Origin of the sequence: Actinophytocola glycyrrhizae, assembly GCF_042653545.1 — a bacterium.
GTDB lineage: Bacteria > Actinomycetota > Actinomycetes > Mycobacteriales > Pseudonocardiaceae > Actinophytocola > Actinophytocola glycyrrhizae.
In genome coordinates this window covers 56,057-171,399 of sequence record NZ_JBHSIS010000022.1, presented here as the reverse complement: position 1 = coordinate 171,399, position 115,343 = coordinate 56,057, and the positions used below count along the sequence as shown (strand labels likewise).

99 protein-coding genes and 1 pseudogene (1 of these 100 cut by a window edge) are annotated in these 115,343 nt (G+C 71.4%); 53 read left to right on the top strand and 47 right to left on the bottom strand.

The genetic code is table 11. The features are described 5' to 3' along the window. From ACFPCV_RS31780 to ACFPCV_RS31750, 7 genes are all read left to right on the top strand, one after another. On the top strand, positions 1 to 791 hold the end of the coding sequence (locus tag ACFPCV_RS31780) for an nSTAND1 domain-containing NTPase (RefSeq protein ID WP_378060332.1). It extends 2,758 nt beyond the left edge of the window; the window shows 791 of its 3,549 coding nt (coding positions 2,759-3,549); its start codon lies off the left edge, out of view; the stop codon is at positions 789 to 791. Between the two features lie 552 nt (positions 792 to 1,343). Next, complete coding sequence (locus ACFPCV_RS31775) at positions 1,344 to 2,891, top strand: ATP-binding protein (RefSeq protein ID WP_378060330.1); 1,548 nt, start codon at positions 1,344 to 1,346, stop codon at positions 2,889 to 2,891. Further along, the gene (locus tag ACFPCV_RS31770; protein WP_378060328.1) at positions 2,888 to 3,283 is read left to right on the top strand and encodes a roadblock/LC7 domain-containing protein; all 396 of its coding nucleotides are present in this window, start codon (positions 2,888 to 2,890) and stop codon (positions 3,281 to 3,283) included. Before ACFPCV_RS31775 ends, ACFPCV_RS31770 begins: the two co-directional genes overlap by 4 nt. Positions 3,284 to 3,295: 12 nt before the next feature. Continuing rightward, positions 3,296 to 3,640 (top strand): DUF742 domain-containing protein, encoded by a 345-nt coding sequence (locus tag ACFPCV_RS31765; protein ID WP_378060326.1) that lies wholly within the window; start codon positions 3,296 to 3,298, stop codon positions 3,638 to 3,640. Beyond that, positions 3,621 to 4,247, top strand: a complete 627-nt coding sequence (locus ACFPCV_RS31760; protein ID WP_378060324.1) for a GTP-binding protein — start codon at positions 3,621 to 3,623, stop codon at positions 4,245 to 4,247. Before ACFPCV_RS31765 ends, ACFPCV_RS31760 begins: the two co-directional genes overlap by 20 nt. A gap of 41 nt (positions 4,248 to 4,288) precedes the next feature. Continuing rightward, positions 4,289 to 5,494 (top strand): cytochrome P450, encoded by a 1,206-nt coding sequence (locus ACFPCV_RS31755; RefSeq protein WP_378060321.1) that lies wholly within the window; start codon positions 4,289 to 4,291, stop codon positions 5,492 to 5,494. 17 nt (positions 5,495 to 5,511) lie between these two features. Beyond that, entirely contained in the window at positions 5,512 to 6,750 is a 1,239-nt protein-coding gene (locus ACFPCV_RS31750; RefSeq protein ID WP_378060319.1) for a cytochrome P450 family protein, read from the top strand. Between the two features lie 257 nt (positions 6,751 to 7,007). On the opposite strand, the gene ACFPCV_RS31745 is transcribed toward ACFPCV_RS31750, so the two are convergent. Then, positions 7,008 to 7,343, bottom strand: a complete 336-nt coding sequence (locus tag ACFPCV_RS31745; protein WP_378060317.1) for a hypothetical protein — start codon at positions 7,341 to 7,343, stop codon at positions 7,008 to 7,010. Positions 7,344 to 7,346: 3 nt separating this feature from the next. Between ACFPCV_RS31745 and ACFPCV_RS31740 the strand changes: the two genes are divergently transcribed. Both ACFPCV_RS31740 and ACFPCV_RS31735 read left to right on the top strand, forming a co-directional pair. Continuing rightward, positions 7,347 to 7,805 (top strand): hypothetical protein, encoded by a 459-nt coding sequence (locus ACFPCV_RS31740; protein WP_378060315.1) that lies wholly within the window; start codon positions 7,347 to 7,349, stop codon positions 7,803 to 7,805. 107 nt (positions 7,806 to 7,912) lie between these two features. Continuing rightward, entirely contained in the window at positions 7,913 to 8,488 is a 576-nt protein-coding gene (locus ACFPCV_RS31735; protein WP_378060313.1) for an RNA polymerase sigma factor, read from the top strand. On the opposite strand, the gene ACFPCV_RS31730 is transcribed toward ACFPCV_RS31735, so the two are convergent. The 10 genes from ACFPCV_RS31730 to ACFPCV_RS31685 form a co-directional block, all read right to left on the bottom strand. Beyond that, on the bottom strand, positions 8,477 to 10,615 hold the full coding sequence (locus tag ACFPCV_RS31730; RefSeq protein ID WP_378060311.1) for an OmpL47-type beta-barrel domain-containing protein: 2,139 nt from the start codon (positions 10,613 to 10,615) through the stop codon (positions 8,477 to 8,479). The genes ACFPCV_RS31735 and ACFPCV_RS31730 overlap by 12 nt on opposite strands. A gap of 69 nt (positions 10,616 to 10,684) precedes the next feature. Then, on the bottom strand, positions 10,685 to 14,674 hold the full coding sequence (locus ACFPCV_RS31725) for a ThuA domain-containing protein (protein WP_378060309.1): 3,990 nt from the start codon (positions 14,672 to 14,674) through the stop codon (positions 10,685 to 10,687). Between the two features lie 24 nt (positions 14,675 to 14,698). After that, positions 14,699 to 15,805 (bottom strand): multicopper oxidase domain-containing protein, encoded by a 1,107-nt coding sequence (locus ACFPCV_RS31720; RefSeq protein ID WP_378060307.1) that lies wholly within the window; start codon positions 15,803 to 15,805, stop codon positions 14,699 to 14,701. 634 nt (positions 15,806 to 16,439) lie between these two features. Then, the gene (gene ptsP, locus ACFPCV_RS31715; protein WP_378060305.1) at positions 16,440 to 18,062 is read right to left on the bottom strand and encodes a phosphoenolpyruvate--protein phosphotransferase; all 1,623 of its coding nucleotides are present in this window, start codon (positions 18,060 to 18,062) and stop codon (positions 16,440 to 16,442) included. After that, positions 18,055 to 18,321: an HPr family phosphocarrier protein gene (locus ACFPCV_RS31710; protein WP_378060303.1), complete on the bottom strand. Its 267-nt coding sequence runs from the start codon at positions 18,319 to 18,321 to the stop codon at positions 18,055 to 18,057. Before ACFPCV_RS31710 ends, ptsP begins: the two co-directional genes overlap by 8 nt. 38 nt (positions 18,322 to 18,359) lie before the next feature. After that, entirely contained in the window at positions 18,360 to 19,400 is a 1,041-nt protein-coding gene (locus ACFPCV_RS31705; RefSeq protein WP_378060301.1) for a zinc-dependent dehydrogenase, read from the bottom strand. A 3-nt stretch (positions 19,401 to 19,403) separates the two neighbouring features. Continuing rightward, positions 19,404 to 19,850: a PTS mannitol transporter subunit IIA gene (locus ACFPCV_RS31700; protein ID WP_378060299.1), complete on the bottom strand. Its 447-nt coding sequence runs from the start codon at positions 19,848 to 19,850 to the stop codon at positions 19,404 to 19,406. Continuing rightward, positions 19,843 to 21,318: a PTS mannitol transporter subunit IIBC gene (locus tag ACFPCV_RS31695; protein WP_378060297.1), complete on the bottom strand. Its 1,476-nt coding sequence runs from the start codon at positions 21,316 to 21,318 to the stop codon at positions 19,843 to 19,845. The genes ACFPCV_RS31700 and ACFPCV_RS31695 overlap by 8 nt, the downstream gene beginning before the upstream one ends. Next, positions 21,315 to 22,292, bottom strand: a complete 978-nt coding sequence (gene pfkB, locus ACFPCV_RS31690; RefSeq protein ID WP_378060295.1) for a 1-phosphofructokinase — start codon at positions 22,290 to 22,292, stop codon at positions 21,315 to 21,317. The genes ACFPCV_RS31695 and pfkB overlap by 4 nt, the downstream gene beginning before the upstream one ends. Positions 22,293 to 22,335: 43 nt before the next feature. After that, positions 22,336 to 23,097 (bottom strand): DeoR/GlpR family DNA-binding transcription regulator, encoded by a 762-nt coding sequence (locus tag ACFPCV_RS31685; protein WP_378060294.1) that lies wholly within the window; start codon positions 23,095 to 23,097, stop codon positions 22,336 to 22,338. Between the two features lie 166 nt (positions 23,098 to 23,263). Between ACFPCV_RS31685 and ACFPCV_RS31680 the strand changes: the two genes are divergently transcribed. After that, positions 23,264 to 23,902: a DUF742 domain-containing protein gene (locus ACFPCV_RS31680; protein WP_378060292.1), complete on the top strand. Its 639-nt coding sequence runs from the start codon at positions 23,264 to 23,266 to the stop codon at positions 23,900 to 23,902. 543 nt (positions 23,903 to 24,445) lie between these two features. On the opposite strand, the gene ACFPCV_RS31675 is transcribed toward ACFPCV_RS31680, so the two are convergent. The 3 genes from ACFPCV_RS31675 to ACFPCV_RS31665 form a co-directional block, all read right to left on the bottom strand. Next, positions 24,446 to 25,225 carry a DNA-formamidopyrimidine glycosylase family protein gene (locus tag ACFPCV_RS31675; RefSeq protein WP_378060290.1) on the bottom strand — a complete coding sequence of 260 codons (780 nt, stop codon included), beginning with the start codon at positions 25,223 to 25,225 and terminating at the stop codon, positions 24,446 to 24,448. Positions 25,226 to 25,366: 141 nt separating this feature from the next. After that, entirely contained in the window at positions 25,367 to 26,623 is a 1,257-nt protein-coding gene (locus tag ACFPCV_RS31670; protein WP_378060288.1) for a multidrug effflux MFS transporter, read from the bottom strand. Positions 26,624 to 26,663: 40 nt separating this feature from the next. Continuing rightward, positions 26,664 to 27,521, bottom strand: a complete 858-nt coding sequence (locus ACFPCV_RS31665) for a helix-turn-helix transcriptional regulator (protein ID WP_378060286.1) — start codon at positions 27,519 to 27,521, stop codon at positions 26,664 to 26,666. Between the two features lie 107 nt (positions 27,522 to 27,628). Here ACFPCV_RS31665 and ACFPCV_RS31660 point away from each other — a divergent pair, with 107 nt between their 5' ends. Beyond that, entirely contained in the window at positions 27,629 to 28,657 is a 1,029-nt protein-coding gene (locus tag ACFPCV_RS31660) for an aldo/keto reductase (RefSeq protein ID WP_378060284.1), read from the top strand. 52 nt (positions 28,658 to 28,709) lie between these two features. Here the strand turns inward: ACFPCV_RS31660 and ACFPCV_RS31655 are convergent, their stop codons facing one another. After that, positions 28,710 to 29,486, bottom strand: a complete 777-nt coding sequence (locus tag ACFPCV_RS31655; protein WP_378060282.1) for a methyltransferase domain-containing protein — start codon at positions 29,484 to 29,486, stop codon at positions 28,710 to 28,712. 75 nt (positions 29,487 to 29,561) lie between these two features. Here ACFPCV_RS31655 and ACFPCV_RS31650 point away from each other — a divergent pair, with 75 nt between their 5' ends. The 4 genes from ACFPCV_RS31650 to ACFPCV_RS31635 all read left to right on the top strand — a co-directional run bounded on the left by ACFPCV_RS31650 (position 29,562) and on the right by ACFPCV_RS31635 (position 36,640). After that, positions 29,562 to 32,558: an AfsR/SARP family transcriptional regulator gene (locus tag ACFPCV_RS31650; protein WP_378060280.1), complete on the top strand. Its 2,997-nt coding sequence runs from the start codon at positions 29,562 to 29,564 to the stop codon at positions 32,556 to 32,558. Next, entirely contained in the window at positions 32,548 to 34,218 is a 1,671-nt protein-coding gene (locus tag ACFPCV_RS31645) for an AfsR/SARP family transcriptional regulator (protein ID WP_378060278.1), read from the top strand. Before ACFPCV_RS31650 ends, ACFPCV_RS31645 begins: the two co-directional genes overlap by 11 nt. A gap of 70 nt (positions 34,219 to 34,288) precedes the next feature. After that, on the top strand, positions 34,289 to 36,328 hold the full coding sequence (locus ACFPCV_RS31640; protein WP_378060276.1) for a M14 family zinc carboxypeptidase: 2,040 nt from the start codon (positions 34,289 to 34,291) through the stop codon (positions 36,326 to 36,328). 123 nt (positions 36,329 to 36,451) lie between these two features. Continuing rightward, positions 36,452 to 36,640 carry a nucleotide disphospho-sugar-binding domain-containing protein gene (locus ACFPCV_RS31635; protein WP_378060274.1) on the top strand — a complete coding sequence of 63 codons (189 nt, stop codon included), beginning with the start codon at positions 36,452 to 36,454 and terminating at the stop codon, positions 36,638 to 36,640. Here the strand turns inward: ACFPCV_RS31635 and ACFPCV_RS31630 are convergent. Further along, positions 36,620 to 37,207 carry an HD domain-containing protein gene (locus ACFPCV_RS31630; protein WP_378060272.1) on the bottom strand — a complete coding sequence of 196 codons (588 nt, stop codon included), beginning with the start codon at positions 37,205 to 37,207 and terminating at the stop codon, positions 36,620 to 36,622. The two genes, ACFPCV_RS31635 and ACFPCV_RS31630, sit on opposite strands and share 21 nt — an antisense overlap. Positions 37,208 to 37,224: 17 nt before the next feature. Between ACFPCV_RS31630 and ACFPCV_RS31625 the strand changes: the two genes are divergently transcribed. Next, the gene (locus ACFPCV_RS31625; RefSeq protein ID WP_378060270.1) at positions 37,225 to 37,569 is read left to right on the top strand and encodes an MmcQ/YjbR family DNA-binding protein; all 345 of its coding nucleotides are present in this window, start codon (positions 37,225 to 37,227) and stop codon (positions 37,567 to 37,569) included. A gap of 403 nt (positions 37,570 to 37,972) precedes the next feature. On the opposite strand, the gene ACFPCV_RS31620 is transcribed toward ACFPCV_RS31625, so the two are convergent. From ACFPCV_RS31620 to ACFPCV_RS31600, 5 genes are all read right to left on the bottom strand, one after another. Beyond that, entirely contained in the window at positions 37,973 to 39,271 is a 1,299-nt protein-coding gene (locus ACFPCV_RS31620) for an ABC transporter permease (RefSeq protein ID WP_378060268.1), read from the bottom strand. Then, positions 39,268 to 39,963 (bottom strand): ABC transporter ATP-binding protein, encoded by a 696-nt coding sequence (locus ACFPCV_RS31615; RefSeq protein ID WP_378060266.1) that lies wholly within the window; start codon positions 39,961 to 39,963, stop codon positions 39,268 to 39,270. Before ACFPCV_RS31615 ends, ACFPCV_RS31620 begins: the two co-directional genes overlap by 4 nt. Further along, entirely contained in the window at positions 39,960 to 40,973 is a 1,014-nt protein-coding gene (locus ACFPCV_RS31610) for an efflux RND transporter periplasmic adaptor subunit (RefSeq protein ID WP_378060264.1), read from the bottom strand. The genes ACFPCV_RS31615 and ACFPCV_RS31610 overlap by 4 nt, the downstream gene beginning before the upstream one ends. Positions 40,974 to 41,109: 136 nt before the next feature. Further along, positions 41,110 to 43,338, bottom strand: coding sequence for a M64 family metallopeptidase (locus tag ACFPCV_RS31605; RefSeq protein WP_378060262.1), 2,229 nt, complete (start codon positions 43,336 to 43,338; stop codon positions 41,110 to 41,112). Further along, positions 43,335 to 45,386, bottom strand: a complete 2,052-nt coding sequence (locus tag ACFPCV_RS31600) for a M6 family metalloprotease domain-containing protein (protein ID WP_378061157.1) — start codon at positions 45,384 to 45,386, stop codon at positions 43,335 to 43,337. Before ACFPCV_RS31600 ends, ACFPCV_RS31605 begins: the two co-directional genes overlap by 4 nt. Before the next feature lie 148 nt (positions 45,387 to 45,534). Here ACFPCV_RS31600 and ACFPCV_RS31595 point away from each other — a divergent pair, with 148 nt between their 5' ends. After that, the gene (locus ACFPCV_RS31595) at positions 45,535 to 46,623 is read left to right on the top strand and encodes a PucR family transcriptional regulator (RefSeq protein WP_378060260.1); all 1,089 of its coding nucleotides are present in this window, start codon (positions 45,535 to 45,537) and stop codon (positions 46,621 to 46,623) included. Here the strand turns inward: ACFPCV_RS31595 and ACFPCV_RS31590 are convergent. Both ACFPCV_RS31590 and ACFPCV_RS31585 read right to left on the bottom strand, forming a co-directional pair. Next, on the bottom strand, positions 46,620 to 47,990 hold the full coding sequence (locus ACFPCV_RS31590) for a hypothetical protein (RefSeq protein ID WP_378060258.1): 1,371 nt from the start codon (positions 47,988 to 47,990) through the stop codon (positions 46,620 to 46,622). The genes ACFPCV_RS31595 and ACFPCV_RS31590 overlap by 4 nt on opposite strands. Positions 47,991 to 48,335: 345 nt before the next feature. Next, on the bottom strand, positions 48,336 to 50,045 hold the full coding sequence (locus ACFPCV_RS31585) for a discoidin domain-containing protein (protein ID WP_378060256.1): 1,710 nt from the start codon (positions 50,043 to 50,045) through the stop codon (positions 48,336 to 48,338). 286 nt (positions 50,046 to 50,331) lie between these two features. On the opposite strand from ACFPCV_RS31585, the gene ACFPCV_RS31580 reads away from it, so the two are divergent. From ACFPCV_RS31580 to ACFPCV_RS31555, 6 genes are read left to right on the top strand one after another with little or no spacing between them, the layout of a single operon-like run. Then, complete coding sequence (locus ACFPCV_RS31580) at positions 50,332 to 51,195, top strand: DUF1996 domain-containing protein (protein ID WP_378060254.1); 864 nt, start codon at positions 50,332 to 50,334, stop codon at positions 51,193 to 51,195. Beyond that, a complete protein-coding gene (locus ACFPCV_RS31575) occupies positions 51,192 to 51,761 on the top strand; it encodes a DUF305 domain-containing protein (protein ID WP_378060252.1) in 570 nt (189 codons plus the stop codon). Before ACFPCV_RS31580 ends, ACFPCV_RS31575 begins: the two co-directional genes overlap by 4 nt. Before the next feature lies 1 nt (position 51,762). After that, entirely contained in the window at positions 51,763 to 52,785 is a 1,023-nt protein-coding gene (locus ACFPCV_RS31570) for a LacI family DNA-binding transcriptional regulator (RefSeq protein WP_378060250.1), read from the top strand. Positions 52,786 to 52,819: 34 nt separating this feature from the next. Then, complete coding sequence (locus ACFPCV_RS31565) at positions 52,820 to 53,320, top strand: BlaI/MecI/CopY family transcriptional regulator (protein ID WP_378060248.1); 501 nt, start codon at positions 52,820 to 52,822, stop codon at positions 53,318 to 53,320. Continuing rightward, positions 53,317 to 53,697: a hypothetical protein gene (locus ACFPCV_RS31560; protein WP_378060246.1), complete on the top strand. Its 381-nt coding sequence runs from the start codon at positions 53,317 to 53,319 to the stop codon at positions 53,695 to 53,697. Before ACFPCV_RS31565 ends, ACFPCV_RS31560 begins: the two co-directional genes overlap by 4 nt. Continuing rightward, positions 53,690 to 54,085 carry a hypothetical protein gene (locus tag ACFPCV_RS31555; protein ID WP_378060244.1) on the top strand — a complete coding sequence of 132 codons (396 nt, stop codon included), beginning with the start codon at positions 53,690 to 53,692 and terminating at the stop codon, positions 54,083 to 54,085. Before ACFPCV_RS31560 ends, ACFPCV_RS31555 begins: the two co-directional genes overlap by 8 nt. Positions 54,086 to 54,193: 108 nt before the next feature. On the opposite strand, the gene ACFPCV_RS31550 is transcribed toward ACFPCV_RS31555, so the two are convergent. From ACFPCV_RS31550 to ACFPCV_RS31535, 4 genes are read right to left on the bottom strand one after another with little or no spacing between them, the layout of a single operon-like run. Beyond that, positions 54,194 to 55,135, bottom strand: coding sequence for a pirin family protein (locus ACFPCV_RS31550; RefSeq protein WP_378060242.1), 942 nt, complete (start codon positions 55,133 to 55,135; stop codon positions 54,194 to 54,196). Further along, complete coding sequence (locus tag ACFPCV_RS31545) at positions 55,132 to 55,419, bottom strand: GNAT family N-acetyltransferase (RefSeq protein WP_378060240.1); 288 nt, start codon at positions 55,417 to 55,419, stop codon at positions 55,132 to 55,134. The genes ACFPCV_RS31550 and ACFPCV_RS31545 overlap by 4 nt, the downstream gene beginning before the upstream one ends. Positions 55,420 to 55,455: 36 nt before the next feature. Then, complete coding sequence (locus ACFPCV_RS31540) at positions 55,456 to 55,818, bottom strand: DUF4180 domain-containing protein (protein ID WP_378060238.1); 363 nt, start codon at positions 55,816 to 55,818, stop codon at positions 55,456 to 55,458. Positions 55,819 to 55,851: 33 nt separating this feature from the next. Beyond that, on the bottom strand, positions 55,852 to 57,651 hold the full coding sequence (locus ACFPCV_RS31535; RefSeq protein ID WP_378060236.1) for a glycoside hydrolase family 2 protein: 1,800 nt from the start codon (positions 57,649 to 57,651) through the stop codon (positions 55,852 to 55,854). 357 nt (positions 57,652 to 58,008) lie between these two features. Between ACFPCV_RS31535 and ACFPCV_RS31530 the strand changes: the two genes are divergently transcribed. The 3 genes from ACFPCV_RS31530 (at position 58,009) to ACFPCV_RS31520 (ending at position 62,353) form a co-directional block, all read left to right on the top strand. Beyond that, positions 58,009 to 58,491, top strand: coding sequence for a YflT domain-containing protein (locus ACFPCV_RS31530; RefSeq protein ID WP_378060234.1), 483 nt, complete (start codon positions 58,009 to 58,011; stop codon positions 58,489 to 58,491). A gap of 79 nt (positions 58,492 to 58,570) precedes the next feature. Further along, the gene (locus ACFPCV_RS31525; protein WP_378060233.1) at positions 58,571 to 60,931 is read left to right on the top strand and encodes an alkaline phosphatase D family protein; all 2,361 of its coding nucleotides are present in this window, start codon (positions 58,571 to 58,573) and stop codon (positions 60,929 to 60,931) included. A gap of 228 nt (positions 60,932 to 61,159) precedes the next feature. After that, entirely contained in the window at positions 61,160 to 62,353 is a 1,194-nt protein-coding gene (locus tag ACFPCV_RS31520; protein ID WP_378061155.1) for a lectin, read from the top strand. 103 nt (positions 62,354 to 62,456) lie between these two features. Here the strand turns inward: ACFPCV_RS31520 and ACFPCV_RS31515 are convergent, their stop codons facing one another. The 3 genes from ACFPCV_RS31515 to ACFPCV_RS31505 all read right to left on the bottom strand — a co-directional run bounded on the left by ACFPCV_RS31515 (position 62,457) and on the right by ACFPCV_RS31505 (position 67,000). After that, positions 62,457 to 65,180 carry a glycoside hydrolase family 2 TIM barrel-domain containing protein gene (locus tag ACFPCV_RS31515; RefSeq protein ID WP_378060231.1) on the bottom strand — a complete coding sequence of 908 codons (2,724 nt, stop codon included), beginning with the start codon at positions 65,178 to 65,180 and terminating at the stop codon, positions 62,457 to 62,459. Further along, the gene (locus tag ACFPCV_RS31510) at positions 65,177 to 66,046 is read right to left on the bottom strand and encodes an NAD-dependent epimerase/dehydratase family protein (protein WP_378060229.1); all 870 of its coding nucleotides are present in this window, start codon (positions 66,044 to 66,046) and stop codon (positions 65,177 to 65,179) included. The genes ACFPCV_RS31515 and ACFPCV_RS31510 overlap by 4 nt, the downstream gene beginning before the upstream one ends. A 72-nt stretch (positions 66,047 to 66,118) precedes the next feature. Continuing rightward, positions 66,119 to 67,000 carry a LysR family transcriptional regulator gene (locus ACFPCV_RS31505; protein WP_378060227.1) on the bottom strand — a complete coding sequence of 294 codons (882 nt, stop codon included), beginning with the start codon at positions 66,998 to 67,000 and terminating at the stop codon, positions 66,119 to 66,121. Between the two features lie 73 nt (positions 67,001 to 67,073). Here ACFPCV_RS31505 and ACFPCV_RS31500 point away from each other — a divergent pair, with 73 nt between their 5' ends. From ACFPCV_RS31500 to ACFPCV_RS31460, 9 genes are all read left to right on the top strand, one after another. Continuing rightward, the gene (locus ACFPCV_RS31500; protein ID WP_378060225.1) at positions 67,074 to 68,054 is read left to right on the top strand and encodes an aldo/keto reductase; all 981 of its coding nucleotides are present in this window, start codon (positions 67,074 to 67,076) and stop codon (positions 68,052 to 68,054) included. A 392-nt stretch (positions 68,055 to 68,446) separates the two neighbouring features. Further along, the gene (locus tag ACFPCV_RS31495; protein WP_378060223.1) at positions 68,447 to 69,868 is read left to right on the top strand and encodes a family 2B encapsulin nanocompartment shell protein; all 1,422 of its coding nucleotides are present in this window, start codon (positions 68,447 to 68,449) and stop codon (positions 69,866 to 69,868) included. 3 nt (positions 69,869 to 69,871) lie between these two features. After that, the gene (locus ACFPCV_RS31490; RefSeq protein WP_378060221.1) at positions 69,872 to 71,263 is read left to right on the top strand and encodes a family 2B encapsulin nanocompartment shell protein; all 1,392 of its coding nucleotides are present in this window, start codon (positions 69,872 to 69,874) and stop codon (positions 71,261 to 71,263) included. 1 nt (position 71,264) lies between these two features. Next, a complete protein-coding gene (locus tag ACFPCV_RS31485; RefSeq protein WP_378060219.1) occupies positions 71,265 to 72,293 on the top strand; it encodes a family 2 encapsulin nanocompartment cargo protein polyprenyl transferase in 1,029 nt (342 codons plus the stop codon). A 269-nt stretch (positions 72,294 to 72,562) separates the two neighbouring features. Continuing rightward, positions 72,563 to 73,498 (top strand): 4-hydroxy-3-methylbut-2-enyl diphosphate reductase, encoded by a 936-nt coding sequence (gene ispH, locus ACFPCV_RS31480; RefSeq protein WP_378060217.1) that lies wholly within the window; start codon positions 72,563 to 72,565, stop codon positions 73,496 to 73,498. Then, the gene (locus ACFPCV_RS31475; RefSeq protein ID WP_378060216.1) at positions 73,495 to 75,219 is read left to right on the top strand and encodes a 1-deoxy-D-xylulose-5-phosphate synthase; all 1,725 of its coding nucleotides are present in this window, start codon (positions 73,495 to 73,497) and stop codon (positions 75,217 to 75,219) included. Before ispH ends, ACFPCV_RS31475 begins: the two co-directional genes overlap by 4 nt. Continuing rightward, entirely contained in the window at positions 75,219 to 76,316 is a 1,098-nt protein-coding gene (gene ispG, locus ACFPCV_RS31470; RefSeq protein WP_378060215.1) for a flavodoxin-dependent (E)-4-hydroxy-3-methylbut-2-enyl-diphosphate synthase, read from the top strand. Before ACFPCV_RS31475 ends, ispG begins: the two co-directional genes overlap by 1 nt. Continuing rightward, complete coding sequence (locus ACFPCV_RS31465; protein ID WP_378060214.1) at positions 76,313 to 77,065, top strand: bestrophin-like domain; 753 nt, start codon at positions 76,313 to 76,315, stop codon at positions 77,063 to 77,065. The genes ispG and ACFPCV_RS31465 overlap by 4 nt, the downstream gene beginning before the upstream one ends. After that, positions 77,062 to 77,568: a hypothetical protein gene (locus ACFPCV_RS31460; protein WP_378060212.1), complete on the top strand. Its 507-nt coding sequence runs from the start codon at positions 77,062 to 77,064 to the stop codon at positions 77,566 to 77,568. Before ACFPCV_RS31465 ends, ACFPCV_RS31460 begins: the two co-directional genes overlap by 4 nt. A 35-nt stretch (positions 77,569 to 77,603) precedes the next feature. Here ACFPCV_RS31460 and ggh read toward each other — a convergent pair whose 3' ends face one another. Beyond that, positions 77,604 to 78,956: a glucosylglycerate hydrolase gene (ggh, locus tag ACFPCV_RS31455; protein ID WP_378060211.1), complete on the bottom strand. Its 1,353-nt coding sequence runs from the start codon at positions 78,954 to 78,956 to the stop codon at positions 77,604 to 77,606. Between the two features lie 157 nt (positions 78,957 to 79,113). Between ggh and ACFPCV_RS31450 the strand changes: the two genes are divergently transcribed. The 5 genes from ACFPCV_RS31450 to ACFPCV_RS31430 all read left to right on the top strand — a co-directional run bounded on the left by ACFPCV_RS31450 (position 79,114) and on the right by ACFPCV_RS31430 (position 84,155). Further along, on the top strand, positions 79,114 to 80,229 hold the full coding sequence (locus ACFPCV_RS31450) for an ROK family protein (RefSeq protein WP_378060209.1): 1,116 nt from the start codon (positions 79,114 to 79,116) through the stop codon (positions 80,227 to 80,229). A gap of 104 nt (positions 80,230 to 80,333) precedes the next feature. After that, the gene (locus tag ACFPCV_RS31445) at positions 80,334 to 80,930 is read left to right on the top strand and encodes a dihydrofolate reductase family protein (RefSeq protein ID WP_378060208.1); all 597 of its coding nucleotides are present in this window, start codon (positions 80,334 to 80,336) and stop codon (positions 80,928 to 80,930) included. A gap of 108 nt (positions 80,931 to 81,038) precedes the next feature. Continuing rightward, positions 81,039 to 81,992, top strand: coding sequence for a sigma-70 family RNA polymerase sigma factor (locus ACFPCV_RS31440; protein WP_378060206.1), 954 nt, complete (start codon positions 81,039 to 81,041; stop codon positions 81,990 to 81,992). Continuing rightward, positions 81,989 to 82,564 carry a TIGR03086 family metal-binding protein gene (locus ACFPCV_RS31435; RefSeq protein WP_378060205.1) on the top strand — a complete coding sequence of 192 codons (576 nt, stop codon included), beginning with the start codon at positions 81,989 to 81,991 and terminating at the stop codon, positions 82,562 to 82,564. Before ACFPCV_RS31440 ends, ACFPCV_RS31435 begins: the two co-directional genes overlap by 4 nt. Before the next feature lie 376 nt (positions 82,565 to 82,940). Further along, positions 82,941 to 84,155: a cysteine desulfurase-like protein gene (locus ACFPCV_RS31430; protein ID WP_378060204.1), complete on the top strand. Its 1,215-nt coding sequence runs from the start codon at positions 82,941 to 82,943 to the stop codon at positions 84,153 to 84,155. 55 nt (positions 84,156 to 84,210) lie between these two features. Here the strand turns inward: ACFPCV_RS31430 and mbp1 are convergent, their stop codons facing one another. From mbp1 to ACFPCV_RS31390, 8 genes are all read right to left on the bottom strand, one after another. Continuing rightward, positions 84,211 to 84,450, bottom strand: a complete 240-nt coding sequence (gene mbp1 / locus ACFPCV_RS31425; RefSeq protein ID WP_378060202.1) for a microaggregate-binding protein 1 — start codon at positions 84,448 to 84,450, stop codon at positions 84,211 to 84,213. A gap of 106 nt (positions 84,451 to 84,556) precedes the next feature. Then, positions 84,557 to 85,048, bottom strand: coding sequence for a helix-turn-helix domain-containing protein (locus ACFPCV_RS31420; RefSeq protein WP_378060201.1), 492 nt, complete (start codon positions 85,046 to 85,048; stop codon positions 84,557 to 84,559). 157 nt (positions 85,049 to 85,205) lie between these two features. Then, positions 85,206 to 86,999, bottom strand: a complete 1,794-nt coding sequence (locus ACFPCV_RS31415) for an LCP family protein (RefSeq protein ID WP_378060200.1) — start codon at positions 86,997 to 86,999, stop codon at positions 85,206 to 85,208. Positions 87,000 to 87,102: 103 nt separating this feature from the next. After that, positions 87,103 to 89,220 (bottom strand): phospholipase A2, encoded by a 2,118-nt coding sequence (locus ACFPCV_RS31410; RefSeq protein ID WP_378060198.1) that lies wholly within the window; start codon positions 89,218 to 89,220, stop codon positions 87,103 to 87,105. Positions 89,221 to 89,416: 196 nt separating this feature from the next. After that, a complete protein-coding gene (locus ACFPCV_RS31405; protein ID WP_378060197.1) occupies positions 89,417 to 90,703 on the bottom strand; it encodes a GGDEF domain-containing protein in 1,287 nt (428 codons plus the stop codon). A 372-nt stretch (positions 90,704 to 91,075) separates the two neighbouring features. Then, a complete protein-coding gene (locus ACFPCV_RS31400; RefSeq protein WP_378060195.1) occupies positions 91,076 to 92,296 on the bottom strand; it encodes an MFS transporter in 1,221 nt (406 codons plus the stop codon). Positions 92,297 to 92,665: 369 nt separating this feature from the next. After that, on the bottom strand, positions 92,666 to 93,397 hold the full coding sequence (locus ACFPCV_RS31395) for a transglycosylase SLT domain-containing protein (RefSeq protein WP_378060193.1): 732 nt from the start codon (positions 93,395 to 93,397) through the stop codon (positions 92,666 to 92,668). 162 nt (positions 93,398 to 93,559) lie between these two features. Further along, a complete protein-coding gene (locus ACFPCV_RS31390) occupies positions 93,560 to 95,014 on the bottom strand; it encodes a flavin-containing monooxygenase (RefSeq protein WP_378060191.1) in 1,455 nt (484 codons plus the stop codon). Between the two features lie 46 nt (positions 95,015 to 95,060). Between ACFPCV_RS31390 and ACFPCV_RS31385 the strand changes: the two genes are divergently transcribed. Next, positions 95,061 to 95,660, top strand: a complete 600-nt coding sequence (locus tag ACFPCV_RS31385) for a TetR/AcrR family transcriptional regulator (protein WP_378060190.1) — start codon at positions 95,061 to 95,063, stop codon at positions 95,658 to 95,660. 89 nt (positions 95,661 to 95,749) lie between these two features. Further along, positions 95,750 to 96,172 carry a hypothetical protein gene (locus tag ACFPCV_RS31380; RefSeq protein WP_378060188.1) on the top strand — a complete coding sequence of 141 codons (423 nt, stop codon included), beginning with the start codon at positions 95,750 to 95,752 and terminating at the stop codon, positions 96,170 to 96,172. 81 nt (positions 96,173 to 96,253) lie between these two features. Here the strand turns inward: ACFPCV_RS31380 and ACFPCV_RS31375 are convergent, their stop codons facing one another. The 4 genes from ACFPCV_RS31375 to ACFPCV_RS31360 form a co-directional block, all read right to left on the bottom strand. Next, positions 96,254 to 96,475 (bottom strand): DUF3618 domain-containing protein, encoded by a 222-nt coding sequence (locus tag ACFPCV_RS31375; RefSeq protein WP_378060187.1) that lies wholly within the window; start codon positions 96,473 to 96,475, stop codon positions 96,254 to 96,256. A gap of 96 nt (positions 96,476 to 96,571) precedes the next feature. Beyond that, positions 96,572 to 98,011, bottom strand: coding sequence for a P-loop NTPase family protein (locus tag ACFPCV_RS31370; RefSeq protein WP_378060186.1), 1,440 nt, complete (start codon positions 98,009 to 98,011; stop codon positions 96,572 to 96,574). After that, on the bottom strand, positions 98,008 to 99,822 hold the full coding sequence (locus ACFPCV_RS31365; protein WP_378060185.1) for a dynamin family protein: 1,815 nt from the start codon (positions 99,820 to 99,822) through the stop codon (positions 98,008 to 98,010). The genes ACFPCV_RS31370 and ACFPCV_RS31365 overlap by 4 nt, the downstream gene beginning before the upstream one ends. 122 nt (positions 99,823 to 99,944) lie before the next feature. Next, positions 99,945 to 101,357 carry an IniB N-terminal domain-containing protein gene (locus ACFPCV_RS31360; protein ID WP_378060183.1) on the bottom strand — a complete coding sequence of 471 codons (1,413 nt, stop codon included), beginning with the start codon at positions 101,355 to 101,357 and terminating at the stop codon, positions 99,945 to 99,947. 279 nt (positions 101,358 to 101,636) lie between these two features. Between ACFPCV_RS31360 and ACFPCV_RS31355 the strand changes: the two genes are divergently transcribed. The 5 genes from ACFPCV_RS31355 to ACFPCV_RS31335 all read left to right on the top strand — a co-directional run bounded on the left by ACFPCV_RS31355 (position 101,637) and on the right by ACFPCV_RS31335 (position 107,345). Continuing rightward, positions 101,637 to 103,070, top strand: a complete 1,434-nt coding sequence (locus tag ACFPCV_RS31355) for an Hsp70 family protein (protein WP_378060182.1) — start codon at positions 101,637 to 101,639, stop codon at positions 103,068 to 103,070. After that, positions 103,067 to 105,481, top strand: coding sequence for a helix-turn-helix transcriptional regulator (locus ACFPCV_RS31350; RefSeq protein ID WP_378060180.1), 2,415 nt, complete (start codon positions 103,067 to 103,069; stop codon positions 105,479 to 105,481). The genes ACFPCV_RS31355 and ACFPCV_RS31350 overlap by 4 nt, the downstream gene beginning before the upstream one ends. Beyond that, positions 105,468 to 106,139 (top strand): class II aldolase/adducin family protein, encoded by a 672-nt coding sequence (locus ACFPCV_RS31345; protein ID WP_378060178.1) that lies wholly within the window; start codon positions 105,468 to 105,470, stop codon positions 106,137 to 106,139. The genes ACFPCV_RS31350 and ACFPCV_RS31345 overlap by 14 nt, the downstream gene beginning before the upstream one ends. After that, on the top strand, positions 106,114 to 106,761 hold the full coding sequence (locus tag ACFPCV_RS31340; protein ID WP_378060176.1) for a TetR/AcrR family transcriptional regulator: 648 nt from the start codon (positions 106,114 to 106,116) through the stop codon (positions 106,759 to 106,761). Before ACFPCV_RS31345 ends, ACFPCV_RS31340 begins: the two co-directional genes overlap by 26 nt. A gap of 86 nt (positions 106,762 to 106,847) precedes the next feature. Further along, complete coding sequence (locus tag ACFPCV_RS31335) at positions 106,848 to 107,345, top strand: GNAT family N-acetyltransferase (RefSeq protein ID WP_378060174.1); 498 nt, start codon at positions 106,848 to 106,850, stop codon at positions 107,343 to 107,345. 77 nt (positions 107,346 to 107,422) lie between these two features. Here the strand turns inward: ACFPCV_RS31335 and ACFPCV_RS31330 are convergent, their stop codons facing one another. Continuing rightward, complete coding sequence (locus ACFPCV_RS31330; protein ID WP_378060172.1) at positions 107,423 to 107,878, bottom strand: hypothetical protein; 456 nt, start codon at positions 107,876 to 107,878, stop codon at positions 107,423 to 107,425. A 34-nt stretch (positions 107,879 to 107,912) separates the two neighbouring features. Here ACFPCV_RS31330 and ACFPCV_RS31325 point away from each other — a divergent pair, with 34 nt between their 5' ends. Beyond that, positions 107,913 to 108,914 carry a helix-turn-helix transcriptional regulator gene (locus ACFPCV_RS31325; protein WP_378060170.1) on the top strand — a complete coding sequence of 334 codons (1,002 nt, stop codon included), beginning with the start codon at positions 107,913 to 107,915 and terminating at the stop codon, positions 108,912 to 108,914. Here the strand turns inward: ACFPCV_RS31325 and ACFPCV_RS31320 are convergent. Further along, positions 108,868 to 110,046, bottom strand: a complete 1,179-nt coding sequence (locus ACFPCV_RS31320) for an MFS transporter (RefSeq protein ID WP_378060168.1) — start codon at positions 110,044 to 110,046, stop codon at positions 108,868 to 108,870. The two genes, ACFPCV_RS31325 and ACFPCV_RS31320, sit on opposite strands and share 47 nt — an antisense overlap. A 49-nt stretch (positions 110,047 to 110,095) precedes the next feature. On the opposite strand from ACFPCV_RS31320, the gene ACFPCV_RS31315 reads away from it, so the two are divergent. After that, positions 110,096 to 110,872, top strand: coding sequence for an alpha/beta fold hydrolase (locus ACFPCV_RS31315; RefSeq protein WP_378060166.1), 777 nt, complete (start codon positions 110,096 to 110,098; stop codon positions 110,870 to 110,872). A gap of 38 nt (positions 110,873 to 110,910) precedes the next feature. After that, entirely contained in the window at positions 110,911 to 111,774 is an 864-nt protein-coding gene (locus ACFPCV_RS31310; RefSeq protein WP_378060165.1) for an exodeoxyribonuclease III, read from the top strand. Positions 111,775 to 111,778: 4 nt separating this feature from the next. Here the strand turns inward: ACFPCV_RS31310 and ACFPCV_RS31305 are convergent, their stop codons facing one another. After that, complete coding sequence (locus ACFPCV_RS31305; protein WP_378060163.1) at positions 111,779 to 112,189, bottom strand: DUF3224 domain-containing protein; 411 nt, start codon at positions 112,187 to 112,189, stop codon at positions 111,779 to 111,781. Between the two features lie 68 nt (positions 112,190 to 112,257). Here ACFPCV_RS31305 and ACFPCV_RS31300 point away from each other — a divergent pair, with 68 nt between their 5' ends. From ACFPCV_RS31300 to ACFPCV_RS31290, 3 genes and pseudogenes are all read left to right on the top strand, one after another. Continuing rightward, positions 112,258 to 112,695 carry a DUF3574 domain-containing protein gene (locus tag ACFPCV_RS31300; protein WP_378060161.1) on the top strand — a complete coding sequence of 146 codons (438 nt, stop codon included), beginning with the start codon at positions 112,258 to 112,260 and terminating at the stop codon, positions 112,693 to 112,695. 32 nt (positions 112,696 to 112,727) lie between these two features. After that, positions 112,728 to 113,153 (top strand): annotated as a pseudogene (locus ACFPCV_RS31295) (pyridoxal-phosphate dependent enzyme); the annotation flags it as partial. Positions 113,154 to 113,172: 19 nt separating this feature from the next. Continuing rightward, the gene (locus tag ACFPCV_RS31290; RefSeq protein WP_378060159.1) at positions 113,173 to 113,643 is read left to right on the top strand and encodes a pyridoxal-phosphate dependent enzyme; all 471 of its coding nucleotides are present in this window, start codon (positions 113,173 to 113,175) and stop codon (positions 113,641 to 113,643) included. 38 nt (positions 113,644 to 113,681) lie between these two features. Here the strand turns inward: ACFPCV_RS31290 and ACFPCV_RS31285 are convergent, their stop codons facing one another. Then, positions 113,682 to 115,271: a ricin-type beta-trefoil lectin domain protein gene (locus ACFPCV_RS31285; RefSeq protein WP_378060157.1), complete on the bottom strand. Its 1,590-nt coding sequence runs from the start codon at positions 115,269 to 115,271 to the stop codon at positions 113,682 to 113,684. Positions 115,272 to 115,343 lie beyond the last annotated feature (72 nt).

Genomic DNA, 115,343 nt, shown 5'->3' with positions numbered 1-115,343 from the left:
CCGGGCCCGGTCTCGCGCTGGCGCCCGGGCTGCTCGCCTCGGGTGGCCGGGTGTGGGACGTGACGGATCCGGCGCGGCCGACGTGGCGCGCGGACGCCGGGGACGCGACCGGCTCGGCACTGAGCCGCGACGGGCGGCTCCTGGTCACAACGCACGAAAACACGAACCCGCTGCTGTGGTCGCTCGCCGATCCGGACCGGCCGCCGGTGGACCTGCCCGTCAAGGGCGTGCACACGGCGGTGCTCGGCGACGGCGTCGTGGCGACGCTGGGCGACGACATCACGGTGTGGGACATCGGAGACCCGGCACACCCGGCACCGACAACGCTGCCGCCGCGGGACTGGACGGGGCTCGCACTGCGGCCGGACGGACAGGTGCTCGCGGCGGTGGCGCGCGACGGGACGGGCCGGCTGTTCGACATCGCGGATCCGGGCGCACCGAAGGTGCTCAGCGGGTTCCCGGCGGGCCCGGCCGTCGCGTTCGCGCCGGACGGGCGGACGCTCGTGACGGCCACCGGGCCCGCGCCCCGGCTGTGGGACGTGTCGGAGCCGAGGCGGCCAGAGGAGATCGCGACGCTGCGCGGCGAGCACAACCGGACGGTCGTCGCCGTCGCGTTCAGCGAGGACGGCCGGTCGTTCGCGACGGCCGCCACGGACGGGTCGTGGCACGTGTGGGACGTCGCGGTGGACGGGGTCGAGCGGCGCGTGTGCGCGGTCGTGTCACCACGGCTGGGTGCGGACGAGTGGGAGCGGTACCTGCCGGACGTGCCCTACCAGCCGGTCTGCCCGTGACGGCGCTCGGGGCTGGATCTCCCAGGGGCATGACTCCGCGCCAAGGGGGCGGTCTGGCGTAGCGCTGTGAAAGGCCCTGAAAGGCGCGTTCAGGGCGCTGAGCGCCCTGAACGGCCCATTCACGGCACTCGTGTGCCGTCAACGCGTCTTTCACGTCGGCCCCGGTGGGTGCGGGCCCGGCGCTGCGTGCGGGAACCGTCGCGAGGCCAATGGCGGCCGGGGTCGACGTCCGGTGCGGTGGGGGCGTGGGGGGGTGACGGTCAGCTACCGGACGTGGGCTTCGCCACCCGAATGCGTTGGAACCGGTTCGGTGGCCACGTGTCGATTCGGGATAACGGCAGGTCACGGGCCCGTGAGCGGAAACGTGGATTTCCTGTTAACGCAACGAATTCAGCCTATCCAGTGAATGTCCCACCTTGACCCTTGGGATAACCTCGTGTCTCGCTGCTACCGGCGCAGTGCTGAGGGTGAGCTTCGAGACGGAGGGCGGGATCCCGTGCACCCCCGGTCGGCCGGCAGCCGGTCCCCCCGAATATCGACCATAAGGTGATCATGACAGTCTCATCGCCCGTGTCGTCATCGCCGCGGCACGCGGGCCCGTGGACCTGCATCGCCGGTGTCGCCGGCTACGTCGCCGTCTCGCCCCTGATCTTCCGCGAGCTGGAGTCGCCGATCTGGGTGGTGGTGTGGCTCGCGGTCGGTGCGATCGCGATCGGAGTGGTGGCCGCCGGGGCCGCGCGCACGGCGGCGGCCGGGCGCGAGCACGTCGACGAGCTGCGCAGGCTCGACGACGAGAACCACAACCTCGCCGGGCTGGCCGAAACCCGTCGCGTGGCGCTGGAGACCCTCGTCGAGCAGCAGTTGCCAGCCATGATCGACGGGGTGGGCGCGCCGCCGCTGCCCGACCTGTCCGCCGACGACGTGTCCGCGCACGCGCTCGCACAGTCCGCCGTGCACTTCGGCAGGCTGCGGGACGACCAGCTGGCAAGACAGGACGCCGTCGCCGCGGCCGTCGTGGCGCTCGGCCGCAAGGTGCAGGCGTCCGCGCACCGCATCCAGGAGGAGGCGGCGCGGATGGTGCAGGCACACCCCACCGACCCGGACGTCCTCCACACCAGCATGCGGGTCGACCACGCCGCGGCCCAGCAGGCCCGCAACGCACAGACCCTCGCCGCGCTGTGCGGTGAGTGGCCGGGTCAGCAGTGGCACGAGGCACTGCCGCTCGCGGACGTCGTGCGCGGCGCGGCCGGCCGCATCACCGCCTACCAGCGCGTCGAGGTGTCCGGTGACCCGGCGATCGCGGTGTCGGCCCGCGTCGTCGAGCCGTTGATCCACGTCGTGGCCGAGCTGCTCGCCAACGCGACCCAGTCGTCGCCGCCCACCACGCAGGTCCTCGTGACACTGCGGCAGGTGCAGCGCGGCGCCGTGATCGAGATCGACGACGGTGGTGTCGGCCTCGACGACAAGCGCCTCGAACAGGCCCGTGAGATCGCCTCCGGCCGGCGCCCGGTCGGGCTCTCCGACCTCGGCGAGATCCCGCAGACCGGTCTGCCGGTGGTCGGCGCGTACGTGCGGCGCCACGGTTTCCGCGTGGACGTCACCGAGTCCGTCTACGGTGGCCTGCGCGCGATCGTGCTGGTGCCGACCGACCTGACCGAGGCCGTCGCCCCGTCCGGCATGATCGGCGCGGGCAGCCACGCGCTCACCCGCAGACAGGAGCGGCACGCGATCACCCCCGCGCCCCGCCGCCCGGAGCCGGAGCCGATGTGGGAGGTGGAGCGCCAGAGCGGCGAGGTCGAGCTGCCCGCGGAGCCGGACCCGTTGCCGCCACTGGTCCCCACCGGCGAGGACGACGAGACGACCGACCTGCCCGTGCTGCCGCGGCGCCGGTCCCGGCGCGGGCACGCGGTGCCGCAGCAGCCGCAGGTCGACTGGCCAGCCGAGCGGGACGTCGACGAGGCCCCCGAGCAGGCGGGCCAGTGGATGAACGCCTTCCTGTCCGGCGCGGCCGCCGCGAACGGTGACCTCGACCTGGATGACGAGAAGCACTACCAGTCCGACAAACATGACGACACAGCCGACTCGGAGGACTTTCGATGACGACCCAGCCCGTCGACAACAGCTGGATGCTGGAGTTGATCAGGACGGTGCGGGGCGTACGCCATGTCGTCGTACTCACCTCCGACGGACTGCTGAAGGTCCGCACCGACCACACGCCCGCCGACGTGGCCGACAAGCTGGCCGCCGCGTGCGCCGGGCTCACCGCCCTTGGACAGGGCATCAGCAAGGAGTTCGGCACCGGCGCCGGGCCCCGGCAGGTGATGGTGGAGTTCGACGGCGGCTACCTGTTCGTCCGTGGGGCGGGCGACGGGTCGCGGCTGGCGGTGGTGACCGAGTCGGTGATCGACCCGGCGCTCGTCGCGCAACAGATGCAGGCACAGGTACTCGTGATCGGTGAGCGCACGCTCTCGACCCCGACCCGCACCGGCTGACCCCGGGCGAACATGGACGACTACCGCGACACCCCGGTGCGGCCGTACATACTCACGTCCGGCCGGGCACACCCGTCCCGCAACACGATCAGGCCCGAGACGTTGCTGGTGGTCGACCCGGACTCGGCTCCGCCCGTATCGGCCTCCAGAGAACACCGCGCGCTGCTCGACATGTGCGGCGGCGTGCTCTCCCTCGCCGAGGCGGCCGCGCACCTGCGGCTGCCGGTGAGCCTCGTGGTCGTGATCGCGTCGGACCTCGTCGACTCCGGGCACCTGTCGATCCGTTCCGCGCCGCGCCACTCCCTGCCCTCCGCTGAACTCCTGGAGAAGGTGCTAGATGGTCTCCGCAAACTCTGACTGGACGGACGAACACCCCGAGCAACGCTATGTCGCGTCGACCGTCGCCCAGTCGGTGAAGATCCTCGTCGTCGGCGCGTTCGGGGTCGGCAAGACGACGCTGATCGGCTCGGTCTCCGAGATCGCGCCGCTGCGCACCGAGGAGACGATGACGTCCGCGAGCGTCGGCATCGACTCGCTCACCGGTCTCGACGACAAGTCGACCACCACGGTCGCCATGGACTTCGGCCGCATCACGGTGAGCCAGGAAATCGTGCTGTACCTGTTCGGCACGCCGGGACAGCGCCGGTTCTGGGACCTGTGGGAGGGGCTCGCGGAAGGCGCGGTCGGCGCGCTCGTCATCGTCGACACCCGCCGCCTCGCCGAGAGCTTCGAGGTGTTCGACCAGCTCGAAACCCGCACCGGCATGCCGTTCGCGGTGGCGGTCAACGAGTTCCCGGACGCCCCGAAGTACGAAACCGGGCAACTGCGCGAGGCGCTCGACCTCCTGCCGGAGACCCCGATCGTCGGGTGCGACGCCAGGAACAAGGAGTCCTCCGCGCACGCGCTGATCACCCTCGTCGAACACGCTCTCCACTTCCCAGCATCGCAGAAGGCACTCACGTGACGACATCAGCAACATCGCGGCACCGGCGGCGGCTGTCGGACATGACCGGTCTGACCCCGATCATCGAGACCACCAACGTCGCCGATCCCCAGGCCGGGTACCGGGAGCTGCAGGAACGCTGGGGCCCGGTCGCGCCGGTCGAGCTGGAGCCGGGCATCCCGGCGTGGCTCGTCATGGGACACCACGAGATCTGCCAGGTGGTGCGCAACGAGCAGCTGTTCTCCCGCGACCCCAACAACTGGCGGCTGTTCACCGACGGTGTGGTGGCGCCGGACTCGGGTCTCGGCCCGATGATGTTCCCGCGCGACAACGCCTACTTCGCCGACGGCGAGAAGCACCGGCGGCTGCGCGGCCCGCTCGACGACGGGCTGGAAAGCCTCGACGAGCACCGCATGGCCCGGTTCATCCGCGCCACCTGCACCGACCTGATCCGCGACTTCGAGCACCAGGGCAAGGCGGACCTGGTGGGTGACTACGCGGCCGTGGTGCCGATGCTGACGGTCGCCGGGTTCTTCGGCATCGGCCGCGACCAGGGCCACGAGCTGCGGGCCGCACTGATCGCGTTGTTCTCCTCCGCGGAGGACTCCGCGCCCGCGGCGCACAACCTGGAGCGGATCCTGTCGGCCACGATGAACGCGCGCCGCAACGTGCCGACCGACGACCTGACCACCGCGTTCCTGCGGCATCCCAACCTGCACAACGACTTCGAGATCCAGCAGTCGATCGTGCTGATGATCTCCGCGGGCTACGAGACCACCACGTCGTGGATCGCGCAGACGCTGCGGCTGATGCTCACCGACACCCGGTTCGCCGGCCGGATGCGCGGCGGCCGCCTCGGCATCGACGACGCGCTGGACGAGGTGCTGTGGCGCGACCCGCCGATGTCGAACATGCCCGCCCGCTACGCGCTCGTCGACTGCGAGCTGGCCGGTGCGCATATCGAGCGCGGGGACGCGCTCATCCTCGGGCTGTCCTCGGCGAACAACGATCCCCGCGTGCACACGGACGACTCGTGGCTGGAGGTGGGCAACCGCTCCCACCTGGCGTGGAGCGCCGGTCCGCACGCCTGTCCAGCCCAGCGGCCGGGAAGGATGATCACACGGATAGCGGTCGACACCGCTCTGCACCGGCTCCATGATGTCTCGTTGGCGATTCCGGCCGACGAGGTCATGCTGCTGCCATCACCCTGGACACGATGCCCCGCCAGCCTGCCGGTTCGCTTCACTCCGCCAGTACGCAACTCCTAGGCGCAGGAGGCATTCTGATGACCGACTCGGTCACCGCCGACGTCCCGACCATCCACCTCGACCCCATGGGTTCCGACCATCACGGGGAAGCGGCGCGGATGCGGGAGCTCGGGCCGGTCGTACGAGTCATCCTTCCCGGCGACGTGGCGGTGTGGGCCGTCACCACCCACGAGCTGCTCGCACAGCTCGTCACGAACCCGTTGGTCAGCAAGGACTGGCGCAACTGGAACAAGATCCAGAGCGGTGAGATCACCGACGAGTGGCCACTGGTCGGGATGATCAAGGTCACGAACATGGTGACCTCGGACGGCGACACCCACCAGCGGCTCCGCCGCCCGGTGACCCGCACGTTCACCCGTGGCCGGGTGGAGGACCTCCGCCCACGTCTCGAGGAGAACGTGACGCGGCTGCTGGACGCGCTGCCGTCGCACGCGTCTCCCGACGGGGTCGTCGACCTGCGGCAGCACTTCGCGTACCCGGTGCCGATGAACATGATCTGCGAGCTGTTCGCGGTGCCCGTCGAGTGGCGGCAGCGGCTGCGTGAGCTGGTGGAGAGCATCTTCCTCACGAACGTGACACCGGAGGAGGTCGTCGCGACCCAGCGCGAACGGCACGAGATGCTGAACCGGCTCGTGGAACTGCGCCGTGCGGAACGCGGCACCGACCTCACGTCCGCGCTCATCGAACTCGGCGAGCAGGGCGAGGAGACGCTGACGCAGGAGGAGCTGATCGACACGATCTGGCTGTTCCTGACCGCGGGCCACGAAACCACGCTCAGCCTGATCGTCAACGGCGTCCGCGCGCTGCTCACGCACCCGTCGCAGCGCGAGCTGGCGATGAACGGCGACGCGGCGACCTGGAACGCGGTGGTCGAGGAAACCCTGCGCTGGGACGCGCCGATCGGCAACTTCCCGGCGCGCTACCCCCTCGAAGACATCGAGATCGCCGGGGTGCCGATCGCCCGTGGTGAAGCAATCCTCGCGCCGTACAGCGGCGTCGGGCGGGACTCCGCGCACCACGGCCAGACCGCGGACCAGTTCGACATCACCCGCCCACCGACCAAACACCTCGCCTTCGGCGGCGGGCCGCACGTCTGCCTCGGCGCCCACCTCGCGCGACTGGAGGCGAACGTGGCGCTGCCGATGCTGTTCGAGCGGTATCCGGACCTGTCGCTCGCGGTGCCGGCGGAGGACCTGGTGCCGGTGCCGTCGTTCTTCTCCAACTCGGCGGCGGCACTCCCGGTCCGCCTGAGCTGAAACGTTTCGGTTCGGGTGCCTGCCGGGACCTCCCGGCGGGCACCCGCACGCAGTTGTCCACAGGCTCGCCGCGAAGGCTTGGGAATCGCGCGTTGGGGGCCGATTGCTCAGTTATGCGTAGAAGTGATCTGCTGGCGGCGAGCCGCCACGGGGTGATCAAGGTTGGGACCCTTGCCGAACTCGGCGTTTCGCAACGGACCGCACACCGCCGCTGCACACCGGGCGGCCCGTGGCAGAGGCTGCTGCCGGGAGTGGTCCTACTTGGTGACATGCCGCCGACGAGAAGGCAGCTCGTCGAAGCGGCGCTGCTCTGCGCCGGCTCCGGCTCGGTGATCAGTGGGCTCGAGGCGTGCCGACGTTTCGGTTTCCGGAACGTCCCGGCCGATCCCCGGATTCATGTGGTGGTGCCACAACGGCGCAAAGCTTTCAGCAGCCCCTTCGTCGTCGTCGAGCGGACCGGGCGGGTACCGAGGCCGGTGGTCCGGGACGGCGTACCACTCGCGCCGTTGACCAGGTCGGTTCTCGACGCGTGTCGCGGACTCGACAGCCGTGACCAGGTAGGCGCGCTGCTCACCGAGGTTGTGCAACGTCACCGGGTGGCACCCGCACTGCTGGTCGCGGAGCTGGACGCGGGTAGCCGGCGTGGCAGCGCGCTGCCACGCGAGGTGTTGCAGGACATCCTCGCCGGCGCCCGGTCGGTGGCCGAGATCGACGCGATGCGCGTGTGGGAGCGGACCGGCCTGCCGCGGCCGCTGTGGAACGCGGTACTGCGCGACAGCGACGGTGGGTTCATCGCGATCCCGGATGCCTGGTTCGGCACCGGTCTCGCGTGGGAGATCGACTCCTGCGAGTTCCACTTCCACCGCGACGACTACGCCAGGACCCTCGCCCGGAACGCCAGATACGCGGCGGCGGGCGTGCCAGTCCTGCAAACGCTGCCGAACCGCCTGCGGAGCGACCCGGACTCAGTGGCGACCGAGCTGATCGCAGCTCACAAAGCAGCGGAGTCGACCCCTAACCCACCAGTGCACGCGGCGACGAAACGAGCTTCGTGAGAGTGCCGATAGGGACGCTCGACGTCCCTATCGGCACTCTCACAACCAGAGAGAGCGGCGCTGGGACGATTGGGTGAACCGAATCGCTCGTGCGGGCAACAGGGGGCATGACCACGACACGATCGCCAGTCGGCTCCGGCGCCGCGCCGCCTGGCTCGTCCCCGGCGGACGAGCGGCTGCTCGCCGACTCCTTGCACGAGCCGGAACGGTTCTCCGGGCTGTTCGACCGGTACGCGCCGGTCGTGCACGGTTACCTGTCCCGCCGGGTGGGGACGCTGGCCGACGACCTGCTCAGCGAGACGTTCCTGCTGGCGTTCCGGGGCCGCGACGGCTACGACCCGGCGCGCGGGCCCGTGCGTGCCTGGCTGTTCGGCATCGCCACGAACCTGCTGCGCCGCCACGCACGGGACGAGGAACGCCGCTACCGGGCGTTCGGCCGGGCCGCGGCGGCGCTGGCCCCGGCGGCCAACGAGTTCGACACCAGCACGGCAAGCCGGGTCGACGCGCAGGCCCTCGTCCGCACACGGCACAACCGGTGCCGCGAAAGGCGCGTTCAGGGCGCTGAGTGCCCCGAACGCGCCTTTCAGGGCATCAAGGACCATGAGAGGCGCCAACGGAAAGAGCCTCCCCGGGCGGGCGGTGACCGCCCGGGGAGGCTCCTCTTTCCGACGTCAGAGGCGTGACGTCGGGGTGCCCACGGTCGAGTTGACGGCCGCGGTCACGATGCGGTCGCGCAGGGCGCGGGTGATGACGTCGTTCTGCACCAGCTCCTTCGTCACCGCCTTGACGTGCCGGACGAACTGGTTGTGGGTGTTCCAGTCGCCGTCCTCGTCGATGACGTCGTTGATCGTGCAGCCGTTGCCGATGTCGATGTTCGCGACCTGGCTGTCGATGTCACCGATGATCACGGTGTCGCGGACGTCCGAGTCCGGGCACACGTCCGGGCCCGGCTTCGGGCCGGACTCGACGATCGTGAACGAACCCGGCAGTTCCGCCGACACGTTCCCGGCCAGGTCCGTCGCCCGGAACAGGAACTCGTGCGTGCCCGCCGTGTTCACGACCACCGGCTCGGTGTACGCGGTCCAGGCGCCACCGTCCAGTTTGTACTCCACCGACGCGACGCCGGAACCGGTGTCCAGCGCGGAGAGGGTGATGTTCGCCGCGTCGAGGTACTGCCAGCTGGAGTTCTGGGTGCCGGACACCACCGCGGACACCGACGGCGGGGTCTCGTCGACGTCACCGGTCACGACCGTGAACGTCGCCGAGCCTTCCGCCGAGACGTTCCCGGCCTGGTCGGTCGCCCGGAACAGGACCGTGTGCGCACCGGGTGCGGAGACCTGCACCGCCTCCGTGTACGCGGTCCACGCACCGTCGTCGAGCTTGTACTCGACCGACGCAACACCGGAACCACCGTCGTTGTCGGTCGCCGCGACCGTCACCATGGCGGAGCCGACGTAGGCGCCGTTCTCGTCCTGCTCACCGACGACGTTGCCGGTCACGGTCGGGGCGGTCGTGTCCTGCTGCACCACCGTGAAGTGGGCCATGCCCTCCTCGGAGACGTTGCCCGCCTCGTCGGTGGCGCGGTAGCCCACCATGTGCATGCCGGGCGTGTTCACCGCCACCGGCGTGGTGTACGCGGTCCAGGCGCCGTCGTCCACCTTGTACTCCACCGACGCGACACCGGACTCGGCGTCCTCGGCGGAGACGGTCACCATGGCGACGTCGACGTAGTTGCCCTCGTCGTCCTGCGTGCCGGAGACCTCCGCGTCGACCGTCGGCGGCGTGGTGTCGGACGAGTCCGCCACCACCGTGAACTGCGAGGAACCCTCCGCCGAGACGTTGCCCGCCTCGTCGGTGGCCCGGTAGCCCACCGTGTGCGCACCGAGCACGGAGACCAGCACCGGCTCGGTGTACGGCGCCCACTGCGCGTCGTCCAGCTTGTACTCGGTGGTCGCCACGCCGGAGCCGCCCTCGTTGTCGGTGGCGGTGACCGTCACCGTGGCGGACTCGACGAAGTTGCCGTCGCCGTCCTGCGTGCCGGTGACGGTGGCGTCGACCGTCGGCGGTGTGGTGTCCTCGCCGCCGCCACCCTCGACGACGGTGAAGGACTCGGAGCCCTCCTCGGACACGTTGCCCGCCACGTCGGTCGCGCGGTGGGCCACGGTGTGGGCGCCGATCGCCGACACCGCCACGGGTGCGGTGTACGGGGTCCACGCGCCGTCGTCCAGTTTGTACTCGGTGGACGCGACACCCGAACCGCCGGTGTCGGTGGCGGCCAGGTTCACGGTCGCCTGGTCGACGTAGTTGCCTTCGCCGTCCTGCGTGCCGGTGATCGTGGCGGTCACGACCGGCGGCGTGGTGTCCTCGCCGCCGCCGGTGACCGTGAACTCGCCCGCCATCGTGGTGTGGCCGGGGATCGTGCAGTAGTAGCGGTACTTGCCCGGCGTCAGCGTCACGGTCGCCTCGTGGCGGCCGTTGTTGGCGTCGAACGGGTTGGCGAGGATGTTCAGGCTCACGTCGTGGTTGTAGCCAGGCGTCGACGTGTCGAACGTCAGCGTGTGCGACATGAACGTGGTGTTGCCGGTCGCCTCGCTGTTCTCGAAGACGATCGTGGTCTCGCCCGCCACCGCGGTGGTGGGGGCGGACGCGTACTCCGTCACGCTGTCGTTGCCGGTCCAGGTGAGGGTCTGTGCTGCTGCGGCCGCTGGGGCGGGTGGTGGTTCCGCTTCCGGGGAGGCGGACGCCGGTAGCGCCACCAGACCCAGAACGGCCACCGCCGCGCCTAACGCGGCGATGAAACGTCGGGACATGTCAGGAAAGTCCTCCAAGAGGGGTGGCCGGGCGGCGCGCCACGTGCTCACGCCGCCCGGCCGATCCGGCTACAGGGGTCGCACCCGGATGTTGCGGAACTCGATGAGGTCGTTGTTGCCGTGGTTCTGGAGACCGATGAAGCCCTCCGCGAACTGGCGCAGCGTGGTCGAGGGGTCACCGGCACGGGAGGATTCCAGCCCCGGTGCGTTCTCGAACTCGTTGATCACCACGCCGTTGCGGATGATCGTGTAGTGCTGGCCGACAACCCTGATCTCGTAGTCGTTCCACTGACCCTTCGGCGTGGCACCGGCTCCTGCCAGGGAGTTCGGGTCGAAGTTGTAGACCGACCCGGTCTTCTGCGGTTCGCCGGACTCACCGTCGTAGATCTGGATCTCGTGTCCACAGTAGATCGCGACCCACGCCTGCGAGGTCCGTGCGGAGCCGACCGTGCCGCAGCTGCCCGGCGGGCGCTGGGCCAGCGGCGTGCGCGGATCCGGGAAGCGGACGAACAGCCCGCTGTTGGCCCGGAAACCGTCCGGTGCGATGTCCTTGAACTGCAGCTTCACCGAGAAGTCCTGGTAGGAGTTCTTGGCGTACCACAGCATTCCGAGGCCACCGCTGGGTCGCAGTGACCCGTCCGGCTGGATCGAGAACTCGCCAGACGGCGCCATCGCCCAGTTGCGGAACGACGCCTCCGTGCCGTCGAAGATCGCGTCGTAGCCGTACTGACCGGGGTTGCCGATCACCGACGCCTTCGCGGCCTGGTTCAGCTTCGTCTGCTGGTTCTTGTTGATGATGCCGAGCTGCTTGAGGTTCCTCGACACCGTCTGGACGTGGTTGACGAAGCCCGCGTGCGAGGCCCACGTGCTCTCGTCGTCGATCATGTCGTCGATCTTGCAGCCGCCACCGGTGTTCTTGTTGTTCACCGTGGTGTCGACGGCGTCCTCACCGGGGCCGAACTTGACCGTGGTGGTCGGGTCCGACACCGAGCAGCCCACGTTCACCGCGGTCCGCGAGACCACCACTTCGCCATCCGCGTAGGTCGTGGTCAGCTTGGCGGTGTACGGGCCGGTGCGGGTGTAGGTGTGCTTCGGGTTGGCCTCCGTGGAGATGGTGCCGTCGCCGAACTCCCAGCGGTAGGACACGCCGCCGGACTTCGAGCCGTTGAACTGGTAGGTCAGCGGCTTGTTCTGCACCGCGACGTTCGACGCGGCCGGCGTCGGGGTCGCGGCCCCGCCGACGTAGCTGATCTTGATCAGCTTCTGGTTGGGAGCGACGGTGAAGAAGCCGCTGCCGTAGTCCAGCATGTACAGCGCGCCGTCCGGACCGAACTTGGCGTCCATCCAGCTCTGCAGCCTGTCGTCGCCGCCACCGGGCTGGATGATCTGCCGCAGCGTCTCGGCGAACACCGGCGGCTGCGCCGTCGGCACCCCGGCCGGGTCCACCGTCACGGCGATCCGGTTCTGCGGGTTGGTCTGGTCACCGATGAACCACTTGTCATCCCAGTACTCCGGCCACGCGACACCGCTGTTGGTGTTGACGCGGTCGTAGTGGTACGTCGGGCCGGACATGACCGCCTGGCCGCCACCACGCAGGTAGGGCTGGGTGTAGGTCGCGTCCGCGGCGACGTAGGTCGGGATGTTGCTGTTCGGGCGGTTCGGGAAGATCGGACCGCCACCGTCCGGCGAGTACCAGATCATGTTGTTCTTCACCGGCGGCAGGTTGACCAGACCCGTGTTGCGCGGCGAGGTGTTGATCGGGTTGTCGCAGTCGTACCAGCCCGTGAGGACGGCCGCGTCGCTGCTGCTGCGGTCGCGGTAGGGCTGCTTGTTGCCCATGCAGTACGGCCAGCCGTGGTTGCCGGGCTCGGTGATGATCGTCGCCGTCTCGTACTTCGCCGGGCCGAGCTCCGGGCTCGGCGACGACGCGTCCGGTCCGACCCACGCGGTGGTCACCCAGTTGTGCTCCGGGTCGACCTGCAGGCGCGCCGGGTTGCGGACGCCCATCACGTAGATCTCGGGCCGCGTCTTGTCCGCGGTGTCGTTCGCCTCGGGGAACAGGTTCCCCTCGGGGATCGAGGCGGTGCCGTCGGCCTCCGGGTGGATCCGCAGGATCTTGCCGTTCAGGTCGTTGGTGTTACCCGAGGTGCGGCGAGCGTCCTGGAAGGACACACCCTTGTACTCCTGCGTCCAGTTGTTGCCGGAGTACCCGTTCGAGCCCTGCGACGAGTTGCTGTCGCCGGTGGAGACGAACAGGTTGCCGTCCTTGTCGAACGCCATGCCACCGCCGACGTGGCAGCAGCTGTGGATCTGCGTGTCCCATGACAGCAGGTCCTTGCGGGTCGCCTGGTCGATCGTGCCCGCGGACCTGTCGAACGTGAAGCGCGAGATGGTGCGCTTGCCGATCCGGGCGTCCCGGTCGATCGACTCGTGCGGCATCCAGTAGACGTAGATCCAGCCGTTGTCCGAGAAGGCAGGGTCGAGCGTGATGCCGACCAGGCCCTCCTCGTTCTTGACCAGCTCGCCACCGCTGCCGCGGTTGCCCATCACGACGAGGGTGGTGGCGAGCTTCGCCTTCTTCGTCGCCGGGTCCCACACGTGGATCGTGCCGCAGCCCTTGCCGATGTCCGGGTTGGTCCAGTCGTTGGGCTGGGGCACCACGTTGTTCGCGCACGCGCCGCGGCCGATGTAGAAGACCTTGCCGTCCGGCGCGATCGTCAGGCCGTGCGGCTCGCCGATCTGGTCGAGCTGGCCCGCCGCGTTGCCGGCGTTGAGCTTCTCGATCTTGTAGTTGGCCGCGATGGTCGCCTTGCAGTCACCGCGCACCATGCCGGTGGTCCACTTCAGCGCGCCGAGGAGGTGGCTGCGGAACGCCTCCTCGCCGTAGCTCGCCTCGGTGCGGCCCATGCCGGTGTAGAAGGAGCGGCCACCCTCGTAGTCACGGCACCACGAGATCGGGTGGAACGCGCCGTTCGCGCCCGTGCCTGGGTTGTAGGTGTTCTCCCTGACCTGGGCGATCGTGTGCACCTGGCCGATCGGGTTCTCGTCCCAGTTGAGGAAGCGGTCGGTCCGCTTCCAGGTCATGCCGAGGCCCTCGTTGGCCGGGTGGTGCCGGTCGACGACGTCGATCGTCGCCTCCTGGACCGCGGGCTCCGGCGGTGGCGGGAGCTCCGAGTCGTCGGCCACGAGGTCCCAGTCCGCGAGCTGCGTGGCGGACTCACCGGAGTTCGCGGTGATGTTCAGCCGGTAGTGCGCGTACTCGGTGGTGTTGGTGAACGTGAACTCGCGCTTCTGGAACCGCTCCGGGAAGTCCTCGTCGGTGCGGGTGTCCAGGTCGGTCCACGTGGAACCGTCGTTGGAGCCCTGCAGCGTCCAGCTCTTCGGGTCGCGGCCGTCGAAGTCGTTGGCCGAGGTCAGCGAGTAGCTCGACACCGCGAACGGCGCCGCAAGCTCGTAGGCGATCCACGCCGTCCGGCTGAACGCGAGCCACTTCGTGCTCGAGTCCCCGTCGATCAGCTTGTCCTTGCCCTCGTTCGGGGCGTTCTCACCGCTCGCGGTGACCACCGAGACGAGCCGGGAGCCGACCGGGCGGGCACCGATGAGGCCGGTGAACCAGGTCGAGTTCTCCTGCGCGCGTGCCGCGTCGGACACGCCGAGGAAGCCGCCGCCGGACTTCATGTAGCTCTGGAGCGCGGCTTCCTGCTCGTTGTTCAGCGCGAGGCCCTGCGCCGACAGGTAGACCACACCCCGGTACTTCGCCAGGTTCGCGGCGTTGAAGACGGCCGGGTCGGACGACGCGGTCACCCCGATGCCATTCGCCGAGGCCAGGCTGGTGATCGCGTCCGTGGCACGGACGACCGGGTCCTTCTGCTCCGCGGCGGCGCCGCGGAACACGAGGATGTTGATCGGGACGTTCGCCGCCGGTGCCGCCGCGGCAGGTGCCGGTACTGCCGCGACTGTGCTGATGAGAGAAGCACCGAGAGCAAGCGCTGCCCCGAGCGCCGTGTATCCGCGGGCTCGTCGCCTTCGCGACCAGCCGATAGAGCTTCTTCGCCCCATGGTCGGGCTGTCCTTTCTCTGCACTTACCTGTGACCGCCGTGCGGTGGCTGTGTGGACGGCTTGGCCTTCTTGACCTTTTTCGCGGACGGGTTGTCCGGCGCGATCGGCGCGATGCCGTCGTGCGGACCCGTGGGCACAGGGGTCATGCCCATGGCCTTCATGTCCATCGCCGCGTGCTCGTGGCCGTGGAAGCGGTCGATGGCCTCCTGCGCGCCGGGCGGCATGCTGCCGTCCGGGTTGCGGACGAGGAAGATGCCCGCCATCCCGGTGTCGGAGTGGCTCTGGACGTGGCAGTGGTACATCCACGCACCGGGGCCGACACCCTCACCGGCGATGACCTGGAACCCGAAGGAACTGCCCGGGTCCAGGTTCTTGTTGTCGAGGATCGGGGACGAGTCGCTCGCGCTCGCCAGCATGCCGGTGCGGGTGTCCGCCCAGCGGTGTGCGTGCAGGTGGAAGGTGTGCAGCAGGTTCCCGTGCCCGATGCAGATCCACTCGACCCGCTCACCCTGGTTCGCCTCGAACATGGGGGTGTCCGGGGCGACCTTGTTGTTGACGGTCTGTTCGTTGAAGACGACCGTGTACTGCCGGTCCGGCAGCAGGTCGCCGCGCTTGCGGACGATCAGGCCGCCGTACAGGCCACGCATGAGCCCGCCGGTGCCGTGGTCGCCGCCCATCGCGTGGTCGTGGTAGTGCCAGAAGCCCGCACTGCCCGGCATGTAGACGCCGTCCCGCTGGTAGGTGGTGCGGGTGCGCCAGGTGTAGACGCGGGTCTCACGGGGGTTGTTGAACGACCCGTTGAACGGCGCGCCGTCCGAGTCGGTGTCGTAGTTGACGCCGTGCGGGTGGATCGACAGGCGCTGGTCGGTGTTGTTGACCAGCTCGATCTCCAGTGTGTCGCCCTCGTAGATCTCCAGCAGCGGGCCGGGGATCGTCGGCTTGCCCGGTTCGAGGGCGTAGCCGACGAGGTTGGAGCCGGGCAGTTGCTCGGCGTAGAGGGTGATCTGGCGGGTCTGGCCTGCCGCGGCCGCTGACGCGGACCCGGCGCCGGCCGCCGCGGACACCGCGGCGACGCCGCTGGCCGCCACGGCGGGGGCGAGCACACCCGCCGCCGCGGCGCCGGCGAGCATCGATCGACGCGAGAGCGTCGGTCGGCCGTCTCTGTCCATTGTGGAACTCCGTTCATGGGCACGGGAATGAGCGGTCACGCGGACCGCTCGGGTTTGCTGCTGGGATGTGGAGACGCGGCGCGACACACCGATGGCACATGGATGACGTCCGTTGTCACGCTGCCTCGCCTTTCGACCCGGTGTGGCTGCCGGGCGTCCCTCTTGTGGCGTGGACATAGCCGCTTCCGACTAAACGACTCGAACTTATGTCGATCGTCGACGAAAGTTAAGGCCCAAATGGCCTAACGAAGTGGCCAGTTATTGGCGGATGATCATGATCGACCATGGTTACGCAGCGTGTTAGTACACCGGGTTGCCGAATTTGCCCCTCGTGTCCGAAGCTGCCAAGCGCGGTCCACCAGCGGACGCGGGCCATCGACGAAGAGGCTCCGGGACACCGGTCCTGCCGTGAACGCGGCCCTGCCCAGGCACCCTGGCGGCGGCGCACGTCGACCACCGGTGGGGCTCACTGCCATCAGTGGGGAGTGGTCGTGGCTTCGATGCCGTGAAAGGCGCGTTCAGGGCGCTGGGCGCCCTGAACGGCCCATTCACGGCACTGGGCACCCGACCCGCGAAGCGGGGCCTGCCCGCGCGATCAGGCCTCCGCCACCGACCGACGGGCGGACTCGGCGTCCGGCGCCGCCAGTGCCAGCTCGGCCAACCGCTGGCAGTCCGCCAGTGTCCGTCCCGCCAGCGCCGCGCGGACGGCGGCCACGGACGGCGCCGACATCGACAGCGTCGTCATCCCCATCCCGGCGTACACGCACGCCAGCAGCGGATCGCCGGCCGACTCGCCGCACACACCGACCGGTTTGCCCAGCTCCCGGCCGGCGGCCGCGACCGTCGCCACCAGCTCCAGCACCGCGGGCTGCCACGGGTCGAGCAGGTCGGCGAGTTCGCCGTTCATGCGGTCGGCGGCCATCGTGTACTGGCTCAGGTCGTTGGTGCCCAGCGACACGAAGTCGACGGCGGCGAGGATCTGCCGTGCCTTCAACGCCGCGGCGGGCACCTCGATCATCACGCCTGCCGTCGGCAGGCCCGCCTCGTGGACGAGCGCCGCGAACTCCGCCGCCTCCGCCGCGGTGGCGACCATGGGGGCCATCACCCACACGTCGGCGTCGGTGGTGGCGGCGGCGCGGGACACCGCCGTCAGCTGTTCGGCGAGCACCGTCGGGTCCACCCTGGACGTGCGCAGCCCCCGGATGCCCAGCGCCGGGTTCTCCTCGTCGGCCAGACCCAGGAACGGCAACGGCTTGTCCGCACCGGCGTCGAGGGTCCGCAGCACCACCTTCCGGTCCCCCGCCGCCTCGAACAGCTCCCGGTAGGCCGTCTCCTGCTCGGCCACCGAGGGTGCAGCCGTGCGGCCGAGGAACAGGAACTCCGTGCGGAACAGGCCGACGCCCTCGCCGTCGGGTACCAGGTCCTTGGCGCCGCCGACGTTGAGCAGCAGCGGCACCGCCGAACCGTCCGCCGTGCGGCCCGGCCCGGTGAGCGATGCGTTGCGTTCGCGTTCCGCCTGCCCGGCCGCGACGATCGCCGGGACCTGCGCCTCGGTCACCGTCGCGACCGCACCCGTCGTGCCGTCCACGGACACGGTCGTCCCGTCCGGCACCTCCTGGATGCCCGCACAGCCGACGACCGCGGGCAGTCCCTTGGCACGGGCCAGGATCGCCGTGTGGCTCGTCGGCCCGCCCCGGCGGGTGACGATCGCGAGGACCGTGTCGTCCAGCAGCGCCGTGTCCGCCGGGGACAGGTCGTCGGCCACCAGCACGTACGGCACGCCGGGCCTGGGCAGGCCGGGCATCGGCACGTCCAGCAGCCACGCGACCGCGCGGTCCCGCAGGTCCGCCAGGTCGGCGGCGCGTTCGGCGAAGTACCCGCCAAGCGCGGCGAACGTCTCCTGCTGTTCGGCGATCGCGTCCGTGATCGCCCACGCGGCGGGCCGTCCGGCACCGATCTTCGCCGCGACCGCGTCGGCGAGCGTCATGTCCGCGGCCATCATCGCCTGTGTGGCGAGGACTTCCGCGGCCGGACCGGTGACCCGCGCGGCCAGCTCGTCGAGTGACGTGGCGACGAACTGGAGCGCCTTCGCCGCCCGCTCCGCCTCGTCGGGCCCGGGTTCTGGCACCTCGGCGGGCAGGACAGGCGGGGCACCCAACGCGTGTACGGGGCCCGCCGTGCGTCCCGGGCTGACGCCGATGCCGTGCAGGTCAGGCATCGAGATCCTGCTCCAGCACCTCGGCCATCGCCGCGAGGGCGGCGTCCGCGCCGTCGCCGTCCGCGGCGATGGTGACCGTGTCACCGCCGTGCGCGCCGAGCGAGAGCACCGCGATGATGCTCCGCGCGTCGACCGGCGGCTTCTCCGCCGTGCCGATGCGCACGGTCACCGACTGGGCCTGCGCGGTCTTCACGACGATCGCCGCCGGCCTGCCGTGCAGGCCGATCCGCGACCCGACAACAACGTCCCTCTCGGGCATGCGTCCTCCTTGACGGCACTGTGTTGAGAAGGGTGGGGCTATGGCTGGATGGTCACCTTGATCGCCGAGCCGGACGACACCAGCTTGATGGCGTCGTGCAGTTCGGACAACTCGAGGCGGTGCGTGATCAGGTCCGCGACCGGCACCTGGCCGGACGCGATCAGCTCCAGCGCCTGCTTGTTGTGCGCCGGGCTGGAGCCGTTGGCGCCCACGATGGTCAGCTCGCGGTAGTGCACCAGGTTCGAGTCCAGCGTGATCGTCGGCTTGTCCTTCGGCAGGCCGCCGAAGAAGCTGATCCTGCCGCTGCGCGCGGCCATCTGCAGTGCGTCCTCCTGCGCCGCACCGGAGGCGGCCGCGGTGATCACGACGTCCACCCCGCGCCCGTCGGTCAGCTTCTTCACCTCGTCGACCGCGTCGACCTCGGCCGAGCAGATCGCCGCGTCCGGCACCACCTTCTCCGCGGACATGTCCAGGCGCGCCCGGTTCAGCTCCACCAGGAACACCCGGCCGGCGCCGCGGGCCCGCGCGAGCCGCACGTGCAGGCAGCCGATCGGCCCTGCGCCGACCACGACCACGTCGTCACCGGGGCCGACCTTCGCCATCTCCTGCCCGTTCAGCACACACGCGAGCGGCTCGGCGACCGACGCCTCCGCGAAGTCCACGCCGTCGGGGATCCGGTTGAGCCCGTCGACCGCGAGCACCTGCCTCGGCACGATCAGGTACTCGGCGAACCCGCCGTCGTAGTGGTAGCCGACCGAGGTCTGGTTGGGGCAGACCTGCATCCGGCCGTCCTGGCACTCGGCGCACCGGCCGCACGGCACCGCCGCGATGACCTGTACCCGGTCGCCGGGGGCCCAGCCGGACACGGCCGACCCGACCTCGACGACCTCGCCGGCGATCTCGTGACCGATCACGCGCGGCGGCACCAGGTGGTGGTGGCCGTGGTTGAAGATCTTGACGTCGGTGCCGCAGGTCGAGCACTGCTTCACACGGATCTTCACCTCGTCCTGGCCGGCGTCCGGCTCGGGCGCCTCCTCGAGGCGGATGTCACCGGGGGCGTAGAAACGCGCCACCTTCATGGGTTACAGGTCCTTCCCGATCGATTCCAGCAGGTCGTACACCGCGTCGACGCTTGCTGACGTGCGCAGGCGCTCGGCCTGCGCGGGGTCCATCAGGATCTGCGCGAGCGCGGACAGCACGGTCACGTGCTCGTCGCCCTTCGCGGCGATCGCCACGCAGATGTTGACGGTCTGGCCGTCCCAGTCCACGCCACCGGGGAACTGCAGCACCCCGAGCGTGGTGCGCCGCACCAGCGCGCGGCTCTCGTCGGTGCCGTGCGGGATCGCGACGCCCTCGCCGATGAACGTCGACACGGACTTCTCGCGTTCGGTCATGGCGTCCGGGTAGCCGTCCTCGACGGCACCCAATTCGGTGAGCACGGCACCGCACTGGCGGATCGCGTCCCACTTGTCGGCGGCGCTGCGGCCGAGACGGATGCCCTCCCTCGGGAGGACCGGTGACTCACCCACGGATCTCGTCGCCTTCCTTGATCGCGTTCTCCAGCCGGTCGAACGCCGGGTCGCCCAGGAACATCCGGAACTCCACGACCACCGCGTGCGGCACGGTCGCCCGCGCCCGGTCCGCGAGGTCGGTGTGCGTGAGCACGAGCCGCGCCCCGGACGGGATGTCGTTGACGGCCACGTGTTCCACGCTCACGCCGTAGGGCTTCAACCGGGTCCGCATCTGGGACGCCAGCATCACGCTCGACCCCATGCCCGCGTCGCAGGCGACGACGACGCTCTTCACGTCGCTGCCCGAGATGACGGGCCGGGTCGTGGTGCCGCCGGTGGAGGTGGTGGCGCCGGCGGCCGGGGCGGCGGCCGCCGACGGATCGTGGGCCGGGGCGGTGCCCCCGGCGGCGGGTACCGCGGTGTCGTCGGCGTCGGCGCCGCGGCCGAACTTCATCAGCGCGGCGGCGACGATGAACGAGACGGCGGTGGCGACGGCGATGCACAGCAGGACGCTGAGGTGGCCACCGCGCGGGGTGACCGCCATGTAGGCGAAGATGCTGCCCGGCGCGGGCGGCGCGACCAGACCGGAGTTGGTCACCAGCGCGGTGGCCACGCCCGCCATGCCGCCCGCGATCGCGGCCAGGATCAGCTTCGGCTTCATCAGCAGGTACGGGAAGTAGATCTCGTGGATGCCGCCGAAGAAGTGGATGATGATCGCGCCGGGCGCGGTCGGCCGCATCCGGCGCGGGCCGAAGAGCCAGAACGCGACCAGGATGCCGAGGCCGGGCCCGGGGTTGGTCTCGATCATGTACAGGATCGACTGACCGGTCTCCCGCGCCTGCTCGAGGCCCAGCGGGCCGAACACGCCGTGGTTGATGGCGTTGTTGAGGAACAGCGCCTTCGCGGGCTCGACGATGATCGACACCAGCGGCAGCAGGCTGTTGTCGACGAGGAAGTCCACGGCGTTGCTGGCCGCCCTGGTGAGCGCCTCGACGACCGGGCCGATCCCGACCATGCCGAGCAGTGCCATCGCGCCACCGAGGATGCCTGCCGAGAAGTTGTTGACCAGCATCTCGAAGCCGGTCTTGATCCGGCCCTCGATCGCGCGGTCGAACCACTTCATCAGCAGCGCCGCGAGCGGACCGATGATCATGGCGCCGAGGAACATCGGCACGTCCGCGCCGACGATCACGCCCATGGTGGCGATCGCGGCGACCACCGCGCCGCGCTGGCCGTGCACCATCCGGCCGCCGGTGTAGCCGATGAGGATCGGCAGCAGGAACGTGATCGTCGGGCCGACCAGTTCGGCCAGCGTCGCGTTCGGGAGCCAGCCGGTCGGGATGAACAGGGCGGTGATCAGGCCCCACGCGATGAACGCGCCGATGTTGGGCATGATCATGCCGGCCAGGTAGCCGCCGAAGCGTTGGACCCTGGCGCGGATCCCGTTGCCCTGTAAGTTCTTCAGCTGGGAGACGTCAGTCGTCATTGAATCCGCTCCAGTTTCTGCTGCGCTGTGTGCTGCCCTCCGTCGAGGGCCCGTGAGAGGTCCGCCGAGGCGTGGATCCGAACGGATTCGCGGTCCACGTCGCCGGGGCCCGGCATCCGGCTGCCCGGTAACCGGACCGCCGCCGCACCCCACGCCAACGCCTCGACGAGGGCGTCCCCGCCGGTCACCCCACCGGCCAGATAACCGGCGAGCATCGCGTCGCCCGCCCCGACCGCACTGCGGCCGCGGTCGACCGGCGACTCGCCGTAACGCACCCCCTGCTCGTCCACCAGCACCGCCCCGTCGGCGCCGAGGCTGGCGAGCACCGCCTTCGCTCCCCTGTCCCGCAACGCTGCCGCGGCACGCACCACGTCACCGAGCGTGTCGATCCCGAACCCGACCGACTCCGCCAGCTCCTCCCGGTTCGGCTTCACGAGCGCGGGCCGCGCCGCGAGCGCCGAGGTGAGCGCGGGCCCGGACGTGTCGACGACGAACCGGACGTCGCGTTCGGTCAGCCGGGCCCCGAGTTCGCGGTAGAACGTGTCCGGCACCCCGGGCGGGAGGCTGCCACTTGCCACCACCCAGTCGGCGGTGGCCGCGGTGTCCAGTACCGCCTTGACGATCCGTTCCAGGTCGTCCCGCGCCAGCTCGCCACCCGGCTCGTTGATCTTGGTGACCTCGCCGTCCGGCTCGACCAGGCTCACGTTGGACCGCGTGTGGCCGGTGACCGGCACCGCGCACACGTCGATTCCCTCCTCCTCGAGCAGCTCGCAGAGCTGCCTGCCCTCCGGTCCGCCCCTGGGCACCACCGCGCAGGTCGGCTGCCGGTGCGCGGCGAGGGCACGGGCGACGTTGACGCCCTTGCCACCGGGGTCGAGGCGGGTGCCGCTCGCCCGGACCAGCGCACCGCGGACCAGCTCCGGGACCTCGATGGTGCGGTCCAGGCTGGGGTTCAACGTGAGCGTGAGGATCATGCGCGGGTCACCATCAGTGCACGCGCGGGCTCCGGCAAAAGGTTCATGTGCGGATCACCCTCGGTCCCTGCCCTTCGATCTCGGCCGCGGTCTGCGGGTCGAGGCCGCTGTCGGTGATGAACATGTCGATGTCCGACAACTCGGCGAAGCGCGCGAGGTGGTCGGAGGAGAGCTTGGTGTGGTCGGCGAGCAGCACCGTGCGGCGCGCTGCGGCGACCATGGCCTTCTTCACCGCGGCCTCCGCCTGGTCCGGCGTGGTGAGCCCGCGCTGCACGGACATCCCGTTGGTCGCGATGAACGCGACGTCCACATAGGACTGCGCGAGGGCGTCGAGTGCCCACGGGTCGACGCACGCGAGCGTGCGCGAGCGGACCCGGCCGCCGATGAACAGGACGTTGAAGTTGGCGCGGCCCGCCAGCGAGAGCGCGGTGGGCAGTGCGTTGGTGAGGACCGTGAGCTGCCGGTCGACGGGCAGGATCTCGGCGAGCCGGGCGGTGGTGGTGCCAGCGTCGAGCAGGATCGAACCCTCCTCGGGGACCTCGGCGAGGGCGGCCTTCGCGATCCGGTCCTTCTCCGCGCCGAGCACGGCGTCGCGGGCGGCGAGCGCGGGCTCGAACCCGAGCCGTTCGACGGGGATCGCGCCGCCGTGCACGCGGCGGAGCAGGCCGTGCCGTTCGAGAACGGACAGGTCACGCCGGATCGTCTCGCCGGTCACGGCCAGCTCGGCCGCGAGGTCGGCGACGTCGACGCGCCCTTCCCGCCGGGCCCGGTCCACGATGTGCTGCTGCCGCTCTTCTGCGTACATGTGGATTTACCACCGTTTCATCTTTGTATCGTTGTGTTTACCTGGTTTGACTGGGTCAAGTCAACACCCGGTTTACCGCAGCCACCCCAGGAACGACCCCTTGCCGGGCCATGTGAAGTGGACGTAATATCCGCCCACCTAAGCCGACCAGTGGTGGTGAGCAGGCTTGTACTACGGCGGCTGGGGCAGCTATCAGGAATGGGAAGCGCACGAGTTCCTGCCGAAACCGCCTGGGCCGGAAGGCGCCGTCAGCGGCACGCTGCCCCCGCCAACACCAGCGGTCCTGCCGATCGGTCCACGCTCCGTGGTCCCGGCGGGCCGCAGATCGCTGGGCCGCCGCGAGAAGAAGTCGAAGAAACTCCTCCCCCTCGCACCACCGCCGACACCGGCCCCGGACCTGGTGTCCCCGCTTGCCGAGACCGGGCCATGGGCCGGGCCGAAGGAAGCCGCGCCGCTCTCGATGGAGGCGAGCCACCCGAAGCAACTCGTGCGCCCCTACACCCGGACCGGCGGCCGCACCCACGTGCAGTACCGCCTGGAACTGGAGACACTGTTGTCGACGGCCCTGTCCCGCGGCCGCGACCGCGCCGCCCTCCGCGACGACCTGCGCGCCATCTACGACCTGTGCCGGACCCCGCACTCGACCGCCGAGGTGTCCGCCCACCTGGGGCTGCCCCTCGGCGCGGCCAGGGTACTGATCGCGGACGTCGTCGACCTCGGCCTGCTGCACGTCCACGAGACGGCCGCCGACAAGCCACCGCTGGACCTGCTGTACCGGGTGGCGGCGGGCCTGAAGAACCTCTGAGCCGGGACGTCGTTCCGCGCACGCGGTCCTCGCACGCGGTCCGCGCTCTCGTGGGTTTGTCCTCGCCCTTGTGGGTTGTCCTCGCCGGACGGGCAGGTCTCGGGGGTGGCGGAGGGGGAGGTCGGCGGCGGTTTGGGCGGGTCTGCCTGCCATCCCGTCGACCTCCCTACGGGCTATCACACCGCGCCAAGGGGGGCCAGCTTTGGCCATGTTGTGATTCGGCCGTTCTGGCCCCCCTTGACACGGCGTGATCGGGCTACGCCAGGTCGACGGGATGGCAGGGAGCCCCTTGTGGGGTGGGCTTGCGCCACCGTCAAGGTGCGTAGGCGCGGGCCCGCTTCGCGGGCCGGGTGCGGAGCGCCCTGGATTGGTGCCGTGAAAGGCGCGTTGACGGCATCCGGAATGCCGTCAATGGGCCGTTCACGGCGCTCAGCGCCGTCAATGGGCCGTTCACGGCACTTGTTGTGCCGTCAACGCGCCTTTCACGGCATCGGTCCGCCCCTGCGGGGCGCCACTTCGCATGATCTTCATGGAATCAACTGTCTAGGACGGGCCGGGGCCCGGCTGGCAGCGCGGGCAGTGGTAGGTGACCCGGGTGTCCTGACTGTGCAGGAGCACCGGACCACCGCAGCGTAGGCAGCCCTGCCTGCGGCGGCCGTACACCCACAGCGCCCGGCCGCGCCGAGGGTCGCCGGTCGTGTTGCGGACCGGGTTCAGCGCGTTGCGCAGCAGGAGTTTTCGCGCCCATCGCACGGTCTTGCCGGCGTCCACACCGGACACCGGGGTCCACGGCGAGACGCCGAGCAGGAAGCACAGCTCGACCTTGTAGACGTTGCCGATCCCGGCCATCACGGTCTGGTCGAGCAGCGCCGCACCCAGCTCCCTGGCGGGGTCGGCGGTCAGCCTGCGGACCGCCTCGGCCTGGTGTTCGTCGGACCAGTCCGGTGCCAGCAGGTCCGGGCCGAGGTGGTCCACGAGCCGGTGTTCGTCCGATGTGGACAGCAACGCCATCTCCATCAGCAGGTTGCCCACGGCGGTCGCGCCGGGGACGCCCAGCACCGCACGGGTCTGGTGCGTGATCGGCGCACGGCCGGTGTACACCCGCCACGACCCGTCCATCCGCAGGTGGCAGTGCAGGCTCAGCTCCCCGCCGAAGCGGAGGAAGAGATGCTTGCCGACCGGCACCGCCCGGTCGAACACCCGGCCCGCGAGATCCACAGTGGACAAGCGGGGGTGGCGCAGCTCACCACGCACGAGGGTGCCCCCGCCCAGCGCCTCGGTCAGCCGGTGCGCCGTGGCGTATACGGTGTCACCCTCGGGCATACGCCCAGCTTAGGCGCGCGACTTGCGGCCATCGGCAATGCCCTGAAAGGCGCGTTCAGGGCGCTCAGTGCCCTGAACGGCCCATTCACGGCACCGGGCAGCCCCGCGGATGTCCCGCCCGGCGGGCTCACTTCACAGGATCTACGCGGTGGCGAGGTTGCGCTGGCGGAGCATGGTCGTGGCCAGGGCGACCCACGCGACCAGCACGCCGCCGGTCATGGTCAGTGCCATCGCCGGGCCGTCGTTGCCGAGCAGGCCGACGATCGGGGCGATCAGGGCGCCAAGCCCGAACTGGGCCGCGCCGAGCATCGCCGCCGCGGTGCCCGCCGCCTCACCGTGGCGGGACAGGGCCAGCGCCGGTGCGTTCGGCAGCACGAAGCCGACCGCGCCCAGCAGGAGGAGCAGCGGCACCAGGAAACCGGGCAGACCGCCAAGACCGAACTCCGCGACCACCACCAGCGCCACGCCGAAACCGGTCGCCGCCGCGAGGGCGCCGAACACGATCTGCTGTGCCGACCAGCGGTTCAGCAGCACGACGTTCAGCTGGGACGCGCCGATCAGCGAGACGGCACCGAGCGCGAACACCAGGCCGAACTCCTGCTGGGACAACCCGAAGGTGTCCTGCAGCACGAAGGACGACCCGGACACGTAGGAGAACAGCGCGGACATGCCGAGCGCCGCGACCAGCGCGAGCACCACGAACTGGCGGTCGGTGACGAGCATCCGGTAGGTGGCGAGCACCGGCCGGATCGAGCCGGTGCGCCTGCGTTCCGGTGGCAGGGTCTCCTTCAGCAGGAAGATCGCGACCAGCAGCAGCGCCACCCCCATGGCCGCGAGTACCGCGAACACCCCGCGCCACGAGCCGGTCAGCAGGATGCCCGCACCGATCGACGGGGCGAGGATCGGGGCCGCGCCCATCACCAGCATCAGGCGGGACAGGATGGTGGCCGCCGCGCGGCCGGTGAACAGGTCGCGGACCACGGCCATGGCGACCACCGCGGCCGCCGCCGCGCCGACGCCCTGCAGTGTCCGCAGCAGGCCGAGTACCAGCACGTTCGGGGCGACCAGCACCAGCAGCGACGCGACGATGTGCACCGCGGTGCCCACGATCAGCGGTTTGCGCCTGCCGAGCGCGTCGGACAGCGGGCCGATCACCAGCTGGCCGAGGCCAAGGCCGACGAGCGTGCCGGTGAGCGTCAGCTGCACCGCGGCCTCGGAGGCCATGAGGTCCGCGCCGAGTGCGGGCAGCGCGGGGAGGTACATGTCGATGGTCAGGGGACCGAGAGCAATGAGCGCGCCGAGCACCAGGATGATCCGGATTCTCGCGGCTCCAGTTGGCGACTCTGCCGACTGCTCCGAACGGTCCGTGACGGGACTGTGCAGAGTGGCCTGTTCCATGATCCGGGTCAACCGGCCGCCGGGGGACTTTGTTCCCCGATCACGTCAGAACGGCGACATTCCTTGCCAGCTCACGGAGTTTGCGTTCCGTTTCCGAACCCTTCGACGCCGTGTAGGTGCACAGCCGCTGGTCGGGTGTATTGGGCACGGCGAACGTCTCGAACGTGACGACCAGCTCACCGACGAGTGGGTTCACGATCCGTTTGACACCGTGGTCGCGGTCCACCACGTCCTGCGCGTCCCACAGCCTGCGGAACTCGGCGCTGATGTCCCGCAGCTCACACATCACCTGGTGCGGCCTGCCGTGGTCGGGGAACTGGCCGACCTCGGCACGCAGCCCGCTCACCAGCCCGGCGGCGACGTCGTCCCAGTCCGGCAGGAACGTGCGGGCGTCGGGGTGGGTGAACGTCAGCCGCACCGCGTTCAGCTCAGCCACCGTCAGCGCGTCGTAGTCGTACGACACCAGGTTCGCGAGCCGGTTCCACGCGAGGATGTCCATGCCCGGCCCGTAGACCACCGCGGGCACGGTGTCACCCATCGCCTCGAGCAGCTCCAGGATCTGGGGCCGCACCACCGGCCGGTCGGTGTTCGCGCAGGCGCCGCCCGCGTTGCGGCGGCTCGGCAGCGTGATGTTGCGCAGGTAGGTGTGCTCGGCCGGGGTGAGCCGCAGCGCGCGGGCGATGGCGTCGAGGACGGCGTCGGAGATCGCGGGGGCGCGGCCCTGCTCGATGCGGGTGTAGTAGTCCACACTGATGCCCGCGAGCTGCGCGACCTCCTCACGCCGCAGGCCGCGCACCCGCCTGCGCGCGACCCCGTTCGGCAGGCCGAGCGTCGCCGGGTCGAGCGCGGCGCGGCGTGCCTTCAGGAATGGCGTGATCTGGTCCTCGACCTGTCCCATACCCCCAGTATCCCGCAGGGTGGTTCTGCCAGGCCCAGGTTGAAGGGTGCCTGGCAGCCCGTGCGTGCGCGCCGCAGAGTGGGTGTCGTTGAACCACAGGAGGTCTCATGAAGCGCAGGACCCTCGGGGGCACCGGTATCTCGGTGAGCGAGTACGCCCTCGGCGCGATGATGTTCGGCAGGATCGGCAACCCCGGCCACGACGACAGCGTGCGGATCATCCACCGCGCGCTCGACGCGGGCATCAACCTCGTCGACACGGCCGACATCTACTCCGACGGTGAGTCGGAGGAGATCGTCGGCAAGGCACTGAAGGGGCGGCGCGACGAGGTCGTGCTGGCCACCAAGGTGCACGGTTCGATGGGCCCCGACGCCAACCACGGCGGCAACTCGCGGCGCTGGATCACCCGCGAGGTGGAGAACAGCCTGCGGCGCCTCGGCACCGACCATATCGACCTGTACCAGATCCACCGCCCCGACCCGGCGACCGACGTCGACGAGACCCTCGCCGCGCTCACCGACCTGGTGCGGTCGGGCAAGGTGCTGGCCGTCGGCAGCTCCACGTTCCCCGCCGAGCAGATCGTCGAGGCGCAGTGGGTGTCGGAAAAGCGCGGCCATGTCCGGTTCCGCACCGAGCAGCCGCCGTACTCGATCCTCGCGCGGAGCGTGGAGGCCGCGGTCCTGCCGACGGCGCAGCGGTACGGGATGGGCGTGCTGACCTGGGGCCCGCTCTCGGCGGGCTGGCTGTCCGGGCGGTACACGCAGGCGTCGGACGTGACCACGAGCGACAGCAGCCGGGTCGCGATCGAGTCCCGCAAGTTCGACCCGGCGCTGCCGGAGAACGCCGCGAAGCTGGCCGCGGTGGCGGAGCTGTCGAAGCTGGCCGCGGACGCGGGGCTGACGCTGCCGCACCTGGCGGTGGGGTTCGTGCTGTCCCACCCCGCGGTGACGTCGGTCCTCATCGGCCCGCGGACCATGGAACAGCTGGAGTCGCTCCTGTCCGGCGCGGACACCGTGCTGACCCCGGACGTGCTGGACCGGATCGACGAGATCGTGCCGCCCGGCACGGACCTCAACCGCGCGGACAGCTACTACGTCCCGCCCGCGCTCGCGGACGCGGCACTGCGCCGCCGGTGACCCGCAGGCCCCCGGTGTGCGGCACGGCCGCGCACCGGGGCCGCCCGGTGGCTCAGCGCGTGGCGCCCAGCACGTAGCCGGTCAGGCTCGCGAAGAAGTGGCCGTCGGCCTCGGCTTCCACCAGTGGCCGCCACCACCGCGCCGGGTCGGCCGGCACCGCACCCGCCCGCACGGCCTGCGTCAGCGTGCCCTCCATCGAGGACCGGAAGAACCCGAACGGCATCTGCACCGTGTGCGGGGTGATCGACAGGCCGGTCATGCCGCGGGAGGCGAACCGGCGCCGAAGCTGGCGCCCGCTCCAGCCCTCGCGGTGGTTGTCCACCCAGTACCGGACGATCGCGCGGGTCGTCTCGCGGTCCGGGTGGTCGAGGGCGAGGGTCTCGAAGTCGTAGTCGAACACCGCGAGCCGGCCACCGGGGCGCAGCACCCGCACCAGCTCGTCGTCCGCCGTGTCGATGGCCGGGCTGTGCTGGCGGACCAGCTTCACCCGCACCCCGTCGAACGACGCGGACGGGAACGACAGGGCGTGCACGTCCTCCCGCACGAACCGCACCGCGCCGCCCCTGCGCCGCGCCTCCGCCAGCATCGCGTCGCTGATGTCGGTCGCCACGACACGGGCGCCGAGCGCGGCCAGCTCACGCGCGTCGTCGCCGGTGCCGCAGCCGACGTCCAACACGTCCCGGCCCGCCAGTGGCCCCAGCGCCCCGACCAGGGACTCCCTGATCTCGCCGTACTCGGGGACGGCGTTCGCGACGTCCATGAACCGGATGAACCACGACGCGTCCGCCGTGTCGTCGACCGTGGTGAACTGCCCGACGCTGCCCGTCATGGAAAAGACCTTATGGTCCAGGGCAACCAAACGGCACTCTGAGGTGTCATCAAGGGGAGGGACGGAGGTGGGCCCGTGCGCTACCGGATGCTGGGGAACGTCGCCGCGTACGACGGTGCCCGCTGGCAGGCGATCGGCGCGGCCAAACCCAGGGCCCTGCTCGCCGCGCTGCTGATCCGCTCCGGCGACGTGCTGACCGTCGACCAGCTGCTGTTCGAGCTGTGGGGTGACCGGCCGCCGCGCAGCGCACCGACCCAGATCCACGGCTACGTCCTGCGGATCCGCCGCGCGCTCGGGGACCTCGCGCAGTCGCTCGTCACGGCGGGACCCGGGTACCGGCTGGTCACCGAGTCCGACGACCTGGACACGCGGGTGTTCGCGCGGCGCTCCGCCGACGGGCGCGCGGCGCTGCGGGCAGGCGACGCCACGCACGCGGCCGAGCTGCTCGGTGCCGCGCTCGCCATGTGGCACGGGCCCGCGCTGGCCGACGTGCCCGCCTCTCCGCTGGTCAGCGGGATCCGCAGGCGGCTGACCGAGCTGCGGCACCTCACCTGGGAGTCGCGGGTCGAGGCCGACCTCGCGCTCGGCAGGCACGACGAGCTGGTCGAGGAGATCGAACACCACGTCCACTCCCACCCGCTGCGGGAGCGGCCGTGGCGGCAGCTGATGACCGCGCTCGCCATGGCCGGCCGCCGCGACGACGCGCTCGCCGCCTACCAGCGGGTGCGGACGATCCTCGTCGACCACAGCGGCATCGAGCCGGGGCTCGAGCTGCGCACGCTGTACGACGACCTGCGAAGACCGCGCCCCCACCTGGTGCCGCGAGTTCCCAGGCTGGTGGGGCGCGCCGCGGAGATGACCGCGCTGGACGCGCTCGCGGACACGACCGGGCCGGTCGTCACCGCGGTCACCGGGCCCGCCGGGATCGGCAAGACCGCGTTCGTGCGGCACTGGGCGAGCCGGGAGAAGGACCGGTTCCCGGACGGGCGGCTCTACGCCGACCTCAAGGGCTACGGGCACGGCGCGCCGGTCGCGCCCGGCGCCGTGCTCGCGACGTTCCTGCAGGCGCTGGGGGTCCCGGCGGACGCGATGCCCGCCGACGAGGACTCGCGGGCCGCGCTCTACCGGTCGCGGCTCGCGGGCGCGCGGGTGCTGGTGGTGCTCGACAACGCCCGCGACGCCGACCAGGTCCGGCCGCTGCTGCCGGGCCCTTCGCATTGCATGGTCGTCGTGACCAGCCGCGACGACCTGCGTGGCCTGACCGCGACACACGGCGCGCACCTGCTGCGCCTCCCCGTGCTGGAGCCCGCCGCCGCGGTGGCGTTGCTCGGCGGCCCCCACGCCGACGTCGAGGAGCTGGCCGCGTTGTGCGGGCACCTGCCGCTCGCGCTGCGGATCGCGGCACGCAGGCTCGCCGCCCACACCCCGATGTCCGCGCTGGTCGCGGCGCTGCGCTCGGGCGACCTCGACGGGTTCGCGCACCGCAGGGCCGCGGTCCGCGCCGCGTTCGACGCCTCCTACCGGGCGCTGCCCGAGACCGCGCGGCACGTGTTCCGGTTGCTCGGCCTCACGCCGGGCCGCGAGTTCACCGCACCCGCGGTCGCCGCGCTCGCCGACGTGCCAGTGCCCGCGGCCGAGGCCGTGCTCGACCGGCTCGCCGCCGCGCACATGGTCGAGTCGCGCGGCGGGGGCCGGTTCACCTGCGACGACCTGCTGTACCGGTACGCGCTCGAACTGGCGCCCGAGGACCCGGCCGCGCGGCGGCGGCTGGCCGACCACTACCTGGCGACCGCGCGGCACGCGGCCGCGCTGGTCAGTCCCGGGATGGCGATGGCGCCGTGCGCGCAGGCCGACGCGCCGGTGGTGCGGTTCGCCGACCACACGGCCGCGTTGCGGTGGCTGGACGCGGAACGCGCGAACCTCATCGCGGTCGGCGGCTGGCGCGTGGTGGACGCGCTGCGTGCCTACCTGGCGATGCGGTCCCCGAGGGCCGACTGGGCCGCGGCGGCACGGGCCGGGCTCGCGGCCGCCGTCACCGAACGTTCGGTGGTCGGCGAGGCGGCGATGGAGATCTCGCTCGGCAGGCTCGCGTGGAGCGAGGGCCGGTACGACGACGCGCACACCAGGTACTCGCGGGCGCGGCTGCTGGCGCGGCGGGCGGGCTGGCCGGAAGGCGAGTCGACGGGCCTGAACGGGGTCGCCCGCGCCGAGATCGGCCTCGGCAGGCTCGACTCCGGCAGGCGGGTGCTCACCGAGGCCCTCGCCATCGACCGGGCCGCCGGCTTCCTGGCCGGTGAGGCACGGGAGCTGCACGACATCGGGCTCGCCCTGCAGCAGCAGGGCAGGCTGGCGGCCGCGATCGAGCACCAGGAACGCGCGCTGGAGCTGTGCGTCGAGATCGGTGACCTGCGCACCCAGTGCCTGGTGGCCGACGCGCTCGCGTGGGCGCGGCAGCTGACCGGGCAGTCCTCGTCACTGACCGAGCACACCTCCGCGCTGGCGCTGGGCGCTGGCATCGGCTGGGCGGCCGCGCAGGCCGGTGTGCTGCGCAAGATCGCCGCCCACCACCGGGACGCGGGCCGCTTCGCCATCGCGCGCGACCACGCGGAGCGGGCGCTGACGCTGGTCCGCGCCGGCGGCGAGCTCCAGGTACGGGTGGACGTGCTCACCGTCCTCGGCGACGCCTGCGCGGGCCTGCGCCACTACGCGATCGCGCGCCGCTGCTACACCGACGCGCTGGCCGCGGCGGGCACCGCCGGGTACGTCACCGGCCGCATCGACGCGTTGCTCGGCATGGCCGGGCTGCACGTCCGCAGCGGCGAGCCTGCGACGGCGGAGGTCTGGGCGAGGAACGCGCTGACCGCCGCCCGCACCCACGGCCTGCTGCTGCGGGAAGGGCGGGCGCTGACGGCACTCGCGTCCGTCACGGCCGCCAGGGGCAGGCGCGCCGACGCGACCCGGTACGCGCGGGACGCGCTCGCCGTCGCCGAGAGGGCGGGTCACCGCGCCGGGATCGCCCACGCGCTGTCCGTCATGGACGACCTGACCGCCGTGTCGAGCCATGCCGGCTGAGCTCCGCTTCCGCCTGCTCGGACCGCTCGAACTGGCGGTCTCCACCGACAGCGCCGAGACCGACTGGGCCGCGATCGGTTCCACGAAACGGCGGACGCTGCTCGCCGTGCTGCTCGTCCGTGCGGGCGAGACGGTGCGGGTCGACCAGCTCGTGCACGAGCTGTGGGGCAGGCGGCCACCGGAGAGCGCGGTAACGCAGGTGCACCAGAACATCATGTGGCTGCGCCGCACCATGGGCGACGAGCAGGGGCTGGTCCTCGTCACCGACGGGCACGGCTACCGCCTCGACGTCACCGAGGACCAGCTCGACGTCGGCAAGTTCGAGGACCTCACCCGGCGCGGGCTGGCGGCACTGCACGACGGCGACCCGGAGTCGGCTGCCGGGCTGCTGCGGCGCGGGCTCGCGCTGTGGCGCGGCAACCCGCTGTCCGACGTGCCGGCGACCGAGCTGGTCGCGGCCGCCGCGGCGGCGCTCACCGAGCGGTGGCAAGACGCGTGGGAGACCGCGATCGACGCCGAACTGGCGTGCGGGCGGCACGAGACGGTGGTCGCCGAGCTGACCCAGCAGGTCGAGGTGCATCCGCTGCGGGAACGGCCGTGGCGGCAGCTGATGACCGCGCTGCACCGCACCGGGCGGCAGGCCGAGGCGCTCGCGACGTTCCAGCGGGTGCGGCAGACGTGGGTGACCGAGCTGGGTGCGGAGCCCAGCGCCGAGCTGCGCCGCCTGCACCAGCAGATCCTCTCGCCCGCGGAGCGGATCGTGCCCCGGCAGCTGCCGGTGGCGCCCGGGTTCGTCGGCCGCGCCGCGGAGCTGTCGCAGCTGGGTGGCGGGGCCACGGCGACGGTCGTCGTCGGCGGCGCCGGGGTCGGCAAGTCCGCGCTCGCGCTGCACTGGGGCGCGCTGGCCGCGGACCGGTTCCCCGACGGCCAGCTCTACGCCGACCTCCGTGGCTTCGACCGGCGGCCGCCGCTGGCCCCCTCCGAGGTGCTCGCCCGGTTCCTGCAGGCGCTCGGCGTGCCGGTGCCCGACGGCGAGGACGAGCGGGCCGCGGTGTACCGGACCACGCTCGCCGACCGCGAGATGCTGGTGGTGCTGGACAACGCGCGCGACCCCGACCACGTGCGGCCGCTGCTGCCCGGCCCGTCGCCCGCCGAGGTGCTGATCACGAGCCGCGACGACATGCGGGGGCTCGTCGCGACCCACGGCGTGCACCGGGTGGCGCTGCGCCCGCTGCGCCCCGCCGACGCCGCCGAGCTGCTGTCCGGTGTGCTCGGTCCGGCGGACGGCGAGTTCGCCGAGCTGGCGGCGTTGTGCGACCACCTGCCGCTCGCGCTGCGGATCGCGGCGGCCAACCTGTCCGCGCGGCCGCAGCAGACCGTCGGCGACCTCGTCTCCGCGCTGCGCGGCGGCGACGTGCTCGCGGAGCTGTCGGTGGCCGGTGATCCGACGGTGGGGCTGCGGGCGGCGCTGGACCTCTCGTGCGCCTGCCTGCCCCGGCAGGTGCTGGCGTCGTTGACACAGCAGGAGATCACCGCACCAAGCCCCGGTCTGGACCAGCTGGTCGCGCTGCACCTGGTGGTGCCGGAGGGGCCGGGCCGGTACACCGTGCCACCGCTCGTGCGGGCCTACGCCAACACGGTGACAGGGTTGGATTTTTGATTCGATCCCTTGACTCACGGACGCCCTGGTGAATGATTCACGCAGTCACTCCACCACCCTTGGAGGCGTCATGGCTAGACGCGGATGGGGTCTCGCGACCGCTGCCGTGCTTCTGCTTTCCACCGTCACCGCCGGTTTCTCCGACACCGCGACCGCCGCCCCCACCGCGGTGTCCGCGCAGGAGCTGGCGCTCGTCCGGGTGCAGCTGCCCACCGAGTCCATGTTCGACGAACTGGTCGCGAAAGGCGCGGACATCGCCGCCCGGCCGGACGAACTGGTGGCGGACCTCGTGCTCACGGGCAGCCAGCTCGACGAGCTGACCGCACGCGGGGCCCGCGCCGTGCAGGTGATCCAGCGCGAAGGCGACGGCACCGCCCGGTACGGCCAGACCCAGCGCCGCATGGCGGCCGACACCCTGCACTTCCTGTCCGCCAACTGGTGGACCGCCGGGGGCACCACGTTCCTGCAGACGCTCGTCGCGACCACCGCGGTCGCCGACCCGGACGTCGAGATCACGGTGGCCTGGACCGCCGAGAACGGCGCGACGGGCACGTTCCCGTTGCGGCGCTTCGAGGACGCCGGCGAGTACCAGTACCACGTCGCCGAACCGCGCTCGCTGCCCGCGAAGCCGGTCAGGGTGACCGCCACGTCCAGCCTCGGCGGCGTCTCCCGCGCGATCACGCCGACCGCGTGGCCGGGCGCGACCCCGCCGGAGCTGCCCGGCGGGTACCAGAAGGACTTCATCGACGCGTACATGACGCCGACCGACGTGAAGGCGAGGATCGCGCGGCTCGGGCGGCAGTACCCGCAACTGGTCGACGTGGTCGACCTGCCGCACAAGACGCAGGGCTACCGGCGCACGGCCGCCGCGTACCTGGGCGACCCGGCGACCGCGGCGGTCGTGGTGGAGTCGAAGCAGTTCGGCGACCAGGGCCCGAACGGCTGGCAGGTCAAGTCGGTCGACCCCGGCAGGCCGAACCGGCCCGCGCAGGCGAAGTGGCGCGACCGGGTGCTGACGGTGTCGCTCGCGACCGACCGCACCGGTGCCGTCATCTCCACGACCGACCAGATCGCCGGGCTGATCACGGCCCGCTTCCCGCAGCGGTTCACCGCGTTCGTCGAGGACGGCTCGGCGGGCAAGGTCATGCCGGTGGCCGGTCCGGTCACGATGGACGACGGGCTCGACGGTTCGGTGTCGCGCAAACCGTGGACCGTGCAGGCGCTGCGGATCGGCGTGCACCGCGACGGCTCACGGACCGGGGTCCTCGCCTACTCGCAGGAACACGCACGCGAGTGGGCGACACCGCTGGTGACGCTGGAGTTCGCGGAGCGGCTGCTCGCCAACTACGCGACCGACCCGGCGACCAGGCAGCTGCTGGCGGACGTCGAGGTGTTCGTGATCCCGACGGTCAACCCGGACGGCGCGAACTACTCGTTCTCCGACGCGAACTTCCAGCGCAAGAACATGGTCAACCACTGCACCGGCAACCAACGCGACCCGCGCTACGCCGACTCGTGGGGAGTCGACGTCAACCGCAACTACACGGTCGGGTCGGTGTTCGACGGGTACGTCGGCGCGTCGACGACGAACTGCCTTTCCGGCACGTACGCGGGCACCGGCGAACTGTCGGAGCCGGAGGCCGCGAACGTCGTCGAGCTGGCGAAGGCACACGACAACATCCGGTTCGCGATGAACGTGCACAGCTACGGCGGATACTTCATGTGGCCGCCCGGCGCGTACGCCATGCCGGGCCGGGTGACGCTGCCGCGCCCGTCCGCCGAGGAGGCGGCGATGTTCCAGGCGTCGGCCGAACGGATCGTCGGCGCGATCGCGGCGTCCCGGGGCACCGTGACGTGGCCGTCCCGCACCGGCCCGGTCGCGGACGTCCTGTACTCGGCCGCGGGCAACTCGGCCGACCAGCTGTACTACGAGCTGGGCATCTTCGCGTGGGACTTCGAGGTCGGCAACGACCGCTGGAACCCGGCGACCGGCCAGTGGGAGGGCGTCGGCTTCCAGCCAACGTTCCCCGAAGCGCACGCCGAGTCGCAGGAGTACGCGGACGGTCTGGTGGAGCTGCTGCGCGTGGCGCGTGACTACGAACAGGGCTGACTGACGGACCTGCCGCCCGGGGAACCTCGCGTTCCCCGGGCGGCTTGGCCGGCGGGGCAGGAAGTTCCCTGGCGCTGATGTCCCGCAGCGTCTTCCGGGACAGGGCGTCCGCGCTCGCCGCGAGTGGAAGGATCGGGGCATGGCGCGGGGCTGGCGCTGCGCAACGAGGATCAGAGCCCTGGCGCGATCGAGGACGCGGTGGGCAGGCTGCTGGCCGACTGCCCGCAACGCCCGGTGGCGGCCGCACTGGCGAAGGAGATCGCGGCCATGCCGGCCCCTGCCGACGTCGCGTCAAGCCTCCAACGAAGCTAGCTCGGCGGCCAGGTTGCGGCGGGCGGCGGGTTCCCAGTCGGTGGCGAGCAGGTAGAGCGGGTCCTTGGCCAGCAGCGAACGCAGGACCGCAGCCCGGCCCGTCCGCCACTGGTCGTCGGTGACGTGGGCGTACTCGGCCCGCACGGCCTGCCGGTACCGCTCGTAGTCCGCCTGCGTGGCGGCGAGGACCGCGAGGTCGGCGTCCAGCAACGCCTGCGCGACCCGGTCGCCGGGCGGCGCGGTGTGGTCGAGGGTGGCGAGCACGAGCCCTTCGACCCGCGCGACGTCCGCCTCGGCGAGTCCCGCGGCCGTCAGGTGCGTGCGGGCCCACGCGGCGCTGGCCCGTTCGTCGTCGCCGGGCCGCCCCTCGTAGACCACGTCGTGCGCCCACGCCGCGAGTGCCACCAGCGCCCGGTCCCTGCCTTCGGTGAGCGCGACCGCGTCCCGCACGACCTGCCCGGCATGCGTGCGGTCGTGGTACTTCCGGTGCGGCTCCGCGTAGCGCTCCGCGAGCCCGGTCGGCGCAGGCGTGCCCCCGAGCGTCCGCACCGCCTCGTCCCAGTCCACAGGTCCATAATGGCAGCGTGGTGACCGCCGATGACGTCCGCGCGATCGCGACGGGCCTGCCGAGGACCGTCGAGCGACTCGTGCGGGACCGGGTGAAGTTCAACGTCGGCCGGATCGTGTATGTCGCGCTGTCACGGGACGAGCTGACCATGGGCTGCGGATTTCCCACGGAGGAACGGGAGGCCGCGATCGCCGCCGAACCGGGCAAGTTCTCGATGCCCGGCGTCGGCGACCAGCGCTACCGCTGGATCCACGTCGACCTCGCCGCCATCGACCGCGAGGAGCTGCGGGAGCTGGTCACCGACGCCTGGCGCATGTGCGTACCCAAGAAGGTGGCACGGGAGTACGACTCGGGACGCTAGACGTGGGGTGGCTCCTCTGATGGGCTCCGGCAGGTCTGCGTTGGCCTTGTGGTGGGTTTGTCCTCGCCGGACGGGCAGGTCTCGGGGGTCGCGGAGGGGTGGGTTGGCTGCGGTTTGGGCGGGTCTGCCTGCCATCCCGTCGACCTCCCTACGGGATGGCAGGGAGGCCCTTTGGGATGGGCTGACGCCACCGTCGGGGTTGCGCAGGCAGAGCCCCGCTGCGCGGGGCCGGGCGCGGAGCGCCCTGGCTTTGGTGCCGTGAAAGGCGCGTTCACGGCAGCCGCGATGCCGTCAATGGACCATTCACGGCGCTCAGCGCCGTCAATGTGCCATTCAGGGCACCGGTTATGCCGTGAACGCGCCTTTCACGGCATGGCCCATGCTGCGGTGCGCGGTCGATCGGCTAGGCGCGCATGACGGTCGCGATCGGGATTCGTGCCGCACGGGCCGCGGGTACGAGACCACCGAGCACGCCCGCGATCAGTCCGGCCGCCACCCCGGCGACACCCGCCTCCCACGGGAACGTCACGTTCTGCAGCATCGGTTGCCGGTCACCGAACAGCCTGCCCGCCGCAGCGAGCCCCGCGATGCCGGCGCCGATCGCGGCCAGTGCCGTCAGCAGACCTGTCAGCAGCGTCTCGGCAAGCACGATGCCGGCCAGCAGCAGCCGTGGTGTGCCGACGGCTCTGCGCAGCGCGAACTCCTCGATCCGCTCCCCGACCGTCGCCAGCCCCACGTTGAGGATGCCTGCGGACCCGATCAGCAGCACCAGGATCGACACGCCGAGGAACACCCAGCGCATCATCTGGATCTCGCCGGGCATCATGTCCTCGGCGCTGATCCGGTTGACGTACAACGAGTTCCCGTCGCCGAGCGCCTCGATCTTCTTGCGCAGCGTCTCGATGAAGTCGGTCGCCGTCGGGGCCGCCAGCAGCTCCGGAGAGCCGAACATCGGGTTGGCGAGCGCATCGACCGGCATCCAGTTCAGCAGCTCGTCGGAGCGCACGTAGGCCTGCGGCTGGCTGTTGCCGTCGTCGACGACGCCGACGAACCTGGGTGTCGAGTTGGCGGTCGCGCCCTGGAACCGCATCTCCGCAGGCACCTGGTACATCGCGAAACCCTTGGCGGCGGCCTCGTTCAGCACCAGCCGGGGCGCCATCGACGGCGCGCCACCGAAGTCGAGCCACTGCCCGGACCGGAGCCGCAGCGGCCGGAACTGCCGCACGTCCCCGGTCAGCGCGACGACCCGCAGCTCGATCGCCTGCCCGGACGGCTTGCCCGCGTTGGGGTCGACGCAGTTGCCGTCGGGGTCGCAGTTCATGACGGGACCCCAGCCGCCGCCGCTGCCGTCGAGCGGCGCGCCGCCCTCGTTGACCGGCCGCACGTTCGGTTCGCCGATGATGGCGTTGGTCCCGAGCAGGGCCACCGCGTCGGCGCGCCCGGCGACGGTCTCCATCACGACCGAGCCGGTGTTCTCCGCCGACTGCACGTAGATCTGCTGTGTGCCGTCCACCCCCATGGACAGTTCTGTCGACGCGACCAGCGCCCGGTACGCGATCACCTGGCCCGCCTGCGCGGCGACGACACCGAGCACGCCGAGGAACAGGCTGATCATCGACAGGAACGTGCGCAGCTTGCGGGCCCGGATCCCCTGCCCGCCGATGATGAGCGCGGCCCGGAACCGGCCGGACAGCCGCATCATGCCCGCACCCCGGCCGGCGCGAGGACACCCTGGTCGAGGTGCAGCATCCGCTGCATCTTCGCGGCGTGGTCGTGGTCGTGGGTGACGAGGATCAGCCCGCAGCCGCGGTCGGTGGCGCTGCGCAGCGCCTCGACCACGAGGTTCCCCGTCTCGGTGTCGAGCGCGCCGGTCGGCTCGTCGGCGAGCAGGATCTTCGGTTCCCGCACCAGCGCGCGGGCGATCGCGACCCGCTGCTGCTCACCGCCGGAGAGCCGGGGCGGCTTGTGCTTCGCGAGGTGCCCGATGCCCATCAGCTCCAACGCGGCCAGCGCCTTGGCCTTCCGCTTGCGGCGCGGCAGCCAGCCCTGCCCGTTGACCAGCGCCATCGCGACGTTCTGCACCGCGGTCAGGTGCTTGAGCAGGAAGAACCGCTGGAACACGAACCCGAACTCGGAACTGCGCAGCGCGGCGGCCTTCCGCTCGGGAACACGGGTGATGTCCTTCTCCCCCAACAGGTACTGCCCGCCGTCGGGCCGGTCGAAAAGCCCGATCAGCGACAGCAGCGTGCTCTTGCCCGACCCGGACCGCCCGAGCACCGCGATGCTCTCTCCACTGTGGAGGGTCAGGTCGACACCGGCGAGGATCGTGCGCGGCTCGTCCTGCCCCTTCAACGTCTTCGTCAGCCCGGTGACCCGGATCAGCGGCTCGCTCACCTGCCACCCGGGATCCCGCTCGCGCCCTCCCCGTCCGGCGCGGGTGGCAGGTTCGGCCCCGGCACGGACAGCTTCTCCTCACCCGTGAGCCCGGACCTGACCTCCACGACCTTGCCGTCGGTCAACCCGAGCACGACGTCGACGATCCGCTTGGTGCCGTCGTCCTCGACGACCTCGACCTGCCCCTTGCCCTGCCCGCCCGCGACCGCCTCGACGGGCACGACGAGCGCGTTGGCCGCGGTCTGCGTGACGATCTTCAACGTCGCGGCGGCACCGTTGATCAGCTTGGTGGCGGGCGGGGCCGTGCACACGAGCCGCAGCCCGGACGCGTCGGACCCGGGCGGCAGCTCCTGTTCCTCCACCGGCGCCTTCTCGACCGGCGGCGGCGCGGCGGCGCTGCCCGGCGACTGCTCACCCGCGGGCGGCTCTGGCTCGACGGGTGGCGGCGGCGCGGGCACGGTCCCGGCTGGCAGCGCGGCGATGGTGCCGAGCACCGCGCAGGGGAAGGGCCCCGGCCCGTTCTTGATCTGCGCCTGCACCCCGGTCAGCCCGTCGGCGATCTGGTAGGCCTTGTCACTGCTGATCTCCGCGACGATCCCGTACCCGGCGAGCTTCGCCGACGCGACCGGCATGCCCGCGGTGACGGAGGCGCGGTCGTCGACGAGCCTGCCCGCGAACGTCGACCCGGCGGGCACCTCGACCCGGTGCGGCTCGCCGTCCACCCACACCGAACCGACCCGCGTGGGCTTCTTCGGCGTGGCCTTCGGCGCATCGAGATCGAGGTAGCGCATCTGCCCGGCCACCGGCGCGACGACCCCGAACACCGGGTTCATCGTCACGGTGCCACCGAGGCTCACCGCGTTCGTGAGGTCCTGCCTGGTTGGCGTGACCGTCGTCATGACCGTCCCGCGCTCGGCGAGCCCCGGCGGCGGCTCCGCCGCCTCCGTGGTGCTGCAGGCGGCCGACACCGCCAGCACGGACAGCAGTAACCCGACATGGACAGACTTCAACCCGGGCCCCCAAACTGATCAACGGCTTCACCACCAGGACGCCTCGAAACCGTGTGAGGTTGCCCGGCGGTGGCCGCACGCTACCGCATGAACACGGCGTGAACGCGGACCAGTTTTGGTGACAGCAGCCCGCGACTCAGCACTGTCCGGTCGCGGGACCCCGCACTGTGCTGGGAATGCGCAGGTCGTCCGGTGCGGTGCCGTTGCCCGTGCAGCTCAGCGGACCGGACACGGTCACCCCGGCGAAGACGGGGGCACCGTTGCCGGTCAGGGTCACCGGACCGGCGACCTCGCCGCCAAGCACCTGCACCTCCCCCGTCGTGCCGGTGATCGTGAGCGGGCCGCCCACCGTGACACCGAACAGCACCACGGCGCTCGCGCGGGTGGCGCTCACCGGGCCGTTGACCGTCGCGTCCTTCGCGACCAGCGCGCCGCCCGTCACCGTCACCGGCCCGTTCACCGTCGCGCCGGTCAGGCACGTCACCCCGGCGCGCACGGTCAGCGGGCCGTTGTGCCGTCCCGTGATCGTCCGCGTGCACGCCGGTGGTTCCGGCAGCAGCGTCACGTCGAACGCCGACGAGGCGCCGGTGTTGCCGCTGGGGTCGATGGCCCGGTACTCGATGGTGTGCGTGCCGTAGCTGGTCGGTACCTCGTCCCACGGGGAAAGCCGGGGCACGCCGAGCTTGCCGTACACCAGGTCGTCGATCTCCGTGCCCTGCGGGGTGAACAGGAACGGCGCGTCCGGGTCGGTCGGCCACCCGAAGTAGTTGAACCACCCGTCGCCGTCGGTGCGGAACTCTCGCACGACGTAGCCCGGGGTGTCGTCGACGCCGTCGAGGTCCATCGTGAACGGTCCGTTGTAGACGTACGAGGAACCGCCGGACAGCAACGGTTCCGACAGCGCGTAGGACGCCTCCGGTGCGGTCGCGTCGACCGTCCACGTGCGGGTGTCGGCGCCAACGGTCGCGGTGAGCGTGTGCGTGCCGGACAGCGCGAGCGACGCCAGGTCGACCGCACGGTCGTTGGCGCCGGTGTCGAGTACCGCGCCGTCCAGCCGCCACGTCACGCCGAGCACCCCGGACGTGGGGTGCGCGGGCTCGGCGTACACGACATCGGTGCCGCCGACCGGGTGCGTGGTCGGCGTCGAGTCCGTGATCGCGGCGGGCACCGGCACGTCCGGTGTGGTCAGCGCGGTGTCGACCGTCCACGTGCGACGCTGCGTCAGCGCGGTGGAGGCGCGGATGGCCGGGTCCCGCACGAACTCCGTCGGGTCGGTCACCGTCGCGGTCACCGAGTGCACGCCAGGCGACAGCGAGAGCGCCGACAGGTCGAGGTTCCGGCTGCCCTCGGCCACCTCGGCACCGTCCACGGTCCACGTCACGTCGAGCTGGTGGCTGACCGGGTACATCGTCTCGACCCACAGCACGCGGTCCGCGCCCACCGGAGCGGCCGCCGGGACCCCGTCGGCGAGGATGTTCGTCTTCGCCGAGATCCGGTGCGTCATCTGCTCGCGGCTGATCTGGTCGAAGTAGTAGCCGAGGGTCTTCATCATCGAGTGCGCGGCGGGCCGCCACACCCCCGTGCCCGAGTAGAGCCCGCCCTCGTACCGGCCGATCGGGCCGCCGGACTCGCTCTCCTCGCCGAGCCAGCGCCACCACTTCCGCTGCTGCGCCAGCATGTCCCGCTCGGTCAGCAGCGAGTGGTGCGACGACGACGGTTCCCCGCCGGTGTAGGGTTCGCCGCGCTCACCGCGCCCGTAGTAGTCGTACTCGTCCTGCAGCCCGCCGAGCGAGTGGCCCAGCTCGTGCGGGGTGATCAGCGCGGACATGGCGTTGCCGCCGGACGCGGTGGCGTTCGCGCCGCCCGCGCCGCCGTAGGTGTCGCTGTTGCCCAGCGCCAGCAGCTGCCGGTTCGCCCGCGACGTGCCAGCCACCAGATCGGCGTACCGGTTGGCTGCCGTGCCGTTCACCGTCAGCAGCCGCTGCACGCTGTTCGGGTTGCAGCCACCCCAGAACCCCATGCCGAGCGGGGTGTCCACGGTCCCGGAGCCCAGCCCCGGGTCACAGTCCACACCGGACTCGGCGGAGCTGATCTCCACCGCGTACACGTTGACGTAGCTGCGGTAGGACTTGAACGGCTCGATGGTCCACAGCACGTTCAGGTGCTTGTCGAGGTGCTCACGGAACTCCGGCAGCTCCGCCGCCGTGTACCCGTCCCCCATCACGACGAGGTTGAACCGCTTCGCCGGGTCACCGGTCACCTGTACGGGGACCACGGTCGCGTCACCCGGCGCGGCGGCGGCGGGCGGCGCGGCCACCACCGCGGCCGCCACCACGATCGCGGCCAGCGCCGCCCGCGCCCTCATCGTCCGACCACCGTGCAGTGCGCCGTCGCCTTCTTCGCCGGGTCGCTCTCGGAGCTCGCCGTGAGCGTCACCTTCGTGACGACCGGGCCGCTGCCGTTCTTCCTGGCGTGCACCGGCACCTGGACGTACTCGCCGAACCGTGCCGTCGCCAGCTCGTTCGGCACCGACACCGCCCAGCCACGGCCGGCGACCGACGCCGACACCCGGTACACGTCACCGCCGGTGTACTCCGACACGTCGTCGGGGTGCTGCCCGGACGGCGCCGCGTCGCGACCGGTGTTGAACAACGGGAACTTGCAGGTGGCGAGCCCCGCACGGTCCGGGAGACCGAACGTGGGCAGCACCTTCACACCGCGCCGCTGCGGGCCCGCGCCGTCGAGCGAGCGGATCGCGACCGTGTAGGACAGCAGGCCCTGCTTGTCGCGCTTGACGTCCAGCACGTAGAAGTGCAGCCGGTTGGCCTCGTCGACGTACTCGTACTCGCTGCCGGAGTTCGTGCCCGCGTGGAACAACGCGTCGGACAGCTGCCGGTAGTCACCGATCGTGATGGGCACCTCGGTGCCGTCCGGCAGGACGTAGTCGGTCATGCCGATGTCCTGCGGGTTGGCGTCGACGACCCACTCGAACGGCGCGCGGTCCTCGTTCTTCGTCTTGGCGAGCAGCACGCCCGCGTCCGGCGTGAACGAGTCGGCGCCCATCCGGTCCACGACCTCGATCGTGTAGTTCTGGTAGCCGCGGCCGTCGCAGAACGGGTCGGTCGCGGTGTCACACGGCGGCGCGAGGTCACCGCCCTCCATCTCGACGTTGACACCGGACAGCCCGTGCGGTCCAGGTTGGACGGTCCGCGCGGTGACCTTCGCGATCACCATGCCGGAGTCGCCGAGCGCCGCGCGGGACAGGCGCAGCACGTTCTGCTCGTCGACCATGCCCAGCTTGATCTTGTTGCGCAGCATGTGCTGTGCGCCCATCGAGCCGCCGCCGGTCGGCGGGATCATCCACCGGCTGTGCGGGCCGCCGGGGCCGTTGAACGAGCCACGCGACAGCATCTCCCAGATGCCGGTGTACGCACGGCGCGGCGGGTTGCCGTACGGGTTGTTGTAGTTGTCGCCGATGCCGAGGATGTGGCTCAGCTCGTGGGCGTACACGCCCTGACCGGAGCTCTCCGCCTGCGTCGAGGAGCCACCGCCCGCGTTGGGCCAGATGGTCGAACCGGACGCCCAGGAGGTCCAGTCCACGTACCGGGTCGGCGAGGCGTTGGGCAGCGCGTCGTCCGGCGAGCCGAACTCGTCGGTCACGTCGTCGGGGGTGGCGAACTTCATCATGCCGAACTCCTGCCAGGTCGAGGACTCGTCCTGACCGGCGGAGAGGAAGAAGACGAAGTCGTAGCCCGCGGGCACCTCGGCGCCGACGTCGGCGACCCACGCGGCCCGCCCGTCGGTGCGGATGTTGCGGTTGCAGGAGTCCCCGGCCGGGCAGGCCACGCCACGCTGGAACTCCATGGCGTACTCGTGGTCCTTGCCGGGCATGGTGTACGGGCCGAACCCGGTGAGGTCCACGCCGTAGCGGCCACCGGAGTCCTCCATCCAGTACTCGTGGATGGTGTGACCGCGGTTGAGTTCGTTCGGCTTGTTGAGGAAGTCCTCGTAGAACTGCGCGACCTGGTCGTCCGGGACGTCGTGCGCCTCGCTGCTCGGGTTCGCGAAGACCGTCGAACCCTGCGGCTGCGTCACGACGAACGGCTGGTTGGGGTAGTCGAGGAGGACCAGCGCGCCCTTGAAGGTGCGCACGGACCCCGCGACCGACGGGTCGGCCCAGTTCGTGCCCGGGACGGGCGTGTAGTCATTCTCCCAGGTCATGTGGTCGGGGTTGACCCAGTCCTGCGGGTCGACGGGCGCCGGGAAGCCGGCGTGGGCGGCGGCGACCCGCGCGCCCGAGTTCTGGGTCTGCTGCCACGGCTGCTGTTGCGGCCAGTGGTCGAACTGCCAGGGGTGGGCCGGCGGGGGCGGCGGCGCGGCGAGCGCGGGCGCGGCGGTCATTCCGGCGGTCATTGCGGCGGCGGAGAACAGGGCGGTCACCACGAGGGCAGGGCGACGATTCACAGACCGGGACGCTAGCCGCGCACTTGACCCACATCATCGATCCGATGTAGGGAACGTCCAGCGCACGATCCGACAGACGTCGAAAACGGGAGGTCACATGCACCTTCAACCCGCGGTCGACGATCTTGCGCTGCGCATCGGCCGCCCCGTGCTCCTGGAGGACCACGCGCAGAGCGTCCTGGCCTACAGCACCCAGAACGGCCCGATGGATGACGTCCGCCGCGACTCGATCCTCCGCCGCCACACCGCGGGCACGGTGCGGCAGCACTTCCGCGCCGCGGGCGTCTTCGAGTCCCGCGGCCCGCTGCGCGTCCCCGGGTCGGGGCCGGTGCTCCCCCGCGTGTGCGTCCCGGTCCGGCACAGGGACCGGCTGCTGGGGTTCCTGTGGCTGATCGACGAACCCCCGCTGCCGGACGCGGCGGTGAACGAGGCGTCGGCGGCGTCGGCCGGCCTGGCACTGACCCTCCTGCACGACGCGCTGGCGGCGGGCCTGAGCGCACAACGCGAACTGGCGGCGGTGGCGGGCGTACTGCTCGGCGAGGACCCGACGGGCGCGCGGGTACTGGTCGACGAGGGCGGTTTCCCCTCGGCGCCGGTGACCGTCCTGGTGGTACGCGGGCCCATGCCGAGGGCGGACCTGGAGCACGGCCTCCTGGCCGCCAGGCTGAAATTCCCGTCCCGCCACCTGATGCGGGTCGACCACGGGGTGCTGCTGTGCGCGGGCCGGGTACCGGTCGCGGAGGTGCCTGCCCTGTTCCCCGGGCCCGCGGTGGTGGGGGTCGGCGAACCACGCCCGTCCCTGTCCCAGGCGGCCGCGTCGTACACGGAGGCGCTGCACGCGTCGCTGGTGGCGGAACGGGTGCCCGCGCTGGCCCCGGTGGCGACGTGGTCGGCCCTGGGCGTGTACCGGATGCTGGCGGCCGTCCCGGCGGACGCGATCCACCCGGGGCTGGTGGTGCTGCTGGCAGCACCGGAACACGCGCCGCTGCTGACGACGCTGGAGACGTACCTGGACTCGGCGGGCAGCGCGGTGGAGACGTCGCGCACACTACGTCTCCACCGCACGTCGCTCTACTACCGCCTGCAGCGGGTGGAAGCCCTGACCGGCACCGACCTCAAGAACGGCGGCGACCGGCTCATGCTCCACCTGAGCCTGAAACTGGCCCGCCTGCACGGCCGTTTCTAGGCGGTCATCACGATGAAGTCGCCGTGGGTGCCGTAGCCGAGGACGGGTTCCGCGTACTGCGTGCCGTCGAAGGTCACCATCCAGTACCGGTTGCGGTACTGGAACACCATGGGGTGCGGGATGTTCGTCCCGTACGGGGCGTCGAGTGTCCCCTGTGGACGCATCGACAGGTCGTACTTGCGGTACACGCGCGCGTCGCCGTCACTGGTGAGCACGTACCACTTTCCCCGTATGCGCTGGATGATCGTGCCCTCGGTCTGGTCGAGGGTCGTGTCGGCGCCGACCCGCGCGAGGCTCTCCAGCGTCCGGCCGCTCGCCAGCGCCGGGTGGAACACGAACGCGGGCGACTGGGCCGGGCTCTCCACGAACGCCACGTGCCACCGCCCGCCGATCTTGGTCATCGCGGGGTCCCACGAGCTGACGGTCGTCGGCAGCGGCATCGGTTTCGTCGGCAGCACGTGCACACCGGACAGCACGTTGGCGCGCGTCCGCACGTACCGCACGTGCACACCGGCGAAGTCGAAGTCACCCCACGACGACATCGCGAGCACGAACTCGTCGCCGTCCAGCACGATCTGCCCGGCGTGGTCGCCGAGCACGACCCCGTCGCGTGCGAAGAACAGCTGCGCCACCTGGGTGAGCCGCGCCGGGTCCGCGAGGTCGAGCGTCCACACACCCCAGTGCGCCTGCTGGAAGAACCCCAGGCCGCCGTTGGTGAGCGTCAGGTACAGCTTGCCGTCCCGGATGACCGGGCGGCCGTCGGCGTACTGCACGACGTGCGGGTCCCGCACGCCCGCCTGCCCGAAGTACCCCGCCCGCACCCGCCCGACGGCGCCCTCGTACCCGTAGCTCAGGCGGCGCAGCACCCGAGGATCCCGCAGGTCGACCAGCGCACGGACACCGTCCCGGTTGGTTAGCAACGGCTGCCACCCCGTACCGGTGTCGGCGAGCACGGTGCCCGCGTTCTCGTTGACCACCACGGCGAACCCGAACTCGCCGGTCAAGGCGGCCGCCGCCGAAGCCACCACCGTGGTCACGCCGCCGACGGTCACCTCGATGGTCGCGGTGCCCTCGGCGTACCGGCCCAGCACGGAGGTGCCCGCCCCGGTCAATCCCGCCTCGACCGCCCCGGCCGCCCGCGTGACCACCGCGCAGAACGGTGCCACCGGACGGACACCCGTGCTCGCCCCGCCGGGTCGTGCCGGTGCGTCGTACTGCTCGAACCCGGGTGCGATCAGGTCGAACGGCCGGTACTGGTGGCGGATCCGGAACTCCAGCCCGGAGGCGGCCGCCACCCCGGGTAACGCCACCCCGGCCAAACCGGCGACCGCCATGCCACGCAACACAGTTCGCCTGTCGAAAGACATCGTCGTCCTTTCTTGTTGCTCGCTACCCACTTAACGCGGTTTCCGGCAGACAATCAACGGGGGGTTGGTTGGCTGTTTGGTGGTCTTTGTCCTCGCCGGACGGGCAGGTCTCGGGGGTGGCGGAGGGGTGGGTCGGCGGCGGTTGGGTGCGGGTCTGCCTGCCATCCCGTCGGGGTTGCGCCGGTGCGGGCCCCGCTTCGCGGGGCGGGCGCGGAGCGCCCTGGCTTGGAATGCCCTGAAAGGCGCGTTCAGGGCGCTGGCCGCCCTGAACGGCCCATTGACGGCACTGGATTGCCGTCAATGCTCACCGGGCGTTGGGTGCCGCGTTCCTCCGGGTTGGGGGGATCATCGGTAGACCCGCACGTAGTCGATCAGCATGTTCTGTGGGAACTGGGTGCTCGCGTTCGGTGGGCCGGGCCAGTCGCCGCCGACCGCGTTGTTCAGGATCAGGAAGAACGGGTGGTCGTACACCCACGGGCCCCGGGTGGTCTCCAGTGTGTCCTTGTCGACGGTGAAGAAGTTGTTGCCGTCCACGAAGAACCGCATCCGCGTCGGGCCCCATTCGACGGCGAACACGTGGTATGCCGCGTTGGCCGCCTGTCCCAGGTCCAGTGGCGCGCCGTGGCCGCCCGCGCCGAAGTAGGCCGGGGCGTGGAGCGTCGAGTACACGTTGTTCGGTTCCTTGCCGACGTGCTCCAGGATGTCGATCTCACCGCACGCCGGCCACTGCCTGCCCTGGAAGAAGTTGCTGCCCAGCATCCAGAACGCCGGCCACAGGCCCTGTCCGCTCGACACCCGGACCCTGGCCTCCACGCGGCCGTAGGTGAAGTCGAGCTTCCCGGCCGTGTTGAGCCTGCCGGAGGTGTACTGGCACGTGGTGCTGCCACCCGACAGCGGGTCCGGCGGGCACGACGAACCCGGTGTCACCTCGCGCCTTGCCTGGATCACCAGGTTGCCCGCGCCGTCCATGCGCGCGTTGTCGTTGTTCGTGTAGTACTGCAGCTCGTTGTTGACGCCGGGGCCGGTCTCCGGGGTCCACTTGGCAGGGTCGGGCGTGGCACCGTTGGCGCCGTTGAACTCGTCGCTCCACGCGAGGCGCGTGAAGTCCGGTGCGGGCGGGGCAGGCGGCGGGGGCGTCGGGTCGCCGCCCGTGCCGTACACCTGGAACTCCCACAGCGAGTAGCCGTAGCCGTTCGACCGCGCGGTGCCGTACATGCGGACGTACCGGCCCGTGCCGTCGACGGTCAGCGTCTCCTTGAAGCCGCGGCCCGCGTTCGTCTGGTGGATCGTGGTCCACGTGGCGTTGTCGTTCGACACCTGGATCCGGTAGGCGGTCGCGTACGCCGGATCCCATTGCAGGACGACCTTTGTCACCGTCGCGGGGGCGCCGAGGTCGATCGTGATCCAGCCGGGGTCGACCCAGCCGTTCACCGGGCTGGTCGCCCAGCGGGTGGCCGGGTCGAGGTCGGTCGCGCGGGCGGGCGCACAACCCTGGCACGCGCCGTCGTCCTGGAACGTCGACGCCGTCGCGGGCCTGTTGTACGACAGCAGGCCGTCGTCGGCCGGGCCGCCGCCCTCCGGGGTGCCGAACACCTGGAACTCCCACAGCGAGTAGCCCCACTGGGTGGCGCGCGCGGTGAGGTCGAGCCGGACGTACCGGCCGGTTCCGCTGACCGGAAGTGCCTGCACACCACCGGTTCCGGTGGCTGTCGTGTACACAGTGGACCAGTCGGCGGCGTCGGCCGAGATGTGGATGGCGAAGCCGCGGGCGTGGGCGGCCTCCCAGTTCAGGCGGACCTCGTCGACGGCGTACGTCGCGCCGAGGTCGACCTGGAGCCACTGCGGATCACCGAACTGGCTCGACCAGCGGGTGCCGGTGTCGCCGTCGACGGCGGCGGTCGCCGGGAACGCGGCCGCGTTCTCCGTCGACGACGCCGTGACCGGCTTGCCCTGCGAGATGAGCTCGCCCGCCGCGGCGGCGGGTGACGGGAGGTGGAGCAGGGTGACCGCGAGCGCCGCGACCACACCCGACGTAAGGAACCGGCGAGATCTCATGCGTGCTCCTTTGCACGCCACGGAGGCCGCGTCCGGTCGCGAACCATCGGCGTGGACAGGAAGGGGACTTGGGAGGCGTGAGAGCGCTCTCTCCGAAACAGAGCGTGGCGATTCGGACGGATCCTGTCAAGACCGGGGGCCGTTCGGACCTGAGCGCTAGCCCGAACGGGGTCATTTGTTCCTGTGCAGAACAAAACCGTTGACCAGTGCTGTGACCCACGTCATCCTCAAGTGTGAGAGCGCTCTCTCGTTCCCCTGCAGGAAACGTCGAGGGAGTTTGTCTTCAATGGCGAAGAAACGAATCAGATGGCTCACGCTCGGCCTCGCGGCGGTGGCGGCCACGGCCACCGTCGTCAGCGGCGGCGTCACCGGCAACCCGGAGAAGGCGCAGGCGGTCATCCGCGTCGCGGAGTTCCCCGCCGACTGCTCGCTGTCCCACCGGCTGCCGGACGACCCGATCGTGCTGCCGAACCTGCCCGGTGCGTCCCACTCGCACGACTTCTTCGGCAACCACGCGACCACCGCGAACACCACGACCCACCAGCAGCTGGCCGGGGCCACCGGCAACTGCGACCCGGCCGTGGACATCTCGTCGTACTGGGTGCCGACCCTCTACAAGAACAACCAGCCGGTCGCGCCGACCGGGATCACCTTCTACTACCTGGGCGAAGGTGTGAACAACCCCGCGTCGATCCGGCCGACACCGGTCGGGTTGAAGATCGTCGCCGGCAACGCGAAGGCCACCGGCGACGCCGACTCGATCGCCCGCTGGTCGTGCCTGCACGCCGGGCACGTGGCGCCGTCGAAGAACTTCGTGAACTGCCCGTCCGGCACACAACTGGAGACCTACCTGGACTTCCCGCAGTGCTGGAACGGCAGCTCGCTGGACTCCTCCGACCACAAGTCGCACATGGCCTACCCGGTCGCGGGCGGCTGCCCGTCGTCGCACCCGGTGCCGGTGCCGAAGCTGCGGATGGTGCTGCGGTACCCGGTCAACGGCGACCCGTCGAGCCTGCGGCTGTCCTCCGGTGACGGGCGCACCATGCACGGCGACTTCTTCAACGTCTGGCCCGCGGCGGAGATGGAGCGCCGCGTGCGGGACTGCATCAACCCGGTGATCAAGTGCGGCCACGACGGCAGGCCGCTGTGAAACTGGTCCTGGTGGTCCTGCTGGTCGCCGCGCTCAGCGCGTGCGGCCGGCAGGGCCCCACCCCGGCGGCGAACCCTGCACCGCCGCCGGAAACCAGGGTGGTCGCGTCGAACGGTGGCTCGGACACCGGGCTCGACGCGACCGCCCTGGCATTCGTCGAACTGGTCGTCGCCACCGACGACCAGGCCGTGAAGCTGCTCGATCTGGGCGCGGAGCGGGCGATGTCACCGCGGCTGAAGGTGTTCGCCGGTGAACTGGCGGCGGCCCGCCGGGCGGAAGCGGAGCGGCTGCGCGGGATCCTCGACACCGCGAGGGTTCCCTACGTGAACAACCACGCCGGTCACGACATGCCGGGCATGCCGACGGAGGCCGAGTTGGTGGCGCTGCGGGCCGCGCAGGACTTCGACGCCGAGTTCACGCGGCTGGCGCGGGCGCACCTGATCGAGTCGGCGACGGTCGCCGAGTCGGGCGCGAAGTCGGTGGCACACGAGGAAACGAAGGCGATCGCGCGGGAGATGGTGCGGGAGCGGGCGAGCGCGCTGCGGTCACTCGACACGCTCGGCTGACGTGGTCGGCTATAAAGAGGTCGTGCCGCGCCGCCCCATGACCAGACGCGTCACCCTCGAGGAGGTCGCCAGGGCCGCGGGGGTCTCCCGCGCGACCGTGTCGAGGGTCGTCAACGGGGTGGCGAGTGTGGACGAGAACATCCGGCACGCCGTCGAAGAGGCGATCTCGGACACCGGTTACCTGCCCAACCTCGCGGCACGGTCACTGGTGACGCGGCGCGCGGACGCGGTGGCGCTCGTGCTGCCCGACGAGGACCGCGTCCTCGGCGACCCGTTCTTCGGCCGCGTCGTGCGCGGCGTGATGACCGTGACCGCACCGGCCGGGCTGCACCTGGTGCTCACGACGACCGGCGTCGGCACCGGCGAGCAGGTCGTGTCGGACCTGAGCCGCGGGCGGCTGGACGGCGTGATCCTGATCCACACGTCCCGGAACGACCCGCTGCCCGGCAGGCTCGTCGACGGCCACCACCCGGTGGTGCTGTCGGCCCGGCCGCCGTCACCACTGCCGATCACGTACGTCGACGTGCACCAGATCTCGGGCGCCGCCCTTGCGGCACAACACCTTCGCCACGTCGGCCGGACCCGGCTCGCGACGATCGCCGGACCACAGGACACCCCGGCCGGACAAGACCGGCTGCGCGGGTTCCTGGCCGCCGCGGGCACCGGCACACCGTGGGCCGATGGCGACTTCACCATGGCAGGTGGCGAGACGGCGATGACGCGCCTGCTCGCCGACCACCCCGGTGTGGACGGCGTGTTCGTGGCGTCGGACCTGATGGCCCGCGGCGCGCTGCCCGTGCTGCGCCGCGCGGGCCGTCGCGTGCCGGAGGACGTGGCGGTCGTCGGCTTCGACGACTCGAGCGCCGCGCTCGACTGCGACCCGCCGCTGACCACGGTCCGCCAGCCCACGGAGGACATGGCCGCGGAGATGGCCCGGCTGCTGGTCCGCCAGATCGAGCACCCGGACACCCCGGTCGCGGCGGTGATCTTCCAGCCGACGCTGGTGGTCCGCCACTCCACCTGACCTGTTGGCGCGGCCGCGACCTACGACCGAAGCCATGGTCAGCCTCGGCCAGCTCGAGCGCGCGGTGATGGAGGTCCTGTGGGACCGCGAAGCACCCGCCGCCGTGCGCGACGTCGCCGACGCGCTCGCCGCGCGGGAGCCGGCGTACACGACCGTGATGACCGTGCTGGACCGGTTGGCCAAGAAGGGTTTCGTGCGAAGGCAGCGCGACGGCCGGGCCTGGCGGTACGAGCCGGAGAACAGCCGCGAGGGCTACGTGGCGCAGCTGATGCTCGACGCGCTCGCGCTCACCGGCGACCGGGACGCGGCACCGACCCGCTTCGCCCGCTCGGTGAGCGACCCGGAGGCCGCGGTGCTGAGCCAGGCGCTCGCGCGAGCACGTCGGTCCGCACCGGCGGCCGCGCGGCCGCAGCAGGACCCGCTGCCCCCGGTGGTCGTCCTCGTGGGACTGACGCTGGTGTCGACCCCGCCGAGTTTCCGGTGTGGTGGCTTCCTACGATCCGTAGTAGTCCGTTTGTCGATGGGAGCACGGTGATCGAGATCCTCGCGGCGGTGCTGACGTACGTCGCGCTGGCGGCCGCGGTGTGGGCCGCCGTGCTGGTCGTCGTCGGCAAGCCGATCCAGCTGCGCGAGTGGCACGGGCTGTGGCTCTACGGCGTGGCGCTGCTGGTGGAGGTCGGCCTGCTGGTCCTGCTGGTCGCCGGCATCGTGCGGCTGGCCACCGAGGACCGCCAGGTCGACGCGCTCGCCTACCTCGGTTACCTCGTCACGTCGCTGCTGGTGCTGCCGCTGGCCGGGTTCTGGGCACTGGTCGAACGCACGCGCTGGGGCCCCGCCGTGCTGGTGGTCGGCTGCCTGACGGTGCCGATCCTGCTCCTGCGGCTCGACCAGGTGTGGAACGCGCATGTCTGACCTGGCCGAACGCACCCGCTCCGGACCGGGGCGGCTGCTCATCGCCGTGTACGCGGTCTTCGCGCTGGCGGCGACCGCCCGCTCGGCCCTGCAGCTGGGGACCCGCTTCACGCAGGCGCCACTCGCGTACCTGCTGTCGGCGTTCGCGGCGGCCGTGTACATCGTCGCGACGGTGTGCCTCGCGCGCGGGAACCGGACGTCCCGGCGGATCGCGACGGTGTCGATCCTGGTGGAGCTGGTCGGCGTGCTCGTGGTGGGCACACTCAGCCTGGCCGCACCGGACCTCTTCCCGGACGCCACCGTGTGGTCGGACTACGGGCAGGGCTACGTGTACATACCGGCGGTGCTGCCGCTGCTGGGCCTGTGGTGGCTGCGCTCGACCCGGTAGTTGTCGTGTGGGTCTGTCCTCGTTGGACCCGCATCCGCGGCTTTGACGGCGCTCAACGCCCTGAACGGCCCGTTCACGGCACCGGTCATGCCGTGAACGGGCCCCTCGTCACAGTGGGCGGCGGCGTTTGCGTGGGGCCAGGCGGACGCCGGGCAGCTCCGGGGCCGGGATGCGCGCCCCGTCGTGCCCGACGACCTCGCCGAAGCGTGGGGCCGCGGCTTCCCAGTCCGCGCGGGCGGTGGCGATCTCCTCGTGGCTGCGGCCCACGAAGTTCCACCACATCACCAGCTCGTCCGGGAACGGTTCGCCGCCGAGCAGCAGTGCGCGGCCGGTGCCGTCGAGGCGCAGGCCGGACCGGCCCGTGCCCAGGTACAGCAGGTGGCCGCGGGCTACCTCGGTCCCGGCGACGGTCACCGGGTCGACGGCCAGTACCGCGTGTTCGTGGTCCGGGCGCAGCGGCAGCTCCGCCGGGCCGGTGAGGGTCAGGTCCGCGCCCACGATCGGGGTGTGCGCGGTCGCCGGGGACGTCAGGTCACCCAGCGTGCCCATCAGTACCGTCGCCGTCACGCCGGGGGCGTGGTGTACCGGCAGGTCCACGTGCTGTTCGAACGCCGGGGGCGTCGACGCGTGGCTCGCCGGGAGCGCCACCCACAGCTGCAGTCCGCTCAACGGGCCGGCCGACGTCGAGATCTCCGAGTGCGCGACGCCGCTGCCCGCGGTCATCAGGTTGAGCTGCCCCGGCCGCACGAGCACGTCCGAGCCGAGGCTGTCGCGGTGGTGGATCTCGCCGGACAGGGGCCACGTCACCGTCTGCAGGCCGGTGTGCGGGTGCGGCAGCACCCGCATCTGCTCGTGGTGCGGGCCGAACGAGTCCAGGAAGCACCATGCGCCGACCGTCGGCAGACCGCGTTGTGGCATCACGCGGTCCACCTGCATGGCCCGCAGACCGCCCAGCGGGACGGCCCTCGGCTCGAACAGTTCCGCCACGGCGTGGTCGTCGGCCGCCGTGTGGCAGGCCGTCACGTCCGGGCTGGTTTCGAGGTTGCTCACGGTGCCTGGACGTGCCCGTCGTACTTGTCGGTCTTCTTCAGGAACCCGGCGATGAACTCGCACATCGGGACGATGACCTTGCCGTTCGCCACGACGTCGTCGAGCGCGCCACCGGCGAGGACCTTGCCGAGGCCCTGTCCGCCGAAGGCCTTGTCGATCTCCGTGTGGGTGAAGACGACGCGGTCGCCGGTCCGGTAGTACTGCGTGAAACCCGCGGGTTTGTCGTCCGAGTACACCTCGTACCGCAACTGCTCACGGTTGTGCACGACCTTGGTCTCCGCCATGTGCTCGCCCTTCGTCGGTCATCTACGACCCTAGGCTCAACCGCCGAGCTTCGCCGTCAATTCCTCCTCGTCGCGCAGGAACCAGACGTCGCCGCCCTTGTTGGTCTCGTGCACGAACGAGCGGAACGCGTCGCTCGCGACGAGGTGGGCGCTGATGTCGCCGAGGACCACCAGGCGGATCCGGTACATCTGGAACTTGCGGACCACGTCGCCCGCCACCCTGGTGCGGAGCTGGTAGAAGTCGGCGGCCACCCGGTCGGCCGGCACGACGACGACGTTCGCCTCGTGGCCGAAGGCCTCGCCGATCAGGTCCACCGCGTCCTGTTCGCCTGCGAGGGTCGGCGTCTCCGGAGCGACGGTCAGCACCTGCCTGCCTGCTATGGCCGAGATCGTGTTCATGTCGCGCAGTGTCCAGGCGGGGGTGGCCGGGCGCTACTCCGTTTCCCCGCGTGACCGCTTCCGCGCGGCCTCGATCAGCTGGTGCAGTTCCTCGGTCGGCACGCTCGCGGCCGGCAGCGTGTTGATCCGCCGGATCTGTTCCGGGTCCACCTTGTGCTCGCGGGTCTCGGTGAGCAGGCCGTTGACCTCCTGCTCGGTGTCGGTCAGCTGCGTGTAGCAGTAACCGGCCACCTGTTCGCTGCCCACCAGCGCGGTGACCAGGCGTTCGTACGCGGTGACGAGGTCGTCCGCGTCGCCGACCGTGCGGTAGCCGAACCAGCGTTCGCCCGCGTTCGGGGTGTAGCTCAGCCCACCGAACTCGGTGACCATCAGCGGCTGCCCGTCCCGCACCTGCTCGCCGAGCATGATGCGGCGCGGGCCCGGCCAGTCGCGCCCGAACGCCTTGTCGACGGCGGACGCGGTGCCGTACCGGGACGTGAGCCCGGCGGCGGACGGGCTGTAGTCGTGCACGGTCCAGATGTCGCTCGTGGTGTGTTCCCAGCCGTCGTTGGAGATCACCGGACGGGTGCCGTCGACGGCGTGCGTCAGGTGGTACAGCGACTCCAGGAAGTGCCGCTGGCGCGGGTCGGACGGCAGCGCGGGCGTGCCCCAGCTCTCGTTCACCGGCACCCACGTGACCACCGAGGGATGGCTGACGTCGCGCCGCACCACCTCGAGCCACTCCGCGGTGAACCGGGCCACGCCGTCGACGGAGTAGTCGTACGCGTTGGCCATCTCGCCCCACACGACGAGCCCGAGCCGGTCGCACCAGTACAGGAACCGGGCGTCCTCCACCTTCTGGTGCACGCGGACGCCGTTGAAGCCCAGCTCCCTGATCAGCTCGACCTCGCGCCGCAGCGCGTCCGGCGAGGGCGCCGCCAGGTGCGAGGTCGGCCAGTAGCCCTGCGCGAGCACCATGCGCAGGAACAGGCGTTCGCCGTTGAGCACGAACCGGCCGTCGCGCACCTGCGCGTCCCGCAGCCCGAAGTAGCTCTCGATGGTGTCGACCACCTCGTCGCCGCGCAGCAGCGACACGGTCGCGTCGATCAGGGCCGGGCTGTCCGGGCTCCACCGGAAGTCGCCCGGTGGCAGGGAGATCGTGCGCTCGACGTCGCCGGCCACGAGGTACCGGTCGTCGGCGAGGACCCGCTCGCCCAGCGTCAGCCGCACCCGGACCGACAACCCGGCGGCGTCGACGGTCGACACCCGCACGCGCACGGACCGCCCGGCGAACGACGGCGTCCACTCCAGCCCCGCGACGTACGCCGACGGCACGGCTTCCAGCCACACCGGCTGCCAGATGCCCGTGGTGCGGTGGTACCAGATCGCGGCGGGTTCCGGTTCCCAGTACTGCTTGCCGCGCGGCTGCGTCATGTCCTCGACGCTGTCCTCGGCCCGCACGACCACGACCTGCTGGCCGTCGTCGGCGAGCGCGTGCGTGACGTCCACTTGGAACGGTGTGTGCCCGCCGACGTGCGAGCACACCTCGGTGCCGTTCACCCACACGCGTGCCCGGTAGTCGACGGCGCCGAAGTGGAGCAGCACCCGGTCGCCGCCGGGCGCGTCGAACGTCCTGCGGTACCACACGACCGGATGCGGCGCCGGGTCGTGCACCCCGCTCGCGGCCGACTCCGGCGGGAACGGCACGGTGATCGTCCTGTCGAACGAGTGGTCACCGCGCCACCACTTCCGTTGCACCCCGGCGTTTTCGTCGTCGTGGGCGAACTCCCATTCGCCGCACAGGTCCTGCCAGTCCGGTCGGGTCAGCTGTGGCCTCGGGTGGCTCTCACGCATGCCCGACACGCTACCCGCAACGACCGTTCCGCCGTGGTTCCCTGTCGTGGCAAGGATTCCCGCGAGCTTCCCGGCCGGTCAGGACCCGGCGATCTTCTCCAGCAACGTACGCGCCGCGGGGAGCACGAGCGCCCGCACGGCGGCTCGCCCTGCGGGTGACCGCCGGGTGCCGCGCCCGCTTCCGGTTCCGGTTGCCGTGCCCTGGACGGGCGACGTTTCGGGTCGTCGGCACGCCGAACAACCACGTCAGCGGGCCGACATGCTGAGAACCCCCTGTGAACCCGCCCCAACCGGGCACAGAACGCCCAGCCCGCACGTTGACCCCAGTGAGACAACACCCCACTGGAGGTGACCCCCATGACGGCAGCGTTCGCACCCGCCAGAAGTCTGCCGACCATGCCGGAAGGATGGCCGATCGGCTCGTACGACACGTACCAGGAAGCCCAGCGAGCCGTTGACTACCTGGCCGACAACGAGTTCCCCGTCCAGGACGTCACGATCGTCGGCGTGGAACCCATGCTCGTCGAACGTGTCTCCGGCCGCCTGACCTGGGGCCGGGTCCTTTCCGCCGGCGCGGCGCAGGGCGCGTGGCTCGGCCTGTTCGTCGGTCTGCTCCTGAGCCTGTTCACGACCACCGGCGGTCTCGGTCCGATCCTCATCGGCATCGTGGCCGGTGTCGTGTTCGGCCTGGCCTCGGCCGCGGTCCGGTACGGCGCCACCAGGGGCCAGCGTGACTTCGTCTCGCACAGCCAGCTGGTGGCCCGCCGCTACGACGTGCTCTGCAAGCCCCGCAACGCCGAACTCGGCCGCACACTCCTGCTGAGCATTCCACAGACCTGACAGCCGGAGTTCACTCTCCGTGTACTGACCGGTCACGACGCGCTGCTTCGCTCGGGAAACCCCGAGCGAGGCGGTGCGCATGAACCTCCTGGACCGTCGACACTTTCTCGTACTTTCCGGTGTGACAGCCGCCACCATAGGTGGTGTGGCGTCCGCCGATCCTGACCCATTCCCCCTCGGTGTCGCCTCCGGTGACCCGGCGCACGACAGTGTCGTGCTCTGGACCCACGTACCCGGCCCCGCGACCGTCCGCTGGGAGGTCGCCCACGACGAGGCGTTCCGCCGCGTGGTACGGCAGGGCGAGACCACCGCCGACCCCAGTGCGGTGCACGTGATCGTCCACGGGCTCGCGCCGGACCGTTGGTACTACTACCGGTTCGGTACCGGCGGCGTCACCAGCCGCGTCGGCCGCACCCGCACGCTCCCCGCACCCGGCGCCGACACGCGGCACCTGCGGTTCGCGTTCGCGTCCTGCCAGGCGTGGGCGGGCGGCCCGTACCCCGCCTACCGCGACATGGCGCGGCAGGACCTCGACTTCGTGGTGCACCTCGGCGACTACATCTACGAGACCGCCGACGGTTCGCTCGCCGAGTTCCGGCGCCTCCACGCGCTCTACAAGTCCTCCCCCGACCTGCGCGACGTCCACGCCCGCTTCCCCTTCTTCACCACCTGGGACGACCACGAGGTCCTCAACAACTGGGCGGACGACCACAAACCGAGCCCTGATGGCCGTCCCTTCGCGGAGCGCCGCGCCAACGCCTTCCAGGCGTACTACGAACACCTGCCGATGCGCACCGCACCCGTGCGCGGGGACTGGCCGGTCCACCGCCGCTTCCGCTGGGGCAGGCTCGCCGAGTTCTCCGTGCTCGACACCCGCCAGTACCGCGACGCGCAGGCCTGCGGTGACGGCATGAACATCCCGCCGTGCGAGGACGTGTTCGATCCGGCCCGCACGATGATCGGCCCGGAGCAGGAAACCTGGCTGCTGGAAGGGCTCCGCCGGTCCAGGGCGCGGTGGAACGTGCTCGCCCAGCAGACGATCCTCGCCCGCTTCGACTACGACCTCGGGCCGGGCCGCTCCTACAACCTCGACCAGTGGGACGGCTATCCGGCGGCACGCCGGCGAATCCTCGACGCGATCGTCCGCCACCGCCCACGAAACCCGGTGGTGCTGGCCGGTGACTGGCACTCCCACTGGGTCAACGACATCCTCGCGGACTTCGACGACCCGGCGTCGCCGGTGGTCGCGTCCGAGTTCGCGGGCACGTCGATCTCGTCGGGCATCGGCTGGGACGCGGCCGTGCGGCAGGGGCTGCCCGCGAACCCGCACGTCAAGCTGTACAACGGCACCTATCGCGGGTACGTCGTGTGCGACGTGACCCGCGACCGCTGGCAGTCGACGCTGCGGGTGGTGGTCGGGCAGGACGTCCGCACGCTCGCAGTGTTCGAGGTGCGCGACGGTGTCGCGGGCGCGCGGCAGGTCGCGGGCGGGGACGGCATCTCCGGCCGGGTGTCCACAGCGGACGGACCGCTGGCGAACGCGGAGGTGGCGGTCGGCGGCGTTCACGTGTGGACGGACGCGACCGGCGCGTACCTAGCGTTCGTGCCGTCGGGCAAGCACACCGTCGACGTGCACGCGACCGGCTACGAGTCGGTGCGCCGCGAGGTCAGCTCCGGGCAGCAGCAGGACTTCGTACTCAGCAGGGTGACCGCGCCGTACGCGGGCACCGGCCGCCGGGTGCCCGGCCCGTACGCGGAGGCGGGCGCCGCCGACGTCGTGCTCGGCAACGAGCTGGTCGCCATGGCCGTGGCGAACGGGTTCGAGGACCCGCAGCTGCCCGGCGCGACCCGGGGCAAGCCGGTGGACCTCGCCGCCGTCGGCAGGCTGGACCAGCTGGACTGGCTGCACCTGCCGTACGTGTCCCCGACCGTGCCCACCGGAACGGAGGCGTGGCAACGAGGTCTGGTACTGACGTCCACCGTGGACGTCGAGGGCACGGCCGTGATCGTGCGCGCGGCAGGCAGCGGGCTCGACGTCGTCACCACCTACGAGGTCGCGGCTGGCGAGCCGTGGATCACCGCGACCAGCGTGTTCACCAACCCCGGCGCGACGGGCACGTGGTGGCTCGGTGACGCGATCGATCACGACGGCCCGGGCCAGCGCAGTGGCGTGGCAGGCCACGGCACGATCGCGACGCCGTACGGCAGCCCGGCCGCCTACGTGCCGACGGGCAGGTGGATCGGCATGACCGGCAGCGACGCGCAGACATACGCGCTGGTCTACGCGAACACCGGCTTCACGGCGTACGGCAACGGCAACTGGATTCAGAGCAGGCACGAGGTGACGATCCCGGCCGGCGGCGAGTGGACCCTGACCCGCCGTGTCGTCGCCCTCCCCACCACCACCGCCGACCCGTGGACCCCGCTGACCACCCTGTGAGCGTCACCAGGTCGTGCCCGGCAACGCCGCGTGCCGCTGAGCTGGCCGGAACCGGTTACAGAAAATGCCGTCGACCTCTTGTCTGGCTGGTCTGGACCATGGCACGCTTTGTTGTCAAAGACAACAAACAAACGACCGTCGGCGGTGACGAAGATGTCCACGCGACCCTCTCGACGACCCCGTTTCGGCACGGTTCTCGCGACCGTGGCAGCAGCAGCGCTCTCCACGATGGCAGCCGTGGCGAGCCCGGCAGCGGCCAACCAGGAAGTGACCCCCACGGCAGACGTCGGCACAACGGCCACGACGTTCGCCGACGAGTTCAACGCACCGGCCGGCACGCCGGTGGACGGCTCCAAATGGACCATGGAGACCGGCGACAACGTCAACAACCACGAGCGGCAGTACTACACGAACAGCACCAGCAACGCCGCGCACGACGGCCAGGGAAACCTGGTGATCACCGCGCGGCGCGAGAACCCCGGCAACTACCAGTGCTGGTACGGGCGGTGCGAGTACACCTCCGCCCGGCTCAACACGGCAGGCAAGTTCACCCAGACCTACGGCACGTTCGAGGCCCGCATCAAGATGTCCCGCGGGCAGGGCATGTGGCCCGCGTTCTGGATGCTGGGCAACGACATCGGCGACGTCGGCTGGCCGCAGAGCGGCGAGATCGACATCATGGAGAACGTCGGGTTCGAACCCAACACCGTGCACGGCACGCTGCACGGACCGGGCTACTCCGGCTCCGGCGGCATCGGCGCTGGCTACTCGATCGGCAGCCCGTTCGCGGACGGCTTCCACACCTTCCGCGTCGAGTGGTCACCGAACCGGATCGTGTGGAAGGTGGACGGGAACACCTACCAGACCAGGACCCCGGCCGACCTCGGCGGCCGCCAGTGGGTGTTCGACAAGCCGTTCTTCATGATCCTGAACCTGGCGGTCGGCGGCTACTGGCCGGGTGACCCGGACGGCAGCACGCCGTTCCCGAACACGCTCACGATCGACTACGTGCGCGTCACCAACGACTCGACGGGCGGCGGCACCGGTGGGCAGATCACCGGCATCGGCGGCAAGTGCGTCGACGTGGCGGGCGCCGGCACCGCGAACGGCACCCCGGTGCAGCTGTACGACTGCAACGGCACCGCCGCGCAGCGGTGGACGGTGAACTCGGACGGCTCGATCCGCGCGCTGGGCAAGTGCCTCGACGTGTCCGGCGGGTCCACGGCGGACGGTGCGAAGGTCCAGCTCTGGGACTGCAACGGCACCGGCGCGCAACGGTGGACGGTCTCCGGCGCGAACGACATCGTGAACATCGCGGCGAACAAGTGCCTCGACGCCGAGGGCAACACCTCGGCCAACGGCACGAGGTTGCAGATCTGGGGCTGCTCCGGCCGCGCCAACCAGAAGTGGACCGTCGGCTGACGGTTCCCCGATCCCCGGCGAGGGCGTCGCTCCGGCAATGGTGACGCCCTCGCCGGTCCCATGCCCGGGACCTACGCCGCCGGGGCCTGCCTGGAGAGACCGGTCACGACAACGGTGTGCACACGACCGTGAACGCTGTCTTCCGCAGTGTGAGCACGTGCTCGGGCAGCGCGCCGGGACCACACGAAGCGGTGCCGATGCCCTGCTGTCCTACGTCGATCGTCAGCCACACGGCGGCACCCGCTCTGAGTTCGTTGCGGTGTCTCGCGGCGGCCAGGTCGGCGTCGGTCCAGCGGCGGACGGTGAACCCGAAGTCGCCCGCGATCCGCAGACCGCCATCGGGGCCGGTCAGCTCCGCCCAGCGCACGTCCGCGCGCCTGCCGTTCTCCTGCGGCCGCACGTACGGCGTCTGCATACCGTCCACTGTGGATTCCCAGCGGCCGACGAGGGTCGCGCTGCCGGTGTCCGGGTACGCCTCACCGGGGCCGCGGCCGAACCACGTCACGTGCTCGATCGACGCGGGCAGCGGCATCGCGACCGCCAGTCTCGCGATCGGTTCCGGCCACTCACCGTCGGGTTCGACCGACACGGTCAGCGCGAGCCCGGCACCGGCGCTCGCCCACTCGTAGGTCACCAGCGCCCCGCGCGCGAGCGCCGCCGCCGCGGTCCGCTCCCGCACCACCAGCGTCTCGCCCGCCTCGACCCCGTCGAGCCGGTGCGTGAGCCGGTGCAGGCCGAGTGCGTGCCAGGTCTGGTCGAGGTGCGCGTTCTCGCCGCGGTCGTTGTCGGTCGGCGCGCGCCACAGCGCCAGGTGCGGCGCGCCGACGGGCAGCCCGCCGAACGCACGCAGGCGACCGGTGCGGTCGAACTCCCCCGGCCCGAGTGAGAACCCGGACCCGGTCCGCTGTGGACGGTCACCGCCACCGACCACCGGCGCCACCGCGGCCGCGACCTGGTGCTGCGCCCAGGTGATCTCGTGCCCGGCTGCCGCCCACGGCTGGTCCTGCGCCAGCACCGCGCGCACGGTCAGCCACGTCTCCCCGGCGAACGATGGCAGCTCCGGCAACGGCGCCGAGCCCGACGACAGGTCCAGCTCACCCGACAGGTCGCCCGCCGACCACTCGAACCGCAGCGGTGGTACCGGCCGCAGTTCCTCGACCGTGACCCGGCCGTCCGCGACGGTGACGCGGACCGGCTCGTAGACCTTCTTGACGTCGAGCAGCCCCGGTGACGGCGTGCGGTCCGGGAACAGCAGGCCGTCGATCACGAAGTTGCCGTCGTGCAGGGGTTCGCCGTAGTCGCCGCCGTACGCGTACTCCAGCGACGGGTGCCGCAGCCCGTGGTCGATCCACTCCCACACGAACCCGCCCGCGATCCTCGGGTACCGGTCGAACAACGCGACGTACTCGGCGAGCCCGCCCGGCCCGTTGCCCATGGCGTGCGCGTACTCGCACTGCAGGAACGGGATCCCCGGCTCCTGCCCGATCTCGGCGACCTCGGCGTGGGTGGCGTACATCCGGCTGTACACGTCGACGTAGGCGCAGTCGGCGTCGCCCTCGTAGTGCACCGGCCGCGACGGGTCGCGGTCGCGCACCCACCCGGTCATCGCGGCGAGGTTCGCACCGGTGTGGCTCTCGTTGCCGAGCGACCACAGCACGATGCTGGGGTGGTTCTTGTCCCGCTCGACCGTGCGGCGCATCCGGTCCAGATAGGACTCCCGCCATTCCGGCACGTCCGAGGGGTTGCGTTCCCAGCCGGTGAAGAAGAACCCGTGCGTCTCCAGGTCGCACTCGTCGATCACCCACAGGCCCAGCTCGTCGCACAGGTCGAGGAACGCGGGGTGCGGCGGGTAGTGACTGGTGCGCACCGCGTTGATGTTGTGCCGCTTCATGAGCAGCACGTCCTCGCGCATCGTCTCGTAGGGCACCGCGCGGCCGTGGTCGGGGTGGAACTCGTGCCGGTTCACCCCGCGCAACGCCAACGGCTCGCCGTTGACCAGCAGCACACCGTCCTCGATGGACACCGTGCGGAACCCGATCCGCAGCCGGACGGTCTCGCTGTCCGTGGCGACGGTCGCGTCGTAGAGCCGCGGCCGCTCGGCACTCCACGGTTGGACCGCGACGGTGGCCGCCACCCCCGAGGCCACCTCGATGCCCAGCTCCGGCACGGACACGGTCGCGGGCACGGACGTGTCGACCCGCAAGGTGCCCCGACCGTCCCGGTAGGACGCGTGCACGAACACGTCGTCGAGGTCACCGCGTGCTTCCAGGGTCACGGACCGGAAGATGCCGGGCAGCCACCACTGGTCCTGGTCCTCGAGGTAGCTCGCGGCCGACCACTGGTGCACCCGCACGGCCAGCACGTTCCGGCCGGGCCTCGGGGTGACGTCGAACTCGGCCCGCAGCCGCGAACCGGTGAAGAACCCCAGCTCCGCGCCGTTGAGCCACACCTTCGCGCACGACTCGACGCCGTCGAACCGCAGCACGACCCGGCGCCCGGCCCAGTCGTCCGGCAGGTCGAACGCGACGCGGTGGTCACCGGTCGGGTTGTCCTCCGGCGGGTGCGGCGGGTCGACCGGGAACGGGTAGACCACGTTGGTGTACCAGGGATTCCCGTACCCGCGCAGTGGCCAGTGGCACGGGACGGCGAGCGTGTCCCAGCCGCTGTCGTCGAAGTCCGGCGCCACGAAGTCCGCCGGGAGGTCCGCGACCGGGGACAGCCGGAACCGCCAGTCACCGTCGAGCACGAGCCGGGGCGCGTCGGTGTCCAGGTGGGCTCGGGGCGGGCGAAGGCCCTGGTGTGGAACGAAGTCGTCGTAGTAGCTCACGGTGCTCCCAGTTCGGCGGGCGTGATGTCGAAGAGGTGCCGCGGCGTGAACCCGAGCAGCGCGGCGGCGGCCGAGGTGTCGATCGGCACGGCGCGGCCGGGCAGCGGCGCGCGGCGCGGCACGTCGGGCAGGTAGCGGGCGAGGAGTTCCCCGGTCGGGTACGGCGACAGCGTCTCCGGCGCGGCGAGGTACAGCGGATGGACCCCGGTGACCGGCGCGGTGAGCCCGAGCCTGCACGCGACGGCCGCGTCCCGCAGGTCGAGGTAGCTCCACACCTCGTGCGCACCGGCACCGGGCTCTTCGCGGTACTCCCGTGCGTAGTCCGCGAGGAAGCCGGGCGTCCCGAGCTTCGGGAACCGCAACGCGACGACGCCCATCCCGTCCCGCCGCGCGACCATCCGCGCGGTGGCCTCGTCGGCCTGTTTGGACAGCGCGTAGGGGTCGGCGACCTGCAGGGGCATGGCCTCGTCGATCGGCACGTAGTCCGGCGCGGCGGGCCGCGGCGCGAACGGCAACCCGGTGATCGACAGGCTGCTGGCGATCACCGCCCTCGACACCCCGGCCCGCGCGGCCTGGTCGAGCACGACGAAGGTGGCGGCCACGTTCCCGACGAAGACCTCCGCCGGCGTGCCGAGGGTGGGGTCGGGAATGGCGGCGAGGTGGATGACGGCGTCGGCCCCGGCCACTGCCCTGGCGACCAAGTCGACGTCACCGGCACTGCCGGTGAAGAAGGTGTCCGCGGTACCCGGATCGGTACGGTCGAGACCGATGACGGAAGTGCCGTGTGCCGCGAGGTCCCGCAGCACCGCACCGCCGAGCCGGCCGGCCGCCCCGGTGACCAGAACCCGGCTCGGTACATGACTCATCGAGGGCAAGCATAACCGCACGCCCTGCCCTGAAAGGCGCGTTCAGGGCGTTGGGCGCCCTGAACGCGCCTTTCAGGGCACCACGTCCACCGGCACCGTCTCCAGCAACCGTGTCAGCACCGGGGACCGGTTCCGCCTGGACCAGGCCAACGCCATCTCCCACGGCGGCAGCTCCTCCACCAACGGCCGGAACACCACCGAGCCACCGGCCCCCGGCACCGGCGAGATCAACAACGAAACCCCCAGCCCGCCGGCCACCAGGGCGACGATCGTCTGCACGTCCACCGCCTCCTGCACGATCCGCGGGCTGAACCCGGCCTCGCGGCAGAACCCGACGATCGTGTCGTGCACGGCGGGCCCCGACTCGCGTCCGTAGAGCACAAAGGACTCGGTGGCCAGGTCGGCGAGCGCCACCCGCTCCCGCTCGGCCAGCCGGTGCCCGCCCGGCAACGCGACCAGCAGCGGATCGCGCGACAACGTCCGCAGCTCCAACTCGGGCCCCACCACCGGCGGCCGCAGCAGGCCGACGTCGAGTGCGTCGTCCGCCAACGCCGCCACCTGGACCAACGTCGTCATGGCCGTCACCTCGACGCGGACCGACGGCCACGCCGCCCGGAAGTCCCGGACCATCCTCGGCAGCGCCTCGAACGTCGCCGACTGCACGAACCCGATCCGCAGCACCCCCAGCTCGCCCCGGTGCGCACGCCGCGCCCCCGACACCACGTCGTCCGCCCTCCGCACCAGGTCACGTGCCCCGGCCGCGAACACCTCACCCGCCGGGGTCAGCGACAGCGCCCGGCCGCTCCGGTCGAACAGCGGCACCCCCACCGCCCGCTCCAGCGCCGCCACCTGCCGGGACAGCGTCGGCTGCGTGACGTGCAGCCGCTGCGCCGCCCGGCCGACGTGTCCCTCGTCGACGACCGCCATGAAGGCCCGCACCTGCCGCAGTTCCATGCGATACACGTATCAGAACCAGCCAACATTCGCATTGGACGTATCCAACGGGCCGAACCTAGTGTCGGACAGCGTGCAGACAACAGAACTGGGCCGCACCGGCGAGCAGGTCAGCAAGCTCTCGCTCGGCGCGATGCTGATGGGCACCCGCACCGACGAACAGACCGCGTTCAGGATGCTCGACCGCTACCTCGACAGCGGCGGCTCCTTCGTGGACACCGCGGACTGCTACGCGTGGTGGCCCGCACCCGGCAACACCGGCGGCGAGAGCGAGACCGTGCTCGGCCGCTGGCTGGCCGCCCGCGGCAACCGGGACCGGGTCTTCCTGTCCACCAAGGGCAGCGCGTGGGTGTCCGACCCGGACCGCTACCGGGGGCGGCCGGAACGGCCGGACTACGCGGGAGCGGGGGCGGACACGCTCAGGAAGGCACTCGACGACAGCCTCACCAGGCTCGGCACCGACCACGTCGACCTCTACTACGTGCACGTCGACGACCGCGCCACCCCGCTGGAGGAGACCCTGGCCGCACTGACCGGGCTCGTCCAGGCAGGCAAGGTCCGCCACATCGGCTGGTCCAACGTCCGGACCTGGCGGCTGGAACGCATCCTCGGCCTCTGCGACCGGCACGGCTGGCAGGCGCCGGTCGCGTTGCAGCAGCAGCACTCCTACCTGCGGCCGGCTCCCGGCGCGCGATACCTGTCCATCGTGGACGACGAGCAGCTCGACCACCTCCGCGCGAACCCGTCCGTCTCCCTGGTCGCCTACTCCCCCATCCTCAAGGGCATCTACGACGACCCGGCCAAACGCGACGGTCACCCGGCGATGGGCGACTACGCGGGCCCCGACGCCGAAGCGCGCCTCGCGCGACTGACCACAATGGCGGGTGACCTCGGCGTCACCCCGAACCAGCTCGTGCTGGCGTGGCTGCTGCACCAGACCGACCCGGCCCCGATCACTCTCGTGGGCCCCCGCACACCGGACCAGTTGGACACCGCGCTCGGCGCACTCGACATCAAGCTCACGGACGAACAACGCACCCTTCTCGACGGCTGATACCACCACAGAAAGCGGCACGGCTGACGGTAAGTCCGTCAGCCGTGCCGTTCGCCGTGCCGGGATCAAACCCACGGTAGGCACCGACTAGGCCATTGCGGTGGCGGCCGCGCCGTCACCTGTGGGCACCACGAGGCAGCACTGACACGTTCGCTGTCGCCTCCCGCCCGTTCGGCCGACACAGCATCACGCAGCGAACAGGAAACCTGGCCGTTACCACTGACTAGAGTGACGCGTCAGGGATTTTCTGACCTCTTTGGAACTCACTCTCTCGGGCGACTGCGCCACTTTTGCCGCCGGTGCTAGCTTCGGGTCGTCGAGATTGTTTCACGTAATTTCCGACTACGGTAATTGTCTTGCCCAGAACATTTCTGTGATTGGTGGTGTGCGTTGTGACGGTGACGGAACCGGTGGCGCCCGGTATCGGCGCGGACGGTGAGCGGCCGCGGCAGAGCCTGGCGACGACCGCGGCACGGAACCTCGCCACGACGAAGAAGTCCGTTCCCCAGATGCAGGGCGTCTCGTCGCGGTGGCTGCTGAAGATGCTGCCGTGGGTGCAGGTTTCCGGCGGCACCTACCGGGTCAACCGGCGCCTGTCCTACGCGGTCGGCGACGGCCGGGTGACGTTCACGAGCGAGGGCGGGGAAATCCGGGTCATCCCGGCGGAACTCGGCGAACTGCCGTTGTTCCGCGGCTACGCCGACACCGACGTGCTCGCCGCGCTCGCCACCGGGTTCGAACAGCGGGAATTCGCCGCCGGTGACACCATCGTGGAATTCGGGCACGAGTCGAACGAGGCGTTCCTCATCGCCCACGGCAAGGTGACGAAGGTCGGGCCCGGCAGGTACGGCGACGAGACGGTTCTGGACACGCTCGCCAACGGCGACCACTTCGGCGACGAGTCGCTGGTCGACCCGCAGAGCATGTGGGAATACAGCGTCAAGGCCGACACCGCCTGCTCCGTGCTGACGTTGCCGCAGCGCGCGTTCGACGAGCTGCTCGACCGGTCGGAATCGCTGCGGGAGCAGGTCGCGGCGTTCCAGTCCGGCAAGGCCGCCGCGCAGAACCCGCACGGCGAGGCCGCGATCGAGCTGTCGTCCGGGCACGTCGGCGAGGCGGAGCTGCCCGGCACGTTCGTGGACTACGAACTGGCGCCGAGGGAGTACGAGCTGTCGGTGGCACAGACCGTGCTGCGGGTCCACACCCGCGTCTCCGACCTCTACAACGAGCCGATGGACCAGGTCGAGCAGCAGCTGCGCCTGACCATCGAGGCGCTGCGCGAGCGCCAGGAACACGAGATGATCAACAACCTGGACTTCGGGTTGCTGCACAACGCGGACCTCTCGCAGCGCATCCACACCCGCTCCGGCCCGCCGACGCCGGACGACTTCGACGAGCTGCTCGCGACCGTGTGGAAGAACCCCGGCTTCTTCCTCGCGCACCCACGCACGATCGCCGCGTTCGGCCGGGAGTGCAGCCGCCGCGGCATCTACCCGGACGCCATCGACGTCAACGGCAACCGGGTGCCCGCGTGGCGTGGCGTCCCGATCTTCCCGTGCAACAAGATCGCCGTGTCCGAGCACCGCACCAGCTCGGTCATCCTCATGCGCGCCGGCGAGGAACAGCAGGGCGTCATCGGCCTGCACCAGACCGGTATCCCCGACGAGTACCAGCCGAGCCTGTCGGTGCGGTTCATGAACATCAACGAGCAGGCGATCATGTCCTACCTCGTCAGCGCGTACTACTCGTGCGCGGTGCTGGTGCCAGACGCACTCGGTGTCCTCGAGAACGTCGAGCTGGGGCGGGAAGGCTGAGCCGTGACCACCACAGTGGAGATACAGGCCACCGTGCGGCGCAGCCTCTCGACGGAGGCGGCGCGCAACCTCACCACCACGACCAAGTCCAAGCCGCAGATGCGCGGCATCACCACCCGGTGGCTGCTGAAGATGCTGCCGTGGGTGGACATCGCGGGCGGCACGTACCGGGTCAACCGCAGGCTCTCCTACGCGGTCGGCGACGGCAGGCTCTCGTTCGTCAGCGAGGGCACCGCGGTCCGCGTCGTGCCGGCCGAGCTGCGGGAGCTGCCACTGCTGCGCGACTTCGCCGACGAGGGCGCGCTCGGTGCGCTCGCGAACCGGTTCGAGCAGCGGGAGTACGGGCCGAACGAGGTGATCGTCCGCGCCGGGCAGCCACGCGAGGAGCTCTTCCTGCTGGCGCACGGCAAGGCGGACAAGCTCGCACCCGGTCAGTTCGGCGCCGACCAGGTGGTCACCGTCCTCGCGGACGGTGACCACTTCGGCAGCGAGGTACTCAGCGGCAGGCAGGAGCAGTGGTCGTTCAGCGTCAGGACGATCACACCGTGCACGGTGCTGGTCCTGCCCGGCCAGTCGTTCCAGCAGATGAACGGCCAGTCCGACGCGCTGCGCGAGCACATCCGCGCGGCGCTCGCCCAGCCGGGGAAGGCGCAGAACCGGGCCGGTGAGGCGGCGATCGAGCTGTCGTCGGGGCACATCGGCGAGGCGGCGCTGCCCGGCACGTTCGCCGACTACGAGATGTCGCCCCGCGAGTACGAACTGGACGTCGCGCAGACGCTGCTGCGGGTCCACACGAGGGTCGCCGACCTCTACAACGACCCGATGAACCAGACCGAGGAACAGCTGCGGCTGACCATGGAGGCCCTGCGCGAACGGCAGGAGCACGAGCTGGTCAACAACCAGTCGTACGGGCTGCTGCACAACGCGGACCTGTCGCAGCGGATCTTCACCCGGTCCGGGCCGCCGACGCCGGACGACCTCGACGAACTGCTGTCGCGGCGTCGCAAGTCGAAGTTCTTCCTCGCGCACCCGAGGGCCATCGCCGCGTTCCGCCGCGAGTGCACGAAACGCGGGCTCTACCCGGCGACCGCGCAGCTCGAGGGCACGACCGTGCAGACGTGGCGCGGGGTGCCGATCCTGCCGTGCGACAAGATCCCGATCACCGAGGGCGACGTCTCGTCGATCATCGTGCTGCGCACCGGCGTCGAGGACCAGGGCGTCATCGGGCTGCACACGGTGAACATCGACGACGAGGTGGCGCCGAGCATGAACGTGCGGTTCATGGGCATCGACGACAAGGCGATCCTGTCGTACCTGGTGAGCGTGTACTTCTCGGCAGCCGTGCTGGTGCCCGACGCGCTCGGCGTGCTGGAGAACGTGGAGCTGGGGCGCTGACATGGTCGCACCGGAGCGGGTGAACGACACCGAGCAGACGCTCGCGTGGAGCCGGGAGCTGGTGGACCCGGCCCTGCGGTCGGCGGTCGACACGCTGCCGGCCTCGATGCGCCGCATCGCCGGGTACCACCTCGGGTGGTGGGACCAGCACGGCGGGCGGACCTCGGCGAGCAGTGGCAAGGCCGTGCGGCCGACGCTCACGCTGCTGTGCGCCGCGCTGGTCGGCGGGTCACCGAAGGAGGCCGTGCCCGCCGGGGTCGCGGTCGAGCTGGTGCACAACTTCTCACTGCTGCACGACGACGTGATGGACGGCGACCTGACCAGGCGGCACCGCCCGACGGCGTGGAGCCTGTTCGGCATCGGTGCCGCCATCCTCGCGGGGGACGCGTTGCTGACGCTGGCGCTGGACGCGCTGGCGGCGAGCGCGCACCCGGCGGCCGGGCCCGGCATGCGGATGCTGAGCGCGGCCGTGCAGGAGCTGGTGGACGGCCAGTGCGCGGACATGGAGTTCGAGCAGCGGTCCGCTGTGGACCTGGCGGAGTGCCAGCACATGGCCCAGGGCAAGACGGCGGCGCTGATGGGTGCCGCGTGCGCGCTCGGCGCCACGTTCGGCGGCGGGTCGCAGGAGCAGGTCGGGCGCCTGCGGACGTTCGGCGAGCACGTCGGCCTCGCGTTCCAGCACGTGGACGACCTGCTCGGCATCTGGGGCGACGAACGGACCACCGGCAAACCGGTGTACTCCGACCTGCGCAACCGCAAGAAGTCGCTCCCGGTGGTGTACGCGCTGACCTCGGGCACACCGGAGGCACGCGAGCTGGCGGCCATGTACGCGGGCGGCGAACCGCCCACGGACGAGGAGCTGCGCACCGCCGCGAACCTCGTCGACCGCGCAGGCGGCCGCGCGTGGAGCCAGGAACAGGCCGACGACCTGATGGCCCGGGCACTTGCCCACCTGGCCCACCTGCCACCAACCCCGTCCGCCACCGAACTGACCGACCTGGCCCACCACCTGACCCACAGAACCCACTAACCCCCAACCCACCCCCCACCAACCCTCGCGAGTCCCCCGTTCAGAACCCGCGAGTCCCGCGTTCAGAACCCGCGAGTCTCCCGTTCAGAACCTGCGAGTCCCCGGTTCCGGACCCGGGAGTCTCCGTTCCGGATGGACGCGAAACAGGAACTCTTCAGTCCCGAACGGGGAACTCGCGGGTTCCGAAGCGGGGACTCGCGGGGTCCGAAACGGGGACTCGCGGGGTTGGGTGGGGGTTTGCGGGGGTTACTCATGGACTAGGAGATTTTATGGCCGAGTCGGGTGCTCGTACGGTTCTGCTTGCCGCGCCGCGGTCGTTCTGCGCGGGTGTGGAGCGGGCCATCGAGATCGTCGAGCACGCGCTCGCGCAGCGCGGGCGGCCCGTGTACGTGCGCAAGCAGATCGTCCACAACGCGCACGTGGTGGCCGACCTCGAGCGGCGGGGCGCGGTGTTCGTCGACGAGCTGACACAGGTGCCGCCCGGTGCGACCGTCGTGTTCTCCGCGCACGGCGTCTCCCCGGCCGTGCGCGGCGAGGCCGCGCGGACGCACCTGCGCGTCATCGACGCCACGTGCCCGCTGGTCACCAAGGTCCACGCCGAGGCGCGCCGGTTCGCCGCCCGCGGTGACACCGTGCTGCTCGTCGGGCACGCGGGCCACGAGGAGGTCGAGGGCACGCTCGGCGAGGCACCCGACGACACCGTCCTCGTCGAGGACGTCGAGCAGGCGTGGACGGTCACCGTGCCCGACCCGGAACGGGTCTCCTACCTGACGCAGACCACCCTCGCGGTCGACGAGACCGAGGAGATCCTCGGCGTGCTGCGGTCCCGCTTCCCGTTCCTCAAGGGCCCGGCGTCCGACGACATCTGCTACGCGACCACCAACCGCCAGCACGCACTGTCCGCCGTGGCCGAGCAGGCCGACCTCGTGCTGGTGATCGGCTCGGCGAACTCGTCGAACTCCGTGCGGCTGGTCGAGCTCGCCCGCCGCGGCGGCACACCGGCGCACCTCATCGACGACGCCGGCGACATCAGACCGGAGTGGCTCGACGGCGTCACCACGGTCGGCGTCACCGCGGGCGCCTCGGCACCACCGGAGCTGGTCGACGAGGTGGTCGCCGCCCTCGGCCCGGTCCACGTGCTGGAGCACCGGACGGCGACCGAGGACATCCGGTTCACACTCCCGCCCTCGGTGCGCCCGTCATGACCGACCTCGCCACCCTTCGCGGGATGCCGTCGGCCGCCCTGCCGGAGCTGGCCGCCGAGCTGCGTGCGGTGCTCGTCGACAAGGTCGGCCGGACCGGCGGGCACCTCGGGCCCAACCTCGGCGCGGTCGAGCTGACCATCGCGCTGCACCGCGTGTTCCGCTCGCCCGCCGACGCGATCCTGTTCGACACCGGCCACCAGGCCTACGTCCACAAGCTGCTGACCGGCCGCGGGTTCGACGACCTGCGGCAGGCAGGCGGGATCTCCGGCTACCCGTCCCGCACCGAGTCCCCGCACGACGTCATCGAGAACTCGCACGCCTCCACCGCACTGTCCTATGCGGACGGTCTGGCGAAGTCGTTCGCCATCCAGGGCACCTTCGACCGGCGCGTGGTCGCGGTCGTCGGCGACGGCGCGCTCACCGGCGGCATGGCGTGGGAGGCGCTCAACAACCTCGGCGGGGCGCCCGCGCGGCCGGTCGTCGTGGTGCTCAACGACAACGGCCGCTCCTACGCGCCGACCGTCGGCGGCATCGCGGAACACCTCGCCGCGCTGCGGGCGGGCCGGAGCAACGCGAACCTGTTCACCGCACTGGGTCTGGCCTACCTCGGCCCGGTCGACGGGCACGACGTCGTCGCGCTGGAGGAGGCGTTCCGGGCCGCGGCCGCGCTGGGGCGGCCGGTGGTCGTGCACTGCCGCACCGAGAAGGGGAAGGGACACCCACCCGCCGAAGCGGACGAGGCCGACCGCATGCACGCGGTGAGCGCGGCGGCTTCGGCGGGTGGGCGGTCCTGGACGTCGGTGTTCGCCGACAGCATCGCGGCGATCGGCGAGGACCGGCCGGACGTGGTGTGCCTGACCGCGGCGATGGCGCTGCCCACGGGGCTCGGCAAGTTCGCCGCGCGGTTCCCGGCACGGACCTTCGACGTCGGCATCGCGGAGCAGCACGCGGTCACCTCGGCCGCCGGGCTCGCGATGGGCGGGCTGCACCCGGTGGTCGCCATCTACGCCACGTTCCTGTCCCGCGCGTTCGACCAGGTGCTGATGGACGTGGCACTGCACCGGCTCGGCGTCACGTTCGTGCTCGACCGGGCCGGGGTGACCGGGCCGGACGGCGCGAGCCACCACGGCATGTGGGACGCGTCGGTGCTGCCGGTCGTGCCGGGCCTGCGCATGGCGGCGCCCCGGGACCCGGCGACCCTGCGGGAGCTGCTGCGTGCCGCGGTGTCGGTTCCGGACGCGCCGACCGTCCTGCGGTACCCGAAGGCGTCGGCGGGGCCGGACATCCCCGCAGTGCGCAGGGCTGACGGCTACGACGTGCTGCGGGAGGAGCAAGGGGCGCCCGTGCTGCTGGTCGCGGTCGGCCCGCTGGCGGGCGCGTGCCTCGCGGCGGCCGACGAGCTGGCCGGCCACGACGTGCCGGTCACCGTCGTCGATCCACAGTGGACGATGCCACTGCATCCCGGGCTGCTGCGGCTCGCCGCCGGGTATCCGCTGGTGCTCGCGGTCGAGGACACCACGGCCACCGGTGCGCTCGGCGCCCGCCTCGCGCAGGCACTCGCCGCGACCGGGGAACGCAACCGGGTCGTGACGTTCGCGCTGCCGAACAGGTTCCTGCCGCACGCGTCCCGCGCCGAGCTCCTGCGTGCGCACGGCCTGGACGCGAACGGCATCGCCGCGACCGTCCTCAAACGACTCGCACGGATGAAGGCGGTGGCGTGATGACAGCGGTGGACCTCGGTGTGCCGGCGGTCGGCACCAGGCGGCGGCGGTCCCGGCAGGTGCGGGTCGGCTCGGTGCCGGTCGGTGGCGACGCGCCGGTTTCCGTGCAGTCCATGACGACCACGGTGACCGCGAACGTCGACGCGACGCTCCGGCAGATCGCGGAGCTGACCGCGGCCGGCTGCCAGATCGTGCGGGTCGCGGTGCCCTCGCAGGACGACGCGGACGCACTCGCCGCCATCACGGGGAAGTCGCCGATCCCGGTGGTCGCCGACATCCACTTCCAGCCGAGGTACGTGTTCGCCGCGATCGAAGCCGGCTGCGCTGCCGTGCGCGTGAACCCCGGCAACATCAGGAAGTTCGACGACCAGGTCGCCGGGATCGCCCGCGCGGCAGGCGATGCGGGCGTGCCGATCCGCATCGGGGTCAACGCGGGCTCGCTCGACGCGCGGCTGCTGTCCAGGTACGGCAAGGCGACCCCCGAGGCGCTGGTGGAGTCCGCGCTGTGGGAGTGCTCGCTGTTCGAGGAGCACGGGTTCACCGACCTGAAGCTGTCGGTGAAACACCACGACCCGGTGGTGATGATCGCCGCGTACCGGCTACTCGCCGCGCGCTGCGAGTACCCGCTGCACCTCGGCGTCACCGAGGCGGGCCCCCAGTTCCAGGGCACGATCAAGTCGGCGGTTGCGTTCGGGGTCCTGCTCGCCGACGGCATCGGGGACACGATCCGCGTCTCGCTCTCCGCACCACCGGTGGAGGAGGTGAAGGTCGGACTGTCCATTCTGGAATCACTGGGTCTTCGGCCGAGGCGGCTGGAGATCGTCTCGTGCCCGTCGTGCGGGCGGGCGCAGGTGGACGTGTACCGGCTCGCGGAGCAGGTGAGCGCCGCGTTCGACGGGTTCGGGACACCGCTGCGGGTGGCGGTGATGGGGTGCGTCGTGAACGGGCCCGGTGAGGCACGGGAGGCGGACCTCGGGGTGTCGTCGGGGAACGGCAAGGGGCAGATCTTCGTACGCGGTCAGGTGGTCCGGACGGTGCCGGAGAACCAGATCGTCGAAGCGCTGCTCGACGAGGCGATGAAACGGGACTGGACATGAACATCTATGTCATCGGGCTGTTATGGGTCGTGGGGGTCGCGCTGGTCGCGGGTGCGTTCGCCTACGTGGTGCGGCGGGTCGGTGAGACACAGGGCGTCGTCGACAACAACGAGGCAGCGGGCCAGGTGTTCACGCTGGTCGGCGGGTTGCAGGCGGTGATGCTGGCGTTCGTGCTGATCTCCCTGTTCGACGCCACCTCCGCCGCGGAGGACGGTTCCTACCGGGAGGCGGACAGCCTCGTCGCGGCGGTGTGGGCCGCGCAGGAGCTGCCGGACAGCGAGGGGGTGGCCGCGCAGGCGCGGACGTACGCGCGGGAGGTGATCGACCGCGAGTGGCCGAAGATGAGCACGGGTGCGGAGATCGACGGCGACGGCTGGGCGGTGCTGGAGCGGCTGCGGGCCGAGGTGGCGGCCGCACCGACGACCGACGAATGGACGATCGACCGCAAGTCCGAGGCCAGCGACCAGCTGTGGACGGTCTACCAGCAGCGGCAGGAACGGCTCAACAACGCGGGCGGCGGCGTGAACTCGGTGGTGTGGTTCGCGCTGGTGGCCGGTGCGATCATGGCCGTGGCACTGCCGGTTCTCTTCGGTGGCCCCAAACCGGCGACGCACATCCTCATCGTGTCGATCCTCGCAGGCACCATGGCGTTGCTGCTGTTCGCGACGCAGCAGCTGCAGAACCCGTACGGCGGCGGCGCGCAGGTGAGCCCGGCCGCGTTCGAGACCGCACTGGACCGGTTGAGATGAACAGGTGCCTGCTGGGGGTGCACGTGTCGCTGCTGGTCACCGTGTCCGTGTGCCTGTTACCGGGCCGTCCGCCACCCCCGCCGCCATGGCACCCACCGGCACCACCGCCGACGGTCACGGCCACCACCACGGTCACCGCCCCACCACCGCCGACGATCACGGCGACCGTCACCGCGACCGCCCCGCCACCACCGGTGATCACGGGCACCGCGACCGCGCGACCGGCCCCGACCGCCGTGCCGCCACCTCCCCCACCTAGGACGACCGTCCCGGTTCCCACCACCACGACGATGGCGGCCGCGCCACCGCCGCCACCACCGCCCCAGGTTCCCCCGCCGGCGACGACGTCGCGGAAACCCCTGTACGTCCAGGACAAACCGGCAGCGGCACCCGTGCCGTCCGGCGGAAAGACGACGGAGGAGAAGCGCCGCTGGGGCCTGACCATGCTGTTGATCGTGATCGGTGCGGGCGCGGCGGCGGCCAGAGCGGCCCGCCACCGGTAGCCACTTTCGGCAGGTCGCGGAGTGGAGCGCGACCGTCAGTCGCGGGGCGGCGGACCGGCCGTGTGCAGCCAGTCGAGCACGACCGTGGCCGTCCACGACTGCTGCCGCGAGCCGAGCGGCTCACCGGTGAGGGGGTGGTAGTACTCGGCGAACGAGCCGTCCGCCGCGAGCCGCAGGCACTCCGACCGCAGGTGCGCCGCCTCCGCCTGCCAGCCGCGTTGCTCGAACGCCCACCCGAACAGCCACGCGATCACCGGCCACACCGGACCGCGCCAGTACTCGCGTGGCCGGAACCCGGTGTCCTCCGGCGACACCGACGGCGGGATCCGCGCGAACAGCGCAGGGTGGCCCGCCCACTCCGGGCCGGTCAGCGTGGCCAGCATCGCCTTCTCGGTGTCGGCGGGCAGACCACCGCACAGCAGTGGCGCGAACCCGGCGATCGTCCTGGTCGACAGCCAGCGGTCCCCACGCAGGTCGCGGTCCCGGGCCAGGCCGGTCAGCGGGTCGTGGGCCGCTGCCACGGCCGCGCGGGACCGGCGGGCCCAGCCACGCAGCTGCCGGACCCGCCACGGCGGCTGCCCGCTCTCCTCGCCGAGGTCCGCGAGCACCTCGCAGGCCAGCGCGAACAACGCGGTCACGAACACGTCGCCGACGAGGAAGCTCGACGTGCGCACCACGGCGTCCGCGTCGTAGCGGACCTTGCGCATCTCCTCGATCAGCCACAGGTACCGGTCGTACTCCGCGTCGCTCGGCCGTTCCGCGTCCTCGGCGACGAGCCCCCGGTCCAGCCGCACGTAGGCAGGCAGGTCCGGACCGGGAACGACCGCCGAGTACGGGATGTCCCAGCGCGGCGAGTTGTCCATGCCGGACTCCCAGCCGTGCACGATCGCGAGCATGCCGGTGCCGAGCGGGTCGCGGTGGCGGACCAGCCACTCGTGCCAGCGGTACAGCTTGGGCCACGCCGTCCTCAGCAGCCGGAACGCCACGTCCCGCTCCCCCTGCGAGCGGGCGATGTCCACGATGCGCCGCAACGCGATCGCGTGCACCGGGGGCTGGCAGATGCCGGACGTGCGCGGGGAGTCGGGCGCGTCGGTGTTGAGCTCCGCGGCACCCCAGCGTTCCGGGCCGGGGAAGTACCCCGTGCCCTCGGAGAACACGATGTGGGGGATCATGCCGTCGCGCCACTGGGCGCCCAGGAGCGTCTCCAGCTCGCGGGCCGCGCGCGCCACGTTGAGGTGGGCGAGGCCGATCGAGATGAACGCGGTGTCCCAGCTCCACATGTGCGGGTAGAGCCGGGGCGCCGCGGTGATCATCGTGCCGATGTCGTTGCCGGAGAGGGTCCATGCGGCACTCGCGGCCAACTGCACGGACCCGAGGTTGGGTCTCACCTGACCTCCCAGCAGGAGTGTGGATTCCGGAGGCGTGCAGACTTGTGTCTAAAAATTAGACAGAAGTAACACGTTATCAACGTAGGCTGGAGCCATGGGCGACGTCAACCGGGCAATCCCCCTCAGCGGCGCGGCATCGCCAGGGAATGTTGTCGCCGTGTTACGCGAGTCCGGTCCGCTCACCCGGCAGCAGCTCCAGGCCCTGCTCGGGCTGTCCCGGGCGACGCTGGTCGAACGGCTGGACACGCTCACACGGCTGCGCATGGTCCGTACCGCGGGCCACGACGCGTCCAGCGGTGGACGCAGGGCCGCACTGCTGACGGCGGACCGGACCAGCCGGGTCGCGGTCGTGGCGTGGCTCGGCGCGAGCCACGCCACGGTCGGCGTCGCCGACCTGGCAGGCACGGTGCTGACCGGGCACACGGAACGGCTGCCGCTCGGGCACACCCCCGCCGACGTGGTGCCGTGGCTCGTGGACACCGCCCGTGAGCAGCTGCACGAGACCGGCCGCGGCGCCGACCTGGCCGCCGTCGGTCTCGCAGTGCCCGGCCAGATCGACCAGCGGACCGGCGTCTCGATCACGCCGCCGACCATGGCCGCCTGGCGGGACGAGCCGCTGCGCGGCGGGCTCGCCGACGGTCTCGGGGTCGAGGTGCTGCTGGAGAACGACGCGAACGCGCTCGCGTACGGCGAGTACCTCGCGGCGGGCAGCCGCCAGACGACCGTGCTCGGCGTCGCCGTCGGCACGGGCATCGGCGCCGGCGTTGTGATCGGCGGGCGGCCCCACCGCGGCGCGACCGGCTGCGCGGGCGAGATCGGGCACATCCGCATCGAGGACCGCGACGAACGCTGCACCTGCGGCCGCCGCGGCTGCGTCGCCGCGCTGGCCAGCGGCAAGGCACTCATCCGGCAGCTGCGTGGCGACGGGGTCCGGTCCCTGCCGGACGTGATCCGCCGCGTCGAGTCCGGCGACCCGCACGCGGTCGCCCTCGCCACGGACGCGGGGCGTCTGGTCGGCACCGTGCTGGCGACGGTCGTGACGATCCTCAACCCGCACGTGGTCCGGGTCGGCGGCGAGATCGGCGCGCTGGCGCCGTTCCGGACGGGGCTCGCGGAGACGTTGACGCAGCAGGCGCACGAGGTCGCGGCCAACGGCATGGACGTCGGCCCTGCCGTGCTCGGCGAGCAGGCGCCGCTGGTGGGGATGGCGGGACTGGCGGCGGAGGCGGTCTTCGCGCCGGAGGCCATCGACCGTCTGGCGGCGCGGTCGTAGCTCGCCGGGTCGTTCCGGTCGGCCTCCAGAAATCTCGGAAGGGTGTGTCGAAAGGCGGTCATCCCGTCCGACGCGTCAGCGAGACACCGAGCCAGCCTCGCCGCATGGAAGAGAGAACAACGATGACGCTCGTGACCTGTGACATGTCCATGTCGCTCGACGGGTACGTGACCGGCCCGAACGACAGCCGCCAGAACCCGTTCGGCGACGGCGCGGACATGCTGCACGACTGGCTGTTCAAGGACCCGACCGACGACGACCGGGCCATCCTGCGGGAAGCGATGGCCAACACGGGGGCGGTCGTGATGGGCCGCAGGTCGTTCGACAAGAACGAGGGCGACGGCGGCTGGGGTGACGGCGGCCCGCTCGGCCCCGACTTCCCGGTCTTCGTGGTCACCCACGACGCGCCCACCGAGTCTCACCCGGACGTGTACCGGTTCGTCACCGACGGTGTGAAGAGCGCCATCGAGCAGGCCAAGGCCGCCGCGGATGGCAGGAATGTCGGCCTGCACGGTGCGACCGTCATGCAGCAGGGACTGCCGCTCGGGCTGGTCGACGAGATCTACGTGCACATCGTCCCGGTGCTGATCGGCGGTGGCACCCGGCTGTTCGAGACGCTCCCGGCGGGGATCCGGCTCGAACGGATCAGCGCCGTCGCGACACCGGAGGCGACGCACCTGCGTTACCGGGTGAAGCGCTGACGGCGGGCAACCCGGCCCGCTCCGGCGGTGCGTGGAAAACTCCTTCGGCGGACCGATGAGTTTCCCCGGCCGCTCCGGTCGGTACCGGTGAGGAGAGAGGACCCGGGCATGACCGTCGACACCGAACCGGACTTCCTGAGCCAGGCCGACCCGTACCGCAGGGAGCTGCTCGCGCACTGCTACCGGATGCTCGGCTCGGTGCACGACGCCGAGGACCTGGTGCAGGAGACCATGCTGCGCGCGTGGCGTGGCTACGAGAAGTTCGAGGGCCGCTCCAGCCTGCGGACCTGGCTGTACCGGATCGCCACCACACAGTGCCTGACCGCGCTGGAGAGCCGTGGCCGCCGCCCGCTGCCCACCGGCCTCGGCGGCCCGAGCGACACCGGCGGCAGGCCGCTCGAGAAGCGCGACGAGGTGCCGTGGCTCGAACCGATGCCGAGCGACGATGAGGACCCGGCGACCATCGTGACGTCGCGGGAGAGCATGCGCCTGGCGTTCGTCGCCGCGTTGCAGCACCTGCCTGCCAGGCAGCGGGCCGTGCTGATCCTGCGTGACGTCCTCGCGTGGCGTGCCGCGGAGGTCGCCGACCTGCTCGACACCACGACCGCCGCCGTGAACTCCGCGTTGCAGCGTGCCCGCGCGCAGCTCGACGAGGTCGCGCCGACACCGGAGGACGTGGTCGAGCCCGCCACCGAGGACAAGCGACGGCTGCTCGCGCGGTACGTCGCCGCGTTCGAACGCAAGAACGTCGAGGAGATCGTGGCGCTGCTCGCCGAGGACGCGGTGTGGGAGATGCCGCCGTTCACGACCTGGTTCCAGGGCCCCGAGCAGGTGGCGCGGCACCTGAGCGGCCAGTGCCCCGGCGGGCCGGGCGATTTCCGGTTCGTCACCACCGAGGCGAACGGCGAGCCCGCGCTCGGCATGTACCTGCGGGCGGACGACGGGGTGTTCCGGCCGTTCACGCTGCAGACGTTCACCGTGCGGGACGGGCGGTACTCGCACGTGGTGTCGTTCTTCGACCACCGGTTGTTCGACACGTTCGGCCTGCCGGAAACACTGTGACCGCCTCCCGGCTCGACGGGGCGGGCCTGCTGGCGCGTGCGGTCGACTACGCGCTCGGCAGCCTCGACACGGTGTCCGGCGACCTCGGCCGACCGACACCGTGCGCGGGCTGGGACCTGCGCGCTCTGCTCGACCACCTCAACGACTCGCTGCTCGCACTGCACGAGGCCGCCACGCTCGGCCAGGTGTTCCCCGACGTCGACGACTACCCGGTGGCCGACCCGGTCGCCGTGCTGCGGGACCGGGCGACGCGGCTGGCCGGGGTGTGGGCACCGCCCTCGCCACGCAGGGAGGTCGCGCTCGGGGACCTGTCGCTGAGGACCGCGATCGTCACCACGACCGGCGCGCTGGAGGTCGCGGTGCACGGCTGGGACGTGGCGGTGGCGTGCGGCGCGGCCAGGACCATCCCGGCCGGCCTGGCGTCCGACATGCTGGCCGTCGCACCGGCGCTGGTGGCGACCGCCGACCGGCCGGAACGCTTCGCAGCACCCGTCGTGCCACCTTCGTGGGCAGCGCCAGGCGACCGTCTGATCGCGTTCCTCGGCAGACAACCTCAGTGGCCCCACCACTAAACCGACGCCACCCCAGCACCCCAACCCGCGAGTCCCCGATTCAGAACCCGCGAGTCCCCCGTTCGGAACCCGCGAGTCCCCGGTTCAGGACCCGCGAGTCCCCCGTTCGGAACCCGCGAGTCCCCGGTTCAGGACCGGTGAGTCCCCGGTTCAAGACCGGTGAGGTTCCCGGTTCAAGACGCGACCCGAATCGCCAACTTGGTCCCGAACGGCCAACTCAGCGGTCGCGAACGGGGGACTCACCGGTCCTGAACGCGGGACTCGCGGGTTCTGAATCGGGGACTCGCGGGGTTCGGTGGTTTGTTTGTGCTGTCTGTTTGGTTGCTGGTGCTGCCTAATGTAGGTGGGTACCACTACGGCTGGCCGGAGGTCCTGCATGTCCTACGACGTGACCGCGGTGCGGGCACACTTTCCCGCGCTCGGCTCCGCTGACGCGCCGGGGGCCGCCCACTTCGACGGGCCGGGCGGCTCGCAGACACCGGTTCAGGTGGCCGACGCGGTCGCGGACGTGCTGCGGTCCGCGGTCGCGAACAAGGGCACGGTGACCGCCGCCGAGCGCAGGGCCACCGCGATCGTCGACGCCGCCCGCGCCGCCGGTGCCGACCTCGTCGGCGGCGACCCGGCGGGCATCGTGTTCGGCCGCAGCATGACCCAGCTGACCTACGACTTCGCCCGGACGCTCGCGAAGACGTGGGGTCCCGGCGACGAGGTGGTGGTGACCCGGCTCGACCACGACGCGAACGTCCGCCCGTGGGTCCAGGCCGCGACGGCGGCGGGCGCGACGGTGCGCTGGGCGGAGTTCGACCCGGCCACCGGCGTCCTGACCACCGACGACGTGGCGCGGGTCCTGTCCGCGCGCACCAGGCTGGTGGCGGTGACGGCCGCGTCCAACCTGCTCGGCAGCCGCCCCGACGTGCCGACGATCGCCGCGACCGCACACGACGCGGGCGCGCTGGTGTACGTCGACGGCGTGCACTACACCCCGCACGCGTTCGTCGACGTGGCGGCGCTGGGCGCGGACTTCTACGCGTGCTCGCCGTACAAGTTCCTCGGCCCGCACCTCGGCATGCTGGCGGCGGCGCCCGCGCTGCTGGAGGAACTGCGCCCGGACAAGCTCCTGCCGTCGAGCGACATGGTCCCCGAACGCTTCGAGTTCGGCACACTGCCCTACGAGGCGCTGGCGGGCACCACGGCCGCGATCGACTTCCTGGCCGGTCTCGTCCCCGCACCGGGCTCCCGCCGCGACCGCCTCGCCGTGTCACTGGAGGCACTCGAGCACCACGAGCAGGTCCTGCTGTCCCAACTGGACAGCGGCCTCGCGGAGCTGACCGGCGTCGAACGCCTCGGCGACCCGGCCCGGCACCGCACCCCGACCACACTGTTCACGGTGGCTGGCGTCGCCCCTGCCGAGGTGTACCGCGCGCTGGCCGAACGCGGCGTGAACGCACCGGCAGGCACGTTCTACGCCTACGAGTGCGCGAAAGTCCTTGGTATCGAACAGGAGGGCGCCGTCCGCGCCGGTATCGCCCCGTACACGAACAAGTCCGATGTGGACCGGCTGCTGGACGGGGTGGCGGCACTGCGCCGGTGACAGGACAATCCGCAGCGCCGGGACGTGTCGTCACCGGCGCCGCGGGCATGGTGCGCTACTTGTCCTGGTTGGACCTTTCCCGCACCTCATGCACGTCCGCTTCGGCCCTTGCTCGTTCCGCGGCTGCCTCTTTGTCCGCCACTTCGCGTTGCGCCCCGGCCTTGTCCTGCTGGGCCTGACCTTCGCGGACCTTGGAGTCATCCCCCGTGATGGCGCCGGCCGCTTCCTTGAACCTGCCCTTGATGTCCTCGACGACGCCCTTGGCGCCCTCGGACGGGCCACTCCTGTCCGGCATGGCTTCGCTCCTCCCGACTGGAGTTTCCGGTACGCAACCCGGTTACCCCTGTGGGTGACCACAAAACCTGGATCCGTTTCGCACCGGCGGCCGAGCCGGGGTGAGCTCACTCCACTGGTTCGGCGGCGCCCGCGATGGCACGGAGCCTGCCGATCAGCTCCACCGTCTCGACCCCGCACAGCTCCGCCATGCGTTCCAGCGCGGAGATGTCCAGGCTCACGTCCACGGGCCCGTGTGTGCCGTTGAGCTCGGCGAGCCTGCCCTTCGCCCACCGGCGCAGCGGCAGCAGTTCCGGCTGCGTGTCCTGTGCGACCTTGCGCAGGTCCACCCGGATGCGGCCGACCGGGGAGTCGCTGAACACCCGCTGGTGCACGCGGGCCATCAGCTCGTGGGGCACCTCGTCGAGCGCGAGGCAGATCTCCACGAGCCGCACGACGGAACACTGTCTTGTGCCGAGTTCGTAGGTGGCGAGGGTCTGGAGGGAGATGTCGCTCTGCAGCCGCCGGTTCAGATCTCTCCGCGTCCACCCGCGCTGCTTGCGCAGACGGCGCAGCTCGTCGCCGAGTATCCGCTGGTAGGTCGCTGTGTCCAGCTGCACGATCGCCCCTCTCTCAGTGGCACCCCGGCCCCGACCGGCCTGCCGACATATGAGGAAGCGACCAACCCGCGACTGATTACGCGGATTTCCGGTATTTGCTTTTGTAAGTAACCCAAGTGGGTGAACCGCCAGCGCCGTTCAGTCCATCTCGACTGGTTCAGTTGACGCAATCGGTGTTGGCGGGCGGCGTCGGCTGGGCACGTGCCGGGCCACCGCCGGACAGGTCCACCAGCCGCTTGCCGGACAGACCGTCGCCCTCCCCTGCCGCACTGTCCGAACCGGACGCGCCCGGCCCGTCGTAGTCGGCTCCCAGGAGGACGGTCACGCTGCCCGCCGGCAGGTTGGCGTCCACCTCCACCTGCACGTTTCCGCCCAGCGCGGTCGCCACGCGGTCACCGGCCTCCTGCTCGCCGGTGGCGTGGCGAACCACAGTGGAATCCCGGTTGTCGGCGTTGCCGACCTCGCCCTTGGTGAAGCCGTCGGCGGCCAGCTCGTCCGCCACGGAACCGGCGAGACCACTTCGGTCCGTCGCGTTACGCACGTTGACGGTCGTCTTCGAGTTGTCGACCGAGCTGTCGTCGCCGCCCTCGGCGCCGCCGGCCTGGTCGCCCTGCTCGCCGACCAAGCCGCTGACGTACGCCCTGACCTCGTCTGGGTCGACCTCGACCGCGGAGCCGTCGCTTTCGGTCCTCAGGTCGATCGAGCCGTGCGGGATGGTCTCGAACGCGATGTTGCCGCCGGTGATGCCCACCATCTGCTGGGCGAACTGCATGATGTCCCAGTTCTTGTCCAGCACGACCGACTTCTGGATCGCCGCCTGCAGCTTGTCCAGCGTTTCCGACCCCGGCGTCAGCATGTCCCCGGAGAACACCTTCTTCGCCATTCCGGACATGAACACCTGCTGGCGCCGGATGCGGTCCAGGTCGCCGTTGGGCAGGCCGTGGCGCTGCCGGACGAACGCGAGCGCCTGCACACCGGCGAGCGTCTGCGGGCCCGCCGGGAAGCGGGCGCCGGAGTACTCGTCGTCGACGGCCTCGTTGAGACACACGTCGATGCCGCCGATGGCGTTGGTGATGTCGTAGAAGCCGAGCAGGTTGACCTCGGCGTAGTGGTCGATGCCCGCGCCGGTCAGCTCCTGGACGGTCTCGATGAGCTTCTTCGCGCCCTCCTGGTTGGACTCCACCTGCAGCTGGGCCTCGTCGGTCATCCCCTCCTCCTTCAGCCGGGCCATGGCGTCGTTCTTGGCCCGCGCGTAGGCGGAGTTGATCTTGTGTTGGCCGTAGCCCGGGATGTCGACGTAGGAGTCGCGCGGCATGGACACGCCGATCGCGGGACCGCCGTCGTTGGGGATCCGGATCATGATCAGGGTGTCGGTGTTCTGCTCGCCGTCGGCGACACCCGCGCTCAGCATCGCGAGCTGCTCGTCCGACAGCGGGTTGCCCTGCGCGTCGGTGCGGCTGTCCATGCCGACCATCAGGATGTCGATCGCGCCGTCGGCGGGCTTCTCGAGGGCGGGGGTGTCGATGACGTCCCTGGTGGTCAGGCCGTCGGTGAACTGGTCGAGCCGGTTCGAGTAGTAGCCGGTGCCGACCAGGATCAGCACCGACAGGAACGCGACGGCGGTCTTGGCGCCGGTCAGCGCGGGGCGGGACCTCTTGCGGGGCCGGGGGCGCGGCGCGGGCTCCGGTCTCGGCTGCCAGCGTGCGTCCGAGGTGCGGGACGCGGGCCGGGCTCGCTCGTCGTCGCGGCGGGCGCGGGCGGGGACGCGTTCGGTCGGGGGCTCGCGCCGGTCCCGGTCGCCACCGGTGCGGCCGCCGACGACCCGGCCCGAGTTCGCGGGCGGAGGCGTGCGCCTGCCGGCACGTGGCGTCGGCTGCTGCCCGCCACGTCCAGGCACCGGTCCCTCCGACCTCCGGTTGTTCACCCCGGCCCCCTCCTGCTCCCGCGACACCCGCTCTCCCTGGACTAAGACGTACCCCGGTACCGCGAGGTTGTCCCGTAGGGTGGCATACCTTGCGCACGGTGATCGCACCGAGCGGCGATTTCGTGTCGTCTCAGCGTCCCGCGGGGACCGGTCTCGGCGCAGCGGTGCGGGTGAGCGCGGGCATGCACGCCACGGCTACGGCCAGGGCACCGATCATCGTCACGCTGTGTACCACGGTGCCGGGCCCGCTCACGGTCGTCAGCATCGGCGGCACACACGCGATGGCCGTCACGAGCCACGGGCCGGGCCGCAGGCTGGTGTGCAGGTGGACACAGTGCACCAGGTACCAGCCCAGGAGCAGGTGGATCAGGTTCGCCATCGGGTCGACGGGCAGGCCGAGCACGTCGGCCGTCGCGCTCCACCCCGACAACCCGGCGACCGCGAAGCCGACGACGCCGAGCGCGCCGTACGCGACCCCGAGGATCGCCGCGAGCGTGCACTGCCAGCCCCGGCGTGGCGGCGGACCGGTCGCCGGCTCGGCTGGCGCGGGCGGGCGGCGCTCGAACCACAGGAAGGCGAGCAGGGTCGGCATCGCGATCAGCCCGACCGCGAAGATCATGCGCGGCTGGGTGAGCCAGCCGACGCCCGCCGCCCTGCTCGCCACCCCGATCAGGCCTTCGAGCACGAGCATCGCGCACAGGTACACCAGGTACACGGTCATGGGCGCCGCCCGCACCACCGCGGCCGCCCTGGCGGGTGCGCTGGTCGAGAGGGCCCGCAGGCCGCGTTCGCGGGGCAACGCCACCAGCGCGGTCTGCACGATGCCGATGAGCAGCACGCCGGCGACCGACGGCGCGAAGGCCGCGTACCCGCTGGGCTCGGCGAGCTGGAGCTTGGGCTGCGCGCCGAACACGGTGAGCAGGACGAGCCCGGTGAACGCCGCCCCGGCGACCGCCAGCAGCACCGCCCGCGGGATCCGCCACAGCGTCCCGTCGGCGTAGTGGAAGGCCAGCTGGGCGAACAGCAGCGCGACCAGCACGCCACCGGCGTGTGCGGCGACCGAGCCGCCGACGAAGCCGAGCCCGGCGACCCCTGACAGCAGGGCCAGCGGCGTGAGCAGCGGGAACCGCCGGTGCAGCCGGTGCATGAGCGGCGTGACGGCGACGACGAGCAGGTACAGGCCGAGCAGCCACAGCGGCTGGACGACGAGGCGGCCGAACGCGGCGGTCGCGCTCTCCGGCACCCGCAGCAGCTCCAGCGACAGCGGGATCACCAGCCAGGCGATCACGAACGCGAGTACCGGCCGGATCAGCCAGCCGACCCGGCTCGCGACGTAGGTGACGTAGTGCCCCTCCATGGCCCGCCACGCGAGCAGGTTCGAGTGGCCGCCCGCGAGGAAGAACAGCGGCACGAGCTGCAGCAGCCACGTCAACGGCCAGGTCCAGGCCGGTTCGGAGTCGTCGCGCATGGTGAACGCCAGCAGCGACTCACCGAGGACGATGCCCGTCAGGCTGACGATGCGCAGGAGGCTCATGCTGTGCGCCTGAGCCTGCTCGGTCTCATTCAGCACCGGCCGGTGCGCGGTGGGCCTGCCCCTCGGCGCGCCCTTGCGTGCGATGGCCGGCGCACGCACCGCGATCAGTAGCATGATCACGATCATCGCGATCGACCACACGCCGACCGGCTCGTTGCGCGGCGGGCCCCAGCGCTGGTGCCAGGAGTTGACGACCAGGCCGACGGTGTAGATCGAGGCGACGACCTCGCAGGCCTCCGGCGAGCCGCGCGGGTTGTGGCGGCACTGCGCGTGCATGTCGGCGGAGAGGCGGTCGTCGAGCCGCTCCCGCAGTCCGGGCGAGAGCGGCTGCCCCTTGGCCTCCGCGTAGCGCAGGAGGTCGTAGCCGAGGTCGTGCGCCTTGCAGCCCACGCTGTAGTCCCACGTCGTCGCCCCCCACGGCGACGAGCACCCCCCGTCGGGGTGGACGGCACGCGTCGTGCCGTCCGGCGCCGTCATGTGCACCGGTTCGCGCCCGCTGACCTCCTGGAAGTCCGCAGGCAGCGCGGCGATCGGGTCCCGGCCCGACTCCGGGTCGAGCTGGTCCTCGATCACCCGCTCCGCCTTGGCGACGTCCCCTGTCGGCGGCTTGTACCGCGGCGGGTCCGGCCGGGAGGCGATCACCGCGAAGCCGGCCGCCGCCAGCACGATCGCCACCAGTGCGCTGAACCGGGGCAACCCTCCTGGTTTCCCCATGGACCCGAAGGCTACTAGCCGAGATCACCTCGCCCATCCGGATTGACCCTGATCTTTTACCCCCTACCCCGGTACTACACAGGGGCACCATATGGCTCCACAGGGTGATCGAGAATCAGTTTTCGCGTTCCAAACCTCATTTCGGAAATCTGCACGAGAACGAAACATGCGAGTTGCGGAAACGTGATCGGTGTGCTTAGGCCGCCAGGCGGACCTGGTTTCTCCCGCCTTCTTTCGCTTCGTATACGGCCGCGTCCGCGCCCTGCAGCAACGAGTCGAGCGTGGCCGCGTGAACGGGGTAGACCGCCACACCGATCGAGGTGGTCCGATTCGAGATGGCCACCGGCCCGCCGCGTTTGTCGGTGGTCGGCACGTGCAGTTCCGAAATCGTCTGCCGGATCCGCTCGGCGGCGGTCGCCGCCTCCTCCACGTCCGCGTCCGGCAGCAGCAGCACGAACTCCTCGCCGCCGAACCGGCCGATCACGTCGCTCGGCCGCGTCGCGCTGCGCAGCGCGTGGGAGACGTACTCCAGCACGTCGTCACCGGCCGGGTGCCCCCACGTGTCGTTGATCGACTTGAAGTGGTCGAGGTCCACCATCAACAGTGCACACGGCACGTCGTCGCGGCTCGCGCGGTTCATCTCGCGCTCCGCCACCTCGCGCCAGCCTCGCATGTTGAGCAACCCTGTCTTGGGATCCGTTCGTACGTCCACCTGCAACTGCCGGACCTCCGCGATCCGGTTGCCGACCACGCTGACCACGATCATGATCACCAGGGCGGCGGGAAAGTTGGCCAGCAGGATCGCGGTCACCATGCCCAGCGCGACGGTGACGGCTTCGAGCTCGTTGTCCTCCCTGCTGCCCAGCACCGTACGCGCGGTAGGCGACTGGTTGCCCAGCGCGAAGAAGCCGCCGATGATCCCAACCTGCGTGCCGAGGTAGACGAGCCCGCCCAACGCCAGCACCAGGAACTGCCGCAGCGAGTTCGCCCCGGTCAGCTCGACCATCGACAGGTCACCGAACGCCTCGATCGTGATGTGCGTGAGCAGGGCGGCGCAGGACAGGCTCGCGGTGGAGAAGATGAACCGGTTGAGCGGTCGGCGGGCGGTGAACCAGCGCTGCACACGCACGATGAGGATCACCAGCAGCGCCAGCTGGACCGGCAACACCAGCACCGCGGGGAAGACCCAGATCGCGGTGAGGTCGATGTGCACGGTGGACTGCCGGCTTCGCCGTCGCTCCTCCTGGCGGCGGGACAGCTGGATGTGGACCGTCGCGCAGATCGCCAGCGATGCGAACCGGAACCAGTCGAGGCCGTGCGGTGCCGGGGAGCCCACCACCGCGACGATGATCGCTCCGGCGGCGACGAGCTCCCATCCGATGGCGTACCCGGTCATTCGCCATGGCTGCTTCCAAACAGCCCATCGCCGCGGATGGACGATAATTCCGAGGTACCCCTGCCGTTCTTCGCGCTGATCGTTCACACTATGGGGTAGCGAATGGGTGACGTGCTCGGAGCGTCGCCGACGCTGCGACCGCTGCGCGCGGTTCGAGACGACGGTCTCGTCAGGAGGTGGCTCCCGTGATTGGTCACGAGTGTCGAACGGCATCGGTCGACGCACCTCATCACCGTCGGGCATAAGCGAGCCTGACTGCAGGCATGACCGTGGCACCGCCCGGTCGTGACGAACACATACCCACTACTATCTCGCTTCTGTGACCTGTCGGGGGCGAGACGGCTGAAGTACTATAGCCCGGCCTTAACCTGCGGGGAGGTGACATACATGTCGGACCGTGACCGTGACGCCTGAGTTCCCTGTTGTTCACAACATATAAAACCGATGCGGCGGCGAGCGCTATGTGCTCGGCGCTTCACTCGGGTAACCGTGCGTTCGCTCGGATTGGGGAGTACGACGATCTACCCGCTGTAGTCGCGCCCAAGCGACGGACGCGGGGATGGCGATCGCGACGGCGAGCACGCCCGCGAGAGCGACTGTGTTGGTGGCGGAGCCGGTCCACTGGGCCACCGCTCCGCCCAACGCAACGCCAACTCCCTGCGACACCCGCAACCCGGTTCGGTAGAGGCCGAACGCACCGCCGCGGATCTCGTTCGGCGTCAGCGTGTTGAACGTGGCGGTGACGGTGATCAGGTACGCGCCCAGTGCTCCGGCGAGCGCGAGCAACGCCAGGGCGAAGCCGAGGTTTGGCTGCAGCGCGAACAGGATCAGCACCGCGCCCGCTCCGGTCGCCAGCACGCCGACGATCCGGACCCGCGTCTCTGCTCCCACGAAGCGGGACAACACGAAGGCGCCCAGCACGAAGCCGAACGGATCGGCGGCGAGCAACAGGCCGACGCCCGCGTCGCCCGCGCCTGTCGCGTGCGCGAGGGGCGCCGCGAGCCCCTCCGGGATGACCACCAGACCGACCAGCCAGGACAGCGTGATCAGCACCCGGGCCTTGCGTTCCGAGAACGCCCACCGCGCGCCGCCGAACCAGCCGTCCTGCTTCGCCCCCGCGACCGGCCGGTTGTGGACCCACCGCCACACGACGAGCGTGCTCACGACGAAGGTCAACGCGTCGAGGGCGAGTGCCCACGAAGGGCCGATCCCCACGACCAGCACGCCGCCGCCCGCCAGCCCGAGCAACATCAGGGTGTTGGTGGTGATGCCGCGGAGGTCCTGGCTACGCAGGTAGAGCGCGTCGTCGGTGAACATCTCCCTGGTCACCGCGTTCTGCGCGGCCAGCGCGGGCGACTGCACCAGCCCGACCCCGAGCACCAGCGCGCACAGCACCGGGATCGGGGTGCCGGGGATCGCCATCAGGCCGACCAGGACGGCCTGCGCGGCCGAGCAGGTGACGATCAGGTCGCGCCGGGGAAAGCGGTCCGCGAGCTGGGACAGGCCGAGGCCGCCGACGAGCGCGGAGAGAAACGTGAGCGCGTAGATGAGCGCGGCCAGCAGCGCCGAGTTGGTCTCCCGGTACACCAGGATCATGAGTGCGACCTTGGCGAGCTGGTCGCCACCGATGGACTGTGCTTCGCTGAACCAGAGCGCGCGGAACTCCTTGACCGCCAACACAGCGGAAAAAGCGGGCTCTCGCTGGCTCAAACGTCAACCCCCGTGTCGATGCTGACAGATCCCGATCCGGTAGCGGGGATCGCGGCCACATCCGTCAGCCCACATGTACTCGACACACCATCTTGCCTGATCAGGCGCGTCCCGTCCGCGCGATCATGCTCATCCGGTCATCACTACGTAGCTCAGAGTACCGGTAGCGATGGCGTGTGGGCGCACTGGTGGTTTGGTCCGGCCATGTTCCCAGATGCCAGTTCTACCACCCGGGTGCCCCGGCGCGGGTACACGCAGGTGAGAGGGGCTGCCTCCGGCGGATCGGTTCTTCCCGAAGCCACTCGACCGGGCGCGGGATGTCGGATCACGCGCGGCGCTCTACCGGTCGCGAAGCAGACCGAGGAGTACCTGTTCGATGTCCTGCTCCTCGTCGCGGTAGTCACGGGCCGTCCTGGACACCGAGGCCGCGAGCGTGTCCGCTTTGTCCCCCACACCCCTGACCTGCCGCTGCAGCGCGGCGCCGAAGTGGTCGAGTGCGGCGGCGAAACCGGTTTCCTTCCCTATTCCGCCGAAGCTGTCCTCGGCGAGACCGCGCACGTTCCTCAGCTGGCGCGCCGACAGACCACGCAGGTCGTCGGCGATGTCGCGGGTGGTGCGCGCGTAGCCCGCCAGCGCGTCGGGGTCCACGAGGAAGCCGTCCCGGCCGCGGCCGGCCCCTGGTTTCCCGTCCTTGTCCTTGTTCTCCAGCGCGCGGACGCCGCGGCGCGCGTCGTCGAGGTGGCGCTCGTAGGCGCCGCTCGTGTACGCCGTCCACGGCTGGAACGAGTTCCCGCGCCCGGAGATCGCCCACGCCGCCTTCGCGTTCTCCTCCGGGTCGAACAGCTCGCGGTTGCCGCCCAGGTCGAACCGCTCGCGCCGGTCCGGGCCGAGCGCGCCGATCATGTTGATCTGCCACAACCCGTACGAGTCGTCCGGCGGCACCGGGTTGTGCGCCTTCGTGTCACCACCGGACTCGGCGAGCGCCACGGCGACCGCCACCGTCAGATCCTCGCCGCGGAACCCGGCCCCGTGCGCGTACTCGGCGATCTGCGCGGGCGACAACTTGGCCACGAGCGTCTCCTCTCACATGTCGTGAGGGAAGCGTCGCGGTCGCACCGGCCCCGCCACCAGCGTCGGTGCACACCGGCACAGGCGAGGTGCACGCCTGGAGTAGCAGGTGGGCCGGGGCGCCATGCGACCCAGAGCACCAGGCCCGCTTCACGGACCGATCGGCTAGCCGACGACGTCGAAGTCCGCTGGTTCGAGTTTGCGGGTGCGCAGCCAGTACTTCCAGGTGAAGCCCGGCCAGATCGTGCGGTTCACGCCGCGCGAGTCGAGGTACCAGCTCTTGCAGCCGCCCTGGGTCCACACGCCGTTGACCAGCTTGCGCTGCATGTCGGACTGGAACCGCGCCTGTGCGCTCTCCCTGGTGTCCAGCGCCTGCCCGCCGTGCTGCTCGACCAGTGCCATCGCCTGCGACACGTACCTGATCTGCGACTCGATCATGAACACGACCGAGTTGTGGCCGAGCGCGGTGTTCGGGCCGAGCAGGAAGAAGAGGTTCGGGTAACCGGCGACGGTGATGCCGAGGTGGGTCTGGATGCCGTTGTCCTGCCAGTCCTTCGACAGGTCGCGGCCGTCGAGGCCGGTGATGTCCAGGTAGTCGAAGGCGTCGGTGACGTGGAAGCCGGTGCCGTAGATGATCGCGTCGACCTCGTGCTCGACACCGTTCTCGTCGACGATCCCGTGTTCGGTGACCTCGCGGATGCCGTCGGTGTTGACCTCGACGTTGTCCTGCGTGAGCGCCGGGTAGTAGTCGTTGGCGATCAGCACGCGCTTGCAGCCCATCACGTAGTCGGGGGTCAGCTTGCGGCGCAGCTCCGGGTCCTTGACCGCCTTGTGCATGTGCGCCTTCGCGACCCGCGACGCGAGCTTCATCAGGCCGGGTTTGCCGTTGAAGCCGACCGCGCGGGCCTCCAGCAGCCAGTAGATGGCGTCGCGGTAGAGCCGCTGGACGCCGGGGACCCTGCGGAACACGGTCTTCAGCCAGCCGGGGATCGCGTAGTCGGGCTTGGGCATGATCCACGGCGGGGTGCGCTGGAAGAGGGTCAGCTTCGCGACGTCGGGCTGGATGCGCGGGACGAACTGGACCGCGCTCGCGCCCGTGCCGACGACCGCGACCCGCTTGCCGGTGAGGTCGTAGTCGTGGTCCCACTGCGCGGAGTGGAACGCCCTGCCCCGGAAGCGCTCGACGCCGGGCAGCTTGGGGACGTTCGGGATGTGCAGGCCGCCGATGCCGGAGACCAGGAACCTCGCGGTGTGGTCACCGTCGCTCGTGCTGATGCGCCAGCGGTGCTCGTCGGCGTCCCAGCGCGCGCCGGTGACCTCGACGCCGAACCGGATGTGGCGGCGCAGGCCGTACCGGTCGGTGACGTCGCGCAGGTACTGCCAGATCTCCGGCTGCGGTGAGAACGACCGCGACCAGCGGGGGTTCTGTTCGAAGGAGAACGAGTACATGTGCGACTGGATGTCGCACGCACAGCCGGGATAGGTGTTGTCGCGCCACGTGCCGCCGACGTCGGCGGCCTTCTCGAGGACCACGAAGTCCTCGCGGCCGTCCTTCTTGAGCTGGATGGCCATGCCGAGACCGGAGAAGCCGGTGCCGATCACCACGGTGTGGAACTCCATGCCGCCTACCTTACTCGGAGTAGGTTACTTCCGGTAGAGTAGCGCCGTGGGGCCAGTCAGGGAACAGCGGAAGAAGCGGATGCCGCGCGCGGAGCGGGAGCGGCAGATGCTCACCGTCGCGGAGGAGATCTTCGCCGAGCGCGGGTACCGGGACACGTCGATGGACGAGATCGCCGAACGCGTCGGGGTCTCCAAGCCGATGATCTACGAGTACTTCGGGTCCAAGGAGGGCCTGCTCGTCGCCTGTATCCGGGCGGCGCGCGCCGAGCTGCTCGCGGCGACGATCTCCTCGGTCGAGGGCGTCGAGTCGGCCGAGGAGGCGCTGCGGTGCGGGCTCAGGGCGTTCTTCGAGTTCATCGACTCGCACCGGCGGTCGTGGAAGCTGATCCAGGCCGAGGCCACGGTCGCCGGCCAGCAGGCCGTCGACGAGATCGAGGCCGGGCGCCAGCAGCAGACGGAGATCAACGTGACGTTGTTCTCCTCGTTCCTCCCGGACGTGCCGCACAGCGAGCTGGAGGCGTACGCCGAGATCGTCGTCGGCGCGTGTGAACGTCTCGCCACGTGGTACGTCCACCGTGACGTGTCAGCACCGGAAGCCGCGGAGCATGTCATGCGGCTGGTCTGGTTCGGGCTCCGCCCGGATTAACCACGCACGGTCACCGCCGATCGATTATGGTCAGCGGAACGTGTCTTTCCACCGGGGGGCGGGGAGACCGAGGAGGGCGGGAGAAGAAGATGGCTGACCCGATCGAGGTGCACTACACGCCGGACGGCGACGACTGGTCGGTGGTGGTGATGGGACGAGGCCAGACCCTGACCGGCCGCGCACCGGGCCTCATCGCCGCACGGGACCGCGCCGACCAGCTGGTGGAGACGATCGCGCCGGACGAGCCAGGCCACAAGACGGTGGTGCACCTGCTCGACGGCGACGCGGTCGAGTTCACCACCGCATACCTGACGGCCCGCCTCGCGAAGACCGAGCCGGACAAGCCCGATGCGCCCGCCGCCGGGGAGACGCCGGAGAAGGCGGCGACCACCGAAGCGGCGGCGGAGCCTGCGCGGGAGGAGCCACCGAAGCCGCGCGCGGAGTCGGAGGTGGCGACCCCGGCCAGGCAGCCCGCCGAGGCGAAGGAGGAACCGGCCAACTCCGGCAGCTGAGCACACAGAACGACCCGCGAGTTCGACGCCACCCCAACGGGTGATCGAGCTCGCGGGTCGTTCCGCGTCAGGTCGCGGAGCTCAGCGGAAGAGCTTGCGGATCAGCAGCAGCAGGATCAGTGCGCCGACGCCGATCAGCGGGTACTTGACCTTCGGTGAGTTCAGTGTGCTCGCCGCGCCCGCCTTGGCCTCGTTCACCAGCTTCTTCGGGTTCGCCTTCGTACCGAGCTGGTCCAGCGTGGACGCGAGCGCGTCCCGCGCCTGCTCGATCTCCCGCTGGATGGTGTCGGGATCGCGCGCCACGAGATTCCTCCTCGAAACGGTGTCAGGCCGACAAACCTAGAGCACCCAGGCGGCCTGTGCCCTGCCGACCCGCCGTGTGGCGCGCCCGCTGGTCACTCAGTACCCCGTCAGCTGCGCCGCCATGCCCTCGCAGCTGCGCACCACCACCCGCGCGGCCCGCCGCTGGCCCGTGCCCAGCGCGTGGTTCTCCGCCTGCTCCTGCCAGCGGCGCAGCGCGTCGGACACCGCGTCGTGCAGCTCGTGCCCGGACGCCGCGCGCTCGAACCCCAGCCGGGCGGGCAGCTCGGTGCCGACCCCGCCGACCAGCCTGCGTGCCTCGTCGGCGAGCGGGTCGGGCAGCGTGGTCCGCCCGCCGTGCAGCGCGGCCAGCAGGCGCAGCTCCCGGAAGTCGTGCGCGCTCACCACCAGCGCCTCCAGAGCCGACACCAGTCGCCGCGCGGCGGGCCGGGGCTCCATGCGCAGCACCACCTCCAGCGCCAGCAGGGCCGACCGCGCCTTCAGCACGTCGTGCCGGTCGGTGAAGCACTGCCGGATCGACTCGCGCAGCTCGGCGAGGCCGCTGCGGACCACCAGTTCGGCCGACAGCGCGTCCACGGTGGTGAAGCCCTGGCGGATCAGCGTGGTGACGAGCCGGATGCCGAACATCCCGAACCGCTCCAGCAGCGCCAGCCGGGTGCGGCTGTCCAGCCGCAGCGGCACGCCGTCGCCGACGAACCGGTCCGCCGAGACCATCGCCGTCTCCAGCTCGCGGCGCGCGGCCGACGCCAGCACGCGCAGCGACACCATCTCCTCGTCGGTGAGCGTCCGGCCGGCGTGGGCCAGCAGACCGGACACGGCGATCGCGTTCTGGCACAGCCCGGTGAGCCCGACGTCGGTCCGGTACCGGCGCGCGAGCCGCTTCGCCGAGGTCAGCGCGTCGATCCGGCCGCCGCCGACCTCGTCGGCGCGGGACAGCACGACGATCGAGTTGACCGGTGTCTCGCGGGCGATCGGGTGGTCCTGCAGCGACTGCAGGAACCCGACGTCCGTCGAGTGCGGCTGCCGCATGAGGTACAGCACGGCGTCCGCGTCGAGCGAGATGCGGGAACCGACCTCCGACGAGTCGATGCCGGGCGTGTCGATCAGGGTGAGACCACGCAGTGTGCGCGACGGCCAGTCCACGACCACCCGATCGAGTTGCTCGGACCGCCAGCCCTCGAGGTCGATGTGCAGCCGCCCACCCATCCGCGCCGCGGGGACGTCCCGCGGCGGCGCCTGCACCGGGTACACCTGCGCCCTCGGGTTGGCACCACCCCGGTACCACGCGAGGACCTGGCTGCCCTCCGCCACCGACAGCGGCGCGATCTCCTCGCCGACCAGCGAGTTCACCAGCGTCGACTTGCCGGCCTCCGGCTGCCCGGCGACCGCGACGCGCAGCGGCTCGCCGAGCCGGTCGACGTGGCGGCGCAGCCAGTTGGTGGCGCGAGGGCTGTCCCGGTACAGGTCGAGCGCGTCCCGCAGCATCGAGTGCGCGCGGTCGGCGAGACCGAGCGTCATGCCGTCAGCTCCCTGGGTCCGCCCTGGCCGACCAGTGCCTGGATCCGCTTGTGCAGCGCGGTGAGCCGCTCCACCTCGGCGGCGATCTCCTGGCTGTGGCGCCGCCGCTCGGCCAGCTCGGCCTCCGCCGCGCGCTTGGCGGCGGTCGCCTGCTCGGCGATGCCGGACTGGAGCCGCTCCACCACCGCCTGGAAGTGGTCGCGCAGCTTTCTCTGCACCTGACGGGCGGTGTCCTTGCTGGCCTTGCCGTAGGAGAGGAAGAAGTCGTCGACGTGGCGCTGCGCGGTCTGCTTGGCGAGGGCCTGCCGCCGCTTGAGCCTGCCGGTCCGCTCGTCCCAGACGCTCTTCGCACCGAACGCGGCACCCGCGGACAGCGAGATCGGGTTGATCAGCGGCATGCCCGCGATCGTGGTCGCGAGGCCGAACATGAGCAGGCCGCCGTAGGAACCGCGCAGGCCGACGAACAGCTGCTGGCCGACGGTGAACTTCTCGATCCTCGGCGGTTCCAGCCCGCCGACGTGGTCGAGCAGGCCCTGGGCCGCGACCTCCTCCGGCACCGCCTCCTCCAGCGCGACCTGCCGCGCGATCTTCTCGGCCACCCACTGGAACCGCTCGACGAGCCACGCGAAGTTGACCTCCGCGGTGTCGGCGAGCGCGTCCCGCAGCCAGTCGCCGAACTCGTCCCACGTCTTGGCCGGATCGGCCGCGTCGAAGAACTCGTCGGCGACGCGGACGATCTTGCGGGTGCGGTCGCGCAGGTCGTACTCGACGTCCGAGATCAGGTCCGCGACCTCGTCGGACAGCATCGTCTGCCAGCGGGTCGTGCGTCTGCGCAGCTCGTCGAGGCGGTGTTGCGCCGCGCGGTGCAGGGTCTGCGCCCGGCCCTGCTCACCGGTGCGGGCCTCGGTCAGCGCGGTGGTCAGCGGGCCCATCAGCTGTGTCGTGGCCTGCGCGGCGAGCATGGCGGTGGCGCCGCGGGCGATGGCTTCGCTGTTGCGCAGCACGTCCTGGGACAGGGTCCGCACGAGGTCAGCGAACCCGGACTCCTCGTTGAGCTGCTTGTCACCGGTCTGCGCGGCGGCGAGCCGGACGGTCGCCGACACCGGCACGACCTTCACCCGCAGGCCGGCCGCGGCGAGGCGGGCGCGGTTGCGCTCGGCGACCCTGCGCCAGCGCGGCACGATGTCGATCTTCGTGAGCACGACCGTGACGACGGGGCAGAGCGACGTGACCTCCTTGAGCAGGTCCAGTTCGGAGGAGCACAGCTCGCCGGTGGCGTCGGTGATCATGAGCACCGCGTCGGCGGTGCCGAGCGCGGCGAACGTGGACGCGGTGCGCAGCGCGCCGGTCGAGTTGAGCGCGGGGGTGTCGATCAGCACGAGCCCGGCCGCGAGCAGCTCGCGGGGCAGGCCGACCTCGGTGTGCACGTCCGGGCCGGCGACCAGCGCCCGCTTCGCGACCTCGGTGACGGGCACCGGGATCCTGGCCGGCTCGTTCGAGGGGCCGATCGCCCGTCTGCCGGTCGTCGGGACGTCCGCGACGAGGGCCGCCGAAGGTGTCTTCGCATGCGTTACGGTCGTGGGCGTGATTGTGGTCACATCGTCACCGACGGCACACACGTTGGCGTTCACGAGGGCGTTGACCAACTGGCTCTTGCCCTGGTTCAGCTCGCCGATCACGGGGACCCGGAGCTTCGGCTCGAGGAGGAGCGAACGCCGCTTCTCCAGCTTTCCGGCCAGGTCAGTGCGGTGGTGCGTGATGCAGGCCGCGATGGTGTCGTCGAGAACGGTGAGCCAGGGCTGAGTCCTCACCCGGACGAGTGTGCCGTGCTCCCCCATCTGGGTGAAAGGGGGCCGGGGTCCGTACTGCGTACGGACCCCGGCTCCTTGGGGTTGGGGCTAACCCCGTTTTCCCACTGGGCTGAAAAGGCGCGTTACAGACCCAGGTCCAGGTCGCCCACGAGCGGGGCGTCCTGGGGGAGGTGATCGGTGACGCCCGAGACGAGCCCACCCACCGGGCTGTCGTGAACGGCATCGGTCACCGGGTTGTTGGTCACCAGACCGGTGACGGCGTCGGTGTCGACCGGCAGCTGGCCCGTGACGCCCGTGACGGTGTCGGAGACCGTGCCGGACACGTCGCCGACCGCGGGCACCGCGGCGGAGTCGACGGTCGGCAGTTCCGGCAGCTGCGGGAGCTCCGGCAGCTGCGGCAGCGGCAGGTCGTCCGCCGTCGGCAGGTTCGACAGGTGCTCGGAGACCTGGTCGCCACCCTGCTCGATGCCCGCGGTCACGGTGTCGGTCGTGGAGTCGAGCCCACCGGCGGCCGGGGCGGCCGGGCCGGTGAGCAGGCCCTCGAGCGCGTCGCTGCCGGACTCGATGCCACCGGTGACGGCGTCGGCGCCGGTCGCCGCGTAGTGCGCGACGGTCCCGGCGACCGCGTCGCCGGTGTGGCCGAGGTGGTCGACGTCCAGCAGGTCCGACGGGTCGGCGGGCTGGATGGAGAAGTCGCCATCGGAGTTGGCGGAGAAGCTGCCGAGCGGGGACTCCGCGGCGACCGCGGCACCCTCGGGACCCACCAGCAGGCCGCCACCCAGGTCGCCTGCCACCGTGTCGGCGCCGCCCCATGCGCTCAGGTCGCCACCGACGTGGCCGACCAGGCCGAGGCCGGCGTCCGCGAGCGGGGTGCTGCCCGCGGCCGAGCCGCCGAACTCCTCCGGGTCGAGCTTCGCGCCGGCGGCCAGGTCACCGAACGCCGAATCGGTCTGCGTGGAGACCGTCGGGGCGTCGGAGTCCGACGGGTTGGCGAGGAAGCCGGAGGCGGCGGTGTCGAGCACGTCGCCGTCCAGGTCGACGCCGAAGCCGGTCGTGGCCGAGTCGACCCCCGCGGTCAGGTCGCCGAGCGGGGTCCCCACGTCACCGAGGTTCGGGACCGCGGGGATCCCGGAGGGCAGGTCACCGAGGCCGGGAAGGCCGGTCGGCAGGTCACCGAGGCCGGGAAGGCCGGGCAGGGCGGGCAGGCCACCGGGCAGGTCACCCAGGACCGGCAGGTCGCCGAGACCGGGGACACCGGCGGGCAGGTCACCGGCGAAGGGGCCGTCCATCGGCGCGGCCGAGCCGTCGGCCGCGGCCTGCGCGGAGGCGTCGGCCGACGCGTCGGCGGGCAGGCCAACGGGGGGAAGGCTGTCGGCGACCAAGGGGAGAACCTCCTGCACGTCTGCGGGCGTCAAGTGGGAGAGGCCGGCCTCCTTGAGCACGCCGAGCGGGTCGGCGGCATAGGCGGCCCTCGCGGATTCGTCGTTGATCAGCGTCAACGCGAAGTCCTGCAGGGTCTCTATCGAGAAGGACAACGAATTTCTCCTAGCGGATTTCAGTACTGGCGCGCGGCGGCGGTCGGGTGGAGAGGTGCGGGTCGACAAGCCGCGGCGCCGTGCGAGATCAACCTAGGGACGGCCGCGTCGGGGGACATCGGGGATCACTCCGAGTTGTCGTTTCGCCCCATAGGGCTAACAATGACTCACTCGTTAGGGGGTTAGGGGCTGCCCCAGGGCCCCACTGGGGGTTGCCCTACGGGGTCCCGCACCCTGGTACGACATAGCCCGCCCGCACGGACGGAGGTAACGCCCGCAATGCCGTACGCCCTCGGGATCGACCTCGGCACCGCGCGCACCACCGCGGCGGTCAGCCACCACCGGCACGACAGCTGGAGCGAGCCCGTCGTCGTGCCCCTCGACGCGACCTCCGACCAGCCGGGCGTCGCATCCGTACTGCTCCTGACCGGCGACGACGCCGTGGAGGTCGGCGAGGCCGCCGCCCGCGCGGCGGGCGCCCCGGACCGGGTCGCCCGCGACTTCCTCGACCGGATCGGGGACGAGGTCCCCCTCGCACTGGGGGGACGGCACTACCCGGCCGAGTCACTCGCGGCCGCGCTCGTGGCATGGGTCGTCGACCGCGTCGAGGCCTACGAGGGCATGCCGGCCACCCAACTGGTGGTCACTCACCCGGTGGGGTGGGGGGCGCACCGCCGCTCCGTGCTGCAGGCGGCACTGCGCGAGCTGAACATCCCCGAGCTGACCATGCTCCCCCGGCCGGTCGCGGCCGCGGAGGTCCTGGCGGCGGCCGACCGCGTCGAGGTCGGGCAGGAGGTCGCGGTGTACTCGCTCGGCGCGGGCCGGTTCGAGGCGGCCGTGCTGCGGCGCGGCGCGTTCGGGTTCGAGCTGCGCGCGCACGCGGACAGCGCGGACGTGCTCGGCGGCGCACTGTTCGACGACCTGCTGGCCGAGCACGTCGCCGCCGAGCTGGGCGAACTGCCGGACAGCGCGACCGGTCTGGCCGCGTTGCGGGCCGCCTGTGCCGGGGCCAAGGAACAGCTGTCCACCGCGGTCGCGGTGACGATCCCGGCGCCCGCCGGGTCGAAGAAGGCGACGGTCGTGGTCAACCGCACCGACTTCGACGGCCTGATCCGGCCGGTCGTCGAGCACACCGTGCAGGTGCTCCAGCGCGCGGTCCAGGGCGCGGACCCCGAGGCGTTGAGCGCGGTCGTCCTCGTCGGCGGCTCCGCGCGGGTACCGCTGATCGCGGAGCTGGTGTCGGCCGCGGTGCGGGTGCGGGTGGTGGCGGCCGACGACCCGACGACGGCCATCGCCCGCGGCGCCGCGCTCGCGGGTGGCCGGGTCGCGAAGCCGACCGTGCAGGCACATCCCGTGCCGGTCACCCCGACCATGACGCCGGGGGTCACCCAGCACACCGATCTCATGCGGTTCGACGACATGGACGCCGAGGTCGCGGACATCGGCCCGCCGCCGCCCCGGCCGCCCGTCGAGATCCCGGCGCTCGAACCACCCGCCCGCGGCCTGGCCCGCCTGACCCGCCGGGCGCGTGGCGGCACGGACGTCGACGAGGCCGACGAGCTCGACCGCGACAAGCGCGCGTGGGACTTCGCGGACGACGGCGACCGGGACGGCGACCGGGACGGCGCGGACCGGGCCGGGGTCCGCGCCGTCGCCGCCGACGACCCGCCCCGGCGACGCCGCCGCATCGACCCCGACGAGGACGACGAGTGACGCCGATCCTGGACGACGCCACCACGCGGCACCTCGATGCGCTGGCCGCCGACCCGCGCACCCACGTGTCCGTGGTCGCGCCGGGCGGCTACGGCAAGACCACCCTGCTGCACCACCTCGCCGCCGTGCTCGGCGCGACCGTGCACACCGGGTCGTTCGGCCAGGTCACCGGCGACGTGCTGCTGGTCGACGACGTTCACCTCCTCGACGACGCCGACCTCGCGGGCCTGCGCGAGTCGGCGGCGCGGACCAGGCTGGTCGTGGCCGCCCGGCCGTGGCCGAGGTCGGCCGCGCTCGCCGGGCTGCTCGACCTGGCACAGGAGCAGCTGATCCCGGCGCCGTTCACGAAGGAGCAGGTCAGGGCGTGTCTGCCCGCCGGGCGGCGGACCGAAGCGCTGGCCGAGTTCGTGCACACCGAGACCGGTGGCGTGCCGGGCTTCGTCGCCCGGCTCGCCAGGACGCTGGACGGGCAGAAACCCGAGGTCCCGGTCGCCGCGCTCGCCGAGTTCCGGCCAGAGCTGGCGCGGCTCGACGACGACGTGCTGCGGTTCATGCTGGCCGCCGACGCCGGGGTCGGCCTGCACCTGGACCTGCTGGTCGACCTGCTCGACCGGGACGCGGCCGCGGTCGGCGAGATCGTGGAGGCCGCCCGGTCGACCGGGCTCGTGGGCACCGCGGGTGCGCTGCTGCCGATCGCGCGGCGGGCCATCCGCGCGCTGGTGCCGGTGGAGCGGCGGGTGTGGATGCGGCAGCGGCTCGCGGAGCTGCAGCTCGCGCGGGGCGGTCAGGTGCTGGCGCTGGTCCGGCCGCTGCTGGGCACCGGCATCGGCGGGGACGCCGCGGCGACCGCGTTCGAGGCGGCCGCGGCCGAGGCCCTGCCGGTCGATCCGGCGCTGTCGGCACGGCTGTACGAGGCGGCGGTGACCGCGGGCAGGCCGCCGCTACAGGTCGGGGCCCGGCGGGCGGAGGCACTCGCGCTGGCCGGTGACCTGGACGGTGCGCTGCGGCTCGCCGACGAGGTGATCACCACCGAGTCCGCCGCGCGGCGACGGCACGCCGCCGGGGTGGCCGCGGCGGCGCTCGCGCACCGTGGGCAGCTGTTCCGCAGCGCCCAGCTGTACCGGTGGTCCGGCGCCGAGGAGGGCAAGCACTTCGCCACGCTCGGCCTGCTCGGCATCGGTGACCTCGCCGACGCGCGCGAGCTGGCGGCCAAGACGTCCTCCGACGGGCCGCCGACCTCGCTGTCCAGCGCGCTGACGCTGATGACGAACGGGCTGCACGAGTCGGTGGCGGGCACGCCGACGACCGCGCTGTCGATGATGGTGCGCGCGGCGGGCCTGCTCGAACCGGTCGGCCGGGGCGTGCTGCTGCCGGACAGCCCAGCCGCGCTCGGCGCGCTGCTCGCGCTGCACTACGGGGAGCTGAGCACGGCGTCGTCGCTGCTGGACCGGGCCGTCGCGGCGGGCACCGGCGGTGCGCCGCTCGCGACCCGCCACCAGCTGCTGCGCACGTGGATCACCATGGTGCGCGGCAACCTCACCGCGGCGGCCGAGCAGCTCACGGCGCTGCGCGGCACCCACCTCGAACCCCGCGACTGGCTGTTCGCCGTGGCCATGGAGCTGGGCGTGGCGCGGCGCGCGGGCGACACGAACACGCTGGGCCGGGCGTGGCTGCAGGCCGGGGAGGCGTTGCTGCGCCACCCCATGGACCTGTTCACGATCCTGCCGCTGGGCGAACTGATGGTGGCCGCGGCGCGGCTGCGGGAGGAGGCGCGCCTGTCCGCGCACCTCGACCAGGCCCGCACGCTGCTGAAAGAACTTGGCGACCCGCCGCTCTGGGCGACGCCGCTGTGGTGGGGCGGGCTGCACGCGGCCGTCATCGCCGACGACGCCGAGGTGGCTGGCGAGCACGTCGAGGCGATGGAGCGGGCGGCGGCGAAGGACGAGCAGTTCGGCATGGTCGCCGCGGCGGGCCGGTGCTGGGTGGAGCTGATGGCGGGCAAGGTCGACCCCGACGCCGTCGAGGACGCGGCACGAGGGCTGCACGCGGCCGGGTTCACGTGGGACGGCGCGCGGCTCGCCGGGCGGGCGGCGACCAGGACCTCGGATCGCAAGGCGATGGTGCGGCTGCTGGACTGCGCGCGGCTGCTGCAGGGCAAGCCGGTCGCGCGGCGGATGCCGGACGAGCCGTCCGACGTGCCCGCGGTGACGCTGTCGGAGCGGGAGCTGCAGGTGGCGGAGCTGGTGGTGTCCGGGCTGACCTACAAGGACGTCGGCGACCGGCTGTTCATCTCCGCGAAGACCGTCGAGCACCACGTGGCGCGGATGCGGCAGCGGCTCGGCGCGGCCAGCCGCAGCGAGCTGCTGTCCCAGCTGCGGACCCTCGTCGGGAGCCCCGGTGCCCGCGGCTGAGCGGCTCGTCGCGGCGGGACGCGGGCTGGCGGCGGGCGGGCTGGTGACCGGCACGGCGGGCAACCTGTCGACCCGGGTGGGCGAGGACGTGCTGGTGACGGGTTCCGGCACGGACCTCGGTGCGCTGACGCCCGCGGACCTGACGCTGGTGTCGTCGGCGGGCGAGGTGCGGTCCGGGGACCTGCCGCCGACCTCCGAGCTGCCGCTGCACCTGGCGGTCTACGCGGCGTTCCCGTCGGTCGGCGCCATCGCGCACGCGCACTCGCCCGCGTCGATCGCGGTCGGTCTCACGCACGACGTGCTGCCGCCGGTGCACTACCTGACCGTGCGGTTGGGCGGGGTGGTGCGGGTGGCGGACTACGCGACGTTCGGCTCGCCGGAGCTGGCGTCGTCGGTGGTGGCCGGCCTGGCGGACCGGTCGGCGGTGCTGCTGCGCAACCACGGCTCGGTCGCGCACGGCGACACGGTCGAGCAGGCGTGCGAGCGGCTGGAGCTGGTGGAGTGGCTGTCCGACGTGTACGCCCGCGCGGCGGCACTCGGCACCCCGCACCTGCTCGGCGACGACGAGCTGGCGGCCGCGGCGGCCACCTTCACCAGGTTGGGCTACGGCGAAGGCTCCTATACTGCGGTTGTTGACCGCCCGCCAACAGATCGGTGACGACGTGACCGCCGCCGCACCACGCAGGCGCAGGCTGGAGCCTGACGAGCGCCGCGAGGAGATCCTGGTGTGCGCGATGCACCTGTTCGGCGAGCGTCCGTACGCGGCGGTGTCGACCACGGAGCTGGCCGCGCGGGCCGGGGTGGCGCGCGGGCTGATCAACCACTACTTCGGCACGAAGCGCGACCTGTACCTGGAGGTCGTGCGCAGAATGGTGACGATCCCGAGGTTCGCGATCGAGCAGCTGCCGCAGGGCCCGCTGGAGACGCGCGTCCGGGCCGCGGTCGACTGGTTCCTGGAGGGGGTGGACCGCAACAGCAAGGCATGGCTGGCGGCGACGGGCGCCATCGGCCAGGACCCGGAGGTGGAACAGATCCTGGCGGACGCCGACGAGACCGCCGCCGACCGCGTGCTGGAGGCGGCGAGCCTGTCGGCGGCGGCTCCCGAACTGCGCGCGATGGTCCGTTCCTACGGCGGCATGGTGAAGTCCGCGGCCAGGGAGTGGCTGGTGCGCAAGGACCTCACCCGCGAACAGGTGCACCTGATCCTGAGCACCACCCTGCTGTCCCTGATCCGTGACGCGGCCCCGCGCCTGACCGGCGACCGGCGGTCAGGCGCGTAGCCGACGATGTCCGGCGACGACGGCGTCCACTTCGGACCGGCGAAACACGGATGAACGCCGCGCCGGTGTGTGCCACAGTGACCGCCGTGCTGGTGAGAAGAGAACACGCGGGGGACGTGCCCGTGATCGAAGAACTCCACCGGGCCGCCTTCACGGGCGAGGTGGAGGCACGCCTGGTGACGGCACTTCGCGCGTCGGACGCGTGGCTGCCGCCGCTGTCGCTGGTGGCGGAGTCCGACGGCCGGGTGGTGGGCCACGTGGTGTGCACCCGCGCCCACGTGGGCGACGTGCCCGCGCTGGGACTCGGCCCGCTTGGCGTGGACCCGGCCGTGCAGAGGTCGGGCATCGGCAGTGCGCTGATGCACGCCGTCCTGGGCGCCGCGGACGCCATGGACGAGCCGGTGGTGGTCCTGCTGGGCCACACCGGCTACTACCCGCGCTTCGGCTTCGAGCCCGCGACCGGGTACGGCATCACGCCTCCGGTCCCGGAGTGGGGCGAGCACTTCCAAGCCCGCCCACTGTCCACCTACGCCCCGTCGGTCCGCGGCCCGTTCGCCTACGCGGCCCCGTTCAACGAGCTGTGAAGCCGGGAACCCCGCGGTAGTCCGCTTCGGGCAGTGGGCGGCGCGGACACCCCTCGCGTCCGCGCCGCCCGGCTCGGCTACGAACGGGTGAAGTCCGCCTCCCAGTTGGTCTCCCAGGTCCCGCCGTCGTCGACGGAGAACGCCTGCTCCCACCGCGCGCTCTTCTCCGTGATCCCCGACCACCGGTAGCGCACGCGGATCTGCCTGCCCTCGAACTCCTCCTCGCTGAAGAACTCGCCGACACCCTGTTCGTCGAAGCGCCCCACCACCGGCGGCAGCGCCAACTGTCCGTTGCGGGAGTTCACCCAGTAGATGGACCAGTCCTGGGTGACGGGGTCCTGCAGCCGCAGCGAGATCCCCCGGAACCCGAAGCCGGGCAGGTCCACCTCGTCGACGTTCGCCGCACCCTCGAACAGGGAGTAGTTGACCACCGACCCGTCCGCGGTCTCCCACTCGCCGGTGCCGCTGAACGGCTTCGTCTTGCGCTGTGTGGTCTGCCAGGTGCCGACGAAGAAGTCGAAGTTGTTCGCCATGCCGCGCACGCTATGGCGCATCCACTGACACGGAATGTCAGCTGACCTAGGATTCCTCACCGTGCGCGCGGCCAGGATCGTCCAGCTGCTGCTCCTGCTGCAGACCAGGGGCAGGCTGACCGCCGCCCAGCTCGCCGAGCAGCTCGAGGTCTCCGTCCGCACGGTCTACCGGGACGTCGACGCCCTGCACGCGGCGGGCGTCCCGCTGTACGGCGAGGCCGGGCACGCGGGCGGCTACCGGCTGGTCGACGGCTACCGCACCCGGCTGACCGGGCTCACGGAGAACGAGGCGGATTCGCTGTTCCTCACCGGCCTGCCAGGGCCCGCCCGCGAGCTGGGGCTGGGCGCCGAGGTGGCCGCCGCCTGGCTGAAGCTCACCGCCTCCCTCCCACCGGAGCTGCGTGACCGCGCCACCCGCATCCAGCAGCGCTTCCACCTCGACGCGCCGAGCTGGTACGCCGAACCGGACGACACCCCGGCACTCGCGGCCGCGGCGGACGCGGTGTGGCGGGAGCGCCGCATCCACGTCCAGTACCACCGCTGGCGTGCCCCGACCGAGGTCACCCGGACGTTGGACCCGTACGGCCTGGTGCTCAAGGCGGGCCGCTGGTACCTCGTGGCGGCCGGCACCAGGATCAGCACCTACCGGGTCGCCCAGATCCGCGAGCTGACCGTGCTCGACGAGGCGTTCCGGCGCCCGGCCGGCTTCGACCTCGCCGCGTTCTGGCAGACCTACCTCGACGACTTCGACGCCCGCCGCCACGTCGGCACCGCGACCGTCCGCATCTCTCCCGGCCTGCGGGAAACCCTGGTCGACGCGGTCGAGCCGGCCATCCACCGCGCGGTCGAGGAGACCGCGTCGGCACCGGATGCCGACGGCTGGGTGACCGCGACCGTGCCGATCGAGAAGATGGCACACGCGCACCGCCTGTTCCTCGGCTTCGGCGCGGACGTCGAGGTGCTCGCACCGGCCGAGCTGCGGGACCGGATCACGACGTCGGTGACCGCGCTGGCACGGACGTACTCACCCGGCTGAAGGACCGCAGAAGGGGCAACGTCAACAGGCTCAGCACAGCGAGCAACAGGAACGCGAGCAGCGGCTCACCCACGAGCATCCCGACGACGGCCGCGACGACGAGCCCGCCGAGGTTGCCCGCGAGCCACATCAGCCCGGCGGCCGTGCCCTCGCTGCGCCCGGCCCGCCGCTCGGTGAGCTCCAGCACGATCGGCAGCGCGGGCAGCAACGCGAACCCGATCAACGCCAGCGCCACGAACCCCGTCACCACCCCCGGCGCGAGCGCGAGCACCACGCACGCGCCGATCGTGACGAGCAACGACGTGGTCAGCAGGGCCAGCTCCCACCCTCTGCGGCTGGCCAGCACCGGCAACACGGCACACCCGGCCACCCCGGCGACCACGTTCGCGATGAGGATCAGGCCGGCCGTCTCCTCGGGCACACCGGCGGGTTCGAGCAGCGGCTGCGCGAATGTCGACAGGGTGACGAACACCCCGAACGGCACGAACACCAGCGCGCACAGCCTGCGGATGTACGGGTCGCCCCACGCGATCCGCAACGCGCCGAACCCGGCGGGCGCGGCCTCGGTCCGGTGCTCGGCGGGCGTCCGCAGCACAGCGAGCACGGCGGCGGCCGCCGCGACCGCCAGCGCGGCCTGCACCACCAGCAGTGCGGCGATGTCGTCGGCGAACACGGTCCCCAGCCCGAACCCGACGATCAGCCCGGCGAACGTGCTGGCCGACCCGACCGCGATGCCCGTCGGCCGGTGCCGCCGCGCGAGGTAGCGCCCGGCGACACCGGTGATCGCGTTGAGCACCAGCGGCTGCGCGACCGCCACGACGAGCTGCCCGGCCAGCGCGAACACGTAGGTGTCGCCGAGGAGCCGGACCACCGCCCCTGCCGCCGCGAGCAGCGCCCCGGCGGCGAGCCCACCGCGGAACCACCGGTCGAGCACGATCCCGGCCGGGATCGCGAGCACCACGTAGAGCAGCGGGAACACGTTGGCGAGCCAGCCGACGGCGCCGTCACCGACGGCGTAGTACCGGCCCGCGGCGTCGGCGACCGGCGCGTAGGTGACCCACAGGACCTGCGTGACCGCGCCGAGGAGCGCGAACACCGCGACCATGGACCACCGGCTGCGTGGTTCGTGCACTTGTCTGCCCTCACGGTGTCGAACCGGCCGCCGGTCGTCCGACGTGCTGGTGAGCATCACCGACACCGCTGAGGAGATCAAGATGTACGCCGAGGTCAACGGCCTGAAGATGTACTACGAGGTGCACGGTGACGGTCTGCCGCTCGTCGTGCTGCACGGTGGTCTCCACTCGATCGACGTCTCGTTCGGCGCGCTGCTGCCGTGGCTGGCCGAGAACTTCCAGGTCATCGCCGTCGACCTGCAGGGCCACGGCCGGACCGGGGACATCGACCGCCCGCCGCTGCTCGAACACCTCGCCGCCGACGTGGTGGCCCTGCTCGACCTGCTCGGCGTCGAGCGGGCCGACCTCTTCGGCTACAGCCTCGGCGGCCTGGTCGCACTGACCGCGGCGACCCACCACCCGGACCGGGTCCGGCGCATGGTCCTCGCCGCGACGCACTTCCGGCAGGACGGGTACCACGACGAGATCCACGACGGCGACGAGGACTCCGACCGCATGCCGACCCAGGAGGAGTTCGAAAGCTGGCACGCCGCCTACACGCGGGTGGCGCCCGACCCCGGCAACTTCGAGGAGTTCGGGCAGAAGGTGTCCGGCGTCGTGCACTCGTTCCGGGACTGGACGCCAGAGGAGCTGCTGGCGATCACCGCACCCACCCTGCTCGTCGTGGGCGACAACGACTTCGTCCGCATCTCCCATGCCGAACTGATGCGTGACCTGCTGGGTGACGCCAGGCTCGCGGTGCTGCCGGACACCCGGCACACGGAGGTCACGCAGCGGGTGGACCTGGTGGTGCCGATGGTCACGACGTTCCTGCGCCGTCCTTGAGCGGCGAACTGTCGGTGGGTGGGGATAGCGTCTGTGGCGTGCGAGTGGCGACATGGAACGTGAACTCCGTCAAGCAGCGGATGCCGAGGCTGCTGCCGTGGCTGGACCAGCGGCGGCCGGACGTGGTGTGCCTGCAGGAGACCAAGCTGACCGACGAGGCGTTCACCGAGTTGGCCGTACCCGCGCTGGCCGAACGCGGGTACGAGGTCGCGATCGCGGGCGAGCCGGGGTGGAACGGCGTGGCGATCCTGTCGAAGGTCGGCCTCGACGAGGTGACGGTCGGGGTGGCCGGGGCCCCGGGGTTCCCGCACCCCGAGGCGCGGGCGGTCGCGGCGACCTGCGGTGGGGTGCGGGTGCACTCGCTGTACGTGCCGAACGGGCGGGAGCCGGACTCCGACCACTACCGGTACAAGCTGGCGTGGCTGGCCGCGCTGCGCGACGTGGTGTCGGCGGGGCCGGAGGCGGTGCTGCTGTGCGGTGACATGAACATCGCGCCGACGGACGCCGACGTGTTCGACCCGGCCGCGTACGCCGGCCAGACGCACGTCACGCCGCCGGAACGGGCCGCCCTCGCGGCACTGGTGGAACTCGGTCTGCACGACGTGGTGCGGGACCGGTGGCCGGACGAACGGGTCTTCACGTACTGGGACTACCGGGCCGGGATGTTCCACCAGGACCTCGGCATGCGCATCGACCTGGTGCTGGCGTCGGCCCCGGTGGCGAGCCGGGTGCGGGCGGCGTGGGTGGACCGGCACGCCCGCAAGGGCACGGGCCCGAGTGACCACGCGCCGGTGATGGTCGACCTCGACGAGGCGCCGGACGGGGACATCGGCCCGGTGGTGCCGCCGCCCTCGGCCGGGCGGACGAGGAAGGGACCGGTGAAGCTGCCCCAGTCGAAGTGAGGCGCTACTTCCCGAGCGTGTAGTCGAACCAGACGCGGTGCGTGCCGTCCGCGTCGATGGTCAGCCCACCCGACCCGCCGATGCCCGCGAGCCCGCCGGTGCCGCTGCCGGGGACGATCACGAACGCCTCGTCGAGCCGGACGGTGCCACGCGTGGACGCGAGGTGCGCGAAGTTGAAGGTGCCCGCGACCCCGTCGAGCGACCCGTCGAAGGACTCCATGGCCACGTAGGTGCCGACCCCGGTGGCCTGGTCGAACGCGGAGGTGAAGACGGTGGCGGACCGGCCCTCCACCTGGCCCGCGTAGCGCTTGTCCATGGTCGCGACCCCGACGGGCGTGCCGGTGGGCACCTCGAAGGCAGGCTTGACGTCGACGGCGGTGAACTCGTGCGTGGTGAAGGTTCCCTCAGCTCTCACAGGCAAGACAGTAACCGCCTGGTGGGACACCGTGTGCGACCCCACCGCCCGGGGCTTGAATGAGTCCCATGACGACACGACGCACCGCGGTGGCCGGGATGCTGGCCGCCCTGCTCCTCGGCCTGACCACGGCAGGCGCGGCGACCCCGGCCGCATCGGACGACAGGGACGCGGCGATCCCGGCCGCGACGCCCGGCGAGTCGTACAAGCGCACGGAGCTGTACTTCGGTGGCAGCCGCCCGGACGGCACCCCCATCACCCCGGCCGACTTCGAGCTGTTCCTGGACAAGGAGGTCACCCCGGCGTTCCCGGACGGCCTCACGTGGCTCGAGGCCCACGGCCAGTGGCTGGGCGGCAAGGAGGACTCGTACGTCCTGATCATCCTGTACCCGTTCGGCGACCGGCACGCGAACCGCGAACTGGAGGAGATCCGCACCGACTACAAGGAACAGTTCGACCAGCAGTCGGTCCTGCGCGCCGACAGCGTCGAACGCGTGTCCTTCTGAACAGGCCAGAAGACCCACTGTGCACGCTGCCGGTGGGCGGGACCGAGATCGTCGTCAAGGACGAGAGCGTCCTGCCCACCGGCAGCACCGAACACCGAACCGTCGCGGCCATGTTCTGCCACGCGATCGCCGACGGCGACATCACCGAGGACACCCAGGTGATCACCGCGACCGCGGGTTCGGTGGCAGTGGCTGCGGCCCACTTCGCCACCATGCTGAACCTCCGCGCCACCGCGGTGGTCCCGGCCAGGACCCCCGACGCGGTACTGGCCCGGATAGAAGAACACGGTGGCCGCTGGCAACGGGCGAAACAACCCCCGGCGGCACTGCAACACGAGGCCCGGGCACTGGCGGACCGCGGGGGCGCCCACTTCCTGGACCACTTCACCTCGGCCGAACCCGTGGTCACGGCCTGGCCCCCCACCATCGCGGACGAACTGTTCGCGCAGCTACCCAGTCCTCCGCGATGGATGGGTCGTGGGTGCCGGAACCGGCACGACGGCGACCACGCTCGGCCGCCACATCCGCAAGAACGGCCTTCCGACGAAACTGGCGGTGGCGGACCCGGAGAACTCGGCGTACTTCCCGGCGTGGGCGAGCGGCGCCCGCGACTACGGCACCGGCATGCCGTCCCGCATCCCCGGTATCGGCCGCCCGCGCGTGGAACCGGGCTTCCGCCCGGGCGTGGTGGACCTGGTGATCCCGGTCCCGGACGCGGCGTCGATCGCGGCACTGCAGTGGCTGCACGCCCACGACATCAACGCGGGCCCGGCCACCGGCACCGGCCTGTGGGCAATCCACCACCTGACGACGAAGACGAACGAACCAGGCCCGATCGTCACGGTCCTGACCGACAGCGGCGACCCGTACCGCACGACACACCTGAACCAGACCTGGCTGCACCAGAAAGGCCTGGACCCGACCCCGTACGCAGCGAAACTCTGGTGACCACCTGACGTCCGGGTCGCGTTCTGCGAACAGCCTGCTCAGGCAGGTGGGTTCCAGCGCTGGTTGACGTCACCGTGGCAGGTCCAGATGGCCAGCTGGGTACCGTCGGCGGTGTTGCCGGCGGGCACGTCGAGGCACTTGTTCGACGCGACGTTGATGATCCAGCCCTCGGTGGTGGGCACCCACTGCTGTGCACCGGTGCCGTTGCAGTCGTGGATCTGGACCCTCGCACCGTCGCTGGTGTCGCCACCGACGACGTCGAGGCACTTGCCGAGCCCCCGGACGGTGCCGTCCTGGGCGAACACCCACTGCTGGGCGTCCGTCCCGTTGCATTCGTGGAGCTGGACGGGGGTGCCGTTGGCGGCGTTGGCACCGGCGATGTCCACGCACTTGCCCGCCAGCCCGGTGAACGGACCGGCCTCGGGCCGCTGCGTGGCCGTGGTGGTGGTGGTAGTCGTCGTCGTGGATGTGGTGCTGGTCGTCGGAGCCACACTGGCCGAGGTGGTGGCCGCACCGGTCTCCTGCCCACTCGCCCGCAGCGGCCGGTCGGGGGTGAGGACGTTGAACATCACGATGGCGAACACGACGGTGACCACGACCGCCCCACCGGACACGACCGCCCACATGTCCGGTTTCCACCGCTCGTCCTCAGGCTCGGCCCGCCGCCGGGATGTCTTCTTTGGCGGCGGCGCGGCGGGAACGACAACCGGCGCGAGCAGCGTGGTCGGCGCGTCGACCCCCGCAGGCGCGGCGACGTTGTCAAGCAACCGGGCGACCTCGGCGTACTGCTCGGTGATCATCGCCCGCACCAGCGGCGGCCAAGGGTGCGCGTCCAGCGGCACCGGCCCGATCATCGCGCGAAGCTGGTCCAACGTCGGCCGCGCAAGCGGGTCCCCGACAAGGCAGGCACCCAGCAACTGACGGATGCGCGACGGCAACGACCCGGGCAGCTCCGGCTGGGCCCGACTCACCAGCGCCAACGACTCAGTTCGCGTCTCCCCAGCGAACGCACTACGTCCAGTGGCGGCGAGGTGCAACACCGCACCGAGCGAGAACACGTCACTGGCCGGAGTCAACGCCTGCCTGCCGGCCTGCTCGGGCGACATGAACTCGGGGTCCCCGACCACCAGACTGACATCGTGGTCAACAGCACGGGCGACGCCGAAGTCGAGCAGGCGCACACTGTCCTCGGTGAGCCGCACGTGCGCCGGCGTCAGGTCCCGGTGCACCAGCCCGGCCCGGTGGATCTCGGTCAACGCACTGGCCAGCCCCGCCGCCAGCCGCAAGATCGCGTCCTCCCCGAGGAGGACACCGCGCCCGACCATCTCCCCCAGCGACACTCCCGGCAGGAAATCCGCGGCCACCCACGGCGTGGCGTCGGCAGGCCCGGCGTCGACGACCGGAGCGTTGCAGGGACCGACCACCTGACGCAGCCCCGCCACCTCACGGGCAAACCGCTGCGGGAACCCGGGGTCGGCGACTAGCGGCGCACTGACCACCTTGACCGCGACAAGCCGCCCGTCCGGCGTGGTCCCCACCAGCACCGGGCCCATCTCGTCCGCCCCCAGCCCGGCAAGCAACCGGACCGACCCAACGAGTCTCGGGTCTAATTCCCCGAGTGCCCTCACGATCACCCTCCTTCGGTCAGCCGCTCCACGCAGGGAGGGTGCCACATCAGCGATCGCACCCAAGGGGTACGG

Excerpts from the sequence above, each read along its gene's own strand:
- ACFPCV_RS31775 (WP_378060330.1), top strand. The coding sequence starts at position 1,344 with ATGACAGTCTCATCGCCCGTGTCGTCATCGCCGCGGCACGCGGGCCCG.
- ACFPCV_RS31770 (WP_378060328.1), top strand. The coding sequence starts at position 2,888 with ATGACGACCCAGCCCGTCGACAACAGCTGGATGCTGGAGTTGATCAGG.
- ACFPCV_RS31765 (WP_378060326.1), top strand. The coding sequence starts at position 3,296 with ATGGACGACTACCGCGACACCCCGGTGCGGCCGTACATACTCACGTCC.
- ACFPCV_RS31760 (WP_378060324.1), top strand. The coding sequence starts at position 3,621 with ATGGTCTCCGCAAACTCTGACTGGACGGACGAACACCCCGAGCAACGC.
- ACFPCV_RS31755 (WP_378060321.1), top strand. The coding sequence starts at position 4,289 with ATGACCGGTCTGACCCCGATCATCGAGACCACCAACGTCGCCGATCCC.
- ACFPCV_RS31750 (WP_378060319.1), top strand. The coding sequence starts at position 5,512 with ATGACCGACTCGGTCACCGCCGACGTCCCGACCATCCACCTCGACCCC.
- ACFPCV_RS31735 (WP_378060313.1), top strand. The coding sequence starts at position 7,913 with ATGACCACGACACGATCGCCAGTCGGCTCCGGCGCCGCGCCGCCTGGC.
- ACFPCV_RS31730 (WP_378060311.1), bottom strand. The coding sequence starts at position 10,615 with ATGTCCCGACGTTTCATCGCCGCGTTAGGCGCGGCGGTGGCCGTTCTG.
- ACFPCV_RS31725 (WP_378060309.1), bottom strand. The coding sequence starts at position 14,674 with ATGGGGCGAAGAAGCTCTATCGGCTGGTCGCGAAGGCGACGAGCCCGC.
- ACFPCV_RS31720 (WP_378060307.1), bottom strand. The coding sequence starts at position 15,805 with ATGCTCGCCGGCGCCGCGGCGGCGGGTGTGCTCGCCCCCGCCGTGGCG.
- ptsP (WP_378060305.1), bottom strand. The coding sequence starts at position 18,062 with ATGCCTGACCTGCACGGCATCGGCGTCAGCCCGGGACGCACGGCGGGC.
- ACFPCV_RS31710 (WP_378060303.1), bottom strand. The coding sequence starts at position 18,321 with ATGCCCGAGAGGGACGTTGTTGTCGGGTCGCGGATCGGCCTGCACGGC.
- ACFPCV_RS31705 (WP_378060301.1), bottom strand. The coding sequence starts at position 19,400 with ATGAAGGTGGCGCGTTTCTACGCCCCCGGTGACATCCGCCTCGAGGAG.
- ACFPCV_RS31695 (WP_378060297.1), bottom strand. The coding sequence starts at position 21,318 with ATGACGACTGACGTCTCCCAGCTGAAGAACTTACAGGGCAACGGGATC.
- pfkB (WP_378060295.1), bottom strand. The coding sequence starts at position 22,292 with ATGATCCTCACGCTCACGTTGAACCCCAGCCTGGACCGCACCATCGAG.
- ACFPCV_RS31685 (WP_378060294.1), bottom strand. The coding sequence starts at position 23,097 with ATGTACGCAGAAGAGCGGCAGCAGCACATCGTGGACCGGGCCCGGCGG.
- ACFPCV_RS31675 (WP_378060290.1), bottom strand. The coding sequence starts at position 25,225 with ATGCCCGAGGGTGACACCGTATACGCCACGGCGCACCGGCTGACCGAG.
- ACFPCV_RS31670 (WP_378060288.1), bottom strand. The coding sequence starts at position 26,623 with ATGGAACAGGCCACTCTGCACAGTCCCGTCACGGACCGTTCGGAGCAG.
- ACFPCV_RS31665 (WP_378060286.1), bottom strand. The coding sequence starts at position 27,521 with ATGGGACAGGTCGAGGACCAGATCACGCCATTCCTGAAGGCACGCCGC.
- ACFPCV_RS31660 (WP_378060284.1), top strand. The coding sequence starts at position 27,629 with ATGAAGCGCAGGACCCTCGGGGGCACCGGTATCTCGGTGAGCGAGTAC.
- ACFPCV_RS31655 (WP_378060282.1), bottom strand. The coding sequence starts at position 29,486 with ATGACGGGCAGCGTCGGGCAGTTCACCACGGTCGACGACACGGCGGAC.
- ACFPCV_RS31645 (WP_378060278.1), top strand. The coding sequence starts at position 32,548 with ATGCCGGCTGAGCTCCGCTTCCGCCTGCTCGGACCGCTCGAACTGGCG.
- ACFPCV_RS31640 (WP_378060276.1), top strand. The coding sequence starts at position 34,289 with ATGGCTAGACGCGGATGGGGTCTCGCGACCGCTGCCGTGCTTCTGCTT.
- ACFPCV_RS31620 (WP_378060268.1), bottom strand. The coding sequence starts at position 39,271 with ATGATGCGGCTGTCCGGCCGGTTCCGGGCCGCGCTCATCATCGGCGGG.
- ACFPCV_RS31605 (WP_378060262.1), bottom strand. The coding sequence starts at position 43,338 with ATGAGGGCGCGGGCGGCGCTGGCCGCGATCGTGGTGGCGGCCGCGGTG.
- ACFPCV_RS31600 (WP_378061157.1), bottom strand. The coding sequence starts at position 45,386 with ATGACCGCCGGAATGACCGCCGCGCCCGCGCTCGCCGCGCCGCCGCCC.
- ACFPCV_RS31595 (WP_378060260.1), top strand. The coding sequence starts at position 45,535 with ATGCACCTTCAACCCGCGGTCGACGATCTTGCGCTGCGCATCGGCCGC.
- ACFPCV_RS31590 (WP_378060258.1), bottom strand. The coding sequence starts at position 47,990 with ATGTCTTTCGACAGGCGAACTGTGTTGCGTGGCATGGCGGTCGCCGGT.
- ACFPCV_RS31585 (WP_378060256.1), bottom strand. The coding sequence starts at position 50,045 with ATGAGATCTCGCCGGTTCCTTACGTCGGGTGTGGTCGCGGCGCTCGCG.
- ACFPCV_RS31580 (WP_378060254.1), top strand. The coding sequence starts at position 50,332 with ATGGCGAAGAAACGAATCAGATGGCTCACGCTCGGCCTCGCGGCGGTG.
- ACFPCV_RS31565 (WP_378060248.1), top strand. The coding sequence starts at position 52,820 with ATGGTCAGCCTCGGCCAGCTCGAGCGCGCGGTGATGGAGGTCCTGTGG.
- ACFPCV_RS31555 (WP_378060244.1), top strand. The coding sequence starts at position 53,690 with ATGTCTGACCTGGCCGAACGCACCCGCTCCGGACCGGGGCGGCTGCTC.
- ACFPCV_RS31545 (WP_378060240.1), bottom strand. The coding sequence starts at position 55,419 with ATGGCGGAGACCAAGGTCGTGCACAACCGTGAGCAGTTGCGGTACGAG.
- ACFPCV_RS31540 (WP_378060238.1), bottom strand. The coding sequence starts at position 55,818 with ATGAACACGATCTCGGCCATAGCAGGCAGGCAGGTGCTGACCGTCGCT.
- ACFPCV_RS31535 (WP_378060236.1), bottom strand. The coding sequence starts at position 57,651 with ATGCGTGAGAGCCACCCGAGGCCACAGCTGACCCGACCGGACTGGCAG.
- ACFPCV_RS31530 (WP_378060234.1), top strand. The coding sequence starts at position 58,009 with ATGACGGCAGCGTTCGCACCCGCCAGAAGTCTGCCGACCATGCCGGAA.
- ACFPCV_RS31525 (WP_378060233.1), top strand. The coding sequence starts at position 58,571 with ATGAACCTCCTGGACCGTCGACACTTTCTCGTACTTTCCGGTGTGACA.
- ACFPCV_RS31520 (WP_378061155.1), top strand. The coding sequence starts at position 61,160 with ATGGCAGCCGTGGCGAGCCCGGCAGCGGCCAACCAGGAAGTGACCCCC.
- ACFPCV_RS31510 (WP_378060229.1), bottom strand. The coding sequence starts at position 66,046 with ATGAGTCATGTACCGAGCCGGGTTCTGGTCACCGGGGCGGCCGGCCGG.
- ACFPCV_RS31505 (WP_378060227.1), bottom strand. The coding sequence starts at position 67,000 with ATGGAACTGCGGCAGGTGCGGGCCTTCATGGCGGTCGTCGACGAGGGA.
- ACFPCV_RS31485 (WP_378060219.1), top strand. The coding sequence starts at position 71,265 with ATGGTCGCACCGGAGCGGGTGAACGACACCGAGCAGACGCTCGCGTGG.
- ispH (WP_378060217.1), top strand. The coding sequence starts at position 72,563 with ATGGCCGAGTCGGGTGCTCGTACGGTTCTGCTTGCCGCGCCGCGGTCG.
- ACFPCV_RS31475 (WP_378060216.1), top strand. The coding sequence starts at position 73,495 with ATGACCGACCTCGCCACCCTTCGCGGGATGCCGTCGGCCGCCCTGCCG.
- ispG (WP_378060215.1), top strand. The coding sequence starts at position 75,219 with ATGACAGCGGTGGACCTCGGTGTGCCGGCGGTCGGCACCAGGCGGCGG.
- ACFPCV_RS31465 (WP_378060214.1), top strand. The coding sequence starts at position 76,313 with ATGAACATCTATGTCATCGGGCTGTTATGGGTCGTGGGGGTCGCGCTG.
- ACFPCV_RS31460 (WP_378060212.1), top strand. The coding sequence starts at position 77,062 with ATGAACAGGTGCCTGCTGGGGGTGCACGTGTCGCTGCTGGTCACCGTG.
- ACFPCV_RS31445 (WP_378060208.1), top strand. The coding sequence starts at position 80,334 with ATGGAAGAGAGAACAACGATGACGCTCGTGACCTGTGACATGTCCATG.
- ACFPCV_RS31440 (WP_378060206.1), top strand. The coding sequence starts at position 81,039 with ATGACCGTCGACACCGAACCGGACTTCCTGAGCCAGGCCGACCCGTAC.
- ACFPCV_RS31430 (WP_378060204.1), top strand. The coding sequence starts at position 82,941 with ATGTCCTACGACGTGACCGCGGTGCGGGCACACTTTCCCGCGCTCGGC.
- mbp1 (WP_378060202.1), bottom strand. The coding sequence starts at position 84,450 with ATGCCGGACAGGAGTGGCCCGTCCGAGGGCGCCAAGGGCGTCGTCGAG.
- ACFPCV_RS31410 (WP_378060198.1), bottom strand. The coding sequence starts at position 89,220 with ATGGGGAAACCAGGAGGGTTGCCCCGGTTCAGCGCACTGGTGGCGATC.
- ACFPCV_RS31390 (WP_378060191.1), bottom strand. The coding sequence starts at position 95,014 with ATGGAGTTCCACACCGTGGTGATCGGCACCGGCTTCTCCGGTCTCGGC.
- ACFPCV_RS31380 (WP_378060188.1), top strand. The coding sequence starts at position 95,750 with ATGGCTGACCCGATCGAGGTGCACTACACGCCGGACGGCGACGACTGG.
- ACFPCV_RS31370 (WP_378060186.1), bottom strand. The coding sequence starts at position 98,011 with ATGACGCTCGGTCTCGCCGACCGCGCGCACTCGATGCTGCGGGACGCG.
- ACFPCV_RS31355 (WP_378060182.1), top strand. The coding sequence starts at position 101,637 with ATGCCGTACGCCCTCGGGATCGACCTCGGCACCGCGCGCACCACCGCG.
- ACFPCV_RS31330 (WP_378060172.1), bottom strand. The coding sequence starts at position 107,878 with ATGGCGAACAACTTCGACTTCTTCGTCGGCACCTGGCAGACCACACAG.
- ACFPCV_RS31325 (WP_378060170.1), top strand. The coding sequence starts at position 107,913 with ATGTCAGCTGACCTAGGATTCCTCACCGTGCGCGCGGCCAGGATCGTC.
- ACFPCV_RS31300 (WP_378060161.1), top strand. The coding sequence starts at position 112,258 with ATGACGACACGACGCACCGCGGTGGCCGGGATGCTGGCCGCCCTGCTC.